We start from the raw sequence: 113,538 nt of genomic DNA, 5'->3' as shown, positions 1-113,538 counted from the left end.
CTGACGCCGGAGAGCGCCGCTCCGCTGGCCGAAGGATTGCAGGCGGCCGGCATCGAGACGCGCACGGGCACTGCCATCGAGGTTCCGCCCCTTTCCGGGCTTGATCCGTCTGAAACGGCGGATGCAACAGAGCTTGCCGAAGCGATCCGGCAGGGCATTGCCAGCCATGTTCCGCCGCTCGCCCTTGCGCCGAAATTGGCAATCACGGTCAACGGCGGCGGCTGTTTCAACCTGTCCACGGCCAGCGCGGACATCCGGCTCGATGCGGTGAAGGCAGAGGGCGGCGTGCTCTGGCGCCTTGCGCTGGCGGGCGATGCCGGATCGGCAAAGCCTGTTGCCCTTCTGCCGGAGGAAGCTGCAGCGGCCCGGGTGATGGATCTGCTGCGCGCCCTATCGCAGCGCGGCGGCCACGCACGCGGGCGGGATATTGCCCCTGATATCGAGGGGGGCGGGGACGGCGCAGGTCCTGAGGCCGGCTTCCCCGCGCCGGTCAGGCCGGCCGGTGTGATCCGCAGCGCTGCTCTCCTCGTTCTGGCGCTCCGGCTCGCCTATGGCCGCATCCACGCGGATGAGCTGGAAGCACTGATGGCCGGGCTTCAGCGCCTCGGCGCCACGGAAATCCGGCTTGCGCCGGATCACGCGCTGCTGGTGCTGGGGCTGACGGAAGAGACGGTGGAAGCCGCCGCAGCGCTTGCCGGGGCGCAAGGGCTCATCACCTCGCCGTCTGATCCGGCGCATTTCATTTCCGCCTGCCCCGGCACCGGCTTTTGTGCGGCGGCAAGGATCAACACCCGCCAGCTGGCGGAACGTCTCGTCAGCGCCGCTTCGGCCGCAGAACCGGGTGTGCTCGATGGCTCCTGCCGCGTTCATGTTTCCGGCTGTTCCAAGGGCTGCGCCCATCCGCAGACGGCGGCGCTGACGGTCACCGGCACGGAGCAGGGGGCGGCCATCGTGCTGGGCGGACGGGCGGACAGCCGGCCGGACCTGCAGCTTTCTCCGCAGAGGCTGGAAACAGTTCTGCCCCGCCTGCAGCGCGGGATTGAACTGAACCGCCAACCGGGGCAAACAGCGCAGCATGTGCTCGGCGCAAGCGGAGCCGCCATCCTCGCCATGGCCGGGGCAGAAAGGGCATGATGCACTACGACTATATCAAGGACGGGACAGCCATCTACGGGCAGTCCTTCGCCATCATCCGTGCAGAGGCGGACCTGTCGCGGTTCTCCGTGGCTGAAGCGGATGTTGCCGTCCGGATGATTCATGCCTGCGGCCTGGTCGAGGCCGCCGCGCATTTCAGCTTCTCGCCTGATTTCGTCACGGCGGCGCGTCAGGCGCTGCTTTCGGGCGCGCCGGTGTTCTGTGATGCGGAAATGGTCGCGCGCGGGGTCACGGCGGCCCGCCTGCCGGCAAACAATGAGGTCATCTGCACCTTGCGCGATCCGCGCACGCCGGAGATGGCGGCTGAGATCGGCAACACCCGCTCGGCGGCTGCCATGCGGCTCTGGCTGGACAGGCTCGCCGGTTCGGTCGTTGCCATCGGCAATGCCCCAACCGCGCTGTTCTACCTGTTGGAGCTGCTGCGCGACGGCGCGCCGAAGCCCGCAGCCATCATCGGCATGCCGGTGGGATTTGTCGGCGCGGCGGAGTCCAAGGAAGCGCTGGCGGATAACCCCTGGGGCGTGCCCTTTGCCACGGTGCACGGACGGCTGGGCGGCAGCGCAATGACGGCTGCCGCAGTCAATGCCCTGGCGAGGCCCGGCCTATGAGTGCGCAGAACGGTGCCCCCGGCCGCCTTTACGGCGTGGGAACGGGGCCGGGTGATCCGGAGCTGATGACGGTCAAGGCCGTGCGCATATTGGGTGAGGCGGATGTGATCGCCTGGTTCGCCAAGGCCGGGCGCACCGGCAATGGCCGCCGCATCGCGGACAGCATGATCCGGCCGGGCGTGGAAGAGCTGCCGCTCTACTATCCGGTCACCACCGAGATCGACAAGCATGAGGCGGCCTACACCACATGCCTTGAAGCCTTCTACGAGGAGTCTGCCGAGGCCATTGCCGCGCATCTGAATGCCGGGCGCACGGTCGCTGTCCTGTCCGAAGGCGATCCGATGTTCTACGGCTCCTACATGCACATGCATGTGCGGCTGGCGGACCGGTTTGACGTCGAAGTCATTCCCGGCATCACCGCGATGTCCGGCTGCTGGTCGCGCACCGGCGTTCCCATTGCGCAGGGCGATGACGTCCTGTCCGTGCTGCCGGGCACCATGGCCGAAGCCGAGCTGCAGCGCAGGCTTGCCGATACGGAAGCGGCGGTGATCATGAAGATTGGCCGCAACCTGCCGAAAGTCAGGCGGGCGCTGGCGGCTTGCGGACGCCTTGAGGATGCGATCTACGTGGAACGCGGCACCATGGCGGCGGAAAAGGTGGTGCGTCTGGCTGCCAAGCCGGATGACGCCGCGCCCTATTTCTCGCTGGTGCTCGTGCCGGGCTGGAGCGGGCTGCGATGAGCGGGCGCCTCTATGTGATTGGCACCGGGCCGGGCAACCCCTTGCAGATGACGCCGGAAGCCCAGGCTGCCGTTGATGATTCAACGGCTTTCCTCGGCTATCTGCCCTATCTGGAGCGGCTGAGCCTGCGGCCGGATCAGATGCGGATCGCCTCGGACAACCGGGAAGAGCTGGCCCGTGCCCGCGATGCGCTGGAGCGAGCCGCGAAGGGCGAGCGGGTCTGCATGGTCTCGGGCGGTGATCCGGGCGTCTTTGCCATGGCTGCGGCCGTGTGCGAGGCCATCGAGCATGGGCCGGACGGCTGGAAGCAGGTTGATCTCGTCATCGTGCCGGGCATCACCGCCATGCTGGCCGTCGCCGCCCGGATTGGCGCGCCGCTTGGCCATGATTTCTGTGCCATTTCCCTTTCCGACAATCTGAAGCCATGGCCGCTGATCGAAAAGCGGCTGCGCCTTGCTGCCGAAGCCGGGTTCGTCATGGCCTTCTACAATCCTGTCAGCAAGGCCCGGCCCTGGCAGCTGGACCGGGCCTTCGAGCTGCTGCGGGAAGTTCTGAAGCCGGAGACGCTGGTCATCTTCGGCCGCGCTGCGGGGCGCCCGGATGAGCGGATCGTGGTTGCTCCCCTCTCGGAGGCCCAGGCCGGAATGGCGGATATGGCCACCTGCGTCATCATCGGCTCGGCGCAGACGAGGCGGGTGCCGCGTGAGGGCCTGCCGGATCTCGTCTACACGCCGCGCTTTGCAGCATCTTCAAGCCAGTGACCGATCAGGGTCATGGCTTCATCGGCACTGCCGGCACTGAGGGGCGCCTCATGAGCACTGCGTTCGATCATCATCACCGGAAGGCCAAGGCGGCGGGCGGCCTCCAGCTTGGCATAGGTGGCTTCGCCGCCGCTGTTCTTGCAGATGATGACTTCGATGCCGTGGCCGGTCAGAAGATCCAGCTCCGCCTCCACCGTGAAGGGACCGCGCGCCAGAATGTTCCGGGCAAAGGGCACGGCAGGTGGCGGATCGACAGGATCGACGCTGCGGATCAGGTAGTGGTGCTGCGGCGCGGCCTCGATGGCCGAAGCCCCCTGCCGCCCCGTTGCGAGAAAGACGCGGCGTGGCGCGGCGCCGAGGGCTTCCACCGCCTCCCGGATCGTGCGGAACGGGGTCCAGTTATCCCCCGGCTGCGCCGTCCAGGCGGGCCGCTCCAGCTTCAGCAGCGGTATTCCGGTCTGCCGGCTTGCTTCCACCGCATTGGCCGTCATGCGCCGGGCGAAAGGATGGGTGGCATCGATGAGCAGGCTGATACTCTCCTGCCGCAGATAGGCGGCAAGCCCCTCCGCGCCGCCAAACCCGCCGGAGCGCACCGGTGCGGGCAGGGCGGCAGGATCCAGTGTGCGGCCCGCAAGCGACAGGGTGACTGTCAGGCCGGGGTGCTGCACGAGCCGTTCCGCCAGTGCCCGCGCGTCTGCCGTGCCTGCCAGAATGAGGATATGACTCTTGTCCAAGCGTGATCTCCCGCCGTCTCCCCAGCATCCCTGGCTGACCATCATCGGCATCGGTGAGGATGGTTTAGCGGGCATTGGCGAGGCTGCCAAGGCAGCGCTCGCAGCGGCAGAAGTGGTCTTTGGTGGTGTCCGGCATCTGGATCTTGCCGGGGCGGCGATCACCGGCGAAGCCCGCCCCTGGCTCAGCCCGTTCGAGCGCTCGGTCGAAGCCGTTGCCGCCGAACGCGGGCGGGCGGTGGTTGTGCTGGCTTCGGGTGATCCGTTTCTTTATGGCGCAGGCGCGACGCTGGCGCGGCGGATACCGGTGAGCGAGATGCGTGTCATTCCGCACCCGTCTTCCTTCAGCCTTGCCGCGTCACGTCTTGGCTGGGCTCTGGCGGAGACGCTCTGTGTGTCCGTGCATGGCCGCCCGGTGGAGCTGATCCGCCCGCATCTCCACCCCGGTACCCGCATAATTGCGCTGACTTCGGATGAGCACGGACCTGCCGCCATTGCACACCTTCTGAGCGGGGATGGCTTTGGCGCCTCGCAGCTTCATGTGCTGGAGGCGCTCGGCGGGGACAGGGAGCGCATCAGCCGCCAGACTGCCGGGGCTTTTGCGCCTCAGGATTTCCATGCGCTGAATGTCTGCGCCATCGAGGTGGTGGCAGGTTCTGGTGCGCGGGTGCTGCCCTATGCACCGGGGCTGGATGACAGCCTGTTCGAGCATGATGGCCAGATCACCAAGCACGAGATCCGGGCGCTCACTCTCTCCGCCTTGGCTCCCCGGCGCGGGGAACTGCTTTGGGATGTTGGCGGCGGTTCCGGCTCGGTCAGCATCGAATGGATGCTGGCCGATGTTTCGCTCAGGGCCCTTGCCATCGAAAGCGATTGCGAACGCGCGGCCCGCATCCGCCGTAATGCCGCAAGCTTCGGCGTGCCCGGCCTGCAGGTGATTGAGGGCGAAGCGCCATCAGCGCTGACGGCTCTGCCTGCGCCCGATGCCGTGTTCGTCGGCGGCGGCGGCACGAACCCCGGTGTCATGGAAACGGTCATCGAACGGCTGAAGCCGGGCGGGCGGCTCGTGGCCAATGCGGTGACGACAGAGATGGAAGCGGTGCTTCTTGCCCTGCATGCCCGCAGTGGCGGCTCGCTGACGCGCATTGAAATCGCCCGCGCCGCACCCATCGGCTCGATGCACGGCTGGCGGCCGGCCATGCCCGTCACCCAATGGAGCTGGACGAAGCCGGGTGCGGCTGCAGACCCAATCAAAGAGGAAGAATGATGAAGGTCCATTTTATCGGCGCAGGCCCGGGCGCGGCTGATCTGATCACCGTCCGGGGCCGCAGCCTGATCGAAAGCTGCCCGGTCTGCCTTTATGCCGGGTCTCTCGTCTCGGAAGAGCTGCTGGCCTTCTGTCCGGAAGGCGCGCGGATCATCGACACGGCGCCGCTGTCGCTGGACGAGATCGAGGCCGAGTTCCTGCGTGCTTCCGATAACGGGCAGGATGTTGCCCGCCTGCATTCGGGCGACCTGTCGGTCTGGAGCGCGGTGGCCGAACAGATCCGGCGGCTGAACCGGCTGGGCATCGGCTACACCATGACGCCAGGCGTGCCTGCGTTCGCGGCGGCTGCCTCGGCCCTCGGGCGCGAGCTGACGATCCCGGCGGAGGCCCAGAGCCTTGTCCTGACCCGCGTGTCTGGCCGGGCCTCGCCCATGCCGGAGGGGGAAACGCTCGACCGGTTCGGCGCCACCGGCGCAACGCTGGCGATCCACCTCGCCATCCATGCGCTTGACAGGGTGGTGGCGGAACTGACCCCGCTCTATGGGGCGGATTGCCCGGTTGCCATCGTTGTCAAAGCCTCCTGGCCGGATGAACGGATCGTCTCCGGCACGCTGGCGGATATCTGCGCGAAAGTGGCGGAGAACCCCATCGAGCGCACGGCGCTGATCTTTGTGGGCCATGGGCTTGGCGCCAAGGAGTTCCGCGAAAGCGCGCTCTACGATCCAGCCTATCAGCGCCGCTTCAGGGGCCGGGAAGGCTTATGACGCCGCAAGCGTCAGCTTGAATCAGATCAGGGCCTCACGCGGCAGCGTAAGGCCCTGAAATCACCCAAGCCTCTGGCCGGGTCTCAGAAATCCCAGTCTTCGTCTTCCGTCGCCACGGCCTTGCCGATGACATAGGACGAGCCGGAGCCGGAGAAGAAGTCGTGGTTCTCGTCGGCATTCGGCGAGAGGGCCGAGAGGATCGCCGGGTTCACCTTGCAGGCTTCCGCCGGGAACAGGGCCTCGTAGCCGAGGTTCATCAGCGCCTTGTTGGCGTTGTAATGCAGGAACTTCTTCACGTCCTCGGTCAGGCCCGCACCGTCGTAAAGCTCTTCGGTGTAGCGGGTCTCGTTGTCGTAAAGCTCCAGCAGCAGGTCAAAGGCGAAATCCTTGATCTCCTGGCGGCGGGCTTCCGGCTCCCGGTCCAGCGCGCGCTGGAACTTGTAGCCGATGTAATAGCCATGCACCGCCTCGTCGCGGATGATCAGGCGGATGAGGTCCGCCGTGTTGGTCAGCCTGGCGCGGCTCGACCAGTACATCGGCAGATAGAAGCCCGAGTAGAACAGGAAGCTCTCGAGGAAGACCGAGGCAATCTTCTTCTTCAGCGGATCGCCGCTTCCGTACTGCTCCATGATCAGCGCGGATTTCTTCTGCAGGAACTCGTTCTCCTCCGACCAGCGGTAGGCCTCGTCCACATCCGGCGTCAGGCAGAGCGTCGAGAAGATGGATGAATAGGAGCGCGCATGCACCGCTTCCATGAAGGAGATGTTCGACAGAACCGCCTCTTCATGCTGCGTCACGGCATCTTCCATCAGCGTCACCGCGCCGACGCCATTCTGGATCGTGTCCAGCAGGGTGAGGCCGGTGAAGACGCGGATGGTCAGGCGCTGCTCTTCCGGGCGCAGGGTGGCCCAGGACTGGATGTCGTTGGACAGCGGAACTTTCTCCGGCAGCCAGAAATTGCCGGTCAGGCGGTTCCAGACTTCCAGATCCTTGTCGTCCTCGATGCGGTTCCAGTTGATGGCGCGCACGCGGGAGGCGGGCTTGATGTGCATGTTCATGATGCTTTCTCCACGGGCCAGACAGCTTATACCAATGCTCGATGGGCTCGACTTATCGAGCATTGGTTAAGCCCTTGCGGCGCTTGAGCATTTTCAAGGCGTGATGCGTCAGCATCTCAGAGCCTTGGTATTAGAGAGTGCAGGACACGCAGCCCTGAACCTGCGTGCCGTCCAGAGCCATCTGGCGCAGGCGGATGTAATAGATGGTCTTAATGCCCTGCTTCCAGGCATAGATCTGCGCCCGGTTGATGTCGCGGGTCGTGGCCGTGTCGCGGAAGAACAGCGTCAGCGACAGGCCCTGATCCACGTGCTGGGTGGCCGCGGCATAGGTGTCGATGATCTTCTCCGGCCCGATCTCGTAGGCATCCTGATAATAGTCGAGGTTTTCATTCGACATGTAGGGCGCCGGATAATAGACGCGGCCGATCTTGCCTTCCTTGCGGATCTCGATCTTTGACACGATCGGGTGGATCGAGGAGGTCGAGTGGTTGATGTAGGAGATCGAGCCGGTGGGCGGCACGGCCTGCAGGTTCTGGTTATAGAGCCCGCCGGTCATTACCTCGGCCTTGAGGGCGCGCCAGTCGTCCTGCGTCGGAATATGGATCCCGGCATCAGCGAAAAGCTGCGCCACGCGCTCCGTCTTCGGCGCCCAGACCTGATCCGTGTACTTGTCGAAATATTCGCCGGAAGCATACTTGGACTTCTCGAAGCCCTTGAAGCTGCGGCCTTTTTCGACCGCCAGACGGTTCGACGCACGGACTGCATGATAGGTCACGGCGTAGAAGTAGATGTTGGTGAAGTCGATGCCTTCTTCCGAGCCGTAGAAAATGCGCTCGCGGGCGAGATAGCCGTGCAGGTTCATCTGGCCAAGGCCGATGGCAAGGCTCTCCGCATTGCCACGGGCGATGGAAGGCACGGAGGTGATGTTGCTCATCTCGGCAACCGCCGTCAGGGCGCGGATGGAGGTTTCGACCGTGCGGCCGAAATCATCCGAATCCATCGTCTTGGCGATGTTCAGCGAGCCGAGATTGCAGGAAATGTCCTTGCCGAGGTGCGAGTAGGACAGGTCCTCCTCATAGACGCTGGCCTCGCTCACCTGCAGGATTTCCGAGCACAGGTTGCTCATGGAAATGCGGCCGGCAATCGGGTTGGCGCGGTTCACCGTGTCCTCGAACATGAGGTAGGGATAGCCGCTCTCGAACTGGATCTCGGCGATGATCTGGAAGAACTCGCGGGCCTTGATCTTGGACTTGCGGATGCGCGCGTCCTCGACCATCTCGCGGTACTTTTCCGTCACCGAAATCTCGGAGAAGGGCACGCCGTAGACCCGCTCCACGTCATAGGGCGAGAACAGATACATGTCCTCGTTGTTGCGGGCGAGCTCGAAGGTGATGTCCGGCACGACGACACCCAGCGACAGGGTCTTGATGCGGATCTTCTCGTCCGCATTCTCGCGCTTGGTGTCGAGGAAGCGCATGATGTCCGGGTGGTGGGCGTTGAGATACACCGCGCCCGCACCCTGACGGGCTCCCAGCTGGTTGGCATAGGAGAAGCTGTCTTCCAGAAGCTTCATCACCGGGATGACGCCGGAAGACTGATTCTCGATGTGCTTGATGGGCGCACCCGATTCGCGCAGGTTCGTCAGGCACAGGGCCACGCCGCCGCCGCGCTTGGACAGCTGCAGCGCCGAATTGATCGACCGGCCGATGGACTCCATGTTGTCTTCGATGCGCAGCAGGAAGCAGGACACCAGCTCGCCACGGCTCTTCTTGCCCGCGTTGAGGAAGGTCGGCGTTGCCGGCTGGAAGCGGCCGGTGATGATCTCTTCCATCATCGCCATGGCCAGGGCTTCGTCGCCGCGCGCCAGCGCCAGCGCCACCATGCAGACGCGGTCCTCGTAGCGCTCCAGATAGCGCTTACCGTCAAACGTCTTCAGCGTGTAGGACGTGTAATACTTGAAGGCGCCGAGGAAGGTCGGGAAACGGAACTTCTTTGCATAGGCAGCGTCGAACAGATCGCGTACGAAGGCAAAGGAATACTGCTCCAGAACCTCGGGCTCGTAGTAGCCTTCGGTGACCAGATAATCGAGCTTCTCCTTGAGATTATGGAAGAAGACCGTGTTCTGGTTCACGTGCGAGAGGAAATACTGGCGCGCGGCCTCGCGGTCCTTCTCGAACTGGATCTTTCCCTCATCATCATAGAGGTTCAGCATCGCGTTCAGCGCGTGATAGTCCAGCGCCGTGGACTGGCGGGCATTGCTGCCACCGGAGGCCGGGGCAACGGCTGCGGAGTGGGTCTTTGCGCCCGCGTCCTGCGGGGAATCCGTGTCTAGCATGTCCAAAACCGTTCCAGTCCGAGGGTGACGTTCTCGACATCCTCCGCCGTGCCCAGAAGCTCGAACCTGTAGAGGAACGGCACGTTGCACTTGGCGGAAATGATGTTGCCGGCGATGGCATAGCCTTCGCCGAAATTGGTGTTGCCCGCAGCGATGACGCCGCGGATGAGCTTGCGGTTCTGCTCCTCGTTGAGAAAGCGGATCACCGGTTTCGGAACCGCGCCCTTCGCCGTGCCGCCGCCATAGGTCGGCGTCACCAGCACGAAGGGCTCACTCACGAGGGGCACGGGCGCGCTGGCGTCCACGGGCAGGCGGATGGCGTCATACCCCAGCTTCTCGACGAAGCGGCGGGTGTTTTCCGACGTGCTGGAAAAATAGACGAGCCTGCCCATGGTGCACGCGCCCTTCAGTGCTTCAGCCGAGGCCGCCGATCAGGTCCGGGCGGAAACCGGCCCAGTGGTTTTCACCGGCGACAACCACCGGCACCTGACGGTAGCCAAGGCCCGTCACATAGTCATAGGCCGCCGTGTCTTCGGAAATGTCCACCAGCGTGTAGTCGATGCCCTTGCGCTCCAGGGCGCGGGTGGTGGCATTGCACTGAACGCAGGCGGGCTTGCTGTAGACGGTGACGGTCATCGGTCGATCCTCATATGACGGACGTGACAAAGGGTTCGGCCACGCCTTTGCGCAGCCGGCATCAGATAAAAACTCAAGGACAATTCCCACGCTGCAGCAGCCGGACCAATCCGGTGGAGCGGGAGAAAACGGGCCGCAGGTGACTACCCCGGCGGAAACTCGAAAACGGCTCTCTTGATCATGCCTGCACCCCGAAGCACTGCTGCCGAAGCAGATGGCGCTGGCCAGAGGGAGCGGACAGCCCGGCAGAACCGGACATGAACTGACCGCGCCCCTCCGGCACCCCGCCGGTGGACGTTACGCTCAAGGCAGGTCTCCTGGCTCACGGGTCATCACGCCGCCCCGCCTTCCCAGGCCTTGCGGCCAAGTGGCAGAATGGGACGAACGCTCACCGTTCACAGTTGCGGGGGCAGCCTGGGAATTGCCGGATTTCCGCCGGTTTCACCCTGTTCCCGTCTCAGCTCGTCGGCGTTTCCGCCGGAGAACCCTGAACAGGACTCAACATAGCGGAGATTCGAATTTTATCAATCCCTATGTGAGGAAGTGCACAATACCCACAAGATGTAGTTATCTGGCTCAGAGGCCGGAGCGGGCCAAAATCTCTTCGAAGCGCTTGAGAGAGGCGGGGGGAACGCTTGGGTCGGGAAAACCCGCAGGCCGGGCGGCATCGCCGACCCGAATCACCATGACCATACCCATGGTATAGTGCGGCGAGCACTTGATGCCATAGAGCCCCGGTTGATCAAAGGTGATGGAAATCTCCTCGTTGATCTTGCCGGTGAAACCGGCGAAGCCCTCGGGCACCATTGTGGCGATGGAAGCGGCATTGTGGCTCTTGTGGCCAACCCGGAAGGTCACCGTATCGCCCGGCTCGATCTGCACGAAATCGGGCTCGAACACCATGGTGCCATGGGCGCCCCGGTTCAGCATCTGGACGTCGACAGTCCCGGCTCGGGTTGCAGCGGTGCTTGCCATGAGCAGGGACTGGGCAGAAACAAAGCTGAGGAAAAGGGTGCGGGCGAGGCTGCGCATCATCATGCTGCTGCTCCTTGAAGCGGGTGTTTGCGGCGGCGGCTGGATGGCCGGGCATACCGGATATGGCACTCGCCCTCCGGTCCCGTTTCCACCGTGGCCTCGACCTTGAAGACCCTGGCCAGAAGATCGGGGGTGAGAATGCTGCCGGGACGGCCCTGCGCAGCGATCCGGCCAGCGTCCATCACGATCAGCCGGTCGCAGAACATGGCCGCGTGATTGAGGTCATGCAGCGCGGCAATGACGCTGAGCCCCTGCGAGCTGACAAGATCCAGCAGCCCGATCTGGTGCTCGATGTCGAGGTGATTGGTGGGTTCATCCAGGATGAGGACCGCCGGCTGCTGTGCCAGGGCACGTGCGATCTGCAGCCGCTGCTTCTCCCCGCCGGAGAGGGTCAGCCATTCCCGTGTCTCGAAATCCTGCATGCCGGCCGCCGCGATTGCGCCCGAGACGATGGCATCGTCCTCGCCGGACCATTGCCGCAAAATGCTGAGATGCGGGGTGCGGCCAAGCTCCACGACCTGGCGCGCGGTCAGCCGCTCGCTGGTCTCCGCATGCTGCTCGACCACGGCAATCCGGCGTGCAATGTCACGCCGGGACAGATCCGTCATGGGCGTGCCCATGACGGTCACATGTCCGGATGCGGGCTTGCGCAGCCCGGAGAGCATGGACAGAAGGGTCGATTTCCCCGAGCCGTTGGGTCCGGCGATGCCCAGAAACTCGCCCTCTGCGAGATCAAGGCTGACCTTGTCGTTGATGAGGCGGCCCTGCGCGCGCCAAGTCAGGTCATGAGCTGTCAGCATCATCGTGTCACTGGCCTGTGGATCAGGAGAAGGGCAAAGGCAGGTGCTCCGGCAAGGGCGGTCATCACGCCGATGGGCAGCACCTGACCGGGGATCAGGATTCGCGACAGAATGTCGGCAAAGATCATGAAGACCGCACCGAGCCAGGCCGAAACCGGCAGCAGCAGCCCATGCCGGACGCCAACCAGCAGCCGTGCGGCATGGGGTATGACCAGTCCGACGAAGCCGATCGATCCGGCTATGCTGACCATGACGGCGGTCATGATGGCCGCCGTGGCGATCAGGATTATGTAGACCCGGCGCACCGGAACCCCGGCAGACGCGGCCGCATTGGTTCCGAAGGCAAAGGCGTCCAGATGCCTTGCATGCAGCAGGCAGACGATGAAACCGGCCAGTGCCACCGGCACGGCCAGCCCGGCATCCGGCCAGCGCACGCCCGACAGATTGCCGAGCAGCCAGAACATGATGCCGCGTGCCTGATCGGCCGTCGCCGACTTGGTGACGATGAAGGAGGTGACCGCGTTGAAAAGCTGCGAACAGGCGATACCGGCCAGAATCACGGCGGCACTGCTGCGCCCGGCGAGGACGGCCAGCAGGCTGACCAGGCCGAAGGCCGTGAGCGCACCGGCAAAGGCCCCGAGGGGAAGGGACAGCAGCCCGCCCCCGAGCCCGAGAATGGCAACACTGACCGCACCGGTGGAGGCTCCCGCCGAGATGCCGAGGATATAGGGGTCGGCCAGGGCATTGCGCAGCAGCGACTGGAGGATCGCGCCGCACAAGGCCAGAGATGCGCCGCAGGCCGCAGCAGCCACGGCACGGGCGACCCGATAGTTCCAGATCACCCCTTCGTCGATCGGATCAAGGACATAACCGGCCGCCCAGGCCCGGTTTGCCACCGTCTGAAAGACGGTATCAACCGGGATGGAGGTCTCGCCAATGGCGGCCCCGGCGGCAAGAGCTGCAATGAGAGAGACGGTGCCAAGCGCACCGCCTCCCCATTTTCCCGCGTGGAAAGGAAGCGTCATCACTTGGCGAGACCGAAAACGGCCAGCGCATCGGCCAGCACTTCCATGCCTTCGATAGTGCGGATCGTCGGGTTCATGGCCTGTGCATCCATGACGATGATCCGGCCTTCCTTGACCGCTGGCATCAGGCTGGTGACCGGATCCTCCTTGAGGAACTTCTGCTTCAGCTCCACGTCATCGGCGGGGAACCGGCGGCGGTCCATCTTGCCGGCGACGATCACCGTGGGGTTGGACCGGGCAATCGTCTCCCAGCCGACGGTCGGCCACTCTTCGTCGCTCTCGATCACATTCTTGAGGCCGAGGCTCGCGGTCATGTAGCCGGGCGCGCCCTTCTGGCCCGCCACGTAAGGGTCGATCGCCAGATCGGCACTCGAGAACCAGAAGACGGCCGAGACTTCGCCATTGACGGCTCCGATTTTCCGGCGTGCGGCCTCCTCCCGCTCCTTCAGCTCTGCGATCAGGGCAGTGCCCCTGTCTTCGACATCGAAGATGCGGGCGAGGTCGTCGATCTCCTGGTAGATCAGGTCCATGGAGAAGCTGGCCTTGCGCAGCCCGTCATCACCGGCAGAATTGTCCTTACCGGTGCAATCGGCCGGCGAGGTATAGACGGCGATCCCCAGTTCCTCGAACTGTTCCACAGTGGCAACGACGCCCTGCGGGCCGATCTGCCACTGAAACTGGGTGGTCACCAGCTCCGGCCGGGCCCCCGTCACACTTTCAAAGCTGGGCGCATTGTCTGCAAGGCGCGGCACCGTGGCGTTGACCTCCTCATAGCCCTCAATAACGGGGCCGATCCAAAGGGCCGTCCCGGTGATCTTGTCCGCCTGTCCCAGCAGATAGAGAATCTCGGTGGTGCTCTGGCCTACGGAGACGGTCCGCTCCGGCGCCTTGGTGAAGGTCAGTTCCTTGCCGCAATTCTCCAGCGTCAGCGGATACTGGGTCTTTCCGGCGTGAGCTGTACCAGGCAGGGAGAAAGATGCGCAGGCAGCAAGGCCTGCGGCGGCAGCAAAATTGCGCAGAAGCACGGGAGGTTTCCTTCCTTTGGGCAGATGTCATGTCAAGGCGCCGCAATGCGGCTGCATCACGCCTTGAAGTGCTCAAGATCCGCACGGACCAGACAGCAGTCCGCTGAAGCGGCTGGAGCCAGCGCAGGACCGGGAAGGCAGGGAAGCGCATGCCCCCCCGGAGGAAAGGGCAGCAAAACGTCTTGCAGGCCCGAAGGCCTGAGGCAGGAATACCGTCATTTTGATCCTCCTTGAGCATCCCCGCTCAAGCATCTGGATTTCACATGACGGCAGGTCTCCTGGCTCACAGATTTCAGGCCGGTCATTTGCCTTCCCGCACCAGTTGAGGACTGGCGCAGTGACCCGGCGTCTTCCGAGGAAGCGCCGCAAGAATGACCGGCATCTGCTTACAGTTGCGGGGGCAGCCACGGATTTGGCCCCTGATTGGGTCGTCCGTACCGTGTTCCCTTTTAATCCCGGCAGCTCTCACTGCCAGAAACCGTCGCAGAAGTAGTATTTTCCGGAAAGCAACCCGTCAAGCTGCAGCTGTGCGGCGGTGCCAACAAAAAAGGCGCCCTTGCTGGGGCGCCTTTCCGGATGTGCTCTGCGGCAGGCCAGCGGCCGCCGCTCTCTGCGGATCAGTCTGCCAGATCCTCGACGCTGACCACCTGGCCGTCTTCATCCAGACGGTAGACGACCGGTGCGCCGGTGCCCAGTTCGCGCTTGAGGATCTGTTCCGGCGTCAGCTTTTCCAGTTCCATGATCAGCGCGCGCAGGGAGTTGCCATGGGCGGCAACGATGACGCGGGTGCCTTCCATGACGCGCGGCAGGATCTCGGCGCGGTAATAGGGCAGAACGCGCTCGGCCGTCATCTTCAGGCTTTCGCCACCCGGAGGGGGCACGTCGAAGGAGCGGCGCCAGATGTGCACCTGCTCCTCGCCGAACTTCTCGCGGGCTTCATCCTTGTTCATGCCGGTGATGTCGCCGTAGTCGCGCTCGTTCAGGGCCTGATCGCGGATCGTCTCCAGACCGTCCTGGCCGAGTTCGGCAAGGATGAGCTTCAGCGTGTGCTGCGCGCGGGTCAGGTCCGAGGTGAAGGCGACATCGAACTTCAGCTTCATGTCGCGCAGCTTGCCGCCAGCGGCCTTGGCTTCACCGATGCCCTGCTCGGTCAGGTCCGGGTCCTTCCAGCCGGTGAAGAGGTTCTTGAGGTTCCATTCGCTCTGGCCGTGGCGGACGAGCACCAAGAGACGTTCCATGCACCGATCTCCTTGAATTTCTGAAGGTCTGTCAGTCGTTGAGGCCGAGCACGTCGGCCATGGAGTAGAGGCCCGGCTTGCGGTCGCGCGCCCACAGGGCCGCCCTGACTGCACCACGGGCAAAGATCTGGCGGTCTTCCGCCTTGTGGGTCAGTTCGACCCGCTCGCCCTCACCGGCGAGGATGACGGTGTGGTCGCCGACGACAGAACCGCCGCGCAGGGTGGCAAAGCCGATGGTGCCGGCCTCACGCGGGCCGGTATGCCCGTCGCGTACCCGCACCGAATGCTCCGCAAGGCCTATGCCGCGCCCTTCGGCTGCAGCCTCGCCCAGCAGCAGCGCCGTGCCGGAGGGGGCATCCACCTTGTGGCGGTGGTGCATCTCGACGATTTCCAGATCGTAATCGGGGCCAAGGGCTGCAGCGGCCTTCTTCACCAGCGCCGCCAGCAGGTTGACGCCAAGGCTCATGTTGCCGGACTTGACGAGCCGGGCATGGCGGGCGGCAGCCTCCAGCTTCGGCAGGTCCTCATCCGTCCAGCCGGTGGTGCCGATGACGTGCACGATGCGCGCCTGGGCGGCGAGCTCGGCAAAATGCAGGCTGGCCTTGGGGGCGGTGAAATCCAGCACGCCTTCGGCGGCGGCAAAGGCGGTCAGCGGATCATCCGTGATCCTGACGCCGAGGGGCCCGAGACCGGCAAGCTCGCCAGCATCTTTGCCGAGGGCCGGTGAGCCTTCCCGTTCGATGGCGGCAGCAAGCACGCTGCCTTCCATGGCGGTGATGGCGCGCACAAGGGCCTGGCCCATCCGGCCGGCAGCCCCGACGACGACAAGACGCATCTGGCTCATGTGTGTTCCTGAATTTGTTTCCGGCCCGATATATCAGGCGGAAGGGATGCGCGAAAGGGCTTGTGGCGGTGAAGCTGCGTGCCCGGGCCACATGTATTCGTGCCCAAGGTGCCTTGTCTTCATACGCGGGAGGGAAGCGAGGGTACCAAAGGCAGCAAGGGACGCAGCGGCAGGGCAGATCAAACCTGCATGGTGCCGCTGAGCAAAAGAAAAGACCCGGGCTTGCGGCCCGGGTCCCATGTCTTTCAGGATCTGGAAGCGGATTATTCCGCGTCCTTTTCCTTCTCGATTTCCTTGCCGGTTGCCTGATCGACAACCTTCATGGACAGGCGGACCTTGCCGCGCTCGTCGAAGCCCATGAGCTTGACCCAGACCTTGTCGCCTTCCTTGATCACGTCAGTGACCTTGGCAACCTTCTGCGGGGCGAGCTGCGAAATGTGGACGAGGCCGTCCTTGGCGCCGAAGAAGTTCACGAAGGCGCCGAAATCGACGCACTTCACGACCGTGCCTTCGTAGATCATGCCGATTTCCGGCTCAGCGGCGATGGAGTTGATCCAGTTGATCGCAGCCTTGATCGCCTTGCCGTCGGAGGAGGCCACCTTGACGGTGCCATCGTCCTCGATGTTGATCTTGGCGCCGGTCTTTTCCACGATCTCGCGGATGACCTTGCCGCCCGAACCGATCACTTCACGGATCTTGTCGACCGGGATCTTCAGCACTTCGATGCGCGGCGCATGTTCGCCGAGTTCCGAACGGGCTTCGGTGATGGCGTTGGACATTTCGCCGAGGATGTGGATGCGGCCGTCGCGGGCCTGATCCAGAGCGACCTTCATGATCTCTTCGGTGATGCCGTCGATCTTGATGTCCATCTGCAGCGAGGTGACGCCGTTGGATGTACCGGCCACCTTGAAGTCCATGTCGCCGAGGTGGTCTTCATCGCCGAGAATGTCGGACAGAACGGCGAACTTGTCGCCTTCCTTGATGAGACCCATGGCGATACCGGCCACCGGAGCCTTCAGCGGAACGCCTGCATCCATCAGCGCCAGCGAGGTGCCGCAGACGGTTGCCATCGAGGACGAGCCGTTGGACTCGGTGATCTCGGAGACGACGCGCAGGGTGTAGGGGAACTCGTGGTGGTTCGGCAGCATCGGGTGGATGGCGCGCCATGCCAGCTTGCCATGGCCGATTTCACGGCGGCCCGGCGAGCCCATGCGGCCCGTCTCGCCCACGGAATAGGGCGGGAAGTTGTAGTGCAGCATGAAGTGCTGCTTGTAGGTGCCTTCCAGCGCGTCAACGAACTGCTCGTCTTCGCCGGTGCCGAGGGTGGCAACGACCATGGCCTGGGTTTCACCACGGGTGAACAGGGCCGAGCCGTGTGCACGCGACAGGATGCCGACTTCCGAGACGATCGGACGGACGGTCTTCAGGTCGCGGCCGTCGATGCGGTGGCCGGTCTCGATGATGGCGCCGCGAACGATCTCGGCTTCCAGCTTCTTGAACAGCTCGCCGACAACGGTGCCAGCCGGAGCTGCGTCGCCGCCATTGGTGATGACAGCTTCCACGACCTTGGCCTTGGCCGCGTCAACGGCATTCTTGCGCTCTGTCTTGGAGGTGATCTTGTAGGCTGCGGTCAGATCGGCGGCAGCGATGCCCTTGATCTTGCCATAGAGCTCGGAGTGATCCGGCAGGTTGAGCGCGCGGGGCTCCTTGGCTGCGGTCTCGGCCAGCTTGATGATGGCGTCGATCACGGTCTGGAAACCGCGGTGACCGAACATCACGGCGCCGAGCATGATGTCTTCGTTCAGTTCCTTGGCTTCGGATTCCACCATAAGAACGGCGTCATTGGTGCCGGCGACGACGAGGTCGAGCAGCGAATCGGCCATGGTGTCAACGGCCGGGTTCAGCACGTATTCGCCATTGATGTAGCCGACGCGGGCGCCGCCGATCGGGCCCATGAACGGGACACCCGACAGGGTCAGGGCAGCAGAGGCTGCGACCATGGCGAGGATGTCCGGAGCGTTTTCCATGTCATGCGACAGGACGGTCACGATCACCTGGGTGTCGTTCTTGTAGCCATCAGCAAACAGCGGACGGATCGGACGGTCGATCAGGCGCGAGGTCAGGGTCTCGTGCTCGGACGGACGGCCTTCACGCTTGAAGTAGCCACCCGGGATCTTGCCGGCAGCGAAGGCCTTTTCCTGGTAGTTGACGGTGAGCGGGAAGAAGTCCTGGCCGGGCTTCGGCTCCTTGGCGGACACGACGGTGGCCAGCACCTTGGTCTCGCCATAGGTGGCCATCACGGCGCCGTCAGCCTGACGGGCGACCTTGCCGGTTTCGAGGACCAGCGGGCGGCCGGCCCAGTCGACTTCAACACGATGAATATTGAACATGCAATGTCCTTACATATGCGTCCGCAGCCCCTTGGCATGCGGGCGGTTTCCGGCTGGCCCCGGATGGGCCGGTTACCGGGGACAGATCATGGGCAAGACGGCAAGACGCTTCCCGTGCCCCTTGGCACTGCCGGGAGAGCATCCGGCGATCCTGCCCCATGACTGTCATGAGACTTCCTATAAGCAAACGCGGCGGGCAAATCCACCCACCGCGTTTCCTTGTTATCCTTAGCGACGGATCCCGAGGCGGCCGATCAGCGTCTTGTAACGGCCTTCGTCCTTGCGGTTCAGGTAGTCGAGCAGGGAACGGCGCAGGGCCACCAGCTTCAGCAGGCCACGGCGGGAATGGTTGTCCTTCACGTGTCCCTTGAAGTGTTCGGTCAGGTTGTTGATCCGTTCGGTCAGAACGGCGACCTGCACTTCCGGAGAACCGGTGTCACCTTCCTTGATGCCATATTCCTTGATGAGCTGCGCCTTGCGCTCTGCAGTGATCGACATCGGTATGTCCTTTCATGGGATGAAGCTGGCCGGGCCAGCTGTATCTTGGCGGCTCATGGCCACCGTGTGCCGCTCCTGCCGTTCAGCCAGGGCCGGGATGTCGTCCAGCGAAGGTCGGGCAGAAGGGATCGGGGCCATCATTGGCCCGATTGCGCGGGAATATGACGGAGACGGCCTGCAAATTCCAGAAGAATCTTGAAAGGCCGTACGCCGCCGTTCCTAAAGGTGAAGAATGCGCGAAGGCTGGAACCGGCCCTTGTCGATGAAGCCGAGTGCCACCGGCGTGCCGCCATGGCTGGCGAAGGCCAGATCACAGGACAGCGGCGCATTGCGCCCGCGCAGCAGCACCGCCATGCCCTGGCGGATGCGGGCGGCATCGTCGCTGCTGACCGGCACTTCCGGCAGGTCTTCCAGCGCCTCGCGCACCGGCAGCAGGAAGTCCATCAGCGCTTCCACATTGCCTTCCGCCTCTTCGGCAGCTTCGTTCAGCTCCTCCAGCGTCACCATGTCCGCTTCGCCAAAAGGCCCGACCAGCAGGCGGCGCAGCTCGGTGACATGGCCGCAGGTGCCCAGACGGCGGCCCAGGTCGCGCGCCAGAGCCCGCACATAGGTGCCCTTGCCGCACTCGGCCTCGAAGACGGCGCGGTTCGCGTCCGGCATGTCCACCAGCGTCAGGCGGTGCACGTCGATGGGCCGGGCTTCCAGCTCCACGTCCTCGCCGTCGCGGGCAAGGTCATAGGCGCGCTCGCCGTCCACCTTGATGGCCGAGAATTTCGGCGGCACCTGCAGGATGGTGCCTGTAAACTCCGGCAGCACGGCGCCGATGGCGGCAGCATCCGGCCGCACATCCGAGGTGGCGATGACTTCGCCCTCGGTGTCATCCGTGTTGGTTTCCGCGCCCCAGGTGACTTCAAAGCGGTAGATCTTGCGCCCGTTCATCACCATGGGCACGGTCTTGGTCGCTTCGCCGAAGGCAATCGGCAGGCAGCCGGAGGCACGCGGGTCCAGCGTGCCGGCATGGCCAACCTTTTCCGGATGCAGGATGCGCTTCAGGCGCGACAGGGCGTCATTGGAGGTCAGGCCATAGGGCTTGTCGAGCACCAGCCAGCCGTCAATGGCGTTGCGCGGGCGGCGCTGCTTCTGCGGACGGGACATGTTTGTTTCCTGAAATTCCGGATGGACCCAAGGGCGCGGTTCAATCCACGCGCTCATCACCGTCTTCGTCCGCGCCGTCTGCAATGTCGCGCTTCACATCGGGTGTGTGCAGCAGCGCGCCGATGCGGTCGTCATCGTCAAAGCGGGTGTCGAGGATGAAGCGCAGGTCCGGCATGAATTTCATGGTCATGCGGCGGGACACCTGGCCACGGAAGTACTTGGCGCTGCGGTTCAGCGCCTTCACCACCTTGTCGCCGTTCTGGCCGCCCAGCGGCATGATCAGGCAGGTGGCCAGACGCAGATCCGGCGTCATCCGCACTTCCGGGATGGTGATGATCACCCCGTCCAGGTCCGGGTCGGACAGCTGGCCGCGGGTGAGGATTTCCGACAGTTCCTTGCGCACGATTTCGCCGACGCGAAGCTGGCGCTGCGAGGGCATGCCGGCGCCCTCTCCTGATGTTCTGGCCATTGGGTCATCCACTCAAACAGGCCCACCGGGGACGGCCGGTGCCCTGCGAAAACAAACCGCCGGCGCAAAGGAAGCTCCTCGCGCCGGCGTGCAATCCTGCCAGCATTTCATCTGGCTCGACGCCCGGCGGATGCCGCCGGGTCTGGCGCTTGCCTTACAGCGTGCGGGCGATCTGCTCGACGCGGAAGCACTCGATGACATCGCCGACGCGCATGTCCTGGAAGTTGACGAAGTTCATGCCGCATTCCTGACCGGATTCGACAGACTTGACGTCATCCTTGAAGCGCTTGAGCGTGCCCAGCTTGCCTTCGTGCACCACGACGTTGTCGCGGATAAGGCGGACTTCGGCGCCGCGCTCGACGATACCTTCCGTGACAAGGCAGCCTGCCACCTTGCCCACCTTGGTGATGTCGAAGATCTCGCGGATCTCGGCATAACCGATGAAGGTTTCGCGCCGCTCGGGAGCCAGCATGCCGGACATCGCCGCCTTCACGTCATCCACGAGGTCGTAGATGATGTTGTAGTAGCGGATCTCGATGCCTTCACGCTCGGCCGCTTCACGGGCCTGCTTGTTGGCGCGCACGTTGAACGCGATGATCGAGGCATTCGAGGCGGTCGCCAGCGTGACGTCGCTCTCGGTGATGCCGCCAACGCCGGACAGGAGGATGCGGGCGCCGACTTCGTCGTTGCCGAGCTTCTCCAGCGCATGGGCAATGGCTTCCGCCGAGCCCTGCACGTCCGCCTTGACCACCAGCGGGAAGTCCTTGCGGCCGCCGCTCTGCAGACGGCTCATCATCTGCTCCAGCGAGCCGCGCGAACCGGCCTTCAGCACGGACAGCTTCTCGCGCTTCTGACGCTGACGGTAGTCCACGATCTCGCGGGCACGGGCTTCGTTCTCGACCACGGCGACCTGGTCACCGGCATCCGGCGTACCCTGGAAGCCGAGGATTTCGACCGGCTTGGAGGGACCTGCCTCCTTCACCTGGTTGCCGTCCTCGTCCAGCATGGCGCGGACCTTGCCCCACTCGCCGCCGGCGACAAGAATGTCACCAACGCGCAGGGTGCCCTTCTGCACCAGAACGGTTGCCACCGGACCACGGCCCTTGTCGAGCTGGGCTTCGATGACGAGACCTTCGGCGGTGCGTTCCGGGTTGGCGCGCAGTTCCAGAACTTCCGACTGCAGCAGGATCATTTCCAGCAGGCGGTCGAGGTTCAGGCCGGTCTTGGCCGAAACTTCCACGTCGATGGTGTCACCGCCCATGGATTCCACAACGATCTCGTCATGGAGCAGTTCGGTGCGCACGCGGTTCGGGTCAGCAGCCGGCTTGTCGATCTTGTTGATGGCAACGATGATCGGCACACCGGCAGCCTTGGCATGCGAAATCGCTTCCTTGGTCTGCGGCATGACGCCGTCATCGGCAGCCACCACCAGCACGACGATATCGGTTGCCTTGGCGCCGCGGGCACGCATCTGCGTGAAGGCGGCGTGGCCCGGCGTATCGATGAATGTGATCTTCTGACCGTTCTTCTCGACCTGATAGGCGCCGATGTGCTGGGTGATGCCACCGGCTTCGCCCGTCACCACCTTGGAATTGCGGATCGCATCCAGCAGCGAGGTCTTGCCGTGGTCAACGTGACCCATGATCGTGACGACCGGCGGACGCGAGATCAGGGTGCCTTCCTCGTCGGCTGCGGAGAACAGGCCGTCCTCCACGTCCGCTTCGGAGACGCGCTTGACCGTGTGGCCCAGCTCGGAAGCGATCAGTTCAGCCGTGTCTGCGTCGATCACGTCGTTGATCTTCAGCATCTGGCCCTGCTTCATCAGCAGCTTGATCACGTCCACGGAACGCTCGGCCATACGGTTGGCGAGTTCCTGGATGGTGATGACTTCCGGCAGGATGACTTCACGCGAGATCTTCTCGCGCACAGCCTGCATGCCGCCACGCTTTTCCTTTTCACGGCGGCGGCGCAGGGAGGCAAGCGAGCGCGAACGCTGCTCGTCCGACCCGCCGGTCGCGGCAGAAATGGTCAGCTTGGAACGGCGGCGGTCATCGCCGGTGCTGCGCTTGGCAACCGGAGCTGCCGGAGCCTTCGGGCGCTTGACGGTCCGCAGGCCGTTTTTGCGCTCTTCCTCGGCTTCTTCCTCGGCAGTGCGGCCGGCGGCCGGGCGCGGACGCTCGGGGGCAGCCGTTGCTTCGGGCTTGCGCGCGGCAGGGGCTTCAGAACGGGCAGCGGGAGCGGCGGGCGCTGCAGCCACCGGCTTCACCGGCTCAGGCTGAACTTCCGGCTCGGCAGCGCGGCGCTCGGCCTCTTCGGCCTCGCGGCGTGCGCGCTCTTCTTCCTCGACCTTGCGGCGGGCTTCTTCCTCAACGCGGCGGATCGCCTCTTCCTCGGCCCGGCGGATGGCTTCCTCTTCGGCGCGCTTGCGCTCCTCGATCTCGCGCTGCTGCGCAAGCTTGAGGGCGGCGGCACGGGCGGCTGCCTCTTCCTGGGTCAGGGAGCGGAGCACGGCACCGCCACCGGGGCGCTGCTGCTGGCCGCGGTTCTGCTGCTGCGGCCCACGGCGCTGCTGCTGATTGCGGTCGCCGCCCTGGTTCTGGGGCTGCTGCTGGCGCTGGGGCGCCGGGGACTGGGCCTGTGCGGGGGCAGGAGCTGCCTCACGCGGACGCTCGGCCGGCGCAGATGCTGCTGCCGGGGCCTCGCCCTCGGGGCGCCCTTCCTGGCCGGGAACCACCACCCGGCGTTTCTTCTTTTCCACGACGACAGCCTTCGACCGGCCATGGGAGAAGCTCTGGCGAACAGTTCCCTGTTCGACGCCGCCCCGCTTGAGGCCGAGGGTCTTCCGCTCGACGTTGATCGTCTTGTCGCCTGGATTCTTCGTATCGTTCATATTTGCCTTCAGTCCTGCGCTACCGCACTGTCCGCGCCACAGCGTTCATACGTGACGGAACCTGCCCGGAAAGCTTCCAGTTGACGCACACGTTCAAGGAAGCCTTCGCTCGCCCGGCCAGCGAGCAGTGCAGCATGTATCACATTAGTGCGACCCAATGCCAAATCCAATTGAGTCGAATCGAACAAACGGACGACCGGACGGCCGCTTGCCAGCTCTGTCTGGCTCGCAGCGGCTGCCGCGAGCTTTCGAATCCCGTCCCCGGATGCATCCGAGGCATGAATGAGGGCGATCACCGGATCGCGCCGCAACGCGGCCTCGACCTTGGAAAACCCGGTCACCAGTTCCCCGGCCTTGCGGCACAGGGACAGTGCGGACAGCGCGCCCTTGACGAGCAGCGTATCGATAAGATCCGCCAGTCCGGGCTCCGCCTTCACCTCGGCCTTGAAGGCCTTGGCGAAGACACGCTTTTTCAGGGCCGTCTCGACGGCCTCACGCTTTGCCGTGATCCAGACTCCGCGTCCTGGCAACTGGCGCTTGAGGTCCGGCACGACCTGCCCTTCCGGGTCCAGAACGAAGCGCATCAGCTCCGAAACCGGCAAGACCGCCCGCGAGAGCGCACATTGCCGTTCCAGCGGCTCGTTCTTCCTCGGCACCCGGTGGGCCTCCATTCCTTCTGCCTGCCTGCGCCTCACACAAGGCCGCAGGCAGGTTCTGGTTCCCGTTCATCCCGCAAGGCGTGCAACCGGACCATTGTCCCTGCCTGTCCTGCGGATGTGCTTCCTGGCGGAACCGCCCCGGAAGCCCTTCTCGTCAGGCGGTCTCGCCGGCGTCTTCTTCTTCGCCGTCTTCCGCCTCTTCCTCGAACGTGCCCATGTGGGCCGCAAGCTCTTCCTCGGTGATCCAGCCTGCCGCAAGGCGGGCAGCCATGACCATGCCCTCGGCATCGGTGCGCGACACTGCGAAGGACGACAGGGCGCCGTCGAAACGCTTGGTCTCGCCATCCTTGCGCTCGGTCCAGCCGACCAGATCATCGGCGGCGCAACCCGCCAGATCCTCGATCGTCTTGATGCCGTCCTTGCCCAGGGCAACCAGCATCGCGGTGGTCAGGCCATCGATCTGGCGCAGCTCGTCGGCAACACCCAGAGCGCGGCGCTCCTCGTCCTGCTTGGCTTCCAGCTCGGCGAGATAATCACGGGCACGGGCCTGGATTTCCTCGGCGGTGTCATCATCGAAGCCTTCGATCATCGAGATTTCCCCGAGATCGACATAGGCCACTTCCTCAACCGACGTGAAGCCTTCGGTCGCCAGCAGCTGGCCAACCATCTCGTCCACGTTGAGGCATTCCATGAACAGGGTGGAGCGCTCCTGGAATTCCTTCTGGCGCCGCTCGCTTTCTTCCTGCTCGGTCATGATGTCGATAGCCCAGCCGGTCAGCTGCGAAGCCAGGCGCACGTTCTGGCCGCGGCGGCCAATGGCCAGCGACAGCTGCTCGTCCGGCACCACGACCTCGATGCGCTCGGCATCCTCGTCCACCACGACCTTGGCGACTTCCGCCGGCTGCAGGGCGTTGACGATGAAGGTCGCCTCATCCGGGTTCCACGGAATGATGTCGATCTTCTCGCCCTGAAGCTCGCCCACAACGGCCTGAACACGCGAACCGCGCATACCGACGCAGGCGCCGACCGGGTCGATGGAGCTGTCCTTGGAAATGACGGCGATCTTGGCACGCGAACCCGGGTCACGGGCCACGGCCTTGATCTCGATGACACCATCATAGATCTCCGGGACCTCCTGCGCAAAGAGTTTCGCCATGAATTGCGGATGGGTGCGCGACAGGAAGATCTGCGGGCCGCGCTGTTCGCGGCGCACGTCGTAGATATAGGCACGGATGCGGTCACCGGTGCGGAACAGCTCGCGCGGGATCAGCTCGTCACGGCGGACGATGCCTTCACCGCGCCCAAGGTCGACGATGACGTTGCCATATTCGGCGCGCTTGACCGTGCCGTTGACCACTTCGCCGATACGGTCCTTGAACTCGTCGAACTGACGGTCACGCTCGGCCTCGCGCACTTTCTGCACGATCACCTGCTTGGCGGACTGGGCGGCAATGCGGCCGAAGTCTAGCGGCGGCAGCGGCTCGGCGATATAGTCGCCGATGGTGGCTTCCGGGTTGCGCTGCTTGGCATCCTCGAGCGCGATATCGGTAGAGAAATTCTCCACCGTCTCGACCACCTGGAGCAGGCGCTGCAGACGGATCTCGCCGGTCTTCGGATTGATCTCTGCGCGCACTTCCGTCTCGGTGCCATAACGGGAACGGGCCGCCTTCTGGATGGCGTCCTCCATGGCAGCGATCACGATGCCCCGGTCAATCGTCTTTTCCCGGGCAACCGCATCGGCGATCTGGAGCAGTTCCAGCCGGTTCGCGCTGATAGCCATTCTCGTTCACTCCTCTTGCGCGCCTGTTCTCCGCGCGCTTGTCTCAAAGCGTTGAAAAGGGGCAGGCCTCAGTTGGCCCGGTCTCCGGAGGAGCCGGAGCCGTCCCCGTCATCATCTTCGTCGTCGTTATCGTGCTCGTATTCGAATTCCGTGTCCTCGTCATCAAGGTCATCGGCATCGATGCCGCGGGCCGCAAGGGCAGCCTTTTCGGCCTTGAGCGCGGCGCGGATCAGATCGTCGGTCAGCACCAGCCGGGCTTCGCCGATCTCGCCAAGCGGCAGCAGAACCGGGTTCGGCGTGCCTTCCGGCGCGTCGGAAAGACGCAGCACCGCAGCTCCGCCTTCTACGCCGGTGATGACGCCACGGAAACGCTTGCGGCCATCCTGCGGCACGGACATCTCGACCTTGGCCTCGTGGCCGGACCAGCGGACGAAATCGCTCTCGCGCACCAGCGGGCGGTCGATGCCAGGCGAGGAAACTTCAAGATGATAGGCGCGGTTGATCGGATCGTCCACGTCGAGGGCGGGCGAAACGGCGCGGCTGATCTCCTCGCAGTCATCCACGGTCATCGTGCCGTCGGGCCGCTCGGCCATGATCTGCAGGGTGCAGCCGTTTGCGGCGCTGATCTTCACGCGCACCAGCCGGTAGCCAAGGTCAGCGATCACCGGTTCCACGATGGCGGCAACGCGGGCATCAAGGCCGTCTTCGATGACGATACGGGGCTCTTGCAAACTCAATGCGTGTCTCCTGTCCGGGGGCGGTCCGGCGCCGGGATCTCCCGGCCGTCCATTCCGCCAGCATCACGACCGGCCTAAACAAAAAAGAGCGGGTCCTTCGCGGGGCCCACTCTCATACTGCTCCGATCGAGCCGCTAGAGAAGATGAATGACGCCTTTATACGCAAGTCTGCCGGAAAAGCAAGGGCAAAGCCCTGTTACCGCCTTCCGGCAGATGCTCCCTTTGCGGGCTCAGCCCCGCAGGAAGGTGAGATAGCGCGGCACGCGGCCTTCCCTGAGCGCCTTGGCCTCATAGCGGGTGCCTGGCCAGCCAGCCCAGGGCTGGCGCCAGTCATCAGCCGTTTCGGCCGTCCATTCAAAGGCTTCGTGGTCACGGATGTGGCGCAGGGTCCAGTCCACATAGGTGTCGATGTCGCTGGCAAAGCGGAACTGCGATCCCGGACGCAGCGCGCGGGCGTAACGGTCGAGGTTTTTCGGGCTGATGAACCGGCGCTTCCAGTGGCGCTTCTTGTGCCAGGGGTCCGGATAGAGCTGGTAGGCAAGGGACAGGCTTGCCTCCGGCAGCCAGTCAAGGATCTGCACCGCGTCGTCGTCATAAAGGCGGACATTCTTCAGCCCGCCATCCACCACCTCGACCAGCGCCTTGCCCATGGAGGTGCTGAAAGGTTCGATGCCGATGATGCCGACATCCGGATTCTCGCGGGCCCGGTGCAGAAGATGCTCGCCGCCGCCGAAGCCCACTTCCAGCCAGATTTCGCGCACAGGCGCTTCAAACAGGCTGGCAAGGTCCGCAGGTGCGGGAACGGACGGATCCAGCCGCAGGCGCGGCATGTCCGTTTCCATCAGCGTGATCTGGCGCGGCGTCAGCGGCTTGCCCTTGCGCCGTCCATAGAAGGAACCGTCGTAGAAATCAGTCATGGGTCCATGCGGTCAAACGAATGGCTGGGCGCTTCAGGAAACGCGCCCCCGGATAGGAAACGCCGGCCGCCATCGGGCAGCCGGCGCTCCGGTTCATGAAGACGGGCTGCCTCAGCCGGCAAAGCCCTTGAGCGCGCCCACCAGATCGGTGGCTTCCCAGGAGAAGCCGCCATCTGCTTCCGGCGCACGGCCGAAGTGGCCGTAAGCGGCGGTGCGCTCATAGATCGGGGCATTGAGCTTCAGGTGCTGGCGGATGCCGCGCGGGGTGAGGCTCATGATGTCGCGCAGGCCCTTTTCGAGCCTGGCTTCATCGCAGCGGCCGGTGCCGTGCAGGTCGACATAGACCGACAGCGGCTCGGACACGCCGATGGCGTAAGACAGCTGAATGGTGCAGCGGTCGGCGAGGTCGGCGGCCACCACGTTCTTGGCAAGGTAGCGCGCGGCATAGGCGGCCGAACGGTCCACCTTGGTCGGGTCCTTGCCGGAGAAGGCGCCGCCGCCATGCGGGGCTGCACCGCCGTAGGTGTCGACGATGATCTTGCGGCCGGTCAGGCCGCAGTCGCCGTCCGGACCGCCGATGACGAAGGCGCCGGTCGGGTTCACGTGCCATGCGGTCTGCTCGTCGATCCAGCCATCCGGCAGGGCGCTGCGGATATAGGGCTCGACGATGTTGCGCACATCGCGCGAGGTGAGCGTGGCATCGAGATGCTGGGTCGACAGCACGATGGAGCTGACGCCAACCGGAACGCCGCCCTGGTAGCGGACGGTCACCTGGCTCTTGGCATCCGGCCCCAGCACCGGCTCGCGGCCCGACTTGCGGGCTTCGGCGAGCAGGCGGAGAATCTTGTGCGAGTAGTAGATCGGCGCGGGCATCAGCTCCGGCGTCTCGCGGCAGGCATAGCCGAACATGATGCCCTGGTCGCCTGCACCTTCGTCCTTGTTGTCGCCGGCGTCAACGCCCTGGGCGATGTGAGCGGACTGGGCGTGCAGGTACACGGAGATGTCGCAGTTTTCCCAGTGGAAGCCTTCCTGGGCGTAGCCGATATCCTTGACGGCCAGGCGCGCCAGATGGGCCACGTAATCCTTGGTGATGGTCGCAGGACCACGGGTTTCACCAGCAATCACGATGCGGTTCGTGGTTGCAAGGGTCTCGCAGGCAACGCGTGCCTCGGGCATTTCACGCAGGTAGGCATCAACGACAGCATCGGAAATGCGGTCGCACACCTTGTCGGGATGACCTTCCGAGACGGACTCGGAGGTGAAGAGATAGTCCTGACGGGCCATAGCCGAACGTCCTTCTGGGAAAATATGAACATGGCGGCGGAATTTCTCCGCCGCCAAGTCAAGTGATGAAGCAGATTGGTCAGCGAGCGTCAAGTTCCCTCGCCGTTGAAGATCATGTGACGCTGCATCCCGGCGGGACTGTCTCTCCGGAACGTTATCAAGTCCTTATGCCGTCTCAGCATTTTCGAAGCTTGATGTAACAGCATCTTCAAAGCCTTGTGTCAGGCCTCGTCGCCCGCAAGGGCACGGACCAGATCGACGATCTTGCGGCGCACCTTGGGGTCCTCGATCCGCACGAAGGCCTTGTTCAGGGACAGGCCTTCGGAGGAGGAGAGGAAGTCGACCACATAGGAGGTCGGCTGCGACTCGCCAAAGCCTTCGAAGTCGTCCGGCGAACCGGGAGCGTCTTCGAAGAAGAAGGCGACCGGCACCTTGAGCACGGTCGAGATGTGCTGCAGGCGCGAGGCACCAATGCGGTTGGTGCCCTTTTCGTATTTCTGGATCTGCTGAAACGTGATGCCGAGGCTCTCACCGAGCTTCTCCTGGCTCATGCCAAGCATCATGCGGCGCAGACGGACGCGGCTGCCGACATGCACGTCGATCGGGTTAGGTGCTTTCTTGCTGGGCATTGCCCTCATCTTTCCGTTCAGCGTGTCCTCCGGCCAGAAGGTCCACGCGGGTTTTCAAGAACACGAAACTCACTTTGAGCTGCCATCCTGGCGCTTCGGGTGTGGACCGGACCACCCACTGCCGGTCCTCTGTTTCGCGGTTTCCACTGCTCCTCCGGAAGCTGCGGTTGTACTACACTATGCTCGCGGACTCTCCCATTCAATATCAATTATGACGCGAAGGCAGGTTGAGGCTCGCTAAAGTAAAGAATGTAGTAAAAATGATCAGGAGTCCGGCCAGTCCCGCATCTCCGTACCGCGCATAAAGCGTCGCCTGCAATGGTGCAGTGAGCTGAGCGTCGATCACGCCGGGCCGGTTGAGAGGAAGAGAGCCCGTTACCCGGCCATACGGATCAATGACAGCTGATATACCTGTATTGGCAGATCTGACAAGGGGCAATCCTTGCTCGATGGCCCGGAACCGGGCCTGAGCCAGGTGCTGGTAGGGCCCGGCCGTGTTCCCGAACCAGGCGTCATTGGTGACATTGAGCAGCCAGTCCGGGCGGCTTCCGGCCTCTGATGCCATTTGCGGAAAGATCGCTTCATAGCAGATCAGGGGCAGGAAGGGGGGCAGGCCACCCGTCTCCATAACGCGGGGCGCATAGCCCGCCGTGAAGGCGCCGGGGGCATTGACCAGCTTGCGGATACCCAGCCGTTCGAGCAGGCCGGACAGGGGCAGGTACTCTCCGAACGGGACGAGGCGCACCTTGTCATAGGCATCCAGAATCTCGCTGCCATCTCCTATGACGTAGATGCTGTTGTAATATTTTGTCTCTTCAGGTCCTCTCTCGGCGCGGATTGCACCTGTAACAAGTGTCTGATCCGGCTCCAGAAGAGAATCTATCTCTGTCAGAGCCTCTGGAGAACTTGTCAAAAGAAAAGGAAATGCCGATTCTGGCCAGATAAAGACCTTGCGCGTATTACTTACGGCATTATCGATTTTGGCGGATCTGCTCAACCCAAGATAGCTTCTGAAAATCGAAACTTTATTTTCAGGAAGCCACTTCTCGTTTTGCGCGATATTGGGTTGTATGACGCGGATATCTACCGGGGGCTCCGCAAGTTCCGCCGGTCTTGCAAGCCTTGCGTTGCCCCAGCCCCACATACCGGCGAGCACTGCAAGGCTCAGGGTGAGCGGCAGCCAGCTGCGGCGTCCGGCATCTGCCAGTGCCGCCGGTGCGGTTGCACAGGCAATGACAAGGGCGCTCAGCCCGTAGATGCCGATGAGACTGGCGCTCTGGGACAGGGCGAGGCTGCCGGACACACTGTAGCCGAAGCTGTTCCAGGGAAATCCGGTCAGGATATGGCCGCGCAGCCAGTCAGAGATGGCCAGCAGCCCCGCAAGCAGCAGCATGCGGCCCGCATGTTCGGGCCAGAAACGGGTCGCCAGTGCAATGGCCGCTGCGTGAAACAGCGCCAGCCCCGCCGGAAGACCTGCAATGGCAAAGGGCAGCATCCAGGCATATTGCTCGGCTTCCACCAGAAAGGCGCTGCCGATCCACCACAGGCCGGCAAGGAAGTAACCAAAGCCGAAGCACCAGCCGATGGCAAATCCGGCCCGCATCCGCCGTCCGGAGGGAACACTGTCCTTTGCGCCCGCCGCGCCGTCGATCAGCCACACGAGAGCCGGCAGCGTGACAAAGAGCACGGGGAGAATGTTGAACGGCGGCAGGGCCAGAACCGAAGCTGCGCCTGCGGCAAAGGCCAGAAGCCACCGTCTCTTGCCGTGCGCCAGAAGGAAGGGGCTGGCGGCGCGCCGTATCAGGTCTGGCAGGAAGGGCATTGTCAATTCTCTCCGCCGCTTACGGCCCGCAGCATGTGGGGGGCGTCAGAGCGCAGGTCAAGTCTTCCGGACCTGCGCTCTCATCTGGCCAGTCCCAGGCGGCGCCCGGGCAACGCCCGGGCATGATGGGCCGGCGTTTCAAAGCCTTGGCACTTACGTGGCAGGAGGTTCCGTCCCTGTTGTCTTTTCGTCGCGCTTCGTCCGCCGCCGCTGGTCGCCCGTGCGGCCTTCCACCCGGCGCTTGCGCACTCTCAGGCGCTTGATCCGGCGCGGGTCCGCATCGAGAACTTCGAATTCGTAGCCGGTGACCTCCTTGGGGGCGATCAGTTCGCCGCGCACCGGCACCCGGCCAAGCAGGGTGAACAGCAGGCCGCCCAGCGTGTCCACCTCCTCGGCCATTTCACCGGCGTTGAAATCGGTGCCCAGCTGTTCGGACAGCTCTTCCAGCGGAATGCGGGGATCGGCAATCCAGACGCCCTCACCGGCCGGCTGGAGCATTGCCTCTTCGTCCTCGTCGTGCTCGTCCTCGATATCGCCGACGACTGTCTCGACGATATCCTCCAGCGAGACGAGGCCATCCGTGCCGCCGTATTCATCGATGACCAGCGCCATCTGCACGCGGCTCGCCTGCATCTTGGCCATCAGGTCGGTCGCCGGCATGGAGGGTGGCACAAACAGAAGCGGCCGCAGCAGCCCGGTTTCGGCGAGCGTCAGCGTCAGATCGATCAAGGTCAGATCAAGGGCGGAATTCTTGGCTGATACGTCGGTGTCTTTTGCGGCCCCGGCCTCGGATGGCGTGGCAAGACGGGCGATGAAGGCCATCAGATCCTTGATGTGAACCATGCCGCGCGGGTCATCAAGGCTCTCGTGATAGACCGGCATGCGGGAGTGGCCATTCTCGCGGAACACTTCCATCAGGCGGCCCAGCGTCACGCTGTCGTCCACCGCCTCGATATCTGCGCGGGGAACCATGACGTCATCGACGCGCAGCTCGCGCAGGCGGAGAATGTTGCCGAGCAGCAGCCGCTCTTCCGGCGAAAATGCCGTATCCCCACCTTCAACCAGTTCGCGGGCAAGCTCGTCCTGGAGATTTTCCCGCAGGCTCGACGCGCTTGACCGGCGCAGGCGGGTCAGGTGCCCGGCCAGCCGGGCCAGAGGCCCCGGTTTTCGGGGCCCGGATAGTCGTGGGTCGGCGCCGTCTTCCTGAACCGGCACGGAAGCCGGACTGGCCGCAGGCGTTGCGATACTACCACTTTCAGAAACTGTCATCTGTCCATTCGTTCGTTGTCCCTGCTGTCACCCTTGCGGGATCAGGGCTCCTGCGGGTCGTCCGCCACAAGCGGCACGTCCGCATATGGGTCGGCAATGCCCATGCTGGCAAGGATCCGCCGCTCCAGATCTTCCATCTCTTCGGCTTCGGCCTCCATTTGGTGATCATACCCGAAAAGATGAAGGAGTCCGTGCACTACAAGATGCAAAAAATGATCCTGAAAGGAAATATCCTGCTCTTCAGCCTCCTTCGAGACTGTTTCCAGCGCGAATACGATATCACCAAGCAGAGGGCCGTAAAGCCCGTTCATCTCTTCCCCGCCCGGGAAGGAGAGAACATTCGTGGCCTTGTCCTTGTTCCGCCACTCGGCGTTGAGCTCGCGGATACGCGCATCATCGACGAAAAGAAGCGACAGTTCGGAGCCGGGCATGGCCTTGAGCCCGCCAATGCGGAAGGCGGCTTCCGCAGCGCGCAGGCTCAGGGCCTCCAGTTCGTCTTCTTCCGGCCAGTCATCACATTCGATGCTGAGATCCAGCAGGAAATCTTCCGGCAGGGCGCTGGCGGACGAAGGGGCAGGGGCCACAGGGCTTACTCCTGCTGCTGCGCGGCAGCAGCGCGCAGGGCATGCCGGCGCTCCCGCTCCTGCAGCTCTTCGCGGCTGGCGTCGTCATAGGCGCGCACGATGCGGGCCACCAGCTCGTGGCGCACAACGTCCACATCTGTGAACTGCACGTGGGCCACGCCCTCGATGTCCGGCAGAAGTTCCAGCGCCTCGCGCAGGCCCGACTTCTGGCCCATGGGCAAGTCGATCTGGCTGGGGTCGCCGGTGACGATCATCTTGGAGTTCTCGCCCAGACGGGTGAGGAACATCTTCATCTGCATCGTCGTGGTGTTCTGCGCCTCATCCAGCAGCACGACGGCGTTGGAGAGCGTGCGCCCGCGCATGAAGGCGAGCGGGGCCACTTCGATCATGCCGGACTGCAGGCCGCGATCGACCTTTTCCGGCGGCATCATTTCGTAGAGCGCGTCATAGAGCGGGCGCAGATAGGGGTCGACCTTCTCCTTCATGTCACCCGGCAGAAAGCCGAGGCGTTCGCCCGCTTCAACGGCGGGACGGGAGAGGATCAGCCGCGAGGCATCGCCGCGCTCGATCAGGGCAGCGGCATAGGCCACCGCGAGGAAGGTCTTGCCCGTACCGGCAGGGCCGGTGCCGAAAATCAGATCGGCGCGGTCCATGGAGCGGATATAGGCATCCTGTGCTGCCGTGCGGGCGACAACGGTCTTCTTGCGGGTCGAGATCTGCGCGAAGGAGAGGCGGGAGCGCGGCTCCAGCGTCGGCAGCGGCAGCTGGGCATCGGCGGCCACCGCCATGCGCAGCGCGCCTTCCACATCGGCCGGGTGGATTTCGTGGCCCTGCTGCAGGCGCTGGTAAAGTGATTCGAGGGCGTGGCGTGCCTGCACGCACTGACGGTGCTTGCCCTTCAGCGTCACCTGATTGCCGCGGGCGATGGCGTCGACGCCAAGGCGCTGCTCGATCAGGGCCAGGTTCTGGTCAAACTGGCCGAAAAGGTCACCAATCAGCCTGTTGTCATCGAACGCAAGGACAATGTGGGTCATGTCAGAGGCGGGGACTGCTCCCCGGTCAGAGGGCTTGCGAAGCGTTGTCTGGCTGTCACGCGTCAATGGCCGCCTCCTTGGCAGGGCTCGTGGAACTGAGCTGAACATCAGTGTGCCCTGCAATCAGCCGTCCGAACAGCGAATTGGAGCCCGTGTCGTAAATTTCCACGGTTTGGATCGTGCCGATCAGATCCTGCGGCCCGTCCACCTGCACCGGCTGCAGCCAGGGGGACTTGCCGGTGATCTGGCCGGGCATGCGCCCAGCCTTCTCGAACAGCACGTCCATCTGCATGCCGACGCGGGACCGGTTGAAGGCACGCTGCTGCTCAGCCAGCAAGGCCTGCAGCTCGAGCAGCCGGGCGGTCTTCACGTCCTCCGGCACCTGATCTGCCATGGTTGCGCCCGGCGTGCCGGGGCGCTGGCTGTATTTGAACGAGAAGCAGGCGGCATATTCCACGCGCCGCACCAGATCCAGCGTATCGGCGAAATCCTGATCCGTCTCGCCGGGGAAGCCGACGATGAAATCGCCCGAAAGCGCCAGGCCCGGTGCAGCCTCGCGGATGCGGCCGATCAGGCGGAAATAATCCTCGCGCGTATGGCGGCGGTTCATCGCCGCCAGAATCCGGTCAGAGCCCGACTGCACCGGCAGATGCAGATAGGGCATCAGTTCCTTGAGGTCCCGGTGCGCGGCGATCAGCTCGTCATCCATGTCACGCGGATGGCTGGTGGTGTAGCGCAGCCGGTCGAGCCCCGGAATCTCCGCAAGGCGCCGCAGCAGATAGCCAAGGCCGAGGGGCTTTCCGTCCGGGCCATCGCCATGCCAGGCGTTAACGTTCTGGCCCAGCAGCGTCACCTCGCGCACGCCCTGTGCGGCCATCTGTTCCGCCTCGCGCAGGATCTGGGCGAGCGGGCGCGACACTTCCGAGCCGCGCGTATAGGGCACCACGCAGAAGGTGCAGAACTTGTCGCAGCCTTCCTGCACGGTCAGGAAGGCAGAAGGCGCCCGCTTCAGGCCCGGCTTTGCCGCTTCCTTCGACAGGTGCTCGAACTTGTCCTCGATCTCGAATTCGGTTTCGACCACGCTTTCCCCGCGCGAGGCGCGGGCGATCAGATCCGGCAGACGGTGATAGCTCTGCGGGCCGAAGACCATGTCCACCACGGGCGCGCGGCGCGCGATTTCCTGCCCCTCCGCCTGCGCCACGCAGCCGGCAACGCCCACCATCAGCGGTTTGCCGCCGGGGCCGCGCTCGTCCTTCAGCTTGCGGATGCGGCCAAGCTCGGAATAGACCTTCTCGGCAGCCTTCTCGCGGATGTGGCAGGTGTTGAGGATCACCAGATCCGCGTCATCCATGCTGTCCGTGGTGCGGTAGCCCTGCGGGCCCAGCACATCGGCCATGCGGTCGCTGTCATAGACATTCATCTGGCAGCCATAGGTGCGCACGAAGACCTTCTTCATGCCGTCCTGATCGCTGCCTTCCGCCCGGCGGCTGACCACAGCCTCGTCAGAGCCTTCGCCGCCCGCCGTCTGGCTGCCATTGGTGTGGGAATGGGCCGTGGAAGGGGATTGGGCCGGGCTGGCCGGGTGCAGTTCACTGGAACGCTGGGTCATGAGCTCCTCACGGCGCCCGGACGGTCAATGCCATCACGCGGGCTCGCGCAGATCAGATATACAGGGGCCATGTGACGGTTTGCCGTCACAGGAGAGGCCGCCCTCGATTTCCGCCAGCTTTAGCCGCTTTTGCTGCCGATGAGAATAGGCGGGGCGTCATTGTGTTGCTTCGCTGGCCGGAACTTCAGCCTCACTGGCCTCCGGGTCCAGCGGCATGCGTCCCGTCAGCCCGGCAATGGTCATGCGTTCCACATCGGCATGAAGGCGGGCAGTCAGGGCCTTGCGGTCAGTTCCGGGGCTCACTTCCACCGGCTCGCCCCAGGTCAGCTCCACATCAATGGCGCCATTGCAGAACACGCCCCACAGGTGGCCGCCCAGCTCCATGTCGCCATACCAGGCAATGCGCGCACGGGTGCGCCTGTCCAGCGGAATGCCGTGCTGGCGGGCATAGACGATGGACAGCGGCTGCACCTGAACGGGCGCACCATTTTCCAGCGCCTTGGTGGCTGCGCCCAGAAGGGCGGAGCGGAAGGGCAGAACGCTGTTGCCGTCGTTGGACGTGCCTTCGGCAAACAGCACCATGGCATCGCCGCTGGCCATGCGCCCGGCAATCTGGCTGGCGACAGCCCCCGTCTCGGTCCGGCGGGTGCGGTTGACGAAAACCGTGCGCTGAAGCTTGGCGAAAAGCCCGAAGATGGGCCAGCCTTCCACTTCCGACTTGGCGATGAAGGACAGCGGCATCACGGCGCCCAGAACGGTGATGTCCACCCAGGACGCGTGATTGGCGACGATCAGCAGCGGCCGGTGGGTGGCGGGCTTGCCCTTCTGCGTGATGCGGATGCCGACAAGCCTTGTGGCAATGCGGTGCCACAGATACGGAAGCTGCCGCTGCACCGGATGGCCGGCCTTCATCGCCAGCCACTGCAGCGGAATGAGGATCAGGGAGACGATTGTCAGCAGAAAGATGACGCAGACCGCCTTACTCTGCTGCATCGCCGCCCTCCGGGGCCTTGGGCGCCAGCGGCACGCAGTACAGTTCCAGCCGATGGTCCACCAGCCGGTAACCGAGCCGCTTGGCAATCAGCTCCTGCAGCGCCTCGATTTCCTCGCTGCGGAACTCGATCACCGTGCCGTTGCGCAGGTCGATCAGATGGTCGTGATGCTCGTCCGGCACCGTCTCGTAGCGCGAGCGCCCGTCGCGGAAATCGTGCCGTTCGATGATGCCGGCATCCTCGAACAGCTTCACGGTGCGGTAGACGGTGGAGATGGAAATGCGGGCATCGAGCGCGGAGGCCCGGCGGTAGAGTTCCTCCACATCCGGATGGTCCGTCGCCTCCTCGATGACGGAGGCGATGATGCGGCGCTGCTCCGTCATGCGCATGCCTTTGGCGATGCACTGATCGGCGAGCGAGTTTGGCCGGTCACCGGACATGCCTGCCCCTTTCCTTCCGCGTTGAACCCTGTCTTGAGCGATTAGCCAAGATCGGCGCGCATGACAAGCGCAGTCCCGTCTTTCTCGCTCTGCCGGTAATAGCCCTTGCGCTCGCCCACCTGCTGGAACCGCAGGCTCCGGTAAAGATGCAGGGCAGCTTCATTGGCGGCATCCACTTCCAGAAAGACACTGGCGCAGCGCTCGCCATAAAGGCGGAACATCGCTTCCTGCATCAGCCTGCGGGCAACGCCGCGCCCGCGCTGGCGCGGATCGACAGCCAGCGTCAGCACTTCCGCCTCATCGGCCACCTGCCGCATGATGACGAAGCCGACGGGCGCACGCGTGCCATAGGGGCTGGCACGGCGGGCAAGCAGCATCAGAACTCCGTCCTGCGAACGCAGGCGCGCCAGTTCGTCTTCATCCCAGCCATGGGCAAAGGATTTGGCGTGGATATCCGCAAGGCGCGGCAGATCCTCGTCTTCGACAGGCTCAGTCACAGGCGGGGCAGACCAGAACCACCAGAAACTCATATCCGCTCGATCCTCCCTTTGAGCTGCGGCTTGGCATCCGGCGGGCGCAGGTAAAGCGGCACTGGCGGCAGGCCTGTTGCCTGCGCCGCCGCTCCCAGCCGCGCCACCGTGGCAATGTCCGGCACGCTGGCCGTGCCGTGCACCTTCACGCCGGCAAGGCCGCAAGCTTCAGCAAGAGCAGGTGCCGCCGAGCCGGTCAGCACCATGTCCGGCGTGATGCGGGCCGCCAGATCGTGCCGCAAGGCCACCTCCGGCTCGCCTGCCGGATGGCCGGTTTCATCATAAAAGGCTGCGTAGATCTCGTCTTCGCGGGCTTCCAGCACGGCCAGAACGGGCCGGCCTTCCGCCTCTGCCCGGGCCTCGGCGGCAAGGCCGTCGAGAACGGAAATGCCGATGGCCGGGATCTGCCGCACCAGCGCAAAGCCGCGGGCAACGGACAGGCCGACCCGGAGCCCGGTAAAGCTGCCGGGACCACAGGTGACGGCAATCCGGTCGAGATCCGCAAAGGTGACGCCCGCTTCGGCCATCACCGCCTCGATCATCGGCATCAAGGCTTCCGCATGACCGCGGCCGATGGCCTCGCTGCGGGACACCAGCGTTTCGCCGCGGTCTGTCAGCGTCAGCACGGCAACCGCGCAATTGGCCTGGGCCGTATCGATGGCAAGCAGTCGGGTCATCGCCTGTCCCGGCCTCCGCAAGGCTTACTGGAGCGGCACCGGACGGGGGTGCGGCTTAAAGAAAATCCGGATGCAGCGGCTGCTGCATCCGGATTGCTGTAGTGGCCTGAACCGCGCTTGTCGAGAGCGGCTTTCGGTGAACCGGCTTACAGAGCGCGGACTTCCTCGACCTCGGGCACGAAATGCCGCAGCAGGTTCTGGATGCCGTGCTTCAGCGTTGCGGTGGAGGACGGGCAGCCGGCGCAGGCGCCGCGCATCGACAGATAGACGACGCCTTCCTTGAAGCCCTTGAAGGTGATGTCGCCGCCATCCTGCGCCACTGCCGGGCGCACACGGGTCTCGATCAGGTCCTTGATGACCGTCACCGTCTCTTCGTCGGCAGCGTCAAAGAACTCTTCACCGTCCACACCGTCATCCGTGTTGCCGCTCATCTGCATGACCGGCTGGCCGGACATGAACTGCTCCATGATCGCGCCGAGAATGGCGGGCTTCATGTGCTGCCAGTCGGTGTCGTCCTTGGTGACGGTGATGAAGTCATGGCCGAAGAACACGGCCGAAACGCCCGGCACGTCGAACAGGCGCTGCGCCAGCGGCGAGGCGGCAGCGTCATGGGCCGAGCGGAAATCATGCGTGCCTTCCGGCAGCACGACACGGCCGGGCAGGAACTTCAGGGTCGAGGGATTCGGGGTTGCCTCGGTCTGGATGAACATGGGTCTGATCCTCAGTCGATCGTCGGGGCAAGGTCTCTTCGACTGGCGGTAACGGCTTGCCGGACGCGCCCCAGATTGGAATCTTTATAAACTACTTAGGTGCGTTTGACCACAGGTCAAGCACATCCGCGCGCGTCCGGCAGAAGATTTGGCGCTTCATCCGCCCTCATGCAAGGGCGGCGATCTCGTCATCACCCAGATTGCCCGGCACGATGGTGACGGGGATCGGGAAATTGCCGGCCGCCTTGCCGGCGATTGAGGTGACCAGCGGGCCGGGGCCTTCCGAACTCATGCCGGCCGCCAGCACCAGAATGGCGATGTCGTCGTCGGACTCGATCAGCTTGACGATCTCGTCGGACTTGTTCCCCTCGCGGATGACCAGTTCCGGCTCGGTGCGGGCGACAGCCCGGGCCCGGCCAGCGGCTCTGGCAAGGGTCTTCTCCGCCTCTTCCTGCGCTTCGGCGCGCATGATGTCCTCGACGCCCAGCCAGTGCTGGAAATCGCCGGGGGCAATCACGAAGAGGAGGGTGACCACGCCGCCCGTGCGGGCGGCGCGTTTTGCGGCGTAAATGATGGCACGGTCGCATTCCGGTGTGTCGTCCACGACCACCAGAAACTTGCGCCTGTGCCCCTCTTCAAAGCTTTTGCGGATCGCTACCATGGCCGCATGCTGCCATTTGGCCGTCCCGCCTGCAAGCGCGGCAAATGGCCGTGCCTGTGCATGACGCGAAAGTTGTGAAGCATCGCTGCGGCCTCAGAGGATGAAGCGGGACAGGTCGACATTCTTGGCCAGCTCGCCGATGTTGCTGCGCACGAAGTCCGCCGTGATCTCCACCTTGCTGCCTGACTTGTCCGGTGCGGTGAAGGACACTTCGTCCAGAATGCGCTCCATCACGGTCTGCAGGCGCCGGGCGCCGATGTTCTCGACACTGGAGTTGAGATCAACCGCGATGGTGGCGATCTCGTCAATCGCGTCATCGGCGAAGCTCAATTCCACCCCTTCGGTGCCCAGAAGCGCCACATACTGCTTGATGAGGCTGGCTTCCGGCTCGGTCAGGATGGCGCGGAAGTCTTCCCGCGTCAGCGCCTTCAGCTCGACGCGGATCGGCAGGCGGCCCTGCAGCTCCGGCAAAAGATCGGAAGGCTTGGCCACATGGAAGGCGCCCGAGGCGATGAAGAGGATGTGGTCGGTCTTCACCGGCCCGTGCTTGGTGGACACCACCGTACCCTCGATCAGCGGCAGCAGGTCGCGCTGCACACCTTCGCGGGAAACGTCGCCGCCGGTGCGGCCATCGCGGGCGCAGATCTTGTCGATCTCGTCGAGGAAGACGATGCCGGAATTCTCCACGAGGCTTACAGCCTCGCGCACGACCTTCTCCTCATCCAGCAGCTTGTCGGACTCCTCGGTGATGAGGATGTCGTGCGACTCCTTCACCGTTACCCGGCGCGGCTTGGTCTGGCCGCCAAGCGCCTTGCCCAGCATGTCGGACAGGTTCATCACGCCGACGCTGGCACCGGGCATGCCGGGCAGCTCGAAGCTGGGCATCTGCGGCTGGGCGCGGACCTGGATCTCGATTTCCTTGTCGTCAAGGTCACCCTCGCGCAGCTTCTTGCGGAAGCTGTCACGGGTGGCCGGGCTGGCGCTACTGCCAACGAGGGCATCGAGCACCCGCTCTTCCGCCAGCACATGGGCCTTGGCCTTCACTTCCTCGCGGCGCAGCTCGCGCACCAGCGTGATGCCGGCTTCCACCAGATCGCGGACGATCTGCTCCACATCACGTCCGACATAGCCGACCTCGGTGAACTTGGTCGCTTCCACCTTGACGAAAGGCGCATTGGCGAGGCGGGCGAGACGGCGGGCAATTTCGGTCTTGCCGACGCCCGTGGGCCCGATCATGAGAATGTTCTTCGGCAGAACCTCCTCGCGCATCGGGCTTTCCAGCTGCTGGCGGCGCCAGCGGTTGCGCAGGGCAATGGCCACGGCGCGCTTGGCATCCTTCTGCCCGACGATGTAGCGGTCGAGCTCGGAGACGATTTCCCGGGGTGAAAAATTGGTCATCGTGTCAGCTTTCAGTCATCAGGATCATTGGGCGGCAGGCACGTAACGCATCAGGCGTGTGCCGGCGAGGGGCGCAAGCAGCTTCCGCCGCAGGGGCACCCATGCAGAACCCAGCAGCAGGATGAAGCTGCCCAGGACCAGCAGCGTGACGGAGACACCCGTCATGTTGGAGACTTCCGCGTTCCACAGCAGCATGCTGACGGCCACGCCGAAATACCCGAGGCCGGAAACGAGGATCGCCCGCCGGTCCACCAGCAGCGCCACGAAAGCCAGCATGAGCACCAGCGTGATCATCATACAGGCCAGAACCAGTTCTCCTGCGCCCGTGTTGTAGAGGCCGCTCATGATGAGGGTCTGCAACGAATGCACCATGAGCGGGGCCGCGAGGAAATGCAGCCAGAAGGCCTTGTCGCTGTTGACGGTGCGCCGGGTCAGATCGCGGCTGTCAAAGTACATGGCCGCTGCAAAGGCAGAAAAACCGGCAGCAAGCCCGATCCAGGGCAGATAGTCACCGACAAAATTCTCATCAACGGCGTGCGCTGCGGCAAGCAGGCTGCAGATCGCGCCCGCGCAGATCACAGCCACGCCTACCGGCACCCGGAAACGCCAGTAATGCAGCGCGGCGATGGCCGTTGCCCCCGCCGTGAGCAGCACGATTGCAGCACCCGGAAGTGCATCCATCGCAGTTTGTAACTTCAGCGTTACATCCACCGATGCTCTCGGCATGAGTTCCGCCGCACCAAAGATCACTGCCAGAAGGGTGGCCGGCAGGAACAGGATCGACAGGATGAACGAGGGCAAGGCAAGGCGCATGCGCCGGGCAAAGATTTCGGACAGGACCCAGATGGCCACCGCCAGACCCGCGAAATTCAGGCCCCAGTTGCGCGTGAAGGTGAGGAAGAAGAACAGGCCGAAGAGCAGTGTGCCAATGCCGATGGAGATGAAGATGTCGTGGAAGCCGCGCACGAAGCGCAGTTCCTCTGCATCCACGCTGGAGATGGATGGCTGGCGCAATCCCTCCAGATAGGTGGCGAGCGCCTCGAGCTGCGGCGGCGAGAGGATGCCGGCGCGCACCGCGCCCTGCAGATCCTCCCGTGTGAAGGCCTCATTGGTCATGTGCTGGTATCCGGGTAAGGGGCAGGGTCAGCTGGCGCTGCCGAGGCTTTCGATCGTCAGATTGCCGTTGGTGTAGACGCAGATGTCTGCCGCGATGGCCATGGCCTTGCGGGCAACGGTTTCTGCGTCAAAGTCCGTTTCCACCAGCGCACGGGCGGCAGCGAGCGCGTAGTTGCCGCCCGATCCGATACCCATGACCCCGCCTTCCGGCTCCAGCACGTCGCCCGTTCCGGTCAGCACCAGCGACACATCCTTGTCGGCCACCAGCATCATGGCTTCGAGGCGGCGCAGATAGCGGTCGGTGCGCCAGTCCTTGGCCAGTTCCACGCAGGCACGCATCAGCTGGCCCGGATACTGCTCCAGCTTGGCTTCCAGCCGCTCGAACAGGGTGAAGGCATCCGCCGTCGCCCCGGCAAAACCGCCGATGACGGTGCCCTTGGCCAGCGGGCGCACCTTGCGCGCGGTGTTCTTGATGACGGTTTGGCCGAGCGAGACTTGCCCGTCACCGGCAATCACCACCTTGCCTCCCTTGCGCACCATGAGAATGGTGGTGCCGTGCCAGGTGCCCATGCCGTGTTCTGAACTCATGCCTTGTCCGATCCTGCAGATGATTGGCTTGCATCGCCAAAAGAAAGGCGGCCGCAGGGCCGCCAGCGTTGTCTTCTATTTAGGAGGGAAAACCCCATCCGCCAAGCTGCAGGCTTCAACGGACCTGACCGGCCGGTGAAAAGCGCGTGGCGGGCGGAGTGCCGGATCAGATGTGGGCGCGGGTTTCGCGGATCAGCCGCTGCACGGCTGCATCCAGGGCGCGCGATGCCTTCTCGTTGACGAGATTGCCTTGCGGATCAAAGGCAGCGCCTGCATCCGGCACCATGGCCATCTCGGGCAGGACCAGCGCGCCAAGGCCCACTTCCAGAATGGTGCGTGTGCCCATGAGGCCGCGGATGCCGCCCATGGGGCTGGGAGAGGCTGCGCCGAGGCAGAACACCCTGTTCTTGAAGGCTGCGCCCGGCACGTCTCCCGGATCGCCTACGCGGCTGATCCAGTCCAGCGTGTTCTTCAGAAGCGGCGTGATCCCGGCATTGTATTCCGGGCAGGCGATGAAGATGCCCTGCTGCTCCTGCATCAGGCGCTTGAGCTTGCGGGCGGCTTCCGGCGGGCCCTTCTCCTGTTCCAGGTCGCCGTCATAGAGCGGCATCTGGTAGTCGGCGAGGGAGATGCGCGTCACCTCCGCATCGGCCAGGGCCAGCCGCTTGGCGGCAAGCCCCGCAAGACGCGTGTTGAGCGACCCGCCCCTGATGGAGCCGGAAAAAACAAGAATCTTCGGATGGCGCATGCTGTCTCCTCATGGTGCTGCATCGCAGCCGGAACAGCCAGCAGCATAAATACGAAAGCGGGCCGGCATTGCTGGCCGGCCAGTCTTTTACGGCTTGGTATAGACCCAGACACGGGCCGGCGGCAGGTTGGCAAAAATCCAGCCGGTCTTGTCGAGGTTGAGAACGCCCGGCTCCGGCTTCACCGGCGGCACCAAGGCGTAAGAAAACTGGATGTAGGGCGCGCCCGGTTCGCACAGGTCCAGCGCATCCAGGATCAGCGCCCGGCGCTTCTCGACAGGTTGCGTGAACAGCGGCAGGCCCGACACAATGCCGGCAAACATGCCGTTCTGTACAGGCATGGCCGTTTCCAGCGTCTGACGCAGCGCATAGGCATCGCCCTGGATGGTCGTCATGCGGGGGAACCGGTCGCGCAGCATGCGGCAGAACTCGGTGGTGTATTCAAGCGCAGTCAGCTGCGCCTCTGTCACGCCCCTGTCGAAAATCGCCTGCGTCACCACGCCGGTGCCTGGGCCAAGCTCCAGATAGCGCGCATCAGGCCGCACCGGCACGAAGGACGCAATCCGGCGCGCGAGTTCCGGACCGGAGGGAGAGATGGCGCCGAGCGTCAGGGGGCTATCGAGCCAGTTCCGGAAGAAGCGGAACTCATCCCTGAGCTTTTTCTTCAAGGGCTTAGCGTCGAGCGTCCTGAATGCCGCCATAATGTCCTCCGGTCAGATTGGTAAAAACATCTATCCGGGTAACAGTGGCCATTTCAAGGCCCCCGGTGGCAGTCAGCCTCCGGGGTCTTGGCCAAAAGCGGCGGTCAGTTGCCCAGGTTGTCGAGGAAATCCTTGACGCGGGCAAAGAAACCGGTGCTTTCCGGGTTGTTCTCACCAGAGCTTTCTTTTTCGAACTCGGCCAGCAAGTCGCGCTGCCGTTTGGTCAGGTTCGTCGGTGTCTCCACCGTGACCTGAATATACATGTCGCCATGCTGCGTGGTGCGCATCACCGGCATGCCTTTGCCCTTGAGGCGGAACTGGCGGCCGTTCTGGGTGCCTTCCGGCACCTTCACCCGCGTCGTCCCGCCCTCGACGGTGGGCACGTCGAACTGGCCGCCAAGGGCTGCCGTCGTCATGGAGATGGGCACACGGCAATAAAGATCCGCCCCGTCACGCTGGAAGAACTCGTGCTGCTTCAGCGACAGGAAGATATAGAGATCGCCGGACGGCCCACCGCGCAGGCCAGCCTCGCCCTCGCCAGCCAGGCGGATGCGGGTGCCATCCTCAATGCCGGCCGGAATGTTGACCGACAGGGTGCGCTCCTGCGTCACCCGGCCAACGCCGGAGCAATGCGGACAAGGATCGGAAATGACCTGGCCACGCCCCTGACAGCTCGGGCAGGTGCGCTCCAGCGTGAAGAAGCCCTGTGCCGCCCGCACGCGCCCCGAACCGCCGCAGGTGCGGCAGGTGGTGGGGCTGGAGCCGGGCTTGGCGCCGGAGCCGCTGCAAGGCTGACAGGTGACCGAAGTCGGAACCTCGATCTCCACGGTCTTGCCCGTGAAGGCTTCTTCCAGTGTGATTTCGAGGTTGTAGCGCAGGTCCGCGCCGCGCTCGCGCCCGCCGGACGAGCGGCGCCCGCCGCCCATGCCGAAAAACTCTTCGAAGATGTCGGACATGGTGGAGGCAAAATCGCCGTTGCCGCCAAATCCGGCCCCGCCGCCGCCCCCGCCATTCTCGAAGGCGGCATGGCCGAAGCGGTCATAGGCTGCCCGCTTCTGTCCGTCCTTCAGAACATCATAAGCCTCGTTGACTTCCTTGAATGCCGCCTCGGCGGAGTCATCGCCCGGATTGCGGTCCGGATGAAACTGCATTGCAAGCTTCCGGTAGGCGCTTTTCAGCACCTTCTCGTCCGCATCGCGCGCAACGCCGAGGATTTCATAAAAGTCGCGCTTCGCCATTGAACTGTCCATCACCTGTCGCTGCTGGGCCTGCTAGAGGCGTTTGGCTGCCGTGCAAGAAGCGCATTCAGCTTGGTGCGGCGCTCAAGCTTGTAGCCGTTGCCAAGACACAGCTGAACGACAGGGGGAAACTCCTCATCCTTGCCGGCCTCAACGACAATCAGATCTGGCCACAGCTTTGCCGGACCATGGGCGAACAGCCCACGAAGCGCGGCTTCATCGTGACCTTCAAGGTCGATTTTCATAGCATCAATACGTTCGATTCCATGACGCGCGCAGATTTCTGCGATCGGCAAAATTTCGAAGCTGTCTTCTTCGTTTATTTCTGCCGTTCTGACGCGGTGTTCCCCGCGATTGCCATCATGCGTGACGATCGCTCCTCTGCCGCTTGTTTCTCCAACGGCACAGGCGGCTACCGTTATGGAGTCAGCTGAGGATAACGCCAGATTTGTTTCAAGTCTCTCCCGCGTGACCGGATCCGGCTCGACGGCAAGGCCAAGAAGTCCGCGTCCAGCCTGACGAGCCACGGAAACCATCCAGAGGCTGTAGAGGCCAATATTGGCACCCAGATCGACGAAGATAAACGGATCCGAAGTGGATCCGGTTAAAGCCTGTGCCAGCGCCTCACGTTCCTGCGGGTCGAATATATGCGAGCCGGCAACAGCGCGCTTCTCGCAGCGGTTGGTTGCCGGGTACAGGCGTGCATGTACCGCTGGAAATACGTTGGCAACATCCACGGGGCCTGCTGACCGGCCGACGCTTGTCTTGCGGAGCAAGGATACCATCCACCTGCCCAACCGGTTGGATGGCATGTGACTGGCCAGCCGGCGGATGAACTCCGCCGGCTGCGATAGTGTGTAGGCGCCAAAAGGCGGCTCAACAGTACGCAGTTTCATGTTTTGAAAGCCTCCTGCCACGGGGATGAGCCCGAGCGCCGTGCCAGTGACTTATTTCTTGTCGTCCTTGACTTCCTCGAAGTCGGCATCGACCACGTCGTCGTCCTTCGCGGAGGAGGCACCGGCGTCTTCGCCGCCTTCTGCTTCCGCCTGCGAGGCCTTGTACATGGCTTCGCCCAGCTTCATGGACACTTCGGCCAGAGCCTGCGTCTTGGACTGGATGTCCGCCACGTCTTCGGAGGTCAGGGCCGTCTTCAGGGCGGCAACGGCGCTCTCGATCGAGGCCTTGTCGTCAGCAGAGACCTTGTCGCCGTAGTCCTTGAGGGACTTTTCGGTGGAATGCATCAGGGATTCACCCTGGTTGCGGGCTTCCACCAGCTCACGGCGCTTCTTGTCCTCGTCCGCATGGGCTTCGGCGTCCTTGACCATCTTCTCGATGTCGGCGTCAGAGAGACCACCGGAGGCCTGGATGCGGATCTGCTGTTCCTTGCCGGTGCCCTTGTCCTTGGCCGACACGTTGACGATGCCGTTGGCGTCGATGTCGAAGGCAACCTCGATCTGCGGCACGCCGCGCGGGGCGGGCGGCAGGCCCAGAAGATCGAACTGGCCGAGCATCTTGTTGTCGGCGGCCATCTCGCGCTCGCCCTGGAACACCCGGATCGTCACAGCGGTCTGGTTGTCCTCGGCGGTGGAGAAGGTCTGGCTCTTCTTCGTCGGGATCGTGGTGTTGCGGTCGATCAGGCGGGTGAACACGCCGCCGAGCGTCTCGATGCCGAGCGACAGCGGGGTCACGTCGAGCAGCAGAACGTCCTTGACGTCGCCCTGCAGCACGCCGGCCTGAATGGCAGCGCCCATGGCCACCACTTCGTCCGGGTTCACGCCCTTGTGCGGCTCCTTGCCGAAGAAGGTCTTCACGACTTCCTGGATCTTCGGCATGCGGGTCATGCCGCCGACGAGAACCACTTCATCGATCTGACCGGCGACAAGGCCTGCATCCTTCAGGGCTGCCTTGCACGGCTCGATCGTGCGCTGGACCAGATCCTCGACGAGGCTCTCGAACTTGGCGCGCGTCAGCTTCATGGTCAGGTGCTTGGGACCGGACGCATCTGCCGTGATGAAGGGCAGGTTGATTTCGGTCTGCGAGGAGGACGACAGCTCGATCTTGGCCTTTTCCGCAGCTTCCTTGAGGCGCTGCAGGGCCAGCTTGTCGTTCTTCAGGTCGATGCCCTGCTCCTTCTTGAACTCGGAAGCAAAGTAGTCGACCAGGCGCATGTCGAAGTCTTCACCGCCGAGGAACGTGTCACCGTTCGTCGACTTCACTTCGAAGACGCCGTCGCCGATTTCCAGAACCGACACGTCGAAGGTGCCGCCGCCAAGGTCATAGACAGCGATGGTCTTGCCATCGTTCTTGTCGAGGCCATAGGCGAGCGCGGCTGCGGTCGGCTCGTTGATGATGCGCAGGACTTCGAGACCGGCGATCTTGCCCGCATCCTTGGTGGCCTGACGCTGGGCGTCGTTGAAATAGGCCGGAACGGTGATGACTGCCTGGGTCACGGTCTCGCCGAGATAGCTCTCGGCGGTTTCCTTCATCTTCTGCAGGATGAAGGCGGAAATCTGGGAGGGCGAGTATTTCTGCCCGTTGGCCGATACCCACGCATCGCCATTGTCTGCCTTGACGATGTCATAGGGCACGAGGCCCTTGTCCTTCGCCACGGTCGGATCATCGAAGCGGCGGCCGATGAGGCGCTTCACTGCGAAGAGCGTATTGGTGGGGTTGGTGACGGCCTGGCGCTTGGCCGGCTGGCCGACGAGACGCTCGTTGTCGTCCGAGAAGGCGACCATCGAAGGCGTGGTGCGTGCGCCTTCCGAGTTCTCGATGACCTTTGCATCCTTGCCGTCCATGACGGCAACACACGAATTCGTCGTGCCGAGGTCGATACCGATGACCTTTGCCATTTCTTCCTCTCTTTCTAGCAAACCGGAAAAACCCGTATCGGCGTCAATCCGGCTCCCTTTCACAATCAGTGATGCCGGCGCGCTTAAGGCCTGATGCTCCACCATGGAAGCACTGGCCCAAGCCCCTTTTGATCCCTGAGGCCCTGATCACGAGTTTTGACCCTTGGACTTGTCCGGGGCTGTCAGCAGGTTGTTCCGCCTGTCAGCACTGAGCTTGACCGCTATATAGGCGGGAGACAGGCTTGCTGCAAGGCGTCTGCCTGCCTGATCTTGCTGTGCAAAAGCCCTTATCAGCGCAAGGACCGCTACATGCCTTGCGGACTTGCGTTCTTTGGCTGCCGGAGACTGTGGAATGACTTTGGACAACGCTGCACCGGAAAGTGCCCGCAAGCCGCAAGGCCCGCTGCCGGAGGGGGTGCGTTTCCTGCCCGGCCATCTGGACGGCCCCGCACAGGCAGATCTGGCGGAGCAACTGCGGACCATTGTGGCGCAGGCGCCGCTGTTCCGCCCGGTGATGCCGAAAAACGGCCAGCCCTTTTCCGTGCGCATGAGCAATTGCGGCCCGCTGGGCTGGGTATCGGACATTCGCGGCTACCGCTATCAGCCGCTGCATCCGGTGACGCGAAAGCCCTGGCCGCCCCTGCCCGGTGTACTGAAGGACCTCTGGCGCGAGCTTGCTCCGGATGCCCCGGAACCTGAAGCCTGCCTGATCAATTTCTATGACGAGACGGCCCGGATGGGCCTGCATCAGGACCGGGACGAGGAGACCTTCGAGGCGCCGGTTCTGTCCGTCTCGCTGGGCGATTCGGCCCTCTTCCGCATCGGCGGCCTCACCCGCAAAGACCCGGCCCGCTCGTTCCGGCTGAACTCGGGCGACGTGCTGCTGCTGGAGGGCCCGTCCCGGCTCGCCTTCCACGGCATCGGCCGGATCTATCCGGGCACGTCCACCCTTCTGAAAAACGGCGGCCGCATCAACCTGACGCTCCGCCGGGTGACCAAACCCGCCTGACGGCTCACAGCCTGCTCAGCGCCGCCACCGGGTCGAGGCGGGAGGCGTTGCGGGCGGGGAGGAAGCCGAAGACGATGCCGATCAGCGTTGAGATCCCGAAGGCATAGGCGATTGAGGCATTGGAGAAGATCAGCGCAAAGTCGCTGGTGATCAGCGGGAAGATGACGCCGAAACTGAGGGCAATGGCGATGCCTGCGAGGCCGCCGATGATGCAGACCGTGACCGCCTCGATGAGGAACTGCTGCAGGATATCGGACCGCCGCGCGCCCACCGCCATGCGCACGCCGATTTCCGACACGCGCTCGGAGACGGTGACCAGCATGATGTTCATCACGCCGATGCCGCCCACGATCAGCGAAATCACGGCAATGGCTGCGATCAGCAGTGTCATGGTGGCGGTGGTGCTGGTGATGGACTGGCGGATGTCGTCGGTGTTGAGGATGAAGAAGTCCTTGGTGCCGTGGCGCTGGGTCAGGAAGGCGGTGACCATCTGCTCGGCCAGCTTCATGTCCACATCATCCTCCACCCGCACGGTGATGCTGCGCAGGGTGCTGGAGCCGGTGAGGCGGGCCTGTACGGTGGTGTAGGGCAGGAACACGGAGAGATTCTGGCTGCTGCCGAAGCCGCCCTGCTGGGGCTGGGCCACGCCGACAATGCGGGCAGGCATGTTGTTGATCAGCAGCACCTTGCCAACCGCTCCGTCCGGCTCATCGGCGAACAGGGTCCTGCGGGTGTTCTCGTCGATTACCGCCACCGCATCGAGATCATGCTCGCTGCCGGCGTCGAAGAACTTGCCCGAGGCGATCTTGGTGCCCTTGGCATCGAAATAGGCGGTGCTGACGCCGTTGGCGAGGGCGGAGGCTTCCTTCGAACCATAGCGCAGGGTCGCGCTGGTGGAGACGGTTGGCGTGACGGCCCTGAGATAGGGCTGCCTGGCGAGCTCCTTAGCGTCAGAAATCACCAGCGTCGTCACCTTGCCGGAGCGCGCATCGCCGAAGTCCTTGCCGGGGAAGATTTCCAGCGTGCTGGTGCCAAGGCTGGCAATGTTGGCCAGCACCTTTTCCCGTGTGCCCGTGCCGAGCGCCACCACGCTGACCACGGAGGCAATGCCGATGATGATGCCGAGCATGGTCAGGAAGGTGCGCAGCTTGTGTGCCTTCATGGACAGAAGCGCCATGCGGAAAGCTTCGCCGAAGCGGTCGGCCCAGGCGGTGAGGCCCCGGTTCAGCTTGCGCGCCACGCCCTGCTCCGGCTGCGGCGCCCGTGCCGGGGCAAGGGCGGCCGGTACATCCGGCCCCGCCGCATCCGGGGCATCTGCCTTGCGCAGATTGTCGGCGATGATCTCGCCGTCCAGAATTTCGATGGTCCGTTCTGCCAGCGCGGCCACATTGGGGTCATGGGTGACGATGATCACCGTCTTCCCCTCCCGGTGCAGCTCGCGCAGGATGTCGAGCACATCCTGTCCGCTGCGCGTGTCCAGCGCGCCGGTTGGCTCGTCAGCGAGGATGATGTCGCCGCCGTTCATGAGGGCTCGGGCGATGGAGACGCGCTGCTGCTGCCCGCCCGAAAGCTGCGGCGGGCGGTGCTCCATCCGGTCGCCAAGGCCCAGCCGCGTCAGGATATCCGCTGCCCGCTGCCGCCGTTCGGCAGGTGCCAGGCCTGCATAGACGGCTGGCACTTCCACATTCCCGAGGGCAGTCAGTTCCGCCAGCAGATTGTAGCGCTGGAAGATGAAGCCGAATTTCTCGCGCCTCAGAGCTGCCAGTTCGTCCGGCTCAAGGTCCGCCGTCTCGCGCCCGCCGATCCGGTAGCTGCCGCCCGTGGGGGTGTCGAGGCAGCCGAGGATGTTCATCAGCGTCGATTTGCCGGAGCCCGACTGGCCGATGATGGAGACGAACTCGCCCCGGGCGATGTCAAGGTTGATGCCCTTGAGGACCGCGACCTCTCCGTCTCCGGCCGGAAACGAGCGGTAGAGCGCCTTCAGGCTGATGAGCGGTTCCGTCATGGTTCCGCCTCACAGTCCCATGGGCGGGCCGCGCCGTGTGGTGCTGCGGGTAACAGTGCCGGCATCCAGAGTGCCGGTCACGACCTTTTCGCCCTCCTTGAGGCCGGAGCGGATCTCCACGTTGATCTTGTCGTTGAGGCCGGTCTCCACCTGCCGCGTTTCGATGCTGCCGTCCCGGCTCATCACCTGAACGGTGTAGCTGCCGTCCGGATTACGCGCGCCGAGCGCGGTGGCGGCAATCACCGGCACATCCACAGCCTTGCCCAGCACGATGGTGACTTCCGCCGTCATGTAGGTGCGCAGCACTCCGTCTGGATTGGGCACGTTGAAGATGCCGTTGTAATAGATCGCAGCGGTGCTGGAGCTGGAGGAGGCAGCGCTGGAAGAGCCGCTGACGGCCTTGTCGCTGGTGATCGATTCCGGCGCAGGCTCGATGAAGTCCAGACGGGCCTGATATTTCGTGTCCGGCGCCCCGAGCACGTTGAAATAGACTTCCGTTTCCGGCTTCACCTTCACCACATCTGCTTCGGAGATTTCGGCCTGCACATTCATCACGTCGAGCTGGCCCATTATGATGATAGTGGGGGCGGACTGGGCCGCATTCACCGTCTGGCCTTCCTGGTTGACGATGGCCAGCACGGTGCCGTCCATCGGCGCGGTGATGCGGGTGTAGCCGAGATTGGCACGGGCCGTTTCCACCGCCACCTTGGCTGCCACGATCTGGGCATCCAGCGCCCGGATTTGCGCGTCGATGGTTTTGACCTGCGATTGTGCCGTGTCCAGATCGGCCTTCGAGGTGGCGTTCTGGGCGATCAGCGTCTGCTGGCGCTCCAGAGAGGTGCGGGCCAGCTGCAGTGAGGCTTCCTTCTCCACGCGCTGGGCTTCCACATTGGCCAGTGAGGCTTCCGCAGTGCGCAGGCTGTTGGTCTGGGTGGTGGCATCGATCTCCGCGACCAGATCCCCGGCCTTCAGTTCCTGCCCCAGCTTCACCTTCAGGGCGATGATGCGGCCCGAGGCCTGCGCGCCGACGGCGACAAGCTTTGCCGGTTTGAGGATGCCGGTGGCCAGCACCGTCTCCTCGATGGTTCCCTTGCGCACGGCAGAGGTCATCACGGTTGGACCGGCGGCTGGCTGCAGGGCGGCGCGGGCGTAATAGGCGCCGCCCGCTGCTGCGGCGAGGAGAGCGGCGGCAATCAGCCAGCGGCCTTTCTTGCGGGGTCTTGATGCGTTCATTGAGAACACGCTTTCATCAGGCTGGGCCGGGCGGGCAGGAGGACCGCCCCGGCGCTGCATCAATTGTCTTGCGTCAGTTTGCGCAGGCGCGGTCCGCTGCGCTCATCCCTGACGGCCGGAGTGCTGGTATCCACTGTTCCGTCCCAGCCGCCGCCAAGGCTGCGGTTGAGGCTGATATAGGCCGAGGTGATGGCAAGCTGGCTGGCGATCAGGCTGTCCTCGGCGCTGTAGAGCGAGCGGTCGGCGTTGAGGACTTCCAGAAAGCTGCTGGAGCCGCTCTGATACTGGGTGCGGGCCAGGTCTGCGGCTTGCCGGTAGGCGCTGGCTGCGGTGGAGAGCTTGGCCGCCCGCTGGCGCTGCTGGCTGAGGCTGACCAGCGCGTTTTCCACCTCTTCGAGAGCGGTCAGCACGCCCTTGCGATAGGCCAGAAAACTCGCATCGCGCTGGGCCCGTGCCACTTCTGCTGCTGCGGCCAGCGCTCCGCCATTGAATACGGGCAGGCTGAGCGAGGGGCCGAAGGACCAGCTGATGGAGGAGTTCTTCGCCAGATCCCCGGTCTGCGCGGCCGCGGTGCTGATGTTGCCCGTCAGGCTGATGGCCGGATAACGGGCAGCCTCCGCCGCGCCAATGGAGGCGGTGGCTTGCGCCAGTTTGCGCTCCAGCACCTTGAGGTCTGGCCGGGTGTTGAGCAGATCTGCCGGGACGCCAGAGGCAAGCGGCAGTTTCGGCCGGGGGATGGGCCGGGGCTTGTCCATCAATCCGGCCAGCGAGGCAGGCTCGCCGCCCGTCAGCACGCCCAGCCGGTGCAGGGATTCGGCATAGGAAATCCTGAGGCTCGGAATGTTTGCTTCCGTGCTGGCTGCCTGTCCGGTGGCATTTGCCACATCCGCCGCCGAAACGGCACCGGCATCGAAGCGGGACTGTGTCAGGCGCACGGTTTCGGTCTGTGATGCGGCCGTGCGCCGGGCCAGCGCGATGCGGGCCTGATTGGCGCGGGCCTGCACGTAATAGCTGGCGGTGTCGCCGATCAGCGTCACCATCGTGGCGCGCAGGTCTTCCTCGGCAGCATCAAGGCCATAGCGTGCAGCTTCCACCTTGCGGGCATTGGCGCCAAACAGATCCACCTCCCAGCTGGCCGAAAGACCTGCCTGGAACAGATTGCTCATTTTCGGGTCTTCGCCGGAGGAGCGCGACCGCCGAGCGCTGCCTGATCCGTCTGCCGAGGGCAGCAGCCCGCCCGCCGCCCTGTCCAGCGAGGCACGGGCTTCGCGGACACGGGCCTTCGCGGTGGCGGCGTCAAGGTTCTCGCGGATCGCCGTCTCGATCAGCTGGTTCAGCACCGGATCGCCCAGCTGTTCCCACCATCTTGCAAGTTCCGAAGGGCGGGCCTCGCCCTTCTGGCCCGTGTTGCTGAAGTTTTGGGAAAGTTCAAATCCGGGCTTTGTATAGTCCGGCCCCACCGCACATCCTGAAAGGACCAAGGCAAGCGGCAGAAAACCGAGGGACCGGCACCAGGAAAAACCTGACCTTGCAGGCCGGATTGTTCCGGATCGGCTGAAAAATGACAGGGAACGCATGGACAAGGCCGCTGAAGGAGATCAGGTGAAACGCCATGCTACCTAAAATTACCGGGCGGCGGCGTCAACGGCCGCAAGTGTCACTATTTGTATCAGCAATTCCTCCCTGCATGCCTTTTTGCGCCTCTGCGCTGACGCGCCGCAGGCCGCAGTGGCTGCAAGTGACGGCGCGTCATTGAAACTGCACGGGAACGGGTTTACCTGTAGGCACAGGAGTTCTGATGCACCAAGGACGGAAACATACGGCGAACCTGCTGCGCATTCTTTGCGCTATGGGCTTTCTGTTGCTTGGTTTCGCCCATCAGCCGCCTGCCTTTGCCCTTTCCGCCAGCCAGCTGGAGGAACTGGAAGCGTTCCGTCTGCCGGATGGCAGCCTGCCGGTGCTCTGCCTCACCCCCACCGGCAAGGATGGCACGCCGCATCATTCCGGCTCTGAAGGGTGCGAGGCCTGCCGTCTCTCGGCCTCGGTGGTTCTGCCCGAGCCTGCACTGGGTACCGGCGAGGCCCTGTCCTTCGCAGAACAGGGCAGCTGGGTTCTCTATCTGCCGCAGGTGCCTGCCTCCGGCGTGCCGCCGGGCAGCAGCGGATCCAGGGCTCCCCCTGCAAACATCCTGATCTAAACCGGCCGGGTCTCTCCGGCCTGTCCCTGTTCCGCCAGCTCCGCTGGCGCCAGACCGGATGTCTTCAGATGGAAATGCTATCCCCGCGCCGCGGCACGCAAACTGCCGTCCCGATTGATTTTCTCATTGACCCGCTGATGAGCGAGAATGGCCGCAAGGTCGCCACGGTTGCCGCCCGTGCCAGCATCTTCCTGCCCGGTGTCAACCGCAGCGAGACCTTCCGTATCCTCGAGGGCTGCATCGCGCTTTATCAGCGCCTGCCCGATGGGCGGCGGCAGATTTTGGACGTGCTGGGGCCCGGCAAGATGTTCGGGCGCGGCCTTTCGGATGTGCAGCAATGTGGAGCTGAAGCCATGGCATCAACCCGGCTGGAACTGGTTGCTGCCGGGCAGCGGCGCATGGAGGGTGAGTTGAACGCCGCCGTCCGCCTGCTGCTGCGCCGGGCGCAGGCCCATGCCATGCTGCTGGGGCGCAAGACAGCTACGGAAAAGGTCGCCTCGGCGCTGGTGGATCTATGCCGCCAGTTCGCCAAGGTGGGAGAGGAAGCCGCGGTGCTGCGCTTTCCCATGTATCTGACGCGGCAGGATCTGGCCGACTGGCTGGGTCTGACGCTGGAAACCGTCAGCCGCTGCATCAGCCGCCTGCGCCGCGATGGCTATATCTCGCTCAATGTGCAGGGCGATGTGGCCGTGCATGACCTGCCTGCGCTGAGGGCGCTGGCCATGGGCACTGTTCCGCCGCAAGCCGCGTTCAGAGTTGCGGCGGAGTGAGTTAACTGGAACCCGGGGCCGTGCTTCCGGCTGGTTTTACTCCAGCCGGAGCGCCATCCATGCGGTGACGGCGGCCCAGGCGCAGCGCATGTAGTCCTCGGCCCGGTAAAGCGCCGCCTCCGGATCACCCTGCAGGGCGCTCAGCTCCGCCGCCATGGCGAGGAAGACGGCAAGGGCCGCTTCAGCCGCTGATGCTGCCGCCGGACAGTCTGCCGAAGCGGCGGCAATGCCTTCGCGCATCAGCCGCTCGAACACGGCAAGGCCGCGGCCCTGATCGCGCCACAGGCGGCGCGTGAGGAAGTCGATGGCCTGGATGCCGGTGGTGCCCTCGTAGATGGTCATCACCCGGCTGTCGCGCAGGTGCTGCTCGACCGGCCATTCCTTCGTATAGCCTGCTGCGCCCATCACCTGCATGGCCCTGTTGGACACATCAAAGCCCGCTTCCGCACCGAAAGTCTTGATCATCGGCAGCATGAAGGCGCTGAAATCGCGCATCTGGGCCCGCTCTGCCTCATCCGCAGACAGCCGGGCAAGATCCATCCGGGCGGCACTTTCCAGAATGGCAGCGCGTGTGACTTCCGTCTGGCGGCGCAGAAGTGAAAGCTGGCGGCGGACATCGGGATGCTGCGCGATTGGCAAGGGCGGGCGGTCCGCGGGTCCGCCTTGCTTGCGGTCCTGCGCATAGACTTCCGCAACATCTGCGGAGGCGGAGGCAAGGCCGAGCCCCTGACAGCCGGTCTGCAGGCGCATCAGTTCGATCATGTGGAACAGGGCATGCAGCCCGCGTCCCTCCTCGCCCAGGAGCCAGCCGCGCGCGCCATCAAAGCCGAGGATACAGGTGGGCGAGCCGTGCAGGCCCATCTTCTCCTCGATGCGCTGCACGGTGATGCCGTTGGTCTTGCCGTCCATCCGGTCGGGCACGAGGAAGAGGCTCAGCCCGGCAGTGCCCGCCGTCTTGCCTGTGCGGGCGAGCAGGCAATGGCCGATGCGCGAGGCAAGGTCATGGTCGCCGAAGGAAATCCAGCTCTTGACGCCATTGATCTGCCACAGGCCATCGCTGCCTTGAGCCGCCGTGGTGCGGATGCGGCCCACGTCGGACCCGGCATCAGGCTCGGAAATGCAGATCGTGGCGGTCCATTCACCGGCCAGAAGCTGGCCGATCCATTCCTCAGCGAGGGCCGGTTCCGCAACCGCCGCCAGCAGATGGCAGGCGGCACGGGAGGAGCCGGCCGCCATCATCATGGAAACGCAGCCGCGCTCGAACAGAGGCAGGCAGGCGGCCTGGAGCGTCAATGGCAGGCCTTGTCCGCCGTGGGCTTCCGGCAGGTCCATGCCGAGCCATCCGGCTTCCGCATAGCGGCGGTAGGCCTGAGCGAAACCGGCCGGGGTCTTCACCCGGCCATCCACGATACGGCAGCCCTGCCGGTCGGAGACCGCGTTCAGCGGGGCAAGTTCGGTTACAGCGAAGGCAGCAGCCTCCCGCAGGATTGCCTCCACCGTTTCGCTGTCATAATCCGGCAGGAGCGCCTGAACGGCCTGCCAGCCGGGGGTTGCCTGCAACAGTCTGGCGGTGCGGTCCGCCTGCGCGCGAAAGCCTTCCATGGCGGTCAGCGCGGCTGCATGCGCAGGGCACCGTCCAGCCGGATGACCTCGCCATTGACGTAAGGATTGGCCACGAGATAGCGCACCGTATCGGCAAACTCCTCCGGCGTGCCCAGACGCGCCGGGCCGGGAATGGCGGCGGCGAGGCTGTCCTGCGCTTCCTGCGGCAGGCCCGCGAGCAGCGGCGTGCGGAACAGGCCCGGCGCGATGGTGTTGACGCGGATGCCGAAACGGGCCAGCTCCCGTGCTGCGGGCAGGGCCATGGAGACGATGCCGCCCTTGGAGGCCGAATAGGCGATCTGGCCAATCTGCCCCTCGAAAGCCGCCACCGAGGCGGTGTTGACGATCACGCCCCGGCCCAGCCTCTCAAGCTCCGCTGTTTCGGCGATGCGGGCTGCGGCAAGGCGCATCATGTTGAAGGTGCCGACCAGATTGACGCGGATCACCCGCTCGAAGGCATCGAGCGGCATGGGGCCGTCGCGGCCCAGAAGCCGGGCGGCGGTGCCGATCCCGGCGCAGTTGACGAGAATGCGCAGGCCATTTCCGGCAGCCGCCGCCGTGTCCAGCGCGGCGCTGGCGTCCGCTTCGCTGGTCACGTCTCCGGCAATGGCAACGCCGCCGATCTCTGCGGCCACGCGCTCAGCACCCGCAGCGTCTCTGTCGAACACATGCACGATGGCGCCTTCAGCGGCCAGCAGCCGGGCAGTGGCCTCGCCCAGACCCGAGCCGCCACCGGTGACGAGTGCGCTGGAACCTGAAATCTTCATGCTGCTGCCTCTTCCCTTGCCAGAATGATGTCCGCGCCGCCTGCATAAAGCGCTGCGATCTGCTCGTGCCGGTGGCTGCGCAGGGCGCGCTGGTTCAGCGAGCCCTTTTCGGTGATCTCGCCCTTGTCGAGGCGCGGCGGGGCCATCAGCACCGCAAGGCGCATGACGCGGCTGGCCGAGCCCGTCGCTTGCTTCTGGTGCCGGTAGAGCCGGGCGGCGAGTGCTGCCTGCACTGCCGGGTGGGCCTGAACGGCAGCTTCATCAAGGCCTTCGCCGCCGTCGATCAGCTTGCGCGCCGCAGGCAGGGAGAGCAGCACCAGGGCGCCGAGTTCCGCCTCGTTCTCGCCGGTGATCACCGCATCGCGGATCAATCCGGCGAACTGATCGACCAGCTGCGCCCGCAAGGGGCCGACAGCCACCCAGGTGCCGGTCTGCAGCTTGAAGTTTTCGGCAATGCGCCCGTCAAAGAAGAAGCCCTTCGACGGATCGCCTTCCCCGGCGAACTTCAGCGCGTCACCGATGCGATAGAAACCTTCCTCGTCAAAGGCCGCTGCTGTCAGTTCGGGGTTGCGCCAGTAGCCGGGAGTTACGTTCGGGCCCTTCAGCCGCAACTCGTATTTGTCCTCCACCGGGATCAGCTTCATGGTGATGCCCTGCGCCGGGATGCCGACATTGCCGGCCTTTTCCTCCTGCGTGGTGCAGAAGAGCGAGAAGGGGCTTGTCTCCGTGGCGCCAAGGCCGGTGCTCAGCAGCACGCTGTGGCCGAGAATGTCTTGCGAGATTTCGCGCAAGGAATCCCATGTGTGCTGCGCCATGCCGGCGCCCGCATACATCATCAGCTTCAGGTTCTTGAAGAAGTTCCGCGCCAGTTCCGGATCGGCCTCGAAGGCATGCACCAGCATCTCGTAACCGGCGGGCACATTGAAATACCAGGTCGGGGAGACGTCCTTGAGATTGCGGATCGTCTCGCCGATGTGCTGGGGCGAGGGGCGGCCGTTGTCGATGTAGAAGGTGCCGCCGTTATAGATGACCATGTTGAAGATCTTGCTGCCCGCTGCCACGTGGTTCCACGGCGCCCAGTCAACGATGACCGGCGGCTCGTCCTTCAGGAACTGGTAGCAGTCGCGGATCATCTCCTGATTGGAGCACAGCATCCGCTGGGTCTGGATCACCGCCTTGGGCGAACCTGTGGTGCCGGAGGTGAAGAGGAACTTCGCCACCGTATCCGGCCCCACCGCATCGAATGCGGCATCAACCGCTGCCGTGGCTTCTGTCGTCAGCAGGTCTTCGAAAAGGAAGCTGTTGGGCCGGTCAGCTGGCAGATTGCGGGCCGCGACCAGCACGCAATTTTTGCCGAAAGCCGCATCGACGGCTGCCCGGAAGCGCATGCCGTCTTCCACGAAGGCGAGGCCCGGCGTGATCTGCTGCGCGATCTCGGTCAGCTTGCCGAAGTCGGTGGCCAGCGTCACGTAATTGGCGGAAATGGCTGCAGAGGGGATGCCCACATGCTGGGCGCTGAGCGCCATCAACGCATGTTCGAGCGAGTTTTCGGCCAGAATGGCAACGGGCCGGTCCATGGACAGGCCGTGGTCGAGAAAGGCCTGCGCAAGGCTGCGTACATGGGCCAGGGCCTGTGCGTAGGAAATGCGCTTCCAGCCATCGCCCTCGCGGGCCGCCATCCAGGTGCGGTCCGGGGCTGCTTGCGCCCAGTGAACAAGCCGTTCGTTGATCTTGCTGGCATAGGCCCCCAGCGCATCCTCGCGCCAGATGACGATCGAGCCGTCGGCCCGGGTTTCCCATGCAAGTTCCGGCGTCCAGAATTCCTTCCGGACCATAGCTCCTGCGGTCATGACTCCTCCCAGACGTCAATCACGTGAACAAACTTTTTAGGCCGGATGGCCCCTCCTGAAATTTGTTTACAAGGAAACAATCCATCTGTAAACAATCAAAATCATGCACACGAAGATGGGCAGCGGGAGTAAGGCCATGGACAGCACCGTCACCGGGGACATCGTCACCTACGAACTGAAGGGCAAGGTTGCCCTCGTCGGCCTCAACCGGGCTGAAAAGCGCAATGCCATCAGTGACCGGGTGGTCGAGGCGCTGGCTCTGGCCATTGTCCGCGCCGAGCGCGAGGCCAAGGCTGCCGTGCTCTTCGGCTATGGCAGCCACTTCTGCGCCGGGCTGGATCTGGCCGAGCATGTGGAGCGTTCGCCGATCGAGGGCGTGCGCAATTCCCGCCGCTGGCATGCGGTGTTTGGCGGCATCGAGCACGGAACCATTCCCTGGATTTCGGCCCTGCATGGCGCCGTTGTCGGCGGCGGCCTCGAGCTTGCGGCCTCCACTCATATCCGCGTTGCCGATGCGACCACCTTCTTTGCCCTGCCTGAGGGCCAGCGCGGCATTTTCGTCGGCGGCGGCGGCTCGGTGCGTGTGGCGCGGCTGACAGGCGTTGCCCGCATGACCGACATGATGCTCACGGGCCGCGTCGTGCCCGCTTCCAGCGCCGAAGCCTGGAACCTTGCGCAGTATGTGGTGGGGGAAGGCGAGGCTCTGGCCAAGGCCACCGAACTGGCGGAAGCCGCCGCCAGCAATGCGGAACTGTCCAATTATGCCGTCATCAATGCGCTGCCGCGCATTCAGGACATGGCAAAGGAGGATGGACTTTTCGTCGAATCCTTTATTGCATCCTTCACGGCCACGAGCCCGGAAGCCGAAGAGCGCCTGCGCGCCTTTCTCGAAAAGCGCGCCGCGCGGCTGAAGGCTCCGGGCGCCGCCTGAAGGAGATGCCATCATGGCCATGGATGCGGACGTGATCTGCCCGAAGCAGGGTGAGGTGGAAATCGGCAAGCTGGATGGCGCCGTCGGCTTCCTGCTGCGCATGGCGCAGCTCAAGGTCTACGAGCAGTTCTTTGCCGATGATGCCGAGCTGGTGATGAAGCCGGGCGAATTCTCCGTGCTGTGGGTCATCTCCTGCAATCCGGGCATCCGCCAGAGTGCGCTGGGCAACCGGCTGATGATCAAGCGCGCGCATATGACAAAACTCATCCGCGCCTTCGAGGATCAGGGGCTTGTCTCCCGCCGGGTGCCGGACGAGGACCGGCGTGCGGTGGAGCTGACACTGACGGCGGAGGGCCAAGATTTGGTGGAGCGGACGAGCCGCTGGTTCTTCCGCCACGAGGAAAGAATTGGCGCCAATCTGGCCGCGGAGGAGCGGGGCCAGCTGGTGCATCTGTTGCGCAAGTTCATCGGGATTGAAGGGAGGCCTACATGAACATCGACGATCTGATTGCCATCGATTTTCACACCCACGCGGAAGAGCCCTGCTGCGGCCCGCGTGATGACGGCTATGACGAGTTTCAGGCCGGCATGGCCAAGTATTTCCGCAATCCGGTGTCGCACAATCATCTGCCCACCGTGCAGGAAACGGCGGACTATTTCCGCGAGCGCAAGATCGGCGCGGTGATCTTCCCCGTTGATGCGGAGCGCGAAACCGGCTTCCGCCGCTATGACAACGAGGAAGTGGCCCGGATCGCCGCCGAAAACAGCGACATCCTCATCCCCTTCGCCTCCATCGATCCGGCCAAGGGCAAGGCCGGTGCGCGCGAGGCACGCCGTCTGGTGCGTGATTTCGGCGTGCGGGGGTTCAAGTTCCACCCCACCATGCAGGGCTTCTACCCCAACGACCGATCGGCCTATGTGCTCTATGAGGCGATTGCCGAGGAAGGGGCGATTGCCCTGTTCCACACCGGTCAGACGGGCGTGGGCGCAGGCATGCCCGGCGGCATGGGCATGCGGCTGAAATATTCCAACCCGATGTATCTCGACGATGTGGCGGTGGACTTCCCCGACATGCCCATCGTGCTGGCCCACCCTTCCTTCCCCTGGCAGGAAGAGGCGCTGTCGGTGGCGACCCATAAGCCGAATGTCTACATCGACATGTCCGGCTGGTCGCCCAAATACTTTCCGCCGATCCTGGTGAAATATGCGAACAGCCTCTTGAAGCACAAGATGCTGTTCGGCTCCGACTGGCCGGCGATCACGCCGGACCGCTGGCTTGCCGATTTCGAGCAGATCGACATCCGCGACGACGTGCGACCGCTGATCCTCAAGGAAAACGCAAGGCGCCTTCTGAAGCTCTGAAGCTTCGTACCAATGCCCAAAAGAAAACACCCGGTGCCGTGGCGCCGGGTGTTTTGTCGTGTAAACGCGCTTGACTTCAGAGGGTGAAGCCGCTGTCCGTGGCGAGGGACTTGAGGCTTTTCTGCGGACGGGCCCCGACGTGGGCGATGACTTCCGAGGCGCACAGGCAGCCGAGGCCTGCCGAGGTGGCAAGGTCGAAGTCCCGGGCAAGGCCATAGAGGAAGCCGGAGGCGAAGAGATCGCCTGCGCCGGTCAGATCGACGACCGCGCTCACCTCGTTGGCGCGCACATGCAGGGTTTCCTCGCGGGTGATGGCCATGGCGCCATCCTCGCCACGGGTCAGTGCCGTCAGCTTGCAGGTCTCCGCGGCGGCGCTGATGGCCGTGTCGATGTCGGCGGTCTGGTAGAGCGCCTTCAGTTCATGCTCGTTGGCGAACATCAGGTCCACCACCCCGTCGCGCAGCAGTCCCTGAAACTCGCTGCGGTAACGGTCAACGCAGAAGGAATCGGACAGCGTGATGGCCACCAGACGGCCGTTGTCATGGGCAATCCGGGCGGCCTGCAGGAAGGCTTCCTTGGCGGCCGCAGGATCCCATAGATAACCTTCCATGTAGGTGATGGCGGAGGCGGCCACAACTTCAGGGTCCACATCTGCCGGGGACAGCTCGACGCAGGCCCCCAGATAGGTGTTCATGGTGCGCTCGCCGTCCGGTGTGATCAGGATCATGGAACGGGCGGTCGGTGCGCCATCCACCAGCGGGGCGGTGTTGAAATGCACACCCGTGGCCTTCATGTCGTGGGAAAAGCTGGCGCCCAGAGCATCATTGGCGACCTTGCCCAGATAGGCCGGCTTGCCGCCGAGCGAGGCAATGCCTGCAGCCGTGTTGCCGGCGCTGCCGCCCGAAATCAGAACGGTCTGGCCCATGCGCTCGTAAAGGCGCAGGGCTTCGTCCGTGTCGATGAGGCGCATGGAACCTTTCACAAGGCTCTCCCGCACGAGGAAATCTTCCTCCACATGGGCGAAGACGTCGCAGATCGCATTGCCGATGCACAGGGCATCAAAGGCCGGTTTGGTCATGTGGCAGTCCACGGTTGCCGGGCCGCGCAGACGGTGCGCGGCCGGAAGGATTGGAGATCAGACGGATGGGGTCGGGCGCAGGGCGCGGTTGGCCTCGGGCTCGCGGATCTTCTCGCGGAAGGGGCTCGCCCGGTAGACGCCGAGGATCTTCAGTTCGGCGCAGTAGAAGGCAAGCTCCTCCAGGGCGAGAGCCACGGACGGATCATCCGGATGGCCTTCGACATCTGCATAGAACATCGAGGCGAAGAACTGGCCTTCCAGCTGGTAGGATTCCAGCTTGGTCATGTTCACGCCGTTCGTGGCAAAGCCGCCGAGCGCCTTGTAAAGCGCAGCCGGCACGTTGCGGACGCGGAAGATGAAGGTGGTGATCACCGGCTGGCCGTTGTTGGCGGCACGCGCCGGGCTGCGCGAAAGAATGAGGAAGCGCGTCGTGTTGTGCTCCGCATCCTCCACATTGCGCTTCAGGATATCGAGGCCATAGACATCCGCCGCCATTTCCGGGGCAAGGGCCGAGGCCGTCAGGTCGCCGCTCTCGGCAATCTGGCGGGCGGAGCCTGCGGTGTCTGCGCCGACAATGGCTTTCAGGCCCAGCTCGCGGATGATCTTGCGGCACTGGCCAAGGGCCATCACATGGCTCTGCACGCTCTTCAGCCCGTCCAGCGTTGCGCCCTTCAGCGCCATCAGCTGGAAGCGGATCGGCATGAAATATTCGCCGATGATGTGCAGGCTGGAGCGCGGCAGCAGGTAATGGATATCGGCCACGCGGCCCGCGATGGAGTTCTCCACTGGGATCATGCCGAAATCGGCCTCGCCCGATTCCATGGCAGTAAAGCAGTCCTCGAACGTCGCGCAAGGGATGGCCTGGTAATCCGGATAAACGCTGTGGCAGGCCATGTGCGAATTGGCACCGGTCTCGCCCTGGAACACGATTTTCTTGCGGTCAGACATGGACGTCCGCTTTCTGCTGTTTGAGGCTCTCTGCGATTAAAGAGGAAGTGCCCGGAGGGCAAGGCCGGAAGAGGGGCTTAGCGCCCCTCGAACAGCTTGCGCACGTGATCGAGGTCTTCCGGGGTGTTCACGTCGATGGGCACGGTTGGCGTCAGGCACACATCGATTCGCATGCCGTCTTCCAGCGCGCGCAGCTGCTCCAGCTTTTCGCGCAGCTCAAGGCCGGAGGGCGGCAGGGAGACGAACCGGTCCAGCGCGCTGCGGCGGTAGGCATAGACGCCAATGTGCTGGTACAGCGGGCCGGTGCCGGTGGGGGCAGTGGCGCGGGTGAAATAGAGGGCGCGGAACCGGTCACCCTCCACAGGCGTCACCACGGCCTTCACGAAGGCCGGATTGTTGCGGCCCTCCTCCGTGCGGATTTCTGTCATGATGGTGCCGATGTCCACGGACGGATCGGCCAGCGGCAGGAAGGCGGCGCGGGCCGCTTCCGGGGCGATCAGCGGCACATCCCCCTGCAGATTCAGCACCACATCGAACTTGCGCGCCGGATCGAGAATGTTCGCCGCTTCCTGGATGCGGTCGGAGCCGGACTGGTGATCCGGGCTGGTCATCACGGCATGGCCGCCGTGGTCGCTGACGGCCTCGAAGATGCGCTTGTCATCGCAGGCAACGGCAACCGGGCCGATATCCACGGCCAGAGCCTGCTCCAGAACCCGCACGATCATGGGTTTGCCAGCTATGTCAGCAAGGGGTTTTTCCGGCAAACGAGTCGCTGCCAGACGCGATGGGATGATAACAAGTGCCGATGTCACGCCTTGCTCCGGGTGCTGCCGGGCCTCCGGTTCTGCGTCTTAATGCGTAGAAGGCCCAATTTCCTTGTGCCGGGACTTTTATACCTATGGACAGCGGCGTCAAAAAATTTGTAGTTTCCAGCCCAAATTCATGGAGCAGATTATGGCCGCGCTTCTGGGGGGCGGGCCATGGACGCGTTAATCTGGAGCCAGACCCTTATGGATTCCTTCGAGCTGAACAAGGCCGCAGGTGCGGTTTTGATGGTGCTTCTTCTGACGATGGGCGTGGGTATCGCCTCTGATGTGATTTTCGAGACCAAGGTGCCGGAGAAGCCTGGGTACGAGATCGAAGTGGCAGAAGCGGCTTCCGGTGAGGCTGCTCCGGCGGCAGCCGAGGCCGTTCCGCTGCCGCAGCTGCTTGCCGCTGCCTCCGTCGCGGACGGCGAAAAGGCCGGGAGAAAGTGCGCGGCCTGCCACAGCTTCGAAAAGGGCGGCCCGAACAAGGTTGGCCCGGATCTCTGGGGCATCGTCGGCCGTGCTCCGGGTGCGCATGAGGGCTTCGCCTATTCGGCAGCGATGAAGGCCTATGGCGAGACCCATCCGGCCTGGACCATCGAAGAGCTGGATGCCTTCATCGAGAATCCGAAGGCGCACATGCCCGGCACGGCCATGGGCTTTGCAGGCCTGAAGAAGCCGGAAGAGCGCGCTGCGATGCTGGTCTATCTGAACAGCCTTGCGGACACTCCCGCTCCGCTGCCGCAGTAAGCCGGACAGCATGTAAAAAATCAGGAACCGCGCCTCCCCAGGCGCGGTTTTCGTTTGTCCGTCTGGCTGTGCCCCCTGGTTAAATTTCTGTCATCTCCCGTTTTATCCGGTGACGGCACGGCACATCGCCTTTTACTATAGCGGCGGTTGCGGCTGATTTGAGCCTGCGGCGGGCTGTAGTCTCCACGGCCCTGCCGGCAGGTGGACCGCTGGACAGGAGAACAGTTGATGACGCTAGCCCGCAAGGCTTCCTTCCGTGCAGTGATGACAGCGGCGGTCATGACCCTGGCTTGCTGGCAAATGAGCGGGGGGCCGGCAAGGGCAGCGGATGAGCCGCAATGGCGCCATGCCACGGCACTCACCGGCGAACCGCGCTACGGGGCGGATGCCACCCACTTCAACTATGTCAATCCGGATGCACCCAAGGGCGGCACGGTCAAGCTGTCCGCCATCGGCGGCTTCGACAATTTCAACGTGCTTGCCCCGCGCGGCAATCTCGCGCCGGGCCTTGGCCTCATCTACGAAAGCCTGATGGAATCCTCGCTTGATGAGGTCGACATCAGCTCGATGTATGGCGTCATTGCCGAGGCCATGCGCTATCCGGACGACTATTCCTGGGTCGAATACCGGCTCAACCCCAAGGCCCGCTGGCAGGACGGCACGCCCATCACGGCGCAGGATGTGATCTGGTCCTTTGAAAAGGCGATCGAACTCAGCCCGCAGCAGAAATTCTACTACAAGGACGTGAGCAAGGTGGAGGAACTGCCGGGTGGTGTCATCCGGTTCAGCTTTGCCTCTGCCGGCAACCGCGAACTGCCGCATACGGTCGGCCAGATCCTCGTCTTGCCGCAGCACTGGTGGGAAGGCACGGACGCGAAAGGCAACAAGCGCGACATTTCCCGCACCACACTTGAGCCGCCGCTTGCCTCCGGCCCCTACCGGATGAAGAGCTTCGTCGCGAACCGCGAAGTCGTCTATGAGCGTGTTCAGGATTACTGGGGGGAAGACCTGCCGATCCGGGTTGGCACCAACAATTTCGATGAAGTCCGCTACATTTCCTTCCTCGACCGCACGGTTGCCTTCGAGGGCTTCAAGGGCGGCCAGTACGACTTTCACCTCGAGAACAGCGCCAGCGCCTGGCTGAAGAACTATGACTTCCCGGCTGTGCGCGATGGCCGCGTGGTGAAGGAGGAATTCGTCGACCACGGCTCGGGCCGGATGCAGGCCTATGTGCCGAACCTGCGGCTGAAGAAGTTCCAGGACCCGCGCGTCCGCCAGGCGCTGAACTATGCCTATGACTTCGAAACCAGCAACACCATCATCTCGGGCGGGTTGAACAAGCGGATCAACTCCTATTTCGCCGGTACCGATGAACTGGAAGCCAAGGGCCTGCCCGAGGGCAAGGAACTGGAGATTCTGGAAACCGTTCGCGGTGAGGTTCCGCCGGAGGTCTTCACCACGCCCTATGTCAACCCGGTCGGGGGCTCTCCCGAAAAGGCGCGCGCCAACCTGCGCGAGGCGGTGAAACTGCTGCGCGAAGCAGGCTACAGCCTCAAGGACGGCAAGATGGTGGATGCGCAGGGCACTCCGCTCTCCTTCGAGATGCTCTACTTCGATCAGGGCGCTGAGCGCACGCTGCTGCCCTATCAGCAGAATCTGCGGGACATCGGCATCACGATGACCTTGCGGGTCGTTGACATGCCCCAGTACATCAACCGCGTGAACAGCCGCGATTTCGAGATGACGACACTGGTCTGGGCACAGTCTCTGTCACCGGGCAACGAGCAGCGCAATATGTGGGGATCGGAATCGGCTGACCGCGAGAATTCGCAGAATTACGCCGGCATCCGGAACCCGGCCGTGGACAAGCTGATCGACAGGGTCATTTTCGCCAAGGACCGCGAAGAACTGGTGGCCGCCACACGGGCTCTGGACCGGGTGCTGCTCTGGAACCAGTACGTGATCCCGCAATTCTATGCTGACGTGGACCGCACGGCCCGCTGGAACCGCTTCGGCCATCCGGACAACATGCCGGAGTTCACCTACGGATTCCCAACGATCTGGTGGTATGACGCCAGCCTGGCAGCCAAGACGGGAGGCGCGCGATGAGCCGGCCTGAAACCCTTTCCCGCCGTTCCATCCTCAAGCTGGGCGCTTCGGCTTCCGCGCTCGGTGTCCTGCCCTGGGGCGCTTCAGCCTTGGCGCAGGGGACAAGTCCTGCGGCAGCTGATGCTGCGGCCACTGCAGCAGCGGAAGCGGCGGCAAGGCCGGATTTGCGCCACGGCCTGTCGGTCTTCGGTGACCTGAAATATGCGCCGGACTTCAGCGCCTTCGGCTATGTAAACCCGCAGGCGCCGAAGGGCGGCCGGCTCGTCTTTACGGCACCCAGCTGGGCCTTCAACCAGAACCCTCAGACTTTCAACACCTTCAACACCTTCATCCTCAAGGGTGATGCGCCGCCGCGCATGGAGATGTGCTTCGACACGCTGATGACCCGGGCGCTTGACGAACCGGATGCCATGTACGGGATGCTGGCTTCGGGTGTGGAAATTCTCGATGACGGCAACCGCTATGTCTTCCATCTGCGGCCCGAGGCCGTGTTCCATGACGGATCGCGCCTGACAGCGGAAGACGTGGCCTTTTCCTTCAATCTGCTGAAGGAAAAGGGCCATCCGCTGCTCATCCAGATGCTGCAGGAGTTCACCACCGCCAATGCGCTGGATGTGTCGCGGGTGGAGGTGATCCTCTCCGGCAACCACAGCCGCCAGCTGCCGCTGATCGTGGCCGGTCTGCCGGTCTTCTCCAAGCGCTATTACACCGCCTATGACTTTACCCAGTCGACCCTGACGCCGCCACTTTCCTCCGGCCCCTACAAGGTGGGCCGGTACGAGGTAGGCCGCTTCATCGAATATGAGCGGGTGAAGGACTGGTGGGCCAAGGACCTGCCCGTCAACGTGGGGCAGGGCAATTTCGACGTGATCCGGCTGGAGTTCTTCCGTGAGCGCCAGGTGGCCTTCGAGGCCTTCAAGAAGGGCGTGATGACCTTCCAGGAGGAATTCACCGCCAGAACCTGGGCGACCGAATACAACTTCCCTGCCGTGCAGGACGGCCGGGTGGTGAAGAAGGAATTTCCCGACAACAGGCCGAGCGGGGCACAGGGCTGGTTCTTCAACACCCGCCTGCCGAAATTTGCCGATCCGCGCGTGCGCGAGGCGATCGGTTTTGCCTTCGACTTCGAATGGTCAAACCAGAACCTCTTCCATGGCGCCTATACCCGCACTCAGTCCTTCTTCCAGAAGACGGAGATGATGGCCGAAGGCAAGCCTTCGGCGGAGGAACTGGCACTGCTGGAGCCTTTCCGCGCTGATCTGCCGGAAGCCGTTTTTGAGGAAGCCGTCGTGGCGCCGGTTTCCGATGCGTCAGGCAATGACCGTAATCTGCTGCGCCGTGCCGCCGGCCTTCTGGCCGAAGCCGGCCTGAAGCGGGATGGGGGCACGCTGCTGGATGTGGATGGCAGGCCCTTCACCATCGAGTTCCTCGACAATTCCTCCAGCTTTGACCGTGTGGTCCAGCCCTTCATCACCAACTTGCGCCGCCTCGGCATCGCGGCAACGTCCCGCGTTGTCGATCCGGCGCAGTATGAGTCGCGGCTGAACAGCTTTGACTTCGAGATGACGAGCCGCCGGTTCTCCCTGTCGCCGACTTTGGGCGATTCGGTCCGCAGTTTCTGGAGCAGCCGGTCTGCGGCAATCAGTGGCAGCCAGAATCTGGCCGGCATCAGCAGTCCGGTCATCGATGCGCTGCTCGAAAAGGCCATCGGCGCAGCTACTCGCGAGGAGATGAACATCGCCGCGCGGGCGCTCGACCGGGTTCTGCGGGCCGGGCATTACTGGGTGCCGCACTGGTTCAAGCCTGTTCACACGGTGGCAATCTGGGATGTGTTCGGCTATCCCGATGAGCCGCCGTATTATGATTTTCCGGTGGAATCGACCTGGTGGTTTGACACCGAAAAGGCAAAGAAGATTGGCATGGGGGGCTGAGAGGCACTGACGCCTCGCATCCATTCCGGCACAAGGGCACAAGACCAGACACATGGGCGCCTATATTCTCCGCCGCTTGCTCCTCATGATCCCGACACTTGTGGGGATCATGGCGATCAATTTCGTCATCATTCAGTTTGCCCCCGGCGGTCCGGTGGAGCGGGTCATTGCCCAGCTTTCGGGCACCGACGTTTCGGCCACATCGCGCATCAGCGGCGGTGGCGGCGGCGACTTCGGCGGTGCGGGCGGACAGGCGCAGGCCACCGCCGGCGACAGCGTCAGCTCGAAATACCGCGGTGCACAGGGGCTGGACCCCGATTTCATCAAGCAGCTCGAGGCGCAGTTCGGCTTCGACAAGCCGCCGCTGGAGCGGTTCCTCACCATGCTGTGGAATTATGCCCGCTTCGATTTCGGCGAGAGCTATTTCCGCGACATCCGCATCATCGACCTGATCAAGGAAAAGCTGCCGGTTTCCATGTCGCTCGGCATCTGGATGACGCTGATTTCCTACACGATTTCCATTCCGCTCGGCATCCGCAAGGCGGTGAAGGACGGCTCGCGCTTCGATATCTGGACGTCAGGGGTGATCATCGTCGCCTATGCGATCCCCAGCTTCCTTTTCGCCGTGCTGCTGATCGTGCTGTTTGCAGGCGGCTCCTTCTATGACTGGTTCCCCTTGCGGGGACTCACCTCAGACAATTGGGAGCAGCTGTCGCTCTTCGGCAAGATCGCGGATTACTTCTGGCACATGACCCTGCCGCTGGCGGCGATGGTGCTCTCCGCCTTTGCCACCACGACCCTGCTCACCAAGAATTCGTTCCTCGACGAAATCCGCAAGCAGTACGTGATCACTGCCCGTTCCAAGGGCCTGACCGAGCGCCAGGTGCTCTATGGCCACGTGTTCCGCAATGCCATGCTGATCGTGGTGGCGGGTTTCCCAGGTGCCTTCATCTCGTCCTTCTTCGCCGGATCGCTGCTGATCGAAACCATCTTCTCCCTCGATGGTCTGGGTCTGCTCGGCTTTGAATCGGTCATCAACCGGGACTATGCGGTGGTCTTTGCGACGCTCTACATCTTCTCGCTCATGGGGCTTCTGGTGAACCTCCTCTCCGATCTCACCTACACCTGGATCGATCCCCGGATCGACTTTGAAAGCCGGGAGGTCTGAGCCATGGACACCACCAGCACGGCCTCCCCGTCTCCCGTGGCAGCGCCCGCCCCGCGCGGCCGCTTCTCGCTGTCGCCGATCAACCGGCGCCGCCTCGCCAACTTCCGGGCCAACCGGCGCGGCTACTGGTCGCTCTGGATCTTCCTCGTGCTTTTCGGCCTCTCGCTCATTGCGGAGGTTCTGGTCAACGACAAGCCGGTGCTCGTCTCCTACAAAGGCGAGCTGCTGGCGCCTGTTCTCGTCGACTATCCGGAAGAGAAGTTCGGCGGATTTCTCGCCGTCACCGATTACCGCGATCCCTTCATTCAGGACGAGATCAGCGCCAATGGCTGGATGATCTGGCCGCCCGTGCGCTATTCCTACCGGACGGTCAACCGCGACATTCCGGTGCCGGCCCCGGCGCCGCCCTCCTGGATGATGGACAAGGAGCAGCGCTGTGCCCGCTATCCGCTGGGTGCGGAAGATCCCGGCTGCACCATGGGCAACTGGAACTGGCTCGGCACCGATGATCAGGGCCGCGATATCCTCGCCCGTCTTGTCTACGGTTTCCGCATTTCGGTGATCTTCGGTCTCGTGCTCACCATCGCCTCCTCGGGCATCGGCATCGGCGCGGGCGCGGTGCAGGGCTTTTATGGCGGCTGGGTGGACCTTCTGTTCCAGCGTTTCATCGAGATCTGGAGCGCCATCCCGACGCTCTATCTCATCCTGATTATCTCCTCCGTGCTGATACCCGGCTTCTGGACCTTGTTCTTCATCCTGCTTGCCTTCTCATGGGTGTCGCTCGTGGGCGTCGTGCGGGCGGAATTCCTGCGCGGGCGGAACTTTGAATATATCGCCGCCGCCCGTGCGCTCGGCGTGTCCAACCGCACGATCATGTGGCGGCACCTTCTGCCCAACGCCATGGTGGCGACGCTGACCTTCATGCCCTTCATCCTCAACGGCTCGATCTCGACCCTGACGGCGCTGGACTTCCTCGGCTTCGGCCTGCCGCCCGGCTCCGCCTCGCTGGGTGAAATGCTGGCGCAGGGCAAGAACAACCTTCAGGCCCCCTGGATCGCCATCACCGGCTTCTTCGTCATCTCGCTCATGCTCAGCCTGCTGATCTTCATCGGCGAGGCGGTGCGCGACGCCTTCGATCCGCGCAAGAGTTTTGTCTGATGGACTTGCACCAAGGGAGTCCGGCCATGAACATGACCGACACGCCGCTTCTTTCCGTCAAGGAGCTGTGCACCGCCTTCTCGCAAGGCGGGGCAACCAGTCTTGCGGTCAACAAGGTGAGCTTTGACATCCGCCCCGGCGAAACGCTGGCGCTGGTGGGGGAAAGCGGATCGGGCAAGTCGGTCACGGCCATGTCGATCCTCAAACTCCTGAACTATCCGGCCGCCTCTCATCCGGGCGGCTCGATCCATTTCAAGGGCAAGGAGCTTGTGTTAGCCAGCGAAGATGAGATGCGCAAGCTTCGCGGCAATGACATTTCCATGATCTTCCAGGAGCCGATGACCTCGCTCAACCCGCTGCATACGGTGGAGCGGCAGATCGAGGAGATCCTCAAGGTCCATCGCGGCATGGGCGGCAGGGCGGCGCGGGAGCGGGTGCTGGAACTGCTGACGCAGGTGGGCATTCCCGAGCCGGAAACCCGGCTTGGCTCCTATCCGCACCAGCTCTCCGGCGGCCAGCGCCAGCGTGTCATGATCGCCATGACGCTGGCCAACGAGCCGGAGCTCTTGATCGCCGATGAGCCGACCACGGCCCTCGACGTGACCGTGCAGGCGCAGATCCTCAAGCTCCTGAAGGACCTTCAGACGGCGCGCGGCATGGCCATGCTGTTCATCACCCATGACCTTGGTATCGTGCGCAAGATCGCTGACCGGGTCTGCGTGATGACGAAGGGGGAGATTGTCGAGCAGGGGCCGGTGGAAGAGGTGTTCCGCAATCCCCAGCACACCTATACCCGCCATCTGCTGGCTGCCGAGCCCAAGGGTGAGCCGCCGGCCGAGGACCTGAGCCGCCCTGTGGTGGTGGAGACAAAGGACCTGAAGGTGTGGTTCCCCATCCGCCGTGGCCTGCTGCGCCGCACCGTGGGGCACGTGAAGGCGGTGGACGGCATTGACCTCACCCTGCGCGAGGGGCAGACGCTGGGCATCGTCGGCGAAAGCGGCTCCGGCAAGACGACGCTGGGCCTTGCCATCCTGCGCATGATTTCCTCGCAGGGCGCCATCCGTTTCAAGGACAAGACCATCTCGGGCCTCTCCTGGGATGACATGCGTCCGCTGCGGCGCGACATGCAGATCGTGTTTCAGGACCCCTTCGGCGCGCTCAGCCCGCGCATGTCGGTCGCCGATATCGTTGGCGAGGGACTGCAGGTGCATCAGCCGCGCCTGAGCGAGGCAGAGCGGGACCGGATCGTTGCCAAGGCGCTGGAGGAAGTGGGGCTCGATGCAGCTTCCCGCTTCCGTTATCCGCATGAGTTTTCCGGCGGCCAGCGCCAGCGCATTTCCATCGCCCGCGCCCTCGTGCTGGAGCCGAAGTTCGTCATGCTGGATGAGCCGACATCAGCTCTTGATATGAGCGTGCAGGCGCAGGTGGTGGATCTGTTGCGTGACCTGCAGAAGCGGCGCGGCCTTGCCTATCTGTTCATCTCGCATGACCTCAAGGTGGTGCGGGCGCTGGCCAATGACGTCATCGTCATGCGCCATGGCAAGGTGGTGGAGGCAGGCCCGGCGACGCAGGTCTTTACCAATCCGGCCTCAGGCTACACCCGCGCCCTCATGTCCGCCGCCTTCAATCTGGAAACGGCCGATGCCGGAGTGGTGAGTGAGTGATACCGGTCCCCGGTGAACCTGGCTCATCGGGGGCAAGCCCATGCGGCGTCCGGGTTTTCTCAAGGTGCTGAGCGCAGTGTCTCAGGCCCTCTGTAGAATTGGCATTTTGGTCTAGGTATTTATATTTACTCATAGTTAGCTGAGTGGATTTCTTGTTACGTACAGGTTTATTTCGTCTGAGATACTTCTGTTTGGCCGTTGTTACTCGATCGGGTTTACACTTCGTTATGCGCTATCCCTGAGAGTTGGACTCTGTTTCCTTTTGGGAATGAGTCTGAGTTCAGGGAGAGAACTGGCATGTTCGGGATGAAGCGCAGGCCGGAGGCAGCAACAGCGGAGCAGAACCTGTCCGTGCCCAGGGCGGATGCAACGGCTGTGCAGGAGGAGCACGCGGGCCCGCCCGTGCGCACCATCCGGACGGATGACAGCCTGTCCGGTCTCGCTGCCGCAGATCTTCACATCAACGGCTCTGCGCCCCGTCTGGTGCTGGCCTATGTCTCGCCGAATGTGGACTTCCAGACCGTGATGAGCCGGCTGCAGCGCCTTGCGGAAGGGGCCATGGTCATCGGCACCACCACCGCAGGTGAATTGTGCGCCGAGGCGGGTGAGGGCGTTTATTGCAGTGCCTCGGGCAACTGGCGCTCTGTCGTGCTGCAGGTGTTCGGCGGCGCTCTTGTGGAAAAGGCCGAGGTCTTTGCCGTGCCGCTGCACAGCGAGGACCTGCGCGGCGGACAAAGGCCGCTGGACCGGGAGAGCCGCATTCACCGCATCATGTCAGGCCTGGAAAGCGTGCGCCCCTCTTTCCCGCTTGAGGCAAGGTCTGCCTTTGCGCTGACCTTCATCGATGGCTTGTCGCTTTCCGAAAACTACTTCATGGAAGCGGTCTACCGCACCCGGCGGTTCCCCTGCTGCTTTATCGGCGGCTCGGCCGGCGGCACGCTGGACTTCAAGGCCACGCGGCTTTTTGACGGTAAGCGCGTGCTGGAGAACCACGCTGTCATCGTCTTCATCAAGGTCGCCGAAGCCTACCGCTACGGCGTGATGCGCAGCCACAATTTCCGCAAGACGCAGACCCGCTTTGTCGTTGTGGATGCCGACATGGACCGGCGCACGGTGAGCGCGGTGATGGACCCGGCCTCAGGCCAGACCATTTCCCTTGTCAGCGCCCTGTCGCGTGCTCTCGGCGTCAGGCCGGACGGGCTGGAAAAGGCGCTGCAGAACCGCACCTGCGGCGTTGAAATCGGTGGCGAGGTGTTCGTCCGCTCGATCTCGGGCATCGATCTTCAGAACGAAGTCATCACCTTCTACTGCGATATCGCACCGGGTGATGCCCTCTATCTTCTGGAAGCAACCGGCTTCATCGATCAGACCCGACGGGACATCGGCCAGTTCCTGTCCGGCAAGCCGAAGCCGGTTGCGGTGATGATGAACGACTGCATCCTGCGGCGCCTGTCCAATGGGGCGGAACTGAGCAATGCCACGGGGCTCTGGCCGGCGCCGGTCGCAGGGTTTTCGACATTCGGCGAGCTTCTGGGCGTCAACATCAACCAGACGCTGGTTGCTCTCGTCTTCTTCGAAAATGACGGCCGCAGCTGGAAGGACGAGTTCATCGACAACTTCCCCATCCACTACGCCAGCTTTGTCGAGTACTTCACCCGCCGCCGCCTCAATCAGGTGCAGGTGCTGAACATGCTCCGCTCGCAGGTGGTGGATGATATTGCCCATTATCTGGGAGCCTCCAGCCGGATCGAGAATGTCGTGACCGAGGTGTCGGAAGTCGGCAACGTCATCAACAACATCCGCGGTGCCATGACGGGCGACAGCGGGTCCGCAGAGAGTGCGGGGGAGGATAACTCGGCACAGCTGGCCAGCAAGTTCGGCAGTGTGGCTGAATCGCTCAATTCCCTGCGCCAGGTGCTGGGCATCATCGACAACATCACCGCCCAGACCAACCTTCTCGCCCTCAACGCCACCATTGAGGCGGCCCGGGCAGGGGAAGCGGGCAAGGGCTTCAGTGTCGTGGCCGGGGAAGTGAAAAAACTGGCCAACGACACCAAGGCATCGCTCGGGCACACCCAGAAGGCCATTGGCGATATCGAGGTTTCGCTGGATGAACTGGGCGGCATCATTGATGCCACCCGTGACCAGTTCGCCCGCGAGGGCGAGCGCTACAAGCACATCGTCCTGCGGGTGGATGAGGTTTTCGCCCAGGCCGGCAACATCGAGCGCTCGCTGCATGATCTGACCGAAATCAGCCAGATGCATCAGCAGGGATCGGCACAGGTCATGGACCGCATCGCCTTCCTCAAGCGTCTCGACGAGACGAGCGAGGGCAGTAAAGCTGCAGGGTGAGGGGGGCCGCCTCTCTCACTCCAGCCAGCAGGTGGCCCTGCGGCCGGCCTTTTCCTGCATCAGCCCGAGGGAGCGGCGGGTCTTGAAGCCGATGAGGCCGTCGGGCTTGCCGACGTCATAGCCTGCCTTCTGCATCTTCAGCTGCAGGTCGCGCACGGCGCCGCGTGACATGTGCGGCGTCGGGTCCCAGTTCGCGGCAAAGCCCTCGTCGCGGCCGTAGCGGTCGGCCAGGTGGCCGACGAAGAGGGCGTAGACGTCGCTCTCGTTATAGGCCTTCAGCACATAGAAGTTTGACGTCGCCAGAAAGGCCGGTCCATGGCGCCCGGCGGGCATCAGGATATTGGCGGGCTTATCGAGTTCGGCCTTCGGAAACTCGCGTCCGCGCACCCGGGTAACGCCCTCGCGGACAAAGCGGGAGATCGCCTGCTGCTGGTCCGGCCCCTCGCGGGAGCAGGAGACGGACGGCGGCAGCACCACCTCATAGCCCCAGTCGCGGCCGCGCTCCCAGCCATGCTGGCTGAGATAATTGGCGATGGAGGCCAGCGTATCAGGCACGGAGCGCCAGATGTCGCGGCGGCCGTCACCGTCGAAATCGACGGCATATTTCAGGAAGGACGAGGGCAGGAACTGCGGCTGGCCCATGGCCCCGCCCCAGGAGCTTTTCAGCTCGGCCCGGTTGGTATGACCATCTGCAAGGATCTGCAGCGCGGCCACCGTCTCACCCAGAAAGAACTCCCGCCGCTCGCCCATGAAGGCACGGGTCGCCACCACGCGCAGGCCATCATGCGGGATCTTCGCTGCCCCATAGCCGGTCTCCCGGCCCCAGATGGCGACGATGATCCTTGCCGGAACGCCATAGCGTGCTTCCACCGCCTTTAGGGTGGCGCCATGTTTCTGCATCAGGTTGCGGCCGGGACCGGCCAGTGCGCGGAACTGCTTGTCCTGAAAATAGCCGCCGGGGGCCTTGAACTCCGCCTGAAAATTGACGGCAGCGGGGGCTTCCGGCCGGTCCGGGCGGCTGAGGCCGGGCAGTTTTTCATCCGGCGTCAGGCCGGAAAGCTCGCGGTCGATCACGGATTGCGGAACGCCGGCAGCGCGGGCGGCAGGCGCCACCTTGCCGGACAGGAAGGCGCGGAACTCGGCCTCATAGGCGGCCTGCACCGGGCTGAGGGCGGCGCAGATGGCAATCAGGCTGGCGGCAAGGGCGGCAAGTCGCAGGGGGCGCATGGGCAATCCGGTTTGATCAAGGGGCTTCAGTGTCGCCCGAAGCCGCTGATTCGGCCAGACCGCGCAAGACACGGCCAGAGCGGGGCATCACAGATGCCCGTCAGAGTGCGATCCACCCGAGGCCGGAGGCGTTGCGCCGGTCGAGCTCCTGCGGGTCAAAGGCGTACCAGTTGCCGCCGGACCGCTGGTCATGGATGCGGGATATGGGCTGGCCGAGCAGGTGGCACTTCAGCAGCGTGCCCACGGCACCATGGCCGCAGAAAAGTACGGGGTCCGTCTCCGGAGTTGCTGCAAGCACAGAGCGGACGGCCGCGACGATCCGGGCCTGGGCATCAATCGCCCGCTCCCAGCCGCGCACGCTGATCTCGGGCTCTGCGAAAAAGGCGTTGGCCACGTCTTCAAACTCCGCCGGCGGCAGAAAGCCCGTGGTGGAGCGGTCATTCTCGTGGCTGGCCTCGACAATGGTGACGGAAAGCCCGCGGGCGGCGGCGAAGAGTTCGGCCGTTTCGATGGCCTTGCGCTCGCCGCTCGACACCACATGGCGGATCCCGGCGGCCCAGGGAAGGGCTGCGGCCCGTTCGGCGCGCAGGCGCCCGGTGTCTGAAAGACCCCACTCCGGCACGGGCACGGCCGGATCTATCCGCACTTCCGGATGGGTGAGATAGACGCAGAAACGGCCGCTCTCCGTCATGCACCTTCCTCCGCCAGCCAGCCCGCGATCAGCTGATGGGCGATGGAAATGGGCGGCGGGGTGCGGTGGCCGAGCGGATGGGTGCCGGCCATCATCTGGCGGACTTCTGCCCGGTCACACCACCGGCAGGCCTCCAGCTCGTCCTGCTCGAAGGCAATCTCATCCGTCAGCGCCTCGCCCGTGCAGCCCAGCATCAGGTTGGCGGGGAAGGGCCATGGCTGGTTCAGCACAATGGAGACATCACCGACACGGATGCGCGATTCCTCGTAAGTCTCGCGCCGCACCGCGTCCTCGATGGTCTCGCCCGGCTCCATGAAACCGGCCAGAACGGTGAAGATGCCTTCCGCAAGGCGCGGCGGGCGGCCCAGCAGCACCTTGTCTCCATGGGTGATGAGCATGATCACGACCGGGTCCGTACGCGGGAAATGCATGGCGCCGCAGGCCGGGCAGTCGCGCCGGTAACCGGCTTCCGCCATCACGCTTTTCTGGCCGCAGCGCGAGCAGTAACGGTGGCTCATGTGCCAGTGCACAAGTGCACGCGTCTGCGCCAGCGCGCCCAGATCGGCCTCCGGCAGGTCGGCGCGGACGGCCAGGCTGCGCAGATCGATGACTTCGAGGTCCGGCCGCAGTTCCAGTTCCTCGTCCGTGCCGGTGCAGGCAAAGGTGAACAGCGGACGGCGCTCATCCCCTTCCAGACCCAGCAGAATGGCCTCCGCCGGATCAAAGCCCAGCCGGTCGGCGCTGGCCCGGCCATGGCGGATCGAGGGCGTGCCACCCTCACGGGTCAACACCAGCTTTCCTGCCGTCGAGGCTACGAATCGGGCATCGGGCCGGGTCATCTGTTCGATGAGCCACTCCGTCTTGCCGCGCAGCTCCGAACAGCGGTCCAGCGGGTTCACGGTAAAGCTCATGCCGGCCGGCGTGTTCGCCAGGGCCACAGCGTCAGATGCCATCGGTTCAGTCTCCCTCGGAAATGCTTCGGCTCAGGCTTCCAGCGCGGCGCGCAGACGGTTGATCAGATCTTCCGCGACGCCCGGCTCATAGGGTTTTGCCGGAACGGCGCCCCACACCGGGCCGGGCCAGGCCGGGTCCTCGTGGAATCTGGCAATGATGTGCAGATGGAGCTGGGAGACCATGTTGCCAAGGGCGCCGACATTCAGCTTTTCGCAGGCCGTGATGGCGCGCAGCGCCTCGCTGACACGGGCAATCTCACGCATCAGCTGCAGCCGGTCCTCTTCGGAAAGGTCGATGATCTCGATCAGGTCGCTGTGGCGCGGCACCAGCAGCACCCAGGGGTAATTGGCATCCTTCATCAGCCGCGCCGCGCACAGCGGCAGATCGGTCACGTGCAGGCTGTCGCCTTCAAGGCGGGGATTGAGGTCAAAGCGGATCATGAGCGTCCCGGCGTCCTTCCAGCGCCCCGGCATCCGGGGCAGAGGCGGCAGACTACACGCGCCGTTCCGTCTTGGCGAGAGATGCCCCGCACAAACGAAACGCCCCGGCTTTTGACCGGGGCGCTCCAGTTTCAGGTCAAGTGACCGGACGAAGATTAGTCTTCGTCGCGGGCCTTCAGAGCGGCGCTCAGGATGTCGCCGAGCGAGGCACCCGTGTCGGAAGAACCGTACTGTGCCACTGCTTCCTTCTCCTCGGCGATTTCGAGCGCCTTGATGGAGACGGAGATGCGGCGGGTCTTCTTGTCGAACTGGGTGATGCGGGCGTCGAACTTGTCGCCAACCGAGAAACGCTCGGGGCGCTGGCCGTCGCGGTCGCGGGCCAGATCGGCGCGGCGGACGAAGGAGGTCAGATCGCTGTCCGCAACCTTCACTTCCAGACCGCCATCCTTCACTTCGATGACTTCACAGGAGACGATGGCGTTCTTGCGCAGTTCGCCAGCGGCGCCAGCTTCGAACGGATCACCGCCGAGCTGCTTGATGCCGAGCGAGATACGCTCCTTCTCCACGTCCACGTCGAGCACCACGGCCTTGACCATGTCGCCCTTCTTGTACTCCTCGATGACCTGCTCGCCCGGGCGGTTCCAGTCGAGGTCGGAGAGGTGCACCATGCCGTCCACGTCGCCTTCGAGGCCGATGAACAGACCGAATTCGGTCTTGTTCTTGACTTCGCCTTCGACTTCCGTGTTGACCGGGAAGCGCTCTGCGAAAGCATCCCACGGGTTCTGCAGGGTCTGCTTGAGACCGAGCGAGATGCGGCGCTTGACCGGATCGACTTCCAGGACCATGACGTCGACTTCCTGAGAGGTCGAAACGATCTTGCCCGGATGGACGTTCTTCTTGGTCCAGGACATTTCGGACACGTGGATCAGGCCTTCGATGCCCGGCTCTAGCTCAACGAATGCACCGTAATCGGTGATGTTGGTCACGCGGCCCGAGAACTTGGCGCTGATCGGGTACTTGGCTTCGATGCCATCCCACGGATCAGTTTCAAGCTGCTTCATGCCGAGGCTGATGCGGTGCGTGTCCTGGTTGACGCGGATGATCTGCACGCGGACGGACTGGCCGATGGTGAGAACTTCCGACGGGTGGTTGATGCGGCGCCATGCAATGTCGGTGACATGCAGCAGGCCGTCGATGCCGCCGAGGTCGACGAACGCACCGTAATCGGTGATGTTCTTGACCACGCCTTCCACGGTCTGGCCTTCTTCCAGGCTCTGCACCAGCTCCGAACGCTGCTCGGCGCGGGTCTCTTCCAGCACGACGCGGCGGGACACCACGATGTTGCCGCGGCGCTTGTCCATCTTCAGGATCTGGAACGGCTGCGGGGTGTGCATCAGCGGGGTGACATCGCGCACCGGGCGGATATCGACCTGCGAACGCGGCAGGAAGGCAACGGCGCCATCCAGATCGACGGTGAAGCCGCCCTTGACTTGGTTGAAGATCTGGCCGGTAACCTTCTCGCCCTTTTCGAACGACACTTCGAGACGGACCCAGCTTTCTTCGCGGCGCGCCTTTTCGCGCGACAGCACGGCTTCGCCGAGAGCGTTTTCGACGCGCTCGAGATAGACCTCGACCTCGTCGCCAACCTTCAGGTCGCCATCACGGCCCTTGACGCCGAATTCCTTCATCGGAACGCGGCCTTCGACCTTCAGACCGACGTCGATGACGGCGAGGTCCTTCTCGATGGCAACGATGATGCCCTTGACGACGGACCCTTCATAGAGGTCGTTCGTGGTGAAGGACTCGTTCAGAAGGGCGGCGAAATCCTCGGTGGAGGGGTTCATTGCAGACATAAAAACTCCTGGTGCCATTGCTGGCGTCGCCGGCTGGGCTGGTGTTGGTGATGGACCCCCATTCCTTCCGGGACACCACTGCAAGGTGGCATCCTTCCGCGCAGAACCTGCCCGGAAGGCAGATCCGGCGCGGGCCGGCGGACGGAAGGCGGAGATCCGTAACGTCCTTGGTTCAGGCACTGCATCAGCGGCTGCCCGAACCGGAATTCCTTCATGCGGCCCATGCCGGCGGAGAGGGGGATGACCCGCCTGACCGTCACAAGGCTGCCTGCTTGATCAAGCCGAAATCCCGCTCTCCGGCATGGCCGGGCGGGTCTTTCCGAGGCTCCTGATCAGGATGCCCGGGCGGAGGTGATGATATCCACAGCCGCCTGGAACGCAGTCTCTATATCCATTCCGGTCGTATCTAGCAAGTGCGCACCGTCCGCCTGACGCAGCGGAGCAACGGTTCTGTTCATGTCGCGCTCGTCCCGGCGCTTGAGATCCTCCAGCACGGAGGCGAAATCCGCCTCCTTGCCCTGCGAGAGGATTTCCGCCGTGCGGCGCCTGGCGCGCGCCTCGGGGGCGGCGGTGACATAGAGCTTCACATCCGCATCCGGGCAGACCACCGTGCCGATGTCGCGCCCGTCCAGAACCGCACCGGGAGGGGTCTGGGCAAAGGCGCGCTGGAGGCGGACGAGTTCATCCCTGAGGCCCGGCAGCACGGCAATGCGCGAGGCGGCCTCGCCAACCTCGTGGGCGGAGAGGGCGCTGCGGTCCATGTGGCCAAGATCAAGACGCCCGGCAATATCGACGGCCACCTTCTCGTCCCCGAGCGGCAGGCCCTGCGCCAGAAGCGCAGCGGCAACCGCCCGGTAGGTGAGGCCGGTGTCCAGATGCCGCAGGCCGAAATGGGCGGCGAGGCGGCGGGCAAGCGTGCCCTTGCCGGAAGCGGCGGGTCCGTCGATGGCAATGATCATGCGCGGGCGTCCTCCAGCTCGCTGATGTCTGCGCCAAGGCCTGCAAAGAGGCTGGTGAAGGTGGGGAAGCTGGTGGCAATCACGGCGCCGTCGTCCACCGTCACGGCCTTGCCGCTGGCAAGGCCGAGCACGAGGAAGCTCATGGCGATGCGGTGATCAAGATGCGTCGTCACGATGCCGCCGCCGATGCCGGAGGCGCCGCCGGTCACGGTCAGCTCTGCCTCGCCTTCCTTGCAAGGGATGCCGTTGGCTTCCAGCCCGCGCGCCACGGCGGCCAGACGGTCGGATTCCTTCACGCGCAGCTCTTCAAGGCCGGGCATGTGGGTGTCCCCCTCGGCAAAGGCTGCTGCCACGGCGAGCACCGGATATTCGTCGATCATGGACGGCGCGCGGTTCGCAGGGACGGTAACGCCCTTCAGCTTGCTGGCCCTGACGCGGATGTCGCCGACGCGCTCACCGCCCGCCATGCGCTCGTTCTCGATGGTGATGTCGCCGCCCATCTCGATCAGCGTGGTGATGAGGCCGGTGCGGTGCTCGTTCAGCAGCACGTTTTCCACCGTCACGTCAGAGCCCGGTGTGATCAGCGCGGCGACGATCGGGAAGGCAGCGGAGGACGGATCGCCCGGCACCTCGATGGCCTGGGCCTTCAGCTCCGGACGGCCCTTGAGGCGGATGATGCGGGCGCCCTGCTCGTCCACGGTCACGGAAATATCGGCGCCGAAACCGGCGAGCATCTTCTCGGTATGGTCGCGGGTGGCGATGGGCTCGATCACGACCGTTTCGCCCGGCGTGTTGAGGCCGGCCAGCAGCACGGCCGACTTCACCTGCGCCGAAGGCATAGGCACACGGTAGGTGATCGGCAGCGGCATGTCGGCGCCGCGGATGGACAGCGGCAGCCGGTCCCCGGCGCGGGCGACGACTTGCGTGCCCATCTGGCGCAGCGGGTCCAGCACGCGGCCCATGGGGCGGCGGGACAGGGAGGCATCACCGACGAAGGTGGCGGCAATCGGATGGGTGCCGAAGATGCCCATGGTCAGGCGCACGCCGGTGCCGGCATTGCCGAAGTCGATCACGTCTTCCGGCTCCAGCAGGCTGCCGAGGCCAACACCGTCGATGTGATAGGTGCCGTTTTCATCCCTGTGGATGCGGGCTCCGGCCGCGCGCATGGCGCCGGCGGTGTTCAGCACGTCCTCGCCTTCCAGCAGGCCGGTCACGGTGGTGCGGCCGGCAGCCAGGGCGCCGAACATCAGCGAGCGGTGCGAGACGGATTTGTCCCCCGGCACGCGGATGCGGCCCGTGAGGGCGGAACCGGCGCGCGAACGCAAGGGGCGGGGCGTCGAAGCGTGAGACATGGTCAATTCCGGAAGTTGCGGAGCCTGAAAAAGTGGTCACTCCTAACACGGGTCCATGCCCCCGTCATCCGCGAGTGCGGGATGGCACGAATTTTTGCTTGCGCAGCGCCTGAGAATGCTTCAGTCAACGAGGCCGGTCATTTGGCTTTGACATGAGGGCGCGCCGCATTTAAGGGCCGCGCCTTGAGCAAGACGGCCCCGGCGTTTGCGGACTGGACAGAGGCGTTCCAGCCCGGAAGTGCCGGAGACAGAATTTTGGACAAACCCTCGAGCACGAACAAAGGGTAAGCACGGTGGCAAAACCTGAACTCGGCACAAAGCGGCTGTGCCCTAGCTGCGGCGCCAAATATTACGACCTGAACCGCAACCCCATCACCTGCCCGAAGTGCGGCACCCTGTTCGACATCGTGTCGAGCAGCCGCGCTGCCAAGGCTTCCCGCGTCGTCCAGCAGGAGGACGAGGACGAGGATGAAGAGGATCTGGTGGCTCCCGAGCTGGTGTCCCTGGAAGAGGCCGATGCCGAGGTCGAGGGCGATATCGTTCCGGATCTGGGTGATGACGACGAAGCGGCCATCGACGATGACGCCGATGACGATGTCTTCATCGAGGACGAGGAAGACGAAGACGAAGCCGTCCCGGGCATCGTTGTCGAGATGGACGACGATACCGACCGCTAAGGCCGGCATCTGCTGAAATGGGCATCCGGCAAGCTGCTGCTGCCGGATCCTATCATCCAGTCTTGAAGGGGGCGGGGCTGCAGGCCATCCGGGCAACCGGTGCGCCGGAGCCTCGCCCCTTGCTGTTCCGGGCCTTTGCCAGCTCACGGATGCGCAGATTTCTGCGGGGTTTTTCAAGGGGTTGAGTTGTCCACAGGCGGTTTTTGATTTTTCTGGCAAAAGCCTCTTGATCAATTCGAAGACCCCCTCTATAACCCGCCTCCACAGACGCCGGTGACCCAAGCCGGTTCAAAAGTTTCGGGGCCATAGCTCAGTTGGGAGAGCGCTTGAATGGCATTCAAGAGGTCGTCGGTTCGATTCCGATTGGCTCCACCACTTCGAGGGTAACCTCGGCGAGGCAGGTTCAGGAAACTGAACCTGCCTTTTTCGTTTTCCCGTCCTGTGCCATGGTCCGGAACCATCTTCGGAAATGCAGCGAGGCCGCATGAAGCACTTTCTTCCGCTCGATCTGGATCAGCTGACGCGCGAGCATGATGCCCCGGCCCCCGAAAAGGTGATCTCGGGGGATCCGCGCTTCACCACCTGGCTGCTTGAGACCCGCGATGGTGAGCGGCAGTTCACCGGCGCCTGGGAATCAACGCCGGGCGCCTGGCGTGTCTCCTATGATGAATGGGAGTTCTGCACGATCCTGTCCGGCCATTCCCGCCTGACGGATGCGGACGGTTCTGTGCGCGATCTGAAGACCGGCGACAGTTTCATCATCCAGCCCGGCTTTTCCGGCATCTGGGAGGTGATCGAAACCACCCGCAAGCTGTTCGTCATCCGTTTGTGATATCAACTCCCGATGAGCTTGGCTCACCGGGAGTTGATCAGGCCCGTGCGGCGCCTGAGCAATCTCAAGGCGAGAGGCGTCAGCATCGAAAGCCTTGGCATAAGAGTATCTGCCGTCACGCAGAGGCGTCTGCGGCTTCCTGTCTGGCGCTGGGCAGCACGCGGTCGCGGCCGATGATGATGACGCGCTCCATGGCCTTTGCAGCGGCCTGAGGGTCGCGCTGGCCGATGGCATCGGCAATGGCGCGGTGCGTCCCGGCGGTCTCGGCAAAGCCTTCCCGGCTGCCCGCAGGCGAGCTGAGGCGGAAAATGCTGACGAGGGCCGCGCCGATGAGGCTGCCGACCGAGCTCATGAACGGATTGCGCGAGGCCTCCAGCACGGCCAGATGGAACTTCATGTCGGCTTCGGCGAAGGCGCGGGCGTCTTCCGCGTCGCGCATGGCGTCGGTCAGCCGGTGCAGGGTGCGGATGTCATCGTCACTGGCGTTGAGGGCGGCCATGGAAGCGGCCGCTGGCTCCAGCGCCAGCCGCACATCGGACAAGTGATTGAAGAGGGCGGCATCGACGCCGCCGCTGAAGTGCCAGCTCAGCACATCGCCGTCGAACAGGTTCCAGAACTTGCGGTCGGTGACCTTGGTGCCGATGCGCGCGCGGGCCTGCACCATACCTTTGGCAGCCAGCGTCTTCATCGCCTCGCGCAGCACGGTGCGCGACACCTGGAAGCGCTCGGCCAGCTCATTGTCACCCGGAAGAACGGCCCCGGAAGGGTATTTTCCTTCCACGATTTCCCTGCCCAGCACATCCACCACGCGCCCATGGCTGTTGCGCGGGGAGAAACTTGCGATACTGGGCTCCATCACGTTCATGTCCGGTTCCCAAGGCCCTCCGGGGGGCCTCCTCTAGCTGGCCTGATGCATGCGCCTGTCCACCCCGCCGGTAAACCAAACCAGGCTCTTCTGCAACAAAATGAAGGCAAAGAGCAGCAATCCGATCACGATCTTGGTCCACCAGCTCGAAAGTGAGCCATCGAAAATGATATAGGTCTGGATCAGGCCCATGATCAGGACCCCGGCGAAAGTTCCGGCCACATAGCCGCTTCCACCTGTGAGCAGGGTGCCGCCGATGACGACGGCGGCAATCGCGTCCAGCTCCACCCCCACCGCCGCCAGCGAGTAACCGGCCGAAGTGTAGAGCGAAAAGACGATGCCCGCGAGGCCCGACAGGAAGCCGGAAAGGGCATAGACCTGCACCGTGGTGCGGCCCACCGGCACGCCCATCAGCCGGGCCGTCTGCACCCCGCCGCCAAGGGCATAGACATTGGTGCCGAAGCGGGTGCGGTGGGCCAGGAAGATACCGGCCGCAACGGTCAGCAGCATGATGCCGCCAATCAGCGTCAGGCGGCCCTTGCCGGGCAGGCGGATGAACATGTCCTGCAGCGTGCCGTAGAACTCATGGGTGACCGGGATGGACTCCGTCGACAGCACGAAGGCGAGCCCCCGCGCCAGGAACATGCCCGCCAGCGTGACGATGAAGGCGGGCATGGCGAGGGCATGGATGATGCCGCCCATGGCGGCCCCGAAGGCCGATGTCAGCGTCAATACCAGCGCGAAGGCCGCCAGCGGGTGTACTGACGTGTCGCGCAGCAGCACGGCCAGCAGCACGCCGGTAAAGGCGATGACCGAACCTGCCGAGAGGTCAATGCCGCCGGAGAGGATGACAAAGGTCATGCCGACGGCGGCAATGCCGAGAAAGGCGTTGTCCGTCAGAAGGTTGCCCGCAACGCGGGTGGACAGCATGGCCGGATACTGGGTGTAGCAGATGGCATAGGCCAGCACGAAGACGGCGAGCGTGATGAGAAGCGGAAGCTGGCGGGATGTCATGGCTTGGACAGCTCCCTCTTGGCTGGTCTTTCCGGCTGGCGGCGCAGCACGGTGAAAAGGCTCTGGATGGCAGGCGACTGGATCAGCAGGATCACGATGATGATGCTGGCCTTGATCACCAGATTGAATTCCGGCGGAAAGCCGGAGATCAGAATGCCGGTGTTGATCGACTGGATGATGAGTGCGCCAAGGGCGGTGCCGAACAGGGTGAAGCGCCCGCCGAGCAGCGAGGTGCCGCCGATGACGACGGCCAGAATGGCGTCCAGCTCCAGCCAAAGCCCGGCATTGTTGGCATCGGCGCCGCGGATATCGGCGGCGGCGATGATGCCGGCCACGGCTGCGGCAAAGCCGGAGATCATGTAGACGGCAACGATCAGCACCCCGGCATTGACACCGGCGAGGCTGCTGGCGCGGCGGTTGATGCCGACGGCTTCGATGAGAAGGCCCAGAGCCGTGCGGCGCACCAGCAGGGCGGCGATGAGGGCGGCTGCCAGCCACAGCACCACCGGCATGGGCAGGCCGAAGAGCGAGCCGCTGCCGACAAAGATCAGCCCCTCATGGGTGAAGGTGAGGATGGTGCCTTCGGTGATGAGCTGGGCAATGCCGCGCCCGGCCACCATGAGGATGAGGGTGGCAATGATCGGCTGGATGTTCAGCAGCGCAACGAGAATGCCGTTCCACAGCCCGCAGGCCAGACCAATCCCAAGGGCAACAGTGATGGCCGCCACGGCGCTGCCGCTGCTGGCCACCGTTGCCGCTGCCGCCGCGCCGCAAATCGCCATGACGGCACCCACCGAAAGGTCGATGCCGCGCGTGGCGATGACCAGCGTCATGCCGATGGCCAGCAGGGCCACCGGTGCTCCGCGGTTGAGAATGTCGATCAGGCTGCCGTAGAGCCGCCCGTTGGCAATGCCGATGTCGAGAAAGCCGGGAAACAGCAGGGTGTTCAGCGTCAGCACCACGGCGAGGGTGATCAGCTGCGGGGCAAAGCGCCGGAAAAAGCCGCCAGCGGCCTCGAGGAAGGGCGTCATTCGGCTGCTCCTCTGGGCTGGTCCTGAGCGGGCACATGTCCATGTCCGGCCTCTGCGATGGCCTGCATCACCTTGTGCGGGGTCACGTCCTCTCCTGTCAGTTCGGCCACATGCGCCCGGTCGCGCACCACGATCACCCGGTGGCTGTAGACCACCAGCTCCTCCAGTTCGGAGGAGATCACCAGCAGCGACATGCCCTTGGCGCAAAGATCCTCGATCAGGCGGATGATTTCCGCATGGGCGCCCACGTCGATGCCGCGCGTCGGCTCGTCGAGGATGAGGAATTTGGGATTGAGCGCCAGCCAGCGGGCCAGAAGCGCCTTCTGCTGGTTGCCGCCGGAAAGCTGGCCGATGGGCTTTTCCCGGCTGGTGGTGCGGATATCGAGGGCCTTGATGTATTTGTCGGCGAGTGCCACCTGCTCCTTGCGCGGCACGGGCCGCATCCAGCCGCGCCGCGCCTGCAGCGCAAGGGCGATGTTCTCGCGGATGGAAAGCTCGGCGATGATGCCGTCATGCTTGCGGTCTTCCGGGCAGAAGGCAAAGCCTTCGGCAATCGCCTGACGCGGCGAGCCGAGTTTCAGCACCCGCCCGTCCATCCGCGCCTCACCCGTATCGGCGGGGGCGGCGCCGAACAGAACTTCAGCGGTTTCCGTGCGGCCGGAGCCGAGCAGGCCCGCCATGCCCACCACCTCGCCCGCATGGACCGCGAGGTCGAAGGGGGTGACATGACCCTTGCGGCCGAACTGGCGGAACTGCAGCGGCGCTTCGCCGCCCGGCTTGGTGAGTGCCACCCGCTCGCGGGTTTCGGCCTCCAGATCGCGGCCCAGCATCAGGGCCACCAGATCAAGGCGCGGCAGCCCCAGGGCGGCACGGGTGGCGACCTTGCGGCCATTGCGCAGGATCGTCACCGTGTCGCAGATTTCGTAGACCTGATCGAGGAAGTGGGAAATGAAGACGATGCCGAGGCCGCGCGCCTTGAGGCCACGTACCACGTTGAACAGCATCTCCACTTCCTGGGTATCAAGGCTGGCTGTGGGCTCGTCCAGGATCAGCACCTTGCCGGAGAGATCCGCTGCCCGGGCGATGGCGATGATCTGCTGCACGGCGACCGGATAGGCCGACAGGCTGCGCCGCACGTCGATGCCAAGGCCGTAGCCGGCCAGCAGCACCTTGGCGCGTGCTTCCATCTCGCGGGTGTGGACCATGCCGAAGCGCATGGGCTGGCGGCCGAGAAAGAGGTTTTCGGCGACCGTCAGGTTACCCAGGAGATTGACCTCCTGATAGACGGTGCCGATGCCCATCGTTTGGGCGTCGAGCGTGTCGCGCGGGTCGATCCTGCGGCCTTCCAGCAGGATGTCGCCCCGGTCGCGCCGGTAGGCGCCGGTCAGGCATTTCACCAGCGTGGACTTGCCCGCGCCATTCTCGCCGAGCAAGGCATGGACCTCGCCCGCCTGCAGGGTGAAATCCACGTTGTCGAGGGCGAGCGCGCCGGGAAAGGATTTGGTGATGCCGGTGGCCTGCAGCAGATGCTGCGGCCCGGCGTGGGTAGATCTGTCTGTCACGGCGCAGCTCCGCGCGGGTCGCCTGTCATGCGGGCGGTCTGAGGCGGTAGGAAACCGGCGGGTGGAGTGCCACCGGTTTCCCCATCAGGAGTGGCTCAGTAGCCAAGATCCTTCTTCTCTTCGTAGACCTTCTGCGGGTCGTCAGCCTTGGTGTAGAGCTTCGATTCCGTCTGGATGAACTTTGCAGGCAAAGTGCCGTCCTTGCGGAAGGCTTCCAGCGCGTCGAAGGCGGGCCCTGCCATGTTCGGCGTCAGTTCCACCGTGGCATTGGCTTCACCGGCGGCCATGGCGAGGAAGATATCCGGCACGGCGTCGATGGAGACGACGAGAATGTCGGTGCCCGGCTTCAGGCCCGCTTCCTTGATGGCCTGAATGGCGCCGACAGCCATGTCGTCATTGTGGGCATAAAGCGCGCAGATGTTCTTGCCGCCGTTTTCTGCCTTGAGGAAGCTTTCCATGACTTCCTTGCCCTTGGTGCGGGTGAAGTCGCCGGTCTGGCTGCGGATGATCTTCAGGTTGTCATGCCCGGCCAGCGCCTGCTCGAAGCCCTTCTTGCGGTCGATGGCGGGGGACGAACCGGTCGTGCCCTGCAGCTCCACCACGTTGCAGGCCTTGCCGTTCACTTCCTTGACCAGCCAGTCACCGGCGACCGAGCCTTCATGCACCAGATCGGACCCCACAGCCGTCAGGTACAGGTCCTTGTCGCTGTCGACCATGCGGTCGAGCAGAATCACCGGAATTTCGGCTTCCTTGGCTTCCTTCAGCACCGCGTCCCAGCCGGTGGCGACGACGGGCGCCAGCAGGATGGCGTCCACGCCCTGTGCGATGAAGGAGCGCAGCGCCTTGATCTGGTTTTCCTGCTTCTGCTGGGCATCGGCAAACTTCAGGTCAATGCCGCGCTGTTCCGCCTGCTGGCGGGTCAGGGTCGTCTCGGCGGCGCGCCAGCCGGATTCAGATCCGATCTGCGAAAAGCCAACCGTCAGCGCCATCGCCGAGGTTGAGGCAAGCGCGACCGTTGCGAGCATCGTCATGCCCGCCAGAGCTGTCTTCAATTTCATTGGTTCCTCCCAGAACACGAATGGCCGTGGCCGGAAGTCAAAAAATCATACTATATTATTATTGTAAAGATGGTGTTTGAGTCCTGATGCAACATTGCATTGTGCATATGCGAAAGCGCGCAGCGCCGGGTGCCCGGATGATGCGAATAAGTCTTTGAAATGTATGAGAGCTCTGCAGGGAAGAGAGGCCTGTATTTTCTCAGGCGGTCTGTTCCTGCAATTGCCCATTGCGCCCGGCCAGGCGGCTTTCGAGGATCAGGCCCTGTTCGGAGAGGATAGGATGGGCAACGGTGACCAGCAAGGAGTTGATCTCCTTGAAGGCCCGCACCAGCTCCAGATGCATGTTCGAGGTCGCCATGCTCGCCGGATTGCCGGTCTGCAGCCGCTTCAGGTGGCGGTTCTGGCTGTCGCGCTCCAGCTTGCGCAGGACTTCCTTCTCGCGCATCAACTGCTCGGCTGAATCGATGTCGGCGGATATCAGCACATTCATCGCCATCTGCATGTTGGCCAGAACCCGCTCGTGCAGGCGGGTGATCTCGGCCCAGCCTTCTTCGGAAAAGCGCAGGCCCAGCCGGTTGCGCTCCTCGGCCAGCGGCAGCAGCATCTTGGCGATGATGTCGCCGATATGCTCCAGGTTGATGGCAAAGTCGGTCAGCTCGATGCTGCGCCGGGCATCTTCCTGCTTCAGCTCGCCCCGGTTCACCTCGGCAATGAACAGCTTGATCTCGGTGTGCCGCCGGTTGACCTCTTCATCAAGGGCGCGCAGCGCGGCAATCTGGCCGTCCTGCGCCCCGGCCAGAAGGTCGATGACGGGCCGGTACATCTGTTCCACCGTTTCGCCCATCAGCAGCAGTTCGCGCTTGGCCGAAGCCAGGGCAAGGCTGGGGATCCTGACGGTCGAGCGGTCCAGCGCGGAGCGCGGGCGCGTCTGCACCGGGTCCGCCACCACCGGCGGACGGGGCAGGATCAGAGCCGTCAGAGCCTGCATCGGCCCGGTAAAGGGCAGCGCCAGCACCAGCAGACCGGCATTGAACAGAACGTGGGCGTTGACGATGCGGCTTTCCGGAGCCGCGCCGAGCCAGTCCAGCGGAGGACTGGCAACCCACAGCGCCAGCAGAGCGGCACCGGCGCCAATGGCCCTGAAGACAAGATTGCCCATGGGGATGCGGCGCGCCTCGATACTGAGCCCGCGCGTCAGCCACACGGCGATGAGCCCTGCGCCCAGATTGGCACCCAGAACCATCGGCAGGGCCGCATTGAAGGGCAGCAGGCCTGCGCCGGCAAGGCTGGCGAGCAGCAGCACCATGGCGACAGACGAATGCATGGCCCAGGTCAGCAATGCGGCAAGGGCGAAGGCGGTGAGCGGGTCGCCCTGCAGATAGGTGATCACCGCCGGCAATGCCTCGCTGTGGCGCAGGGGCGCGGTCGCCTCACCGATCATCTTCAGCGACAGCAGCACGAAGCCGATGCCCAGAATGATGCGGCCCAGCTGGCGCACCTGCCGGGCTTCAAACTTGAGGAACAGCACGCAGCCTGTCAGCAGCAGGAGGGGTATCAGTTCGGAAAGATCGAAGGCCAGAATGCGCACCACCAGCGCAGACCCAAGATCCGCCCCCAGAAGCGCAGCAAGGCCAACGGAAGCGCCCAGCAACCCGCTGGCGGCAAAACCGGCGGCCAGAACGCCCACGGCCGTGGAGCTTTGCAGCAGGATCGCCAGCACCATACCGGCCATCGCCATGCCAAGGCGCCCGCCCTTCGCCTGCCGCAGCGCATCTCGCAGCGCCGGGCCATGCGCCCGCTCCATGCCGGTGCGCACCATCCGCACGGCCCACAGCAGAAGCATGACGGCCGCCGCCAGATGCAGGATGACAAGAAAGGGGTGCATGGCGTCTCCAGAGATACCTGTCAGGCGGGAAGGCTGGTTGTGCACCGGCGGCACATTCAATCTTCCCTGATAACCTGCAATGACGGAAATGATAAGGCATGCGTGCCGTAATGTCGCGGAAACGTGCGAATCTGACGGTTGAAAACAAATAAGCTGGCAAAATTGATGGCGGCAGGTGCCGGTTCAACCTGGCGTGGGCGGCGCAGGGGGCGCCTGTTGCAGGCCTTTTCATGCCCATGTGACCTGTGCTGTGCACAGGAGGCGTTGTCCTGTTCCGTGAACTGTCGTACAACGTTCATATGAGCGACATATGCCGTTCATATGAACATAATAAGAAGCGCGGGGACAAACACAGACTGCAGCCGGAAAGCCCGTCTTTCAGGCCCGGTTCGAGTGTTCCAAGCGCTGTGTGGAGCCGGACCCAAGAAGTGGGACGGTTCCCGTTTAGGGAGCAGGAAACCAATGGCTAAGCGTCATATCGCAGCCGGCCTCTTTGCCGCTGCCGCCCTCATGGGCACCACTTCCGTTTCGTTCGCTGCCACGGAAATCACCTGGTGGCACGCCATGGGCGGTGAACTGGGCCAGAAGCTCGAAGATATCGCCACCAAGTACAACGCCACGCAGAGCGAGTACAAGGTTGTCCCGACCTACAAGGGCAGCTACGCCGAGACGATGACGGCCGCAATTGCCGCCTTCCGCGCGGGCCAGCAGCCGCACATCGTTCAGGTGTTCGAAGTCGGCACCGGCACCATGATGGCTGCCAAGGGCGCCGTCTATCCGGTCTACCAGCTGATGGCTGATGCTGGCGAAGCATTTGATCCGAAGGCCTTCCTGCCGGCCGTCGTCGGCTACTACACCGACACGGACGGCAACATGCTGTCCATGCCGTTCAACTCTTCCACGCCGGTTCTCTATTACAACAAGGACGTCTTCCAGAAGGCCGGCCTTGATCCGGAAACCCCGCCGAAGACCTGGGAAGATCTCGAAAGCTTCTCCAGGAAGATCATGGAATCCGGCGCTGCAAAGTGCGGCTTCACTACGGCCTGGGTTTCCTGGGCGCAGACCGAGAACTTCTCCGCCTGGCACAACCTGCCGATCGGCACCCTGGAAAACGGCTTCGGCGGCCTTGGCACCGAGCTGACGCTGAACGGCGAGACCCAGGCCCGTCACTGGGGCAACCTGAAGAAGTGGCAGGACGAAGGTCTCTTCCAGTACGGTGGCCCGGCTGGCGGCAACGATGCTCCTCCGAAGTTCTATTCGCAGGAATGCGCCATTTACATGAACTCCTCGGCTGCCCGCGCTGCCGTGAATGCAAACGCCAAGGACTTCAAGGTCGGCGTCGGCATGCTGCCTTACTACAGCGACGTTCAGGGCGCTCCGCAGAACTCCATCATCGGCGGCGCCACCCTCTGGGTGCTGCAGGGCAAGCAGGCGGAAGAATACAAAGGCGTTGCCAACTTCTTCAGCTACCTCGCCTCGCCGGAAGTGCAGGCCGAGTGGCATCAGGCCACTGGCTACCTGCCGATCACGCAGGCTGCCTATGACCTGTCCAAGGAGCAGGGCTACTACGAGAAGAACCCGGGTGCTGACGTCTCCATCAAGCAGATGACGCTCAACGCCCCGACGGCCAACTCCAAGGGCCTGCGCTTCGGCAACTACGTCCAGATCCGCGCGATCATCGACGAAGAGTTCGAGCAGCTCCTCAGCGGTTCCAAGACCTCGCAGCAGGCTCTCGACGACCTCGTCAAGCGCGGCAACGAGCTGATCCGCGAGTTCGAAGCAGCCAACAAGTAAGCCTCAAACGGCAGGCAAGCCCGCGCATACCGCGCGGGCTTGCTTCTTTTTGCGTTCAGGGTGGGACCCATGCAGACAAAACGCGCCATCTTTCCCAACAGGCTGCTGCCCTATCTCTTGCTGGCGCCGCAGCTTGCGATCACGGGTGTCTTTTTCCTCTGGCCGGCCAGTCAGGCAATCTGGCAGTCGTTCCTCAGAGAGGATGCCTTCGGCTTCAAGACGACTTTTGTCGGGGTGGACAATTACATCCGCTTGCTGGCAGACCCCACCTATCTGAATTCGCTCTATGTTTCGGCGATCTTCGCCGTTTCGACGGCGCTGCTGTCGCTCGGTCTGGCTCTCGTGCTGGCCGTGGCCTGCAACAGCCTGATCCGCTCGCGCAATGTCTATTCCACCCTGCTCGTCTGGCCCTATGCTGTGGCCCCTGCGGTGGCGGGCATCCTGTGGTGGTTCATGTTCAACCCGTCGATCGGCATCTTCCCCTATCTGCTGCACGGGCTTGGCTACAGCTGGAACCACAGCACCAGCAAGGTGGATGGGATGCTTCTCGTCATTCTGGCGGCGAGCTGGAAGCAGATCTCCTACAATTTCATTTTCTTCCTGGCTGGCCTGCAGTCCATTCCGCAGTCGCTGCTGGAAGCCGGAGCCATCGACGGCGCCCGCCCGGTGAAGCGCTTCTTCACCATCGTGCTGCCGCTGCTCTCGCCCACCACCTTCTTCCTGATGGTCGTCAACTTCGTCTATGCGATGTTCGACACCTTCCCGGTGATTGATGCAACCACCAAGGGCGGCCCGGCTCAGGCGACCAACATTCTCGTTTACAAGGTCTATTCCGACGGCTTCGTCGGCCTCAACCTTGGCTCCTCGGCGGCTCAGTCCGTCATTCTGATGGCGATCGTCATCGTGCTCACCATCATCCAGTTCCGCTTCATCGAGCGGCGCGTGGCTTACTGAGAGAGACGCAAATGGTTGAGAACAAACCCTGGCTGACCGTCCTCACGCATCTTGTGCTGCTGACGGGCCTCTTCATCGTCGCCTTCCCGGTCTATGTGGCGGTGATTGCCTCCACCCATGGCCCGAATGACTTCATGTCCGGCGTCATCCCAATGCTGCCGGGCAACGAGGCGATTGCCAATTTCACCACCATGATGACGAGCGGCAACAGCTCGGCCGGCGCCCCGCCGCTCGGGCCGATGATGTTCAACTCGCTGGTCATGGCCCTGGCCATTGCCATCGGAAAGATCACCATCTCGATCATCTCGGCCTTCGCCATCGTCTATTTCCGCTTCCCCTTCCGCCAGCTGGCCTTCTGGATGATCTTCATCACCCTGATGCTGCCGGTGGAAGTGCGCATCCTGCCCACCTACAAGGTGGTGGCGGATCTGGGCATGCTGAACAGCTACTCCGGCCTTGCCATTCCGCTGATTGCTTCGGCAACGGCGACGTTCCTCTTCCGCCAGTTCTTCCTGACGGTGCCTGAGGAACTGATGGAAGCCGCGCGTGTGGACGGGGCAGGCCCGATGAAGTTCTTCCGCGACATCCTGCTGCCGCTCAGCCGGACGAATATCGCGGCGCTCTTCGTCATTCTCTTCATCTACGGCTGGAACCAGTATCTCTGGCCGCTGCTGGTGACCACCGACACGTCCTATTACACGATCGTCATGGGCATCAAGCGCATGGCCGACGTGGCTGATGCGCATCCGCAATGGCATCTGGTGATGACCACCGCCGTGCTGGCCATGCTGCCGCCGGTCATCGTCGTCATCGTCATGCAGAAACTCTTCGTCAAAGGTCTCGTGGAGACGGAAAAGTAATGGCTACCATCACTCTTGATAACGTCCGCAAGGTCTATGCCGGCGGCGTCGAAGCGGTCAAAGGCGTGTCCATGGACATTGCCGACGGCGAGTTCATCGTGCTGGTCGGCCCTTCCGGCTGCGGCAAGTCCACCCTGCTGCGCATGATCGCGGGGCTTGAGGAAATCTCCTCCGGCGACATCCGCATCGGCGACCGGGTGGTCAACCGGGTGGACCCGTCCGAGCGCGACATCGCCATGGTGTTCCAGAACTATGCGCTCTATCCGCATATGACGGTCTACAACAACCTCGCCTATGGCCTGCGCAACCGCGGTGTGCCGAAGGAGGAGATCGACCGCCGCGTCAAGGAAGCAGCGCGCATCCTGGAGATCGGCGCCTACCTCGACCGCAAGCCGAAGGCGCTGTCCGGCGGCCAGCGCCAGCGCGTGGCCATGGGCCGTGCCATCGTGCGCGAGCCGGCGGCCTTCCTCTTCGACGAGCCGCTGTCGAACCTCGATGCCAAGCTGCGCGTGCAGATGCGCGTGGAGATCAAGCGCCTGCAGAAGTCGCTGGCCACCACCTCCGTCTATGTGACGCATGACCAGCTGGAAGCCATGACGCTGGCTGACCGGCTGGTGGTGCTGAACGGCGGCCAGATCGAACAGATCGGCGATCCGATCTCGGTCTATGAACGCCCCGCGTCCACCTTCGTGGCCTCGTTCATCGGCTCTCCGGCCATGAACCTGATCACGACGGCTTCCGCCAACGGCCGCCTGTCGCTGCCGGGTGGTGCCGGTCTTGATGCGCCGGACATGGGCAAGGGCGCAGAGGTCATCCTCGGCGTGCGGCCCGAGCATCTGGCGCTGGCCAGCGAGCAGCCTGTGGAAGCGGGCGGCCTGACGCTGGACGTGGTGGCCGGTGTGCTGGAGCCGGTGGGGGCTGAAAGCTTCCTCTATGGCACCGTGGGCAGCGAAAGCGGGCCGCAGGTGGTCATCCGCGTGCCCGCCCATGCCCGCTACGAGACGGGCCAGCGTGTCAGCTTCACTTCCCGCGCCGCCAATCTCCATGCCTTCGACAAGGCAACCGGCAAGCGCATCGAAGACTGATCACGGCAGGCCCCCTGATCTGAAGGCCCGGCCCTGCGCCGGGCCTTTGCATGTCCGGGGTCAGAACCAGTCCGGCCTTGTCCGCTGTGCGGCGGGCGCTGTGCCCATCACGTCGAGATCCACCGCCCCGCTGATGCCGTTGACCGTGCCGCTCTGGCTGTATTGCCAGAAGGCATAGCCCGTCCAGTCCGGCGGCAGGGTGGGGGCCGGAGCCGTGGTGTAGTCGGCGACCCAGAGCGGGTAATCCGAAAAGTCCGGATTGCCGACACTGCTCCAGAAGCCTGGCGAGGCATAGATCAGCGGCTTCACGCGCAGATATATCTGCAGGACGTGCAAGAGCTGCGACAGGGCATAGCTGAACTCGGTATTGGTAACCCCATTGGTCTCTTCGCAATCAATGGCGGGCGGCAGGTCCGTCTTGCTGTCATAGCCTGCGGTCTTGAGCTGCCGGATGAACAGCTCGGCCTGATCGAGAAAACTCACGTTGGGTTCAAAGAAGAGATAGGGCCCGCATTTCAGCCCGGCCGCCTTGGCGCCCTGCCAGTTGGTCTGGAACATGGGGTCGACATAGGTCGTCCCCTGCGTCGCCTTGATGAAGGTAAATCCGATCCCGTCCGCCGCCACCTGTGCCCAGTTGACCGTGCCCTGATAGTGCGAAACGTCAATGCCATTGACCGTGCTGCTCATGCTTCATCTCCGCCGGGGGTGATGAGGGATGAGACGCTGAAAGCGGAAGATCGTGAGTGGCCGTTCTTTTCTTACAGCCCGAGCTCCTGCCGGAGCTTGCGGGTGAGTTTGGCGGCAACGAGGCCGTGGGCGGCGTGGATATAGGCGAAGAGATCTGCCTCGCTCATCGCTTCAAGGTCCTGAAGCTGGATCCATTTGGCGCGGGCGAGATAGGGGGCGGGGGCAAGGCCGGGCTGTTCGCTCAGAATCTGATAGACCATGTCCGAGCATTTGAAGCTGACGGCGGGCGTGCCCTTCCAGTCAGACCAGATGGCGAAGATCTTGCCGCCAACCTTCCAGACGGAGGCCCCTTCCCACTGGATGACGTGGGTGGTGGCGGCCAATGCGGCGCAGAAGCTGTCATAGCGGGCCCTGGTGGCCCGGCCGGAGGCTTCGTCTGCGACGTGCCCTTCATGAGCTTGTTTGTTAGCCATGTCCGGTTTCCCCTGTGGAGGGCGTTGCTGCCCCTTGCTTGAAACTGCCGCTGCCAGCCGCCATATTGAGATCAAGCGGGGTGATTGGCACCCCGGCTCCGGATGCCTCAGGAGAGGGTCCGGTTCTCAAGGTCGCTTTGTAGAGGACTTTGACGATGACGCGAATGTCAGCGTTTTCAAGCCCGTTCATGCTCGGCTTCGACGATATTGAACGGGTTCTCGACCGGGTGTCAAAAGCCGCCAATGACGGCTATCCGCCCTATAATATCGAACGTCTTCCCAAGTCGGACGAGCATGGTGAAGTCATTCGCATCACGCTGGCCGTGGCAGGTTTCACCCGTGATCAGCTCGATGTCTCCGTCGAGGAGCGCCAGCTGGTGATTCGCGGACGCCAGTCCGAAGACAAGTCCCGGCACTATCTGCATCGCGGCATTGCTGCCCGCCAGTTCCAGCGCGCCTTCGTGCTGGCGGAGGGCATCGAAATCCTCGGAGCCGATCTGAAGGATGGGCTTCTGTCGATTGATCTTGCCCGTCCGGAGCCCGAACGCGTTGTGCGCCGGATCGAGATCACCGCAAGGGACTGACTTTCACGGGGGCAGGCTCTGCCGCCCAATCAAGGAGACAATGCCATGACGCGCGACACTGATGAACGCGCAATGGACCCGCATGACCTGACGCCGGAGCTGTTCGCACGGCTCGGCGCCGGACAGGTGGGTTATCTGCGCCAGATGAGTTCCGATGATCTTGCCCGGCTTTTCCCGGGGGCGGCCCACATCGCCCGGGGCCTGCGCCTGTGGGCGCTGCTCAACGCGGACGGCACGCCGATCATCGTGGCCGACAGCCGCGAGGCGGCCCTCGCCAATGCCTATGAGCACGATCTGACCATGGTGCCGGTCCACTGATCTGATATCTGTCCGGGGTCTGAATAGAAAAAAAGGCGCAGCCCGTGAAGCTGCGCCTTTTGCGTTTGAAGGGATTTCGCTGAAGGGGTCAGGCCCCTTGCGGCAGGGCGCCCGGTGTCCGCGACGGCCGCGCCGGAGGCCCATAGGCTGGGACGGCAGTCCGGACGGAGGGGGCCGCAACAGCGGGCTTGGCCGGAAGCGGCGCGGGAGCAGGCTTGGGCACCTTGCGCCAGGGCTGGCTCTTGAACCAGGCAGCGATATAGGCGACCGCAGCAATGGCGGCGAGGCCTGCAATGTTGGAAATGGCCTGGATCAGCCAGTCGCCGCGCCCTCCTGCCATGTCGCGCAGGATCGCGGTGGCCTGAGCGATGGGAAGGCTGGCGAGGAACACGGGCAGGGACTGCTGGCCTACCTTGCGCAGCACCGCCACCACCGGGCCGGTAATGCGCCCCTCTGCATGCAGGCGCACACCATTGGGGCCCACGGCGGCATAGGCGATATAGGCCAGCGCCAGGAAGTGGACATAGCGCAGGATGCCGAGTTCGGTCTTGATCCAGAGGGGCTTGGAGGCATCCCGCAGGGCCTGGAACCCCGGCACGGCCTCGTAGATCCGGAAATTGGTGAAGGGGATGCTGACCAGCACCAGCGTAACCGCCACCCAGACAAGACGGCGGTCAACGGGCGGCGCCGGAATCCAGCCCTTCATGAAGGCAAAACCGGTAAAGAACACCAGCTGCCATGCGAAGGGGTTGAAGAACCACGGGCGATTCGACCAGGGCTCTGCCGGAAAGCTTACCATATGCAGGGTGGCGGCCACCCACATGCCGATCATCGCGGCAAAGAAGGCAATGCGGCTCTTGGCGGCGATGAACATCATCACCGGCACCATGGCGAGCAGCACCACATACATCGGCAGGATGTCGAAGTAGTTCGGCACATAGGTGAGGCTGAGCAGGCCCGGCAGGTTGCCCACCGGATCATTGAAGAAATTGCGCAGGTTCAGCGCCTGCACGTAATCTTCCCTGAGCCCGCAGCAGTGCTCCAGATAGCCGCTGTTCATGAGCGCGGCCAGGCCTGCGGCGATCACCAGAAACTGGCAGATATGTGCCCAATAGACCTGCCACATGCGCTGGCCGATGCGGGCTGTGCCCATCAGCATGCCGCTCTGGTCGAAGATCTTGCCAAAGGCAATGGCCGAGGCCATGCCGGAGCAGAAAACGAAGATCTCCGTCGCATCGGAAAAGCCGAAACGCGCCGGAATCCAGTTCGCCCACCAGCTCTGCGGCAGGTGGGAGATGAAGATGATGAACATGCCAAGGCCACGAAACACATCAAGGCGAATGTCTCGGGGTCTTTGCACGGCCTGAGCCGGCAGCTGAGGGGTCGGATGGAAGGTCAAGCGCTTCAGGCTCCCCGCTGGACAGTTGATCGAAATGCCACGCCGGAGCAGCGCTGCGCCGCAGACCAGGCATGAAACATGTGCAACACCGCGCAGCAGCACGGGCGGCAAATTGCCGTCCGGCGGTCGCGGCTGTGCCTGTGGCCCGGATGATGGGCGTGGGGCTTGGACGGCCGGACATGTCCGGCCGGACTTGCGCGCAAGGCTCCGGTCAGGCCTCTTGGCCTGAAGCCGGTGCTCCGTGCCTGTGACTGTCCGGGAGCGGACAGCCGGCGTGCAGCGGGCCGGGAGGGGCACGATGCCAGGGGCATGGTGGGGGAGGCATAGCCCCCCGGCCGCCCATGCTCAACCCTGAAAGGCCCTGCCGTCCGGAGGGTCTCCACAGATTTAGCCAGCTTATGACCGGCGTGGCCAAATGCTGATCCTGGTGCCAGCCTGCGGGCCGTATGCAATTGCCGCTGCATCGCAGCCTCCCTGTTGGACGAGCCAGAGTGCAGGGTCCTGATGGCAGATCTGGGGATGATCTGTGGCGGTCCTTGCCCAAATTTGCCGCCGCCGCGGACCGGGTTTCATGGGGGCTGGAACGCAGCGGTCCGCCATTTGGTTGCCTCTGGCGGCGCAGAATCTGCAAAATTGCGGCAGCATCTGGGAGAGAGTGAATAAAATCAGGGACTTGCTTTGCTTGCCGCAGGGCAATCACGGGTATTTGAACTTGCGCTCTACGAGGTTCCGGCTAAGCTCAATCTGTCTGCAACTGTTGAAAGGAGGTGAGCCCATGTCGAGTGAGACCCCGAGCCTGACCCTGATGTCTGGGCGGAACGGAACGGTGCTGGAGCAGCCTCTGGCAGCGCGAGGTTTTGCCGGGATCTGATCCGGACACGAGGTCAGCCGATCTCACGGAAGGGCCGCAAGCGCGGCCCTTCTTTGTTTTCGTGGGCTTTGTTTTTATGGGCTTTCTTTTACGGGATCGGACAGTCAGCCTTCTGCGGTCCGGGCGTGGGAGGAAAGGCCGAGGACCTTGCGGGCCATGCCGAAGGCAAAGCGGCTCCAGTTGCCAAGCGGATCAGCAGGCGGAAGGCTGACTGGTTTCGGCACCAGATGCCCCACCACGTCGCCGCATTCGAAGCTCAGATCGGCAGAAAACTTGCGGGCAAGGGCCTGCATGGAGCGGTTGGTGGCCAGGCAGTTCATGTAGATATGCTCGCAGTCGCGCGCTCTGGCGGCAATCAGCAGCAGCTCCATCAGGTCGGTGCCAAGCCCCAGGCCGCGCCAGCCATCCTCCACGCAGAAGGCGGCTTCTGCAGACGCGGCGCTGCCAACGGGGCGCAATTCTGCCGTGCCGCGCAGCACGCCGTCCTCGAAATAGCCGTAAATGACTGTATCAAGCGCAAAGCTGGTTTCCACATAGGCCCGCAGAAAGCTGTCGCTCACGAGCATGGCAAAGCGGCTGCGGCGGGTCTCTGGGTCCAGACGCAGGAGATGGTCACGGAAGTGGTGCTTGTCGGCGCTGCCCAAGAGGCGGATCTGCCCATTGGTGCTGCCATTGTTGTTAAGGTGCGGCATTCCAGCGGTCCTTCGGTGAAGTGACTCGCCGCCCTTGGGTCCTCCATAGACTTGGACCATATATGACGCGGAACGGCACCCGGATCAATCACGTTTGCCCCTTACGGTGAATTGGGGCATAGCGGGGGAAGAAATTTTTCGCCCTTGCGGTTAGATTAAACGTCCCTGTGGGGCAGGAAGGACTGATTCGACATGACACGAGTTGCAACGATCGCGGTACTGGCATTTGCCGTTGGTGTTGCCGGCTGTTCGCGGCTGGGCATGGATGGCGGCCGTTCGGCGGCGCCGCTGCCGGCTTCCCCGACGACGCCGGTGGCTGGTGGTCAGCTGCAGCCGCTCACACCTGCACCGGGCATGGTGACGAGTGACCCGTCTATGTCCGGGCCGCAGCCCGGCCAGATCATGGGCGAACCGCTGGGCGCGCCGCAGCCGGGCATGGCGGCACCTGGTGCCATGGCCTCGGTCACGCCGCCTGCTGGCGCCACGGAAGTGGGACGCAACGACATGCTCGGCGGCTGGAAGATTGCCTCCGGCAGCTCCAACTGCATGCTGTTCATGACCCTGACCACCTGGTCTGGCGGCTACCGCGCCAACACCCGCGGCTGCAATGACAGCACGCTCGCCGGTATTGCAGCCTGGGATCTGAGCGGCAAGCAGGTCGTCCTCAAGGATGGAACCGGCGCCACTGTGGCTCAGCTCCACGGGGTGGGCGGCGAGCGCTTCAACGGCCAGACCGTTGGCGGCATGCCTGTGTCTCTGTCCCGCTGAAGGCGGAAAAGCCTGAGCGCATACGGACTTGCACCCAGAACCCGTTTCCCGGAAATTTCACGGGAAACGGGTATGGCTATAAGGGTGTAACTATCGGATGCTGCTTGCTCATGGCGAAATACGACCCGCTGCGTGAACACCTGGCCCGTCTGGACGAAGTTGTCTGGGCTGCAAAGCTTGACGAACTTGAAAACATCCTCGGTGTCAGCCTGCCGATGAGTGCCCGGGAGCACCGGACCTGGTGGGCCAATTCCGGTGGCAGCCTTGTGCATCAGAATGCCTGGCTTGATGCCGGCTGGCGTGTCGATCACACCGATCTGCGCCGGGATCTGGTCGTCTTCCGCCGTCTGCGCATTTCCGGCACTTCCGCAGCTGGCGACACCAGCGGGCCCCAGCGCTCCGGACGTCATCAGGACGATCTTGATCAATTGCGGCGGCATGCCCGCGAAATGCGGGAACCGGTCAACCTGACCGTTCGTGCCGAGTGGACGGAAATCGGCATCGTGGCCGAAACCCCCTGCAACAGCCGCCTTGTGCCTGCGCTTCCGGGCCTCTACCGGCTGGCGGTTCTGGCGGACGGCAAGGTGCAGACTTTCATTCTGGATTCGGGCGATCTGGGCGCGCTGCACCGGGATCTTCAGCGGCTCAGCCACCCGGATGGGCAGGATGTGACCCGGATCGGGGAAAAGCTTGGCATTGCGGCTGGAACAGCCGCCATGGCCGGCATGGTAACGCCGGGCAACATCTGGCTGATTGCAGATGGCCGCGGCAAGCCGGCTGATCTGGCCAGCCCGGCCGGGCGTGAGCTGGCCGGCCGCCTCCTGTGCCTTCATGAAAGGCAGAACGGCCGCAAATCCCGTTTCGTGCGCCTGTGACAGCCTGCCGTCCCTGAAGGGCGGCCTGCTTCCGATGAGCTGGATGCCGGTAAGCTGGTTGAGCCCGTGCGGCGGCGGGTTGCCTTGCACTGACTGCCACCCCTTCCGGGGGCGGGGCAGGGTGCGTCTGCCAGCCAGCCGGACGTATGGCCGGTTCAGGTCCGCTATGTGCCGATTGCAATCCCTGGGGACACACCTTCTTGCGAGCCTGCGCGATGGTTGTATTCCGGTGGCAGTAGGCCTGCGAGAGGCCCCGCTTTCGCCGCTTTCCTCCTGCAATTGACGAGGAAGCTTTACGTTTGGGTGTCCGCCTTGTGCTAAAAAGCGCGCACCCGCTGGAGAAGGGGCTTGCGCCGACGTGGCTTTGTCCGTATCGCAACAGCGGAAAATTGTATGCGCTTGTGCGCAGTCGTGCAGCAGATGCCCGTCTGGCAGACCGTACAGGAAGGCGGAAGGCCATTCGGTGCAGGCGGAGAGCCTACATTGAAGCCGACGATGAACATGGATCTGCCGGTTGCAACAGCACTGGCCAGCAAGTACGACGCGCTGGTTGCATCCGGCGCAATTGCCCGTGATGACGCCCAGGTGGAAGTCGTCCGCAAACTCGACTCCCTTAATGCCCGCCTTGCGGAGGTCCGCCTCGCCTCGAAGAAGAGCGCGCTGGGCTGGCTGTTTGCGCGCAAGAAGAACGAGATGTGGGCTGCCGTGCATGGGCTCTACATCTGGGGTGGTGTCGGGCGTGGCAAGACCATGCTGATGGACCTCTTCATGGAAGTGACCGTCATCCGCCGCAAGCGCCGGGTGCATTTCCATGAGTTCATGGCCGAGACGCATGAGCGGATCTTTGCCTGGCGTGAAGCCCTGAAAAGGGGCGAAGTGAAGGGTGATGACCCCATTCCCCCGGTGGCTGACCAGATCGCCGCCGAGACCCGCCTCCTGTGCTTTGACGAGTTCTCCGTGACCGACATTGCCGATGCCATGATCCTTGGCCGGCTGTTCACGCAACTCTTCGCCAGAGGGGTTGTTGTGGTTGCGACATCGAATGTTGCACCCAATAATCTTTACAAGGATGGGCTCAACCGGCAGCTCTTCATGCCCTTCATCAACCTGCTGCAGAAACAGGTCGATGTGCTGATGCTCGATTCGCCGACCGACTACCGGATGGAGAAGCTGGGCGGCGCCGAGGTCTATATCAGCCCGCTTGGCGAGGCGGCAAAGGCCGCTGCCGACGGCATCTGGGAGAAGCTGACGAATGGCTTTCCCGAAGAGCGTCAGCAGCTTGACATGAAGGGCCGGCATATTGAGGTGCCGCGCGCGGCCAACGGTGTGGCCCGCTTCACTTTCGCAGATCTCTGCGCAAAACCGCTGGGTGCAGCGGACTATCTGCGCATCGCCCATACCTATGATACGGTCTTCATTGAGGATGTGCCTGCGATGGACCAGACCCGCCGGAACGAGGCCAAACGCTTCATCAATCTCATAGATGCTCTCTATGACAACGGGGTGAAGACGGTGGTCACCGCAGAGGTTGAACCCGATGGCCTCTACAGGGCGCCAAGCGGGGCCGAGGTGTTCGAATTCGACCGGACAGTATCCCGTCTCATCGAGATGAGGTCCGAGGCTTACCTGTCTGGAGACAACAGAAGTCATGCACGCGCTGATATGCATTCCGTATAGGTCATGCACGTAAGCGCGCAGGGGGCGCCAGAATCTTCAGGTGTCCTAGCGTAATATTCTTTTGATTGGCTTGCGTGAGCGGATCAAAGGGAGTAGTGCCATCCCCAGTCATCGGCGGATGGCGTGGAGTTCCATCTTACGTAAAGGGAAACTTTCGGACATGGCGCGCAATAAGATTGCTTTGATCGGTTCAGGTCAGATCGGCGGCACGCTCGCTCATCTTGCCGGTCTCAAGGAACTCGGGGACATCGTCCTCTTCGACATCGCCGAGGGCACGCCGCAGGGCAAGGCGCTCGACATTGCCGAGTCTTCCCCGGTGGATGGCTTCGATGCCAAGCTGGCCGGTGCCAACTCCTATGAAGCGATTGCCGGCTCCGACGTGGTGATCGTCACCGCCGGTGTGCCGCGCAAGCCCGGCATGAGCCGCGACGACCTGCTGGGAATCAACCTGACCGTCATGGAGCAGGTGGGTGCAGGCATCGCCAAGCACGCTCCGGACGCTTTCGTCATCTGCATCACCAACCCGCTCGACGCGATGGTCTGGGCCCTGCAGAAGTTCTCCGGCCTGCCCGCGCACAAGGTTGTCGGCATGGCCGGCGTCCTGGACAGCGCCCGCTTCCGCTACTTCCTGGCCGACGAGTTCAACGTTTCCGTTGAAGACGTCACGGCTTTCGTTCTGGGCGGCCACGGCGACACCATGGTGCCGCTGACCCGCTACTCCACGGTTGCCGGCATCCCGCTGCCGGATCTGGTCAAGATGGGCTGGTGCACGGCCGAGCGTCTGGAGCAGATCGTTCAGCGCACCCGTGACGGCGGCGCCGAAATCGTCGGTCTGCTCAAGACCGGCTCTGCCTTCTATGCTCCGGCTTCTTCCGCCATCGCCATGGCTGAAAGCTACCTCAAGGACAAGAAGCGCGTTCTGCCCTGCGCCGCAGCTCTCAGCGGCCAGTACGGCCTCAAGGACACCTACGTTGGCGTTCCGGTCGTCATCGGTGCCGGCGGCGTCGAGCGCGTCATCGAGATCGACATGAATGCCGACGAGAAGGCCATGTTCGACAAGTCCGTCGCATCCGTCGACGGTCTGGTTGAGGCCTGCAAGAAGATCCAGCCGTCGCTCGCCTGAGCCCGGTTGTAACCTCACAAGAATGACGTCCGCTGCCGGGTGCCCCGGCGGCGGTTCTCCGAACACACGGGGGAGAGAATGAACATTCACGAGTACCAGGCCAAAGCGGTCCTGAAGGAATATGGCGCTCCGGTTGCCGAGGGCGTTGCAATCTTTTCGGCGTCTGAAGCCGAAGCGGCTGCAAAGCAGCTCCCTGGCCCGCTCTGGGTCGTCAAGTCCCAGATTCACGCCGGTGGCCGCGGCAAGGGCAAGTTCAAGGAACTGCCCGCTGATGCCAAGGGCGGCGTGCGTCTCGCCTTCTCGCTGGAAGACGTGGTCAAGCACGCTGGCGAAATGCTCGGCAACACCCTTGTCACCGCCCAGACGGGCGATGCCGGCAAGGTGGTGAACCGCCTCTACATCGAGGACGGCGCCGACATTGAGCGCGAGCTGTATCTCTCCATCCTCGTGGACCGTTCCGTTGGCCGCCCGGCCTTCGTGGTTTCCACCGAGGGCGGCATGGACATCGAGGCCGTTGCCGAACACACCCCGGAAAAGATCGTTACCCTGCCGATCGACCCGGACACCGGTGTGACGGATGCCGACGCTGGCAAGCTCTGCGATGCGCTGAAGCTTGAAGGCGAGGCCCGCGCCGACGCGCTGAAGCTGTTCCCGATCCTCTACAAGGCCTTCATGGAAAAGGACATGAGCCTTCTGGAGATCAACCCGCTGATCGTCATGAAGAACGGCCGCGTGCGCGTTCTCGACGCCAAGGTCTCCTTCGACGGCAACGCCCTGTTCCGTCATCCGGAAATCGTTGCCCTGCGCGACGAGACGGAAGAAGACGCCAAGGAAATCGAAGCTTCCAAGTGGGAGCTGGCCTACGTTGCCCTCGACGGCAACATCGGCTGCATGGTCAACGGCGCCGGCCTTGCCATGGCGACCATGGACATCATCAAGCTCTACGGCAAGGAGCCGGCGAACTTCTGTGACGTCGGTGGTGGCGCAGGCAAGGAGAAGGTCGCTGCGGCCTTCAAGATCATCACGGCTGACCCGAAGGTCGAGGGTATCCTCGTCAACATCTTCGGTGGCATCATGAAGTGCGACGTCATCGCGGAAGGCGTTCTCGCCGCGGTGAAGGAAGTCGGCCTCAAGGTTCCGCTGGTGGTGCGCCTCGAAGGCACCAACGTCGAACTCGGCAAGAAGATCATCGCCGAAAGCGGTCTGAATGTGATCGCCGCTGATGATCTGGACGATGCCGCCCAGAAGATTGTCGCTGCCGTGAAGGGAGCCGCCTGATGTCCATTCTCGTCAACAAGGACACCAAGATCATTGTCCAGGGCCTGACCGGCAAGACCGGCACGTTCCACACGGAACAGGCTCTGGCCTATTACGGCACCCAGATGGTCGCGGGCGTGCACCCGGCCAAGGGCGGCGAAAAGTGGTCCGGCTCCAAGGGCGAAAGCCTGCCGATCTTCGCATCCGTGGCTCAGGCCAAGGACGCCACGGGCGCTGACGCATCGGTGATCTACGTGCCGCCTGCCGGTGCTGCCGCTGCCATCATCGAGGCGATCGACGCCGAGATCCCCTTCATCGTCTGCATCACGGAAGGCATTCCGGTTGCCGACATGGTGAAGGTCAAGGCGAAGCTGGAGAAGTCCAAGTCGCGCCTGCTCGGCCCGAACTGCCCCGGCATCCTGACCCCTGAAGAATGCAAGATCGGCATCATGCCGGGCTCCATCTTCAAGAAAGGTTCGGTCGGTATTGTGTCGCGTTCCGGCACGCTTACCTATGAAGCCGTGTTCCAGACCTCCAACGCCGGCCTCGGCCAGACGACGGCTGTCGGCATTGGTGGTGACCCGGTCAAGGGCACCGAGTTCATCGACGTGCTGGAGATGTTCCTGGCCGACGAAGCCACCCAGTCGATCATCATGATCGGTGAAATTGGTGGCTCCGCCGAAGAGGATGCAGCCCAGTTCCTCAAGGACGAGGCCAAGAAGGGCCGCAAGAAGCCGATGGCCGGCTTCATCGCGGGCCGCACGGCTCCCAAGGGCCGCACGATGGGTCACGCCGGTGCCGTGATCTCCGGCGGCAAGGGCGGTGCGGAAGACAAGATTGCCGCCATGGAATCGGCCGGCATCCGCGTCTCTCCGTCTCCGGCCAAGCTCGGCGAGACCCTCGTCGAAGTCCTGAAGGGCTGATACGATTTCCGGGCGGGGCGCATGGCGCCCCGCTTCGGCAACCATCGGGCCCCCGGCGGCCACGCGGTAATCCAGGGGGATTTCCGCCAGCAAAGTGCCGGAAACGTGTCTTGGCTGCGTAGTTTGTTTACGTATCGTAAGGCATAAGGGACACCCGAGCGGACGCGGCGTCGCCGTCTCGTTCGCACTCTTGAGCGGGGTCCGCGCCGCAAGGCCGGGCCCGAACGTGCAAACCAAGGGCCTGCCATCCGGCCGGTCCGCCAAAATAAGGGCGGAGCAACCCTCCGCTGATGCAGCATGGCTCGGCAGGACGCGAACAATGTCTTCGCGATGACGTCGTTTCTCTACGGCGCCAACGCAGCCTATATCGAAGAACTCTACGCCCAGTATCAGGAGAACCCCGCTTCGGTTGACGCCGAGTGGCAGGACTTCTTTGCTGCGCTGAAGGATGAGAAGGCCGATGTGCTGAAGGAAGCGCGTGGCGCTCCCTGGAAGCGCGCTGACTGGCCGCTCGCCGCGAAAGGCGATCTCGTCAATGCCTGTGACGGCAACTGGGCTCCGGTCGAAAAGGCCGTGGGCGACAAGCTGAAGCAGAAGGGCGATGCCAAGGGCAAGCCGCTCTCGGATGCCGAAGTGCAGCAGGCGACCCGCGACAGCGTGCGTGCGCTGATGATGATCCGCGCCTATCGCATGCGCGGCCATCTGCATGCCGATCTCGATCCGCTGCGCCTCTCGCCCCCGGGCGATCACGAGGAGCTGCACCCCTCGTCCTACGGCTTCACGGATGCCGACTGGGACCGTCCGATCTTCATCGATCACGTGCTGGGTCTGGAATATGCCACCCTGCGCCAGATGCTGGAGATCCTGAAGCGCACCTATTGCTCGACCCTCGGCGTCGAGTTCATGCACATTTCCGATCCGGCCGCCAAGGCCTGGATTCAGGAGCGCATCGAAGGGCCGGACAAGCACGTCGAGTTCACCCCGCAGGGCAAGCGCGCCATCCTGAACAAGCTGGTCGAAGCCGAAGGCTTCGAGAAGTTCATTGATGTGAAGTACACCGGCACCAAGCGCTTCGGCCTTGATGGCGGCGAAGCGCTGATCCCGGCGCTGGAGCAGATCATCAAGCGCGGCGGCCAGATGGGCCTCAAGGACATCGTTCTCGGCATGGCCCACCGCGGCCGCCTGAACGTGCTGACCCAGGTGATGGGCAAGCCGCACCGCGCCGTGTTCCACGAGTTCAAGGGCGGCTCCTACGCCCCGGACGATGTGGAAGGCTCGGGCGACGTGAAGTATCACCTCGGTGCGTCTTCCGACCGTTCCTTCGACGGCAACGAGGTTCACCTGTCGCTGACGGCGAACCCCTCGCATCTGGAAATCGTCAATCCTGTGGTGCTCGGCAAGTCCCGCGCCAAGCAGGACCAGATTTCCGCCGTTGACGGCCGCTGGATGGTGGATACCGCCCAGATCGACCGCTCCCCGGTTCTGCCGCTGCTGATCCACGGTGACGCGGCCTTTGCCGGCCAGGGCGTCGTGGCAGAGTGCTTCGGCCTGTCGGGCCTGCGCGGCCACCGCACCGGCGGCTCGATCCACGTCATCATCAACAACCAGATCGGCTTCACCACCAATCCGCGTTTCTCGCGCTCCTCGCCCTATCCTTCGGATGTGGCGAAGGTCATCGAGGCGCCGATCCTGCATGTCAACGGCGACGATCCGGAAGCCGTGGTCTATGCGGCCAAGATCGCAACCGAGTTCCGCCAGACCTTTGGCCGCCCGGTCGTGATCGACATGATCTGCTACCGCCGCTTCGGCCATAACGAAGGCGACGAGCCGGCGTTCACGCAGCCGATCATGTACCGCAAGATCCGCAAGCACCCGACGACGCTGCAGCTCTACACCGACCGCCTGATCGCGGAAGGCGTGGTGTCGGCCGAAGAGGTCGAGGGCATGAAGGCCGCCTGGCGCGCCAAGCTCGACACCGAGTTCGAGGCTGGCCAGGTCTACAAGCCGAACAAGGCCGACTGGCTGGACGGCAAGTGGTCCGGTCTGAAGCGGGCTGACGACGAGGAAGATCCGCGCCGCGGCTCGACCGGCGTTGCCATGGATGACCTCAAGGCTCTGGGCAAGAAGCTTACGGAAGTGCCGGAGGGCTTCAACGTCCACCGCACCATCTCGCGCTTCCTCGCCAACCGTCAGACCATGATGGAAACCGGTGAGGGCATCGACTGGGCGACGGCCGAGGCGCTGGCCTTTGCAAGCCTGCTGAAGGAGGGCCACCCGGTCCGCCTGTCCGGCCAGGACTGCGAACGCGGCACCTTCTCCCAGCGCCACAGCGTGCTCTACGATCAGGAAGATGAAAGCCGCTACATCCCGCTGAACCATGTCAGCGGCGATCAGGCCCGTTACGAGGTCATCAACTCGATGCTCTCGGAAGAGGCTGTGCTCGGCTTCGAATACGGCTACTCGCTGGCAGAGCCGAATGCGCTGACCATGTGGGAAGCCCAGTTCGGTGACTTCGCCAACGGTGCCCAGGTGCTGTTCGACCAGTTCATCTCCTCTGGCGAGCGCAAGTGGCTGCGTATGTCCGGTCTCGTCTGCCTTCTGCCGCATGGCTATGAAGGTCAGGGTCCGGAGCACTCCTCCGCCCGTCTGGAGCGTTTCCTCCAGCTCTGCGCGGAAGACAACATGCAGGTCGCCAACTGCACCACGCCGGCGAACTACTTCCACATCCTGCGCCGTCAGCTGAAGCGCGACATCCGCAAGCCGCTGATCCTGATGACGCCGAAGTCGCTGCTGCGCCACAAGCGGGCGGTGTCCAAGCTCGTCGAGCTGGGTGAGGATTCCACGTTCCACCGCCTGCTGTGGGATGATGCCGAGTACCAGCCCGATGGCGCCACCCGCCTCGTCGCGGATGACAAGATCCGCCGGGTCGTCATGTGCTCCGGCAAGGTCTACTACGACCTGCTGGAAGAGCGTGAAAAGCGCGGCATCAACGACGTGTACCTGCTCCGCGTCGAGCAGATCTACCCGTTCCCGAAGAAGGCCCTCGCTCAGGAACTGGCCCGCTTCCGCAACGCCGACATGGTCTGGTGTCAGGAAGAGCCCAAGAACATGGGCAGCTGGTTCTTCGTCGAACCCTACATCGAATGGGTGCTCGACCAGATCGGCGCCAAGTGCCGCCGCCCGCGCTATGCCGGCCGCGACGCCATGGCCTCGACGGCAACGGGCCTGATGTCCAAGCATCTGGCCCAGCTCCAGGCATTCCTGGACGAAGCATTCGCAAGCTGATCCGGTCCGGCCTGCCATCTCCGGGATGGCGGGCCACCGGTCTACAGAATTGGCCAAGGCAGATTTTTTAAGAGAAGGCGACCATGGCAACCGAAATCCGCGTGCCCACCCTGGGCGAATCCGTGTCCGAAGCGACGATTGCCCAGTGGTTCAAGAAGCCGGGCGAAGCCATCAAGGCCGACGAGCCGCTGGTGGAACTGGAGACCGACAAGGTCACCGTTGAAGTTCCCGCTCCCGCTTCCGGCGTTCTGGAAAGCATCGTCGTCAAGGAAGGCGAGACCGTTGGCGTCAACGCTCTCCTCGGCTACATCGCAGCTGGCGAAGGCGCCGCTGCAGCTCCCGCTGCCAAGGCAGAGGCTCCGGCCCCGGCGGCAGCTCCCGCTGCTGCTGCTCCGGCCGCCGCTCCCGCAGCTCCGTCCTCCATGCCCCCGGCCCCGGCTGCCGGCAAGCTCTTGGCCGAAACCGGCCTGTCGGCTGACCAGGTTGCCGGTTCCGGCAAGCGCGGTCAGGTGCTGAAGGGCGACGTGCTGGCCGCTGTTGCCGCCGGCGTTTCCGCAGCTCCGGCTGCCGCGGCTGCTCCCGCCGCTGTCCGTGCGTCCGTTCCGGCGGATGACGAGGCCCGCGAAGAGCGCGTGCGCATGACCAAGCTGCGCCAGACCATCGCGCGCCGCCTGAAGGATGCCCAGAACACCGCCGCCATGCTCACCACCTACAACGAGGTGGACATGGGCCCGGTGATGGACCTGCGCAGCTCCTACAAGGATGTGTTTGAGAAGAAGCATGGCGTGAAGCTCGGCTTCATGGGCTTCTTCACCAAGGCCGTCTGCCACGCCCTGAAGGAAATCCCGGCCGTGAACGCCGAGATCGACGGCACGGACGTGATCTACAAGAACTTCTGCCACATCGGTGTGGCCGTCGGCACGGACAAGGGCCTTGTCGTGCCGGTGGTGCGTGATGCGGACCAGATGTCGATCGCAGAGATCGAGAAGGAAATCGCCAACCTCGGCCGCAAGGCCCGTGACGGCAAGCTCGGCGTCGCCGACATGCAGGGCGGCACCTTCACCATCTCCAACGGCGGCGTTTATGGCTCGCTGATGTCCTCGCCGATCCTCAATGCGCCGCAGTCGGGCATCCTGGGCATGCACAAGATCCAGGAGCGTCCGATGGCCGTGAACGGTCAGGTCGTCATCCGTCCGATGATGTATCTGGCGCTGTCCTACGATCACCGCATCGTTGACGGCAAGGAAGCCGTGACCTTCCTCGTCCGCGTCAAGGAAAGCCTGGAAGATCCGCGCCGTCTGGTGCTGGACCTCTAAGCGCTCCACAGCTCATCCGCCGCCGGTTCTCCGGCGGCGGGCCTGCAAAAGGGCCGCTGGTCATGAGAGGCACGCTCGAAAGGCTGCAAGCCAACTGGGTCTACGGCGGT

Annotated in this window: 103 protein-coding genes, 1 tRNA gene, 1 pseudogene and 2 riboswitches (2 of these 107 cut by a window edge); of the genes and pseudogenes, 37 read left to right on the top strand and 68 right to left on the bottom strand. The window is 63.8% G+C overall.

Features of this window, described 5'->3' with window-relative positions; genetic code table 11:
• The 4 genes in view from cobG to H163_RS0106785 are tightly spaced (each overlapping or abutting the next) and all read left to right on the top strand, a layout consistent with a single transcriptional unit that may run on beyond the window.
• Positions 1-1,134: the 3' portion of a precorrin-3B synthase gene (gene cobG / locus H163_RS0106800; protein ID WP_081625970.1), read on the top strand. It extends 240 nt beyond the left edge of the window; only the last 1,134 of its 1,374 coding nucleotides appear in the window; its start codon lies beyond the left edge, outside the window; the stop codon is at positions 1,132-1,134.
• Positions 1,131-1,763, top strand: coding sequence for a precorrin-8X methylmutase (locus H163_RS0106795; RefSeq protein ID WP_019963808.1), 633 nt, complete (start codon positions 1,131-1,133; stop codon positions 1,761-1,763). The genes cobG and H163_RS0106795 overlap by 4 nt, the downstream gene beginning before the upstream one ends.
• Positions 1,760-2,503: a precorrin-2 C(20)-methyltransferase gene (locus H163_RS0106790; RefSeq protein WP_019963807.1), complete on the top strand. Its 744-nt coding sequence runs from the start codon at positions 1,760-1,762 to the stop codon at positions 2,501-2,503. Before H163_RS0106795 ends, H163_RS0106790 begins: the two co-directional genes overlap by 4 nt.
• Entirely contained in the window at positions 2,500-3,264 is a 765-nt protein-coding gene (locus H163_RS0106785; RefSeq protein ID WP_019963806.1) for a precorrin-3B C(17)-methyltransferase, read from the top strand. The genes H163_RS0106790 and H163_RS0106785 overlap by 4 nt, the downstream gene beginning before the upstream one ends.
• On the opposite strand, the gene H163_RS0106780 is transcribed toward H163_RS0106785, so the two are convergent.
• Positions 3,228-4,040, bottom strand: a complete 813-nt coding sequence (locus tag H163_RS0106780; RefSeq protein WP_051105335.1) for a cobalt-precorrin-6A reductase — start codon at positions 4,038-4,040, stop codon at positions 3,228-3,230. The genes H163_RS0106785 and H163_RS0106780 overlap by 37 nt on opposite strands.
• On the opposite strand from H163_RS0106780, the gene cbiE reads away from it, so the two are divergent.
• Both cbiE and cobM read left to right on the top strand, forming a co-directional pair.
• Positions 3,991-5,262 (top strand): precorrin-6y C5,15-methyltransferase (decarboxylating) subunit CbiE, encoded by a 1,272-nt coding sequence (gene cbiE / locus H163_RS0106775; protein ID WP_019963804.1) that lies wholly within the window; start codon positions 3,991-3,993, stop codon positions 5,260-5,262. The genes H163_RS0106780 and cbiE overlap by 50 nt on opposite strands.
• The gene (gene cobM, locus H163_RS0106770; protein WP_026355537.1) at positions 5,262-6,026 is read left to right on the top strand and encodes a precorrin-4 C(11)-methyltransferase; all 765 of its coding nucleotides are present in this window, start codon (positions 5,262-5,264) and stop codon (positions 6,024-6,026) included. Before cbiE ends, cobM begins: the two co-directional genes overlap by 1 nt.
• Before the next feature lie 83 nt (positions 6,027-6,109).
• Here cobM and nrdF read toward each other — a convergent pair whose 3' ends face one another.
• The 41 genes from nrdF to dnaK all read right to left on the bottom strand — a co-directional run bounded on the left by nrdF (position 6,110) and on the right by dnaK (position 48,397).
• Positions 6,110-7,084, bottom strand: coding sequence for a class 1b ribonucleoside-diphosphate reductase subunit beta (nrdF, locus tag H163_RS0106765; RefSeq protein ID WP_019963802.1), 975 nt, complete (start codon positions 7,082-7,084; stop codon positions 6,110-6,112).
• A 130-nt stretch (positions 7,085-7,214) separates the two neighbouring features.
• Complete coding sequence (gene nrdE, locus H163_RS0106760; protein ID WP_019963801.1) at positions 7,215-9,419, bottom strand: class 1b ribonucleoside-diphosphate reductase subunit alpha; 2,205 nt, start codon at positions 9,417-9,419, stop codon at positions 7,215-7,217.
• Positions 9,413-9,811 (bottom strand): class Ib ribonucleoside-diphosphate reductase assembly flavoprotein NrdI, encoded by a 399-nt coding sequence (gene nrdI, locus H163_RS0106755; RefSeq protein ID WP_019963800.1) that lies wholly within the window; start codon positions 9,809-9,811, stop codon positions 9,413-9,415. Before nrdI ends, nrdE begins: the two co-directional genes overlap by 7 nt.
• Before the next feature lie 22 nt (positions 9,812-9,833).
• Positions 9,834-10,055 carry a glutaredoxin-like protein NrdH gene (gene nrdH, locus H163_RS0106750; protein WP_019963799.1) on the bottom strand — a complete coding sequence of 74 codons (222 nt, stop codon included), beginning with the start codon at positions 10,053-10,055 and terminating at the stop codon, positions 9,834-9,836.
• Positions 10,056-10,233: 178 nt separating this feature from the next.
• Positions 10,234-10,362, bottom strand: coding sequence for a hypothetical protein (locus H163_RS24895; protein WP_280176595.1), 129 nt, complete (start codon positions 10,360-10,362; stop codon positions 10,234-10,236).
• A riboswitch (cobalamin riboswitch) is annotated at positions 10,346-10,560 on the bottom strand. It overlaps the preceding gene by 17 nt.
• A gap of 71 nt (positions 10,561-10,631) precedes the next feature.
• On the bottom strand, positions 10,632-11,093 hold the full coding sequence (locus H163_RS0106745) for a pseudoazurin (RefSeq protein ID WP_019963798.1): 462 nt from the start codon (positions 11,091-11,093) through the stop codon (positions 10,632-10,634).
• Complete coding sequence (locus H163_RS0106740) at positions 11,090-11,893, bottom strand: ABC transporter ATP-binding protein (RefSeq protein ID WP_019963797.1); 804 nt, start codon at positions 11,891-11,893, stop codon at positions 11,090-11,092. Before H163_RS0106740 ends, H163_RS0106745 begins: the two co-directional genes overlap by 4 nt.
• Positions 11,890-12,915 carry a FecCD family ABC transporter permease gene (locus H163_RS0106735; RefSeq protein WP_019963796.1) on the bottom strand — a complete coding sequence of 342 codons (1,026 nt, stop codon included), beginning with the start codon at positions 12,913-12,915 and terminating at the stop codon, positions 11,890-11,892. Before H163_RS0106735 ends, H163_RS0106740 begins: the two co-directional genes overlap by 4 nt.
• Positions 12,915-13,940 (bottom strand): ABC transporter substrate-binding protein, encoded by a 1,026-nt coding sequence (locus tag H163_RS0106730; RefSeq protein ID WP_019963795.1) that lies wholly within the window; start codon positions 13,938-13,940, stop codon positions 12,915-12,917. Before H163_RS0106730 ends, H163_RS0106735 begins: the two co-directional genes overlap by 1 nt.
• A gap of 251 nt (positions 13,941-14,191) precedes the next feature.
• Positions 14,192-14,438: riboswitch (cobalamin riboswitch) on the bottom strand.
• A gap of 119 nt (positions 14,439-14,557) precedes the next feature.
• Positions 14,558-15,178, bottom strand: a complete 621-nt coding sequence (locus H163_RS0106725; RefSeq protein ID WP_019963794.1) for a 2,3-bisphosphoglycerate-dependent phosphoglycerate mutase — start codon at positions 15,176-15,178, stop codon at positions 14,558-14,560.
• Between the two features lie 31 nt (positions 15,179-15,209).
• Positions 15,210-16,013, bottom strand: coding sequence for a 4-hydroxy-tetrahydrodipicolinate reductase (gene dapB / locus H163_RS0106720; protein ID WP_026355534.1), 804 nt, complete (start codon positions 16,011-16,013; stop codon positions 15,210-15,212).
• Between the two features lie 272 nt (positions 16,014-16,285).
• Positions 16,286-18,412 carry a polyribonucleotide nucleotidyltransferase gene (pnp, locus tag H163_RS0106715; protein WP_019963792.1) on the bottom strand — a complete coding sequence of 709 codons (2,127 nt, stop codon included), beginning with the start codon at positions 18,410-18,412 and terminating at the stop codon, positions 16,286-16,288.
• Between the two features lie 228 nt (positions 18,413-18,640).
• Positions 18,641-18,910: a 30S ribosomal protein S15 gene (rpsO, locus tag H163_RS0106710; protein WP_019963791.1), complete on the bottom strand. Its 270-nt coding sequence runs from the start codon at positions 18,908-18,910 to the stop codon at positions 18,641-18,643.
• A gap of 219 nt (positions 18,911-19,129) precedes the next feature.
• Entirely contained in the window at positions 19,130-20,065 is a 936-nt protein-coding gene (gene truB, locus H163_RS0106705) for a tRNA pseudouridine(55) synthase TruB (protein WP_019963790.1), read from the bottom strand.
• 40 nt (positions 20,066-20,105) lie between these two features.
• A complete protein-coding gene (gene rbfA, locus H163_RS0106700; protein ID WP_019963789.1) occupies positions 20,106-20,534 on the bottom strand; it encodes a 30S ribosome-binding factor RbfA in 429 nt (142 codons plus the stop codon).
• 154 nt (positions 20,535-20,688) lie between these two features.
• Positions 20,689-23,424, bottom strand: a complete 2,736-nt coding sequence (gene infB, locus H163_RS0106695) for a translation initiation factor IF-2 (RefSeq protein ID WP_019963788.1) — start codon at positions 23,422-23,424, stop codon at positions 20,689-20,691.
• 8 nt (positions 23,425-23,432) lie between these two features.
• Positions 23,433-24,095, bottom strand: a complete 663-nt coding sequence (locus H163_RS0106690) for an RNA-binding protein (RefSeq protein ID WP_019963787.1) — start codon at positions 24,093-24,095, stop codon at positions 23,433-23,435.
• Positions 24,096-24,237: 142 nt separating this feature from the next.
• Entirely contained in the window at positions 24,238-25,863 is a 1,626-nt protein-coding gene (gene nusA, locus H163_RS0106685) for a transcription termination factor NusA (RefSeq protein WP_019963786.1), read from the bottom strand.
• A 68-nt stretch (positions 25,864-25,931) separates the two neighbouring features.
• Entirely contained in the window at positions 25,932-26,600 is a 669-nt protein-coding gene (gene rimP / locus H163_RS22330; RefSeq protein WP_081625969.1) for a ribosome maturation factor RimP, read from the bottom strand.
• A gap of 230 nt (positions 26,601-26,830) precedes the next feature.
• Positions 26,831-27,517, bottom strand: a complete 687-nt coding sequence (gene trmB, locus H163_RS0106675) for a tRNA (guanosine(46)-N7)-methyltransferase TrmB (protein ID WP_019963784.1) — start codon at positions 27,515-27,517, stop codon at positions 26,831-26,833.
• A gap of 111 nt (positions 27,518-27,628) precedes the next feature.
• Entirely contained in the window at positions 27,629-28,801 is a 1,173-nt protein-coding gene (gene metK / locus H163_RS0106670; protein ID WP_019963783.1) for a methionine adenosyltransferase, read from the bottom strand.
• Positions 28,802-29,022: 221 nt separating this feature from the next.
• Complete coding sequence (locus H163_RS0106665; RefSeq protein WP_019963782.1) at positions 29,023-29,430, bottom strand: helix-turn-helix domain-containing protein; 408 nt, start codon at positions 29,428-29,430, stop codon at positions 29,023-29,025.
• A 205-nt stretch (positions 29,431-29,635) separates the two neighbouring features.
• A complete protein-coding gene (gene lnt / locus H163_RS0106660; protein WP_019963781.1) occupies positions 29,636-31,252 on the bottom strand; it encodes an apolipoprotein N-acyltransferase in 1,617 nt (538 codons plus the stop codon).
• A 153-nt stretch (positions 31,253-31,405) separates the two neighbouring features.
• Positions 31,406-32,521, bottom strand: a complete 1,116-nt coding sequence (locus tag H163_RS22325; protein WP_115336380.1) for a transporter associated domain-containing protein — start codon at positions 32,519-32,521, stop codon at positions 31,406-31,408.
• 41 nt (positions 32,522-32,562) lie between these two features.
• A complete protein-coding gene (gene ybeY / locus H163_RS0106650; protein ID WP_019963779.1) occupies positions 32,563-33,105 on the bottom strand; it encodes an rRNA maturation RNase YbeY in 543 nt (180 codons plus the stop codon).
• Positions 33,106-33,110: 5 nt separating this feature from the next.
• Positions 33,111-34,139, bottom strand: coding sequence for a PhoH family protein (locus H163_RS0106645; protein WP_019963778.1), 1,029 nt, complete (start codon positions 34,137-34,139; stop codon positions 33,111-33,113).
• A 55-nt stretch (positions 34,140-34,194) separates the two neighbouring features.
• A complete protein-coding gene (miaB, locus tag H163_RS0106640; RefSeq protein WP_244296189.1) occupies positions 34,195-35,595 on the bottom strand; it encodes a tRNA (N6-isopentenyl adenosine(37)-C2)-methylthiotransferase MiaB in 1,401 nt (466 codons plus the stop codon).
• Between the two features lie 309 nt (positions 35,596-35,904).
• Positions 35,905-36,741, bottom strand: a complete 837-nt coding sequence (gene olsA, locus H163_RS0106635) for a lyso-ornithine lipid O-acyltransferase (protein WP_019963776.1) — start codon at positions 36,739-36,741, stop codon at positions 35,905-35,907.
• The gene (locus tag H163_RS0106630) at positions 36,728-37,180 is read right to left on the bottom strand and encodes a Fur family transcriptional regulator (protein WP_019963775.1); all 453 of its coding nucleotides are present in this window, start codon (positions 37,178-37,180) and stop codon (positions 36,728-36,730) included. Before H163_RS0106630 ends, olsA begins: the two co-directional genes overlap by 14 nt.
• A 41-nt stretch (positions 37,181-37,221) precedes the next feature.
• A complete protein-coding gene (gene rimI, locus H163_RS0106625) occupies positions 37,222-37,710 on the bottom strand; it encodes a ribosomal protein S18-alanine N-acetyltransferase (RefSeq protein ID WP_019963774.1) in 489 nt (162 codons plus the stop codon).
• A complete protein-coding gene (gene tsaB, locus H163_RS0106620) occupies positions 37,707-38,387 on the bottom strand; it encodes a tRNA (adenosine(37)-N6)-threonylcarbamoyltransferase complex dimerization subunit type 1 TsaB (RefSeq protein ID WP_019963773.1) in 681 nt (226 codons plus the stop codon). Before tsaB ends, rimI begins: the two co-directional genes overlap by 4 nt.
• 146 nt (positions 38,388-38,533) lie before the next feature.
• Positions 38,534-39,097 (bottom strand): NifU family protein, encoded by a 564-nt coding sequence (locus tag H163_RS0106615; protein WP_019963772.1) that lies wholly within the window; start codon positions 39,095-39,097, stop codon positions 38,534-38,536.
• A 166-nt stretch (positions 39,098-39,263) separates the two neighbouring features.
• Positions 39,264-39,758, bottom strand: coding sequence for a universal stress protein (locus H163_RS0106610; protein ID WP_019963771.1), 495 nt, complete (start codon positions 39,756-39,758; stop codon positions 39,264-39,266).
• A 93-nt stretch (positions 39,759-39,851) separates the two neighbouring features.
• A complete protein-coding gene (gene hslU / locus H163_RS0106605; protein WP_019963770.1) occupies positions 39,852-41,156 on the bottom strand; it encodes an ATP-dependent protease ATPase subunit HslU in 1,305 nt (434 codons plus the stop codon).
• 24 nt (positions 41,157-41,180) lie between these two features.
• Positions 41,181-42,272, bottom strand: coding sequence for a hypothetical protein (locus H163_RS0106600; RefSeq protein ID WP_019963769.1), 1,092 nt, complete (start codon positions 42,270-42,272; stop codon positions 41,181-41,183).
• A 27-nt stretch (positions 42,273-42,299) separates the two neighbouring features.
• The gene (gene hslV / locus H163_RS0106595; RefSeq protein WP_026355531.1) at positions 42,300-42,860 is read right to left on the bottom strand and encodes an ATP-dependent protease subunit HslV; all 561 of its coding nucleotides are present in this window, start codon (positions 42,858-42,860) and stop codon (positions 42,300-42,302) included.
• A gap of 166 nt (positions 42,861-43,026) precedes the next feature.
• Positions 43,027-43,608, bottom strand: a complete 582-nt coding sequence (locus H163_RS0106590) for an NADPH-dependent FMN reductase (protein ID WP_019963767.1) — start codon at positions 43,606-43,608, stop codon at positions 43,027-43,029.
• An 87-nt stretch (positions 43,609-43,695) separates the two neighbouring features.
• Positions 43,696-44,307, bottom strand: a complete 612-nt coding sequence (locus H163_RS0106585; RefSeq protein WP_026355530.1) for a class I SAM-dependent methyltransferase — start codon at positions 44,305-44,307, stop codon at positions 43,696-43,698.
• A 104-nt stretch (positions 44,308-44,411) separates the two neighbouring features.
• Complete coding sequence (dnaJ, locus tag H163_RS0106580) at positions 44,412-45,545, bottom strand: molecular chaperone DnaJ (protein WP_019963765.1); 1,134 nt, start codon at positions 45,543-45,545, stop codon at positions 44,412-44,414.
• Between the two features lie 11 nt (positions 45,546-45,556).
• Positions 45,557-46,441, bottom strand: a complete 885-nt coding sequence (locus H163_RS23925; protein WP_081625968.1) for an FkbM family methyltransferase — start codon at positions 46,439-46,441, stop codon at positions 45,557-45,559.
• Positions 46,442-46,492: 51 nt separating this feature from the next.
• On the bottom strand, positions 46,493-48,397 hold the full coding sequence (gene dnaK, locus H163_RS0106570; RefSeq protein WP_019963763.1) for a molecular chaperone DnaK: 1,905 nt from the start codon (positions 48,395-48,397) through the stop codon (positions 46,493-46,495).
• A 352-nt stretch (positions 48,398-48,749) separates the two neighbouring features.
• Between dnaK and H163_RS0106565 the strand changes: the two genes are divergently transcribed.
• Positions 48,750-49,406: an alpha-ketoglutarate-dependent dioxygenase AlkB gene (locus tag H163_RS0106565; protein WP_019963762.1), complete on the top strand. Its 657-nt coding sequence runs from the start codon at positions 48,750-48,752 to the stop codon at positions 49,404-49,406.
• A gap of 4 nt (positions 49,407-49,410) precedes the next feature.
• On the opposite strand, the gene H163_RS0106560 is transcribed toward H163_RS0106565, so the two are convergent.
• Genes H163_RS0106560 through H163_RS0106550 form a run of 3 tightly spaced genes read right to left on the bottom strand, consistent with a single transcriptional unit; the run spans position 49,411 to position 54,221 of the window.
• Positions 49,411-51,411, bottom strand: coding sequence for a MacB family efflux pump subunit (locus tag H163_RS0106560; RefSeq protein WP_019963761.1), 2,001 nt, complete (start codon positions 51,409-51,411; stop codon positions 49,411-49,413).
• A 9-nt stretch (positions 51,412-51,420) separates the two neighbouring features.
• Positions 51,421-52,644 (bottom strand): efflux RND transporter periplasmic adaptor subunit, encoded by a 1,224-nt coding sequence (locus tag H163_RS0106555; RefSeq protein ID WP_040678205.1) that lies wholly within the window; start codon positions 52,642-52,644, stop codon positions 51,421-51,423.
• 59 nt (positions 52,645-52,703) lie between these two features.
• Positions 52,704-54,221, bottom strand: a complete 1,518-nt coding sequence (locus tag H163_RS0106550) for an efflux transporter outer membrane subunit (RefSeq protein WP_026355527.1) — start codon at positions 54,219-54,221, stop codon at positions 52,704-52,706.
• A gap of 221 nt (positions 54,222-54,442) precedes the next feature.
• On the opposite strand from H163_RS0106550, the gene H163_RS22320 reads away from it, so the two are divergent.
• On the top strand, positions 54,443-54,841 hold the full coding sequence (locus H163_RS22320) for a hypothetical protein (protein WP_040678147.1): 399 nt from the start codon (positions 54,443-54,445) through the stop codon (positions 54,839-54,841).
• 68 nt (positions 54,842-54,909) lie between these two features.
• Complete coding sequence (locus H163_RS22315; RefSeq protein WP_019963757.1) at positions 54,910-55,611, top strand: helix-turn-helix domain-containing protein; 702 nt, start codon at positions 54,910-54,912, stop codon at positions 55,609-55,611.
• Between the two features lie 36 nt (positions 55,612-55,647).
• On the opposite strand, the gene H163_RS0106535 is transcribed toward H163_RS22315, so the two are convergent.
• Genes H163_RS0106535 through H163_RS0106525 form a run of 3 tightly spaced genes read right to left on the bottom strand, consistent with a single transcriptional unit; the run spans position 55,648 to position 59,830 of the window.
• Complete coding sequence (locus tag H163_RS0106535) at positions 55,648-57,213, bottom strand: acyl-CoA dehydrogenase family protein (protein WP_019963756.1); 1,566 nt, start codon at positions 57,211-57,213, stop codon at positions 55,648-55,650.
• A gap of 5 nt (positions 57,214-57,218) precedes the next feature.
• Positions 57,219-57,980 (bottom strand): SDR family NAD(P)-dependent oxidoreductase, encoded by a 762-nt coding sequence (locus H163_RS0106530; RefSeq protein WP_019963755.1) that lies wholly within the window; start codon positions 57,978-57,980, stop codon positions 57,219-57,221.
• A complete protein-coding gene (locus H163_RS0106525; protein WP_026355526.1) occupies positions 57,977-59,830 on the bottom strand; it encodes a feruloyl-CoA synthase in 1,854 nt (617 codons plus the stop codon). The genes H163_RS0106530 and H163_RS0106525 overlap by 4 nt, the downstream gene beginning before the upstream one ends.
• A gap of 136 nt (positions 59,831-59,966) precedes the next feature.
• On the opposite strand from H163_RS0106525, the gene H163_RS0106520 reads away from it, so the two are divergent.
• The 3 genes and pseudogenes from H163_RS0106520 to H163_RS0106510 all read left to right on the top strand — a co-directional run bounded on the left by H163_RS0106520 (position 59,967) and on the right by H163_RS0106510 (position 62,123).
• Complete coding sequence (locus H163_RS0106520) at positions 59,967-60,761, top strand: crotonase/enoyl-CoA hydratase family protein (RefSeq protein ID WP_019963753.1); 795 nt, start codon at positions 59,967-59,969, stop codon at positions 60,759-60,761.
• A gap of 214 nt (positions 60,762-60,975) precedes the next feature.
• Positions 60,976-61,254, top strand: a pseudogene (locus H163_RS24950) (MarR family winged helix-turn-helix transcriptional regulator); the annotation flags it as partial.
• Positions 61,251-62,123: a 4-hydroxyphenyl-beta-ketoacyl-CoA hydrolase gene (locus tag H163_RS0106510; protein ID WP_019963751.1), complete on the top strand. Its 873-nt coding sequence runs from the start codon at positions 61,251-61,253 to the stop codon at positions 62,121-62,123. The pseudogene H163_RS24950 and the gene H163_RS0106510, both read left to right, overlap by 4 nt.
• A gap of 76 nt (positions 62,124-62,199) precedes the next feature.
• On the opposite strand, the gene H163_RS0106505 is transcribed toward H163_RS0106510, so the two are convergent.
• The 3 genes from H163_RS0106505 to H163_RS0106495 form a co-directional block, all read right to left on the bottom strand.
• On the bottom strand, positions 62,200-63,201 hold the full coding sequence (locus H163_RS0106505; protein ID WP_019963750.1) for an adenosine kinase: 1,002 nt from the start codon (positions 63,199-63,201) through the stop codon (positions 62,200-62,202).
• Between the two features lie 57 nt (positions 63,202-63,258).
• Positions 63,259-64,149 carry a prephenate dehydratase gene (locus H163_RS0106500; RefSeq protein ID WP_019963749.1) on the bottom strand — a complete coding sequence of 297 codons (891 nt, stop codon included), beginning with the start codon at positions 64,147-64,149 and terminating at the stop codon, positions 63,259-63,261.
• 77 nt (positions 64,150-64,226) lie between these two features.
• Positions 64,227-64,961 (bottom strand): 3-deoxy-manno-octulosonate cytidylyltransferase, encoded by a 735-nt coding sequence (locus H163_RS0106495; protein ID WP_026355525.1) that lies wholly within the window; start codon positions 64,959-64,961, stop codon positions 64,227-64,229.
• A gap of 168 nt (positions 64,962-65,129) precedes the next feature.
• Here H163_RS0106495 and H163_RS0106490 point away from each other — a divergent pair, with 168 nt between their 5' ends.
• From H163_RS0106490 to H163_RS0106460, 7 genes are all read left to right on the top strand, one after another.
• Entirely contained in the window at positions 65,130-65,705 is a 576-nt protein-coding gene (locus H163_RS0106490) for a c-type cytochrome (protein WP_244296027.1), read from the top strand.
• Between the two features lie 228 nt (positions 65,706-65,933).
• Entirely contained in the window at positions 65,934-67,814 is a 1,881-nt protein-coding gene (locus H163_RS0106485) for an extracellular solute-binding protein (RefSeq protein WP_019963746.1), read from the top strand.
• On the top strand, positions 67,811-69,745 hold the full coding sequence (locus H163_RS0106480; RefSeq protein ID WP_019963745.1) for an extracellular solute-binding protein: 1,935 nt from the start codon (positions 67,811-67,813) through the stop codon (positions 69,743-69,745). Before H163_RS0106485 ends, H163_RS0106480 begins: the two co-directional genes overlap by 4 nt.
• A 52-nt stretch (positions 69,746-69,797) precedes the next feature.
• Positions 69,798-70,913: a microcin C ABC transporter permease YejB gene (locus H163_RS0106475; RefSeq protein WP_019963744.1), complete on the top strand. Its 1,116-nt coding sequence runs from the start codon at positions 69,798-69,800 to the stop codon at positions 70,911-70,913.
• Positions 70,914-70,916: 3 nt separating this feature from the next.
• On the top strand, positions 70,917-72,071 hold the full coding sequence (locus H163_RS0106470; RefSeq protein WP_019963743.1) for an ABC transporter permease: 1,155 nt from the start codon (positions 70,917-70,919) through the stop codon (positions 72,069-72,071).
• A gap of 32 nt (positions 72,072-72,103) precedes the next feature.
• The gene (locus H163_RS0106465) at positions 72,104-73,735 is read left to right on the top strand and encodes an ABC transporter ATP-binding protein (RefSeq protein WP_026355523.1); all 1,632 of its coding nucleotides are present in this window, start codon (positions 72,104-72,106) and stop codon (positions 73,733-73,735) included.
• Positions 73,736-74,032: 297 nt separating this feature from the next.
• Positions 74,033-76,087 (top strand): methyl-accepting chemotaxis protein, encoded by a 2,055-nt coding sequence (locus H163_RS0106460; RefSeq protein ID WP_019963741.1) that lies wholly within the window; start codon positions 74,033-74,035, stop codon positions 76,085-76,087.
• A gap of 15 nt (positions 76,088-76,102) precedes the next feature.
• On the opposite strand, the gene H163_RS0106455 is transcribed toward H163_RS0106460, so the two are convergent.
• The 7 genes from H163_RS0106455 to aroA form a co-directional block, all read right to left on the bottom strand.
• Positions 76,103-77,314 carry a lytic murein transglycosylase gene (locus H163_RS0106455; RefSeq protein ID WP_019963740.1) on the bottom strand — a complete coding sequence of 404 codons (1,212 nt, stop codon included), beginning with the start codon at positions 77,312-77,314 and terminating at the stop codon, positions 76,103-76,105.
• 100 nt (positions 77,315-77,414) lie between these two features.
• Positions 77,415-78,005 (bottom strand): histidine phosphatase family protein, encoded by a 591-nt coding sequence (locus tag H163_RS0106450; protein WP_019963739.1) that lies wholly within the window; start codon positions 78,003-78,005, stop codon positions 77,415-77,417.
• Complete coding sequence (gene nudC / locus H163_RS0106445; RefSeq protein WP_019963738.1) at positions 78,002-78,958, bottom strand: NAD(+) diphosphatase; 957 nt, start codon at positions 78,956-78,958, stop codon at positions 78,002-78,004. The genes H163_RS0106450 and nudC overlap by 4 nt, the downstream gene beginning before the upstream one ends.
• Positions 78,959-78,988: 30 nt before the next feature.
• Positions 78,989-79,399: an HIT domain-containing protein gene (locus H163_RS0106440; RefSeq protein ID WP_026355522.1), complete on the bottom strand. Its 411-nt coding sequence runs from the start codon at positions 79,397-79,399 to the stop codon at positions 78,989-78,991.
• Positions 79,400-79,554: 155 nt separating this feature from the next.
• Positions 79,555-81,252: a 30S ribosomal protein S1 gene (rpsA, locus tag H163_RS0106435; RefSeq protein WP_026355521.1), complete on the bottom strand. Its 1,698-nt coding sequence runs from the start codon at positions 81,250-81,252 to the stop codon at positions 79,555-79,557.
• A 332-nt stretch (positions 81,253-81,584) separates the two neighbouring features.
• Positions 81,585-82,211: a (d)CMP kinase gene (gene cmk / locus H163_RS0106425; protein ID WP_019963735.1), complete on the bottom strand. Its 627-nt coding sequence runs from the start codon at positions 82,209-82,211 to the stop codon at positions 81,585-81,587.
• Positions 82,208-83,563: a 3-phosphoshikimate 1-carboxyvinyltransferase gene (gene aroA / locus H163_RS0106420; RefSeq protein ID WP_026355520.1), complete on the bottom strand. Its 1,356-nt coding sequence runs from the start codon at positions 83,561-83,563 to the stop codon at positions 82,208-82,210. Before aroA ends, cmk begins: the two co-directional genes overlap by 4 nt.
• Before the next feature lie 293 nt (positions 83,564-83,856).
• Between aroA and H163_RS0106415 the strand changes: the two genes are divergently transcribed.
• The 3 genes from H163_RS0106415 (at position 83,857) to H163_RS0106405 (ending at position 85,072) form a co-directional block, all read left to right on the top strand.
• Positions 83,857-84,240 (top strand): TIGR02300 family protein, encoded by a 384-nt coding sequence (locus H163_RS0106415; protein ID WP_019963733.1) that lies wholly within the window; start codon positions 83,857-83,859, stop codon positions 84,238-84,240.
• A 299-nt stretch (positions 84,241-84,539) separates the two neighbouring features.
• Positions 84,540-84,615: transfer RNA gene (locus H163_RS0106410), tRNA-Ala, on the top strand.
• Between the two features lie 109 nt (positions 84,616-84,724).
• Positions 84,725-85,072: a cupin domain-containing protein gene (locus H163_RS0106405; RefSeq protein WP_026355519.1), complete on the top strand. Its 348-nt coding sequence runs from the start codon at positions 84,725-84,727 to the stop codon at positions 85,070-85,072.
• Between the two features lie 115 nt (positions 85,073-85,187).
• On the opposite strand, the gene H163_RS22310 is transcribed toward H163_RS0106405, so the two are convergent.
• The 6 genes from H163_RS22310 to H163_RS0106375 all read right to left on the bottom strand — a co-directional run bounded on the left by H163_RS22310 (position 85,188) and on the right by H163_RS0106375 (position 92,487).
• Entirely contained in the window at positions 85,188-85,928 is a 741-nt protein-coding gene (locus H163_RS22310) for a FadR/GntR family transcriptional regulator (RefSeq protein WP_019963731.1), read from the bottom strand.
• Positions 85,929-85,970: 42 nt separating this feature from the next.
• Complete coding sequence (gene yjfF / locus H163_RS0106395) at positions 85,971-86,951, bottom strand: galactofuranose ABC transporter, permease protein YjfF (RefSeq protein WP_019963730.1); 981 nt, start codon at positions 86,949-86,951, stop codon at positions 85,971-85,973.
• Positions 86,948-87,982 (bottom strand): ABC transporter permease, encoded by a 1,035-nt coding sequence (locus H163_RS0106390; protein WP_019963729.1) that lies wholly within the window; start codon positions 87,980-87,982, stop codon positions 86,948-86,950. The genes yjfF and H163_RS0106390 overlap by 4 nt, the downstream gene beginning before the upstream one ends.
• Positions 87,979-89,544 carry a galactofuranose ABC transporter, ATP-binding protein YtfR gene (gene ytfR / locus H163_RS0106385; RefSeq protein ID WP_019963728.1) on the bottom strand — a complete coding sequence of 522 codons (1,566 nt, stop codon included), beginning with the start codon at positions 89,542-89,544 and terminating at the stop codon, positions 87,979-87,981. The genes H163_RS0106390 and ytfR overlap by 4 nt, the downstream gene beginning before the upstream one ends.
• Before the next feature lie 95 nt (positions 89,545-89,639).
• Complete coding sequence (gene ytfQ / locus H163_RS0106380; protein ID WP_019963727.1) at positions 89,640-90,602, bottom strand: galactofuranose ABC transporter, galactofuranose-binding protein YtfQ; 963 nt, start codon at positions 90,600-90,602, stop codon at positions 89,640-89,642.
• Positions 90,603-90,801: 199 nt separating this feature from the next.
• Positions 90,802-92,487, bottom strand: coding sequence for a Na/Pi cotransporter family protein (locus H163_RS0106375; protein WP_026355518.1), 1,686 nt, complete (start codon positions 92,485-92,487; stop codon positions 90,802-90,804).
• A gap of 462 nt (positions 92,488-92,949) precedes the next feature.
• Between H163_RS0106375 and ugpB the strand changes: the two genes are divergently transcribed.
• From ugpB to H163_RS0106355, 4 genes are all read left to right on the top strand, one after another.
• On the top strand, positions 92,950-94,281 hold the full coding sequence (gene ugpB / locus H163_RS0106370) for a sn-glycerol-3-phosphate ABC transporter substrate-binding protein UgpB (RefSeq protein ID WP_019963725.1): 1,332 nt from the start codon (positions 92,950-92,952) through the stop codon (positions 94,279-94,281).
• Between the two features lie 69 nt (positions 94,282-94,350).
• Complete coding sequence (gene ugpA, locus H163_RS0106365; protein WP_019963724.1) at positions 94,351-95,235, top strand: sn-glycerol-3-phosphate ABC transporter permease UgpA; 885 nt, start codon at positions 94,351-94,353, stop codon at positions 95,233-95,235.
• Positions 95,236-95,246: 11 nt separating this feature from the next.
• On the top strand, positions 95,247-96,095 hold the full coding sequence (gene ugpE, locus H163_RS0106360) for a sn-glycerol-3-phosphate ABC transporter permease UgpE (RefSeq protein ID WP_019963723.1): 849 nt from the start codon (positions 95,247-95,249) through the stop codon (positions 96,093-96,095).
• Positions 96,095-97,180, top strand: a complete 1,086-nt coding sequence (locus H163_RS0106355; protein WP_019963722.1) for a sn-glycerol-3-phosphate import ATP-binding protein UgpC — start codon at positions 96,095-96,097, stop codon at positions 97,178-97,180. Before ugpE ends, H163_RS0106355 begins: the two co-directional genes overlap by 1 nt.
• 60 nt (positions 97,181-97,240) lie before the next feature.
• On the opposite strand, the gene H163_RS0106350 is transcribed toward H163_RS0106355, so the two are convergent.
• Positions 97,241-97,867, bottom strand: a complete 627-nt coding sequence (locus tag H163_RS0106350) for a glycoside hydrolase family 25 protein (protein ID WP_019963721.1) — start codon at positions 97,865-97,867, stop codon at positions 97,241-97,243.
• Between the two features lie 71 nt (positions 97,868-97,938).
• Positions 97,939-98,340 (bottom strand): MmcQ/YjbR family DNA-binding protein, encoded by a 402-nt coding sequence (locus H163_RS0106345; protein WP_019963720.1) that lies wholly within the window; start codon positions 98,338-98,340, stop codon positions 97,939-97,941.
• 155 nt (positions 98,341-98,495) lie between these two features.
• Here H163_RS0106345 and H163_RS0106340 point away from each other — a divergent pair, with 155 nt between their 5' ends.
• Together H163_RS0106340 and H163_RS0106335 are read left to right on the top strand one after the other, a co-directional pair.
• The gene (locus H163_RS0106340; RefSeq protein ID WP_026355517.1) at positions 98,496-98,924 is read left to right on the top strand and encodes an Hsp20 family protein; all 429 of its coding nucleotides are present in this window, start codon (positions 98,496-98,498) and stop codon (positions 98,922-98,924) included.
• Between the two features lie 45 nt (positions 98,925-98,969).
• Positions 98,970-99,242 (top strand): BQ00720 family protein, encoded by a 273-nt coding sequence (locus tag H163_RS0106335; protein ID WP_019963718.1) that lies wholly within the window; start codon positions 98,970-98,972, stop codon positions 99,240-99,242.
• An 88-nt stretch (positions 99,243-99,330) separates the two neighbouring features.
• Here H163_RS0106335 and H163_RS22305 read toward each other — a convergent pair whose 3' ends face one another.
• Together H163_RS22305 and H163_RS0106320 are read right to left on the bottom strand one after the other, a co-directional pair.
• Positions 99,331-100,602 carry an OpgC family protein gene (locus H163_RS22305; RefSeq protein ID WP_280176596.1) on the bottom strand — a complete coding sequence of 424 codons (1,272 nt, stop codon included), beginning with the start codon at positions 100,600-100,602 and terminating at the stop codon, positions 99,331-99,333.
• Between the two features lie 1,014 nt (positions 100,603-101,616).
• Entirely contained in the window at positions 101,617-102,204 is a 588-nt protein-coding gene (locus H163_RS0106320) for a GNAT family N-acetyltransferase (protein WP_019963715.1), read from the bottom strand.
• A 192-nt stretch (positions 102,205-102,396) separates the two neighbouring features.
• Between H163_RS0106320 and H163_RS0106315 the strand changes: the two genes are divergently transcribed.
• The 9 genes from H163_RS0106315 to H163_RS0106275 all read left to right on the top strand — a co-directional run.
• The gene (locus tag H163_RS0106315; protein WP_026355515.1) at positions 102,397-102,972 is read left to right on the top strand and encodes a protease inhibitor Inh/omp19 family protein; all 576 of its coding nucleotides are present in this window, start codon (positions 102,397-102,399) and stop codon (positions 102,970-102,972) included.
• 110 nt (positions 102,973-103,082) lie between these two features.
• Positions 103,083-103,847 (top strand): DUF7662 domain-containing protein, encoded by a 765-nt coding sequence (locus H163_RS0106310; protein ID WP_019963713.1) that lies wholly within the window; start codon positions 103,083-103,085, stop codon positions 103,845-103,847.
• 495 nt (positions 103,848-104,342) lie between these two features.
• Complete coding sequence (zapE, locus tag H163_RS22300; RefSeq protein ID WP_019963712.1) at positions 104,343-105,524, top strand: cell division protein ZapE; 1,182 nt, start codon at positions 104,343-104,345, stop codon at positions 105,522-105,524.
• Between the two features lie 160 nt (positions 105,525-105,684).
• Positions 105,685-106,647: a malate dehydrogenase gene (gene mdh / locus H163_RS0106300; RefSeq protein WP_019963711.1), complete on the top strand. Its 963-nt coding sequence runs from the start codon at positions 105,685-105,687 to the stop codon at positions 106,645-106,647.
• A gap of 78 nt (positions 106,648-106,725) precedes the next feature.
• A complete protein-coding gene (gene sucC, locus H163_RS0106295; RefSeq protein WP_019963710.1) occupies positions 106,726-107,925 on the top strand; it encodes an ADP-forming succinate--CoA ligase subunit beta in 1,200 nt (399 codons plus the stop codon).
• Positions 107,925-108,827 (top strand): succinate--CoA ligase subunit alpha, encoded by a 903-nt coding sequence (gene sucD, locus H163_RS0106290; protein WP_019963709.1) that lies wholly within the window; start codon positions 107,925-107,927, stop codon positions 108,825-108,827. Before sucC ends, sucD begins: the two co-directional genes overlap by 1 nt.
• Positions 108,828-109,124: 297 nt before the next feature.
• Positions 109,125-112,112, top strand: coding sequence for a 2-oxoglutarate dehydrogenase E1 component (locus tag H163_RS0106285; protein WP_019963708.1), 2,988 nt, complete (start codon positions 109,125-109,127; stop codon positions 112,110-112,112).
• Between the two features lie 83 nt (positions 112,113-112,195).
• A complete protein-coding gene (odhB, locus tag H163_RS0106280; protein WP_019963707.1) occupies positions 112,196-113,428 on the top strand; it encodes a 2-oxoglutarate dehydrogenase complex dihydrolipoyllysine-residue succinyltransferase in 1,233 nt (410 codons plus the stop codon).
• A gap of 62 nt (positions 113,429-113,490) precedes the next feature.
• Positions 113,491-113,538, top strand: the beginning of a protein-coding gene (locus H163_RS0106275; protein WP_019963706.1) for an HXXEE domain-containing protein. It continues 561 nt past the right edge of the window; the window shows 48 of its 609 coding nt (coding positions 1-48); it begins with the start codon at positions 113,491-113,493; its stop codon lies off the right edge, out of view.

This window comes from Pannonibacter phragmitetus DSM 14782 (assembly GCF_000382365.1).
Taxonomy (GTDB): domain Bacteria; phylum Pseudomonadota; class Alphaproteobacteria; order Rhizobiales; family Stappiaceae; genus Pannonibacter; species Pannonibacter phragmitetus.
Note: the sequence above shows the minus strand (reverse complement) of the source record. Positions and strands in the feature narration are given on the sequence as shown.

Coding starts and splice junctions, on each gene's coding strand:
- H163_RS0106795 (WP_019963808.1), top strand. CDS start 1,131: ATGATGCACTACGACTATATCAAGGACGGGACAGCCATCTACGGGCAG.
- H163_RS0106790 (WP_019963807.1), top strand. CDS start 1,760: ATGAGTGCGCAGAACGGTGCCCCCGGCCGCCTTTACGGCGTGGGAACG.
- H163_RS0106785 (WP_019963806.1), top strand. CDS start 2,500: ATGAGCGGGCGCCTCTATGTGATTGGCACCGGGCCGGGCAACCCCTTG.
- H163_RS0106780 (WP_051105335.1), bottom strand. CDS start 4,040: ATGGTCAGCCAGGGATGCTGGGGAGACGGCGGGAGATCACGCTTGGAC.
- cobM (WP_026355537.1), top strand. CDS start 5,262: ATGAAGGTCCATTTTATCGGCGCAGGCCCGGGCGCGGCTGATCTGATC.
- nrdF (WP_019963802.1), bottom strand. CDS start 7,084: ATGAACATGCACATCAAGCCCGCCTCCCGCGTGCGCGCCATCAACTGG.
- nrdE (WP_019963801.1), bottom strand. CDS start 9,419: ATGCTAGACACGGATTCCCCGCAGGACGCGGGCGCAAAGACCCACTCC.
- nrdI (WP_019963800.1), bottom strand. CDS start 9,811: ATGGGCAGGCTCGTCTATTTTTCCAGCACGTCGGAAAACACCCGCCGC.
- nrdH (WP_019963799.1), bottom strand. CDS start 10,055: ATGACCGTCACCGTCTACAGCAAGCCCGCCTGCGTTCAGTGCAATGCC.
- H163_RS0106745 (WP_019963798.1), bottom strand. CDS start 11,093: ATGATGATGCGCAGCCTCGCCCGCACCCTTTTCCTCAGCTTTGTTTCT.
- H163_RS0106740 (WP_019963797.1), bottom strand. CDS start 11,893: ATGATGCTGACAGCTCATGACCTGACTTGGCGCGCGCAGGGCCGCCTC.
- H163_RS0106735 (WP_019963796.1), bottom strand. CDS start 12,915: ATGACGCTTCCTTTCCACGCGGGAAAATGGGGAGGCGGTGCGCTTGGC.
- H163_RS0106725 (WP_019963794.1), bottom strand. CDS start 15,178: ATGGAACGTCTCTTGGTGCTCGTCCGCCACGGCCAGAGCGAATGGAAC.
- dapB (WP_026355534.1), bottom strand. CDS start 16,013: ATGCGTCTTGTCGTCGTCGGGGCTGCCGGCCGGATGGGCCAGGCCCTT.
- pnp (WP_019963792.1), bottom strand. CDS start 18,412: ATGTTCAATATTCATCGTGTTGAAGTCGACTGGGCCGGCCGCCCGCTG.
- rpsO (WP_019963791.1), bottom strand. CDS start 18,910: ATGTCGATCACTGCAGAGCGCAAGGCGCAGCTCATCAAGGAATATGGC.
- truB (WP_019963790.1), bottom strand. CDS start 20,065: ATGTCCCGTCCGCAGAAGCAGCGCCGCCCGCGCAACGCCATTGACGGC.
- rbfA (WP_019963789.1), bottom strand. CDS start 20,534: ATGGCCAGAACATCAGGAGAGGGCGCCGGCATGCCCTCGCAGCGCCAG.
- infB (WP_019963788.1), bottom strand. CDS start 23,424: ATGAACGATACGAAGAATCCAGGCGACAAGACGATCAACGTCGAGCGG.
- H163_RS0106690 (WP_019963787.1), bottom strand. CDS start 24,095: ATGGAGGCCCACCGGGTGCCGAGGAAGAACGAGCCGCTGGAACGGCAA.
- nusA (WP_019963786.1), bottom strand. CDS start 25,863: ATGGCTATCAGCGCGAACCGGCTGGAACTGCTCCAGATCGCCGATGCG.
- trmB (WP_019963784.1), bottom strand. CDS start 27,517: ATGACTGATTTCTACGACGGTTCCTTCTATGGACGGCGCAAGGGCAAG.
- metK (WP_019963783.1), bottom strand. CDS start 28,801: ATGGCCCGTCAGGACTATCTCTTCACCTCCGAGTCCGTCTCGGAAGGT.
- H163_RS0106665 (WP_019963782.1), bottom strand. CDS start 29,430: ATGCCCAGCAAGAAAGCACCTAACCCGATCGACGTGCATGTCGGCAGC.
- lnt (WP_019963781.1), bottom strand. CDS start 31,252: ATGCCCTTCCTGCCAGACCTGATACGGCGCGCCGCCAGCCCCTTCCTT.
- H163_RS22325 (WP_115336380.1), bottom strand. CDS start 32,521: ATGACAGTTTCTGAAAGTGGTAGTATCGCAACGCCTGCGGCCAGTCCG.
- H163_RS0106645 (WP_019963778.1), bottom strand. CDS start 34,139: ATGACCCACATTGTCCTTGCGTTCGATGACAACAGGCTGATTGGTGAC.
- miaB (WP_244296189.1), bottom strand. CDS start 35,595: ATGAAGAAGGTCTTCGTGCGCACCTATGGCTGCCAGATGAATGTCTAT.
- olsA (WP_019963776.1), bottom strand. CDS start 36,741: ATGCAGCAGAGTAAGGCGGTCTGCGTCATCTTTCTGCTGACAATCGTC.
- H163_RS0106630 (WP_019963775.1), bottom strand. CDS start 37,180: ATGTCCGGTGACCGGCCAAACTCGCTCGCCGATCAGTGCATCGCCAAA.
- rimI (WP_019963774.1), bottom strand. CDS start 37,710: ATGAGTTTCTGGTGGTTCTGGTCTGCCCCGCCTGTGACTGAGCCTGTC.
- tsaB (WP_019963773.1), bottom strand. CDS start 38,387: ATGACCCGACTGCTTGCCATCGATACGGCCCAGGCCAATTGCGCGGTT.
- H163_RS0106615 (WP_019963772.1), bottom strand. CDS start 39,097: ATGTTCATCCAGACCGAGGCAACCCCGAATCCCTCGACCCTGAAGTTC.
- H163_RS0106610 (WP_019963771.1), bottom strand. CDS start 39,758: ATGGTAGCGATCCGCAAAAGCTTTGAAGAGGGGCACAGGCGCAAGTTT.
- hslU (WP_019963770.1), bottom strand. CDS start 41,156: ATGACCAATTTTTCACCCCGGGAAATCGTCTCCGAGCTCGACCGCTAC.
- H163_RS0106600 (WP_019963769.1), bottom strand. CDS start 42,272: ATGACCAATGAGGCCTTCACACGGGAGGATCTGCAGGGCGCGGTGCGC.
- hslV (WP_026355531.1), bottom strand. CDS start 42,860: ATGAGTTCAGAACACGGCATGGGCACCTGGCACGGCACCACCATTCTC.
- H163_RS0106590 (WP_019963767.1), bottom strand. CDS start 43,608: ATGCGCCATCCGAAGATTCTTGTTTTTTCCGGCTCCATCAGGGGCGGG.
- H163_RS0106585 (WP_026355530.1), bottom strand. CDS start 44,307: ATGGCGGCATTCAGGACGCTCGACGCTAAGCCCTTGAAGAAAAAGCTC.
- dnaJ (WP_019963765.1), bottom strand. CDS start 45,545: ATGGCGAAGCGCGACTTTTATGAAATCCTCGGCGTTGCGCGCGATGCG.
- H163_RS23925 (WP_081625968.1), bottom strand. CDS start 46,441: ATGAAACTGCGTACTGTTGAGCCGCCTTTTGGCGCCTACACACTATCG.
- dnaK (WP_019963763.1), bottom strand. CDS start 48,397: ATGGCAAAGGTCATCGGTATCGACCTCGGCACGACGAATTCGTGTGTT.
- H163_RS0106565 (WP_019963762.1), top strand. CDS start 48,750: ATGACTTTGGACAACGCTGCACCGGAAAGTGCCCGCAAGCCGCAAGGC.
- H163_RS0106560 (WP_019963761.1), bottom strand. CDS start 51,411: ATGACGGAACCGCTCATCAGCCTGAAGGCGCTCTACCGCTCGTTTCCG.
- H163_RS0106555 (WP_040678205.1), bottom strand. CDS start 52,644: ATGAACGCATCAAGACCCCGCAAGAAAGGCCGCTGGCTGATTGCCGCC.
- H163_RS0106550 (WP_026355527.1), bottom strand. CDS start 54,221: ATGCGTTCCCTGTCATTTTTCAGCCGATCCGGAACAATCCGGCCTGCA.
- H163_RS22320 (WP_040678147.1), top strand. CDS start 54,443: ATGCACCAAGGACGGAAACATACGGCGAACCTGCTGCGCATTCTTTGC.
- H163_RS22315 (WP_019963757.1), top strand. CDS start 54,910: ATGGAAATGCTATCCCCGCGCCGCGGCACGCAAACTGCCGTCCCGATT.
- H163_RS0106535 (WP_019963756.1), bottom strand. CDS start 57,213: ATGGAAGGCTTTCGCGCGCAGGCGGACCGCACCGCCAGACTGTTGCAG.
- H163_RS0106530 (WP_019963755.1), bottom strand. CDS start 57,980: ATGAAGATTTCAGGTTCCAGCGCACTCGTCACCGGTGGCGGCTCGGGT.
- H163_RS0106525 (WP_026355526.1), bottom strand. CDS start 59,830: ATGACCGCAGGAGCTATGGTCCGGAAGGAATTCTGGACGCCGGAACTT.
- H163_RS0106520 (WP_019963753.1), top strand. CDS start 59,967: ATGGACAGCACCGTCACCGGGGACATCGTCACCTACGAACTGAAGGGC.
- H163_RS0106510 (WP_019963751.1), top strand. CDS start 61,251: ATGAACATCGACGATCTGATTGCCATCGATTTTCACACCCACGCGGAA.
- H163_RS0106505 (WP_019963750.1), bottom strand. CDS start 63,201: ATGACCAAACCGGCCTTTGATGCCCTGTGCATCGGCAATGCGATCTGC.
- H163_RS0106500 (WP_019963749.1), bottom strand. CDS start 64,149: ATGTCTGACCGCAAGAAAATCGTGTTCCAGGGCGAGACCGGTGCCAAT.
- H163_RS0106490 (WP_244296027.1), top strand. CDS start 65,130: ATGGACGCGTTAATCTGGAGCCAGACCCTTATGGATTCCTTCGAGCTG.
- H163_RS0106485 (WP_019963746.1), top strand. CDS start 65,934: ATGACGCTAGCCCGCAAGGCTTCCTTCCGTGCAGTGATGACAGCGGCG.
- H163_RS0106480 (WP_019963745.1), top strand. CDS start 67,811: ATGAGCCGGCCTGAAACCCTTTCCCGCCGTTCCATCCTCAAGCTGGGC.
- H163_RS0106475 (WP_019963744.1), top strand. CDS start 69,798: ATGGGCGCCTATATTCTCCGCCGCTTGCTCCTCATGATCCCGACACTT.
- H163_RS0106470 (WP_019963743.1), top strand. CDS start 70,917: ATGGACACCACCAGCACGGCCTCCCCGTCTCCCGTGGCAGCGCCCGCC.
- H163_RS0106465 (WP_026355523.1), top strand. CDS start 72,104: ATGACCGACACGCCGCTTCTTTCCGTCAAGGAGCTGTGCACCGCCTTC.
- H163_RS0106460 (WP_019963741.1), top strand. CDS start 74,033: ATGTTCGGGATGAAGCGCAGGCCGGAGGCAGCAACAGCGGAGCAGAAC.
- H163_RS0106455 (WP_019963740.1), bottom strand. CDS start 77,314: ATGCGCCCCCTGCGACTTGCCGCCCTTGCCGCCAGCCTGATTGCCATC.
- H163_RS0106450 (WP_019963739.1), bottom strand. CDS start 78,005: ATGACGGAGAGCGGCCGTTTCTGCGTCTATCTCACCCATCCGGAAGTG.
- nudC (WP_019963738.1), bottom strand. CDS start 78,958: ATGGCATCTGACGCTGTGGCCCTGGCGAACACGCCGGCCGGCATGAGC.
- H163_RS0106440 (WP_026355522.1), bottom strand. CDS start 79,399: ATGATCCGCTTTGACCTCAATCCCCGCCTTGAAGGCGACAGCCTGCAC.
- rpsA (WP_026355521.1), bottom strand. CDS start 81,252: ATGTCTGCAATGAACCCCTCCACCGAGGATTTCGCCGCCCTTCTGAAC.
- cmk (WP_019963735.1), bottom strand. CDS start 82,211: ATGATCATTGCCATCGACGGACCCGCCGCTTCCGGCAAGGGCACGCTT.
- aroA (WP_026355520.1), bottom strand. CDS start 83,563: ATGTCTCACGCTTCGACGCCCCGCCCCTTGCGTTCGCGCGCCGGTTCC.
- H163_RS0106405 (WP_026355519.1), top strand. CDS start 84,725: ATGAAGCACTTTCTTCCGCTCGATCTGGATCAGCTGACGCGCGAGCAT.
- H163_RS22310 (WP_019963731.1), bottom strand. CDS start 85,928: ATGGAGCCCAGTATCGCAAGTTTCTCCCCGCGCAACAGCCATGGGCGC.
- yjfF (WP_019963730.1), bottom strand. CDS start 86,951: ATGACATCCCGCCAGCTTCCGCTTCTCATCACGCTCGCCGTCTTCGTG.
- H163_RS0106390 (WP_019963729.1), bottom strand. CDS start 87,982: ATGACGCCCTTCCTCGAGGCCGCTGGCGGCTTTTTCCGGCGCTTTGCC.
- ytfQ (WP_019963727.1), bottom strand. CDS start 90,602: ATGAAATTGAAGACAGCTCTGGCGGGCATGACGATGCTCGCAACGGTC.
- H163_RS0106375 (WP_026355518.1), bottom strand. CDS start 92,487: ATGCACCCCTTTCTTGTCATCCTGCATCTGGCGGCGGCCGTCATGCTT.
- ugpB (WP_019963725.1), top strand. CDS start 92,950: ATGGCTAAGCGTCATATCGCAGCCGGCCTCTTTGCCGCTGCCGCCCTC.
- ugpA (WP_019963724.1), top strand. CDS start 94,351: ATGCAGACAAAACGCGCCATCTTTCCCAACAGGCTGCTGCCCTATCTC.
- ugpE (WP_019963723.1), top strand. CDS start 95,247: ATGGTTGAGAACAAACCCTGGCTGACCGTCCTCACGCATCTTGTGCTG.
- H163_RS0106355 (WP_019963722.1), top strand. CDS start 96,095: ATGGCTACCATCACTCTTGATAACGTCCGCAAGGTCTATGCCGGCGGC.
- H163_RS0106350 (WP_019963721.1), bottom strand. CDS start 97,867: ATGAGCAGCACGGTCAATGGCATTGACGTTTCGCACTATCAGGGCACG.
- H163_RS0106345 (WP_019963720.1), bottom strand. CDS start 98,340: ATGGCTAACAAACAAGCTCATGAAGGGCACGTCGCAGACGAAGCCTCC.
- H163_RS0106340 (WP_026355517.1), top strand. CDS start 98,496: ATGACGCGAATGTCAGCGTTTTCAAGCCCGTTCATGCTCGGCTTCGAC.
- H163_RS0106335 (WP_019963718.1), top strand. CDS start 98,970: ATGACGCGCGACACTGATGAACGCGCAATGGACCCGCATGACCTGACG.
- H163_RS0106320 (WP_019963715.1), bottom strand. CDS start 102,204: ATGCCGCACCTTAACAACAATGGCAGCACCAATGGGCAGATCCGCCTC.
- H163_RS0106315 (WP_026355515.1), top strand. CDS start 102,397: ATGACACGAGTTGCAACGATCGCGGTACTGGCATTTGCCGTTGGTGTT.
- H163_RS0106310 (WP_019963713.1), top strand. CDS start 103,083: ATGGCGAAATACGACCCGCTGCGTGAACACCTGGCCCGTCTGGACGAA.
- zapE (WP_019963712.1), top strand. CDS start 104,343: ATGAACATGGATCTGCCGGTTGCAACAGCACTGGCCAGCAAGTACGAC.
- mdh (WP_019963711.1), top strand. CDS start 105,685: ATGGCGCGCAATAAGATTGCTTTGATCGGTTCAGGTCAGATCGGCGGC.
- sucC (WP_019963710.1), top strand. CDS start 106,726: ATGAACATTCACGAGTACCAGGCCAAAGCGGTCCTGAAGGAATATGGC.
- sucD (WP_019963709.1), top strand. CDS start 107,925: ATGTCCATTCTCGTCAACAAGGACACCAAGATCATTGTCCAGGGCCTG.
- H163_RS0106285 (WP_019963708.1), top strand. CDS start 109,125: ATGGCTCGGCAGGACGCGAACAATGTCTTCGCGATGACGTCGTTTCTC.
- odhB (WP_019963707.1), top strand. CDS start 112,196: ATGGCAACCGAAATCCGCGTGCCCACCCTGGGCGAATCCGTGTCCGAA.